Source organism: candidate division KSB1 bacterium (assembly GCA_034506255.1).
Lineage (GTDB): Bacteria > Zhuqueibacterota > Zhuqueibacteria > Zhuqueibacterales > Zhuqueibacteraceae > Coneutiohabitans > Coneutiohabitans thermophilus.
In genome coordinates this window covers 287,680-403,022 of record JAPDPX010000001.1, presented here as the reverse complement: position 1 = coordinate 403,022, position 115,343 = coordinate 287,680, and the positions used below count along the sequence as shown (strand labels likewise).

General features: G+C 55.9%; 110 protein-coding genes and 4 pseudogenes (2 of these 114 only partly in view). 10 read left to right on the top strand and 104 right to left on the bottom strand.

The genetic code is table 11. The features are described 5' to 3' along the window. The 16 genes from ONB52_01720 to ONB52_01645 all read right to left on the bottom strand — a co-directional run. Positions 1 to 900, bottom strand: the 5' portion of a protein-coding gene (locus ONB52_01720; protein MDZ7414857.1) for a dihydroorotate dehydrogenase-like protein. The gene continues 114 nt to the left of window position 1, outside the view; the window shows 900 of its 1,014 coding nt (coding positions 1–900); it begins with the start codon at positions 898 to 900; its stop codon lies beyond the left edge, outside the window. A 48-nt stretch (positions 901 to 948) separates the two neighbouring features. Further along, a complete protein-coding gene (gene nifJ / locus ONB52_01715; protein ID MDZ7414856.1) occupies positions 949 to 4,533 on the bottom strand; it encodes a pyruvate:ferredoxin (flavodoxin) oxidoreductase in 3,585 nt (1,194 codons plus the stop codon). A gap of 605 nt (positions 4,534 to 5,138) precedes the next feature. Further along, a complete protein-coding gene (locus ONB52_01710) occupies positions 5,139 to 5,729 on the bottom strand; it encodes a T9SS type A sorting domain-containing protein (GenBank protein MDZ7414855.1) in 591 nt (196 codons plus the stop codon). A 514-nt stretch (positions 5,730 to 6,243) separates the two neighbouring features. Next, entirely contained in the window at positions 6,244 to 8,262 is a 2,019-nt protein-coding gene (locus tag ONB52_01705; GenBank protein MDZ7414854.1) for a T9SS type A sorting domain-containing protein, read from the bottom strand. Between the two features lie 54 nt (positions 8,263 to 8,316). After that, on the bottom strand, positions 8,317 to 10,416 hold the full coding sequence (locus ONB52_01700; protein MDZ7414853.1) for a YCF48-related protein: 2,100 nt from the start codon (positions 10,414 to 10,416) through the stop codon (positions 8,317 to 8,319). A gap of 193 nt (positions 10,417 to 10,609) precedes the next feature. Further along, positions 10,610 to 12,079 carry a T9SS type A sorting domain-containing protein gene (locus ONB52_01695; GenBank protein MDZ7414852.1) on the bottom strand — a complete coding sequence of 490 codons (1,470 nt, stop codon included), beginning with the start codon at positions 12,077 to 12,079 and terminating at the stop codon, positions 10,610 to 10,612. Positions 12,080 to 12,110: 31 nt separating this feature from the next. Next, positions 12,111 to 13,760, bottom strand: a complete 1,650-nt coding sequence (locus ONB52_01690; protein ID MDZ7414851.1) for a T9SS type A sorting domain-containing protein — start codon at positions 13,758 to 13,760, stop codon at positions 12,111 to 12,113. A 14-nt stretch (positions 13,761 to 13,774) separates the two neighbouring features. After that, positions 13,775 to 15,349 (bottom strand): T9SS type A sorting domain-containing protein, encoded by a 1,575-nt coding sequence (locus tag ONB52_01685; GenBank protein ID MDZ7414850.1) that lies wholly within the window; start codon positions 15,347 to 15,349, stop codon positions 13,775 to 13,777. 357 nt (positions 15,350 to 15,706) lie between these two features. Then, positions 15,707 to 16,561 (bottom strand): T9SS type A sorting domain-containing protein, encoded by an 855-nt coding sequence (locus ONB52_01680; protein MDZ7414849.1) that lies wholly within the window; start codon positions 16,559 to 16,561, stop codon positions 15,707 to 15,709. Further along, entirely contained in the window at positions 16,558 to 17,238 is a 681-nt protein-coding gene (locus tag ONB52_01675) for a glycoside hydrolase (protein ID MDZ7414848.1), read from the bottom strand. The genes ONB52_01680 and ONB52_01675 overlap by 4 nt, the downstream gene beginning before the upstream one ends. Positions 17,239 to 17,328: 90 nt before the next feature. Then, complete coding sequence (locus ONB52_01670; protein ID MDZ7414847.1) at positions 17,329 to 18,060, bottom strand: hypothetical protein; 732 nt, start codon at positions 18,058 to 18,060, stop codon at positions 17,329 to 17,331. A 413-nt stretch (positions 18,061 to 18,473) separates the two neighbouring features. Next, positions 18,474 to 19,307, bottom strand: a complete 834-nt coding sequence (locus tag ONB52_01665; protein MDZ7414846.1) for a hypothetical protein — start codon at positions 19,305 to 19,307, stop codon at positions 18,474 to 18,476. A gap of 489 nt (positions 19,308 to 19,796) precedes the next feature. Beyond that, positions 19,797 to 21,056 carry a T9SS type A sorting domain-containing protein gene (locus ONB52_01660; protein ID MDZ7414845.1) on the bottom strand — a complete coding sequence of 420 codons (1,260 nt, stop codon included), beginning with the start codon at positions 21,054 to 21,056 and terminating at the stop codon, positions 19,797 to 19,799. A gap of 198 nt (positions 21,057 to 21,254) precedes the next feature. Beyond that, positions 21,255 to 21,464, bottom strand: coding sequence for a hypothetical protein (locus ONB52_01655; GenBank protein MDZ7414844.1), 210 nt, complete (start codon positions 21,462 to 21,464; stop codon positions 21,255 to 21,257). A 48-nt stretch (positions 21,465 to 21,512) separates the two neighbouring features. Next, positions 21,513 to 22,106 (bottom strand): diheme cytochrome c-553, encoded by a 594-nt coding sequence (locus ONB52_01650; GenBank protein ID MDZ7414843.1) that lies wholly within the window; start codon positions 22,104 to 22,106, stop codon positions 21,513 to 21,515. Positions 22,107 to 22,168: 62 nt separating this feature from the next. Then, positions 22,169 to 22,690 (bottom strand): hypothetical protein, encoded by a 522-nt coding sequence (locus ONB52_01645; protein ID MDZ7414842.1) that lies wholly within the window; start codon positions 22,688 to 22,690, stop codon positions 22,169 to 22,171. Here ONB52_01645 and ONB52_01640 point away from each other — a divergent pair. Next, positions 22,664 to 23,131 (top strand): hypothetical protein, encoded by a 468-nt coding sequence (locus tag ONB52_01640; protein MDZ7414841.1) that lies wholly within the window; start codon positions 22,664 to 22,666, stop codon positions 23,129 to 23,131. The genes ONB52_01645 and ONB52_01640 overlap by 27 nt on opposite strands. A 211-nt stretch (positions 23,132 to 23,342) precedes the next feature. On the opposite strand, the gene ONB52_01635 is transcribed toward ONB52_01640, so the two are convergent. The 19 genes and pseudogenes from ONB52_01635 to ONB52_01545 form a co-directional block, all read right to left on the bottom strand. Beyond that, a complete protein-coding gene (locus tag ONB52_01635) occupies positions 23,343 to 23,639 on the bottom strand; it encodes a MoaD/ThiS family protein (GenBank protein ID MDZ7414840.1) in 297 nt (98 codons plus the stop codon). A 223-nt stretch (positions 23,640 to 23,862) separates the two neighbouring features. Further along, a complete protein-coding gene (locus ONB52_01630) occupies positions 23,863 to 25,032 on the bottom strand; it encodes an exo-alpha-sialidase (protein ID MDZ7414839.1) in 1,170 nt (389 codons plus the stop codon). A 456-nt stretch (positions 25,033 to 25,488) separates the two neighbouring features. After that, positions 25,489 to 26,398 (bottom strand): annotated as a pseudogene (locus tag ONB52_01625) (VOC family protein). Between the two features lie 101 nt (positions 26,399 to 26,499). Next, complete coding sequence (locus ONB52_01620) at positions 26,500 to 26,952, bottom strand: SRPBCC domain-containing protein (protein MDZ7414838.1); 453 nt, start codon at positions 26,950 to 26,952, stop codon at positions 26,500 to 26,502. Between the two features lie 181 nt (positions 26,953 to 27,133). Continuing rightward, positions 27,134 to 27,520, bottom strand: a complete 387-nt coding sequence (locus ONB52_01615) for a nuclear transport factor 2 family protein (protein MDZ7414837.1) — start codon at positions 27,518 to 27,520, stop codon at positions 27,134 to 27,136. Then, positions 27,510 to 28,460, bottom strand: coding sequence for a dienelactone hydrolase family protein (locus ONB52_01610; GenBank protein MDZ7414836.1), 951 nt, complete (start codon positions 28,458 to 28,460; stop codon positions 27,510 to 27,512). The genes ONB52_01615 and ONB52_01610 overlap by 11 nt, the downstream gene beginning before the upstream one ends. Next, positions 28,457 to 28,699: a DNA alkylation repair protein gene (locus ONB52_01605; protein MDZ7414835.1), complete on the bottom strand. Its 243-nt coding sequence runs from the start codon at positions 28,697 to 28,699 to the stop codon at positions 28,457 to 28,459. The genes ONB52_01610 and ONB52_01605 overlap by 4 nt, the downstream gene beginning before the upstream one ends. Beyond that, entirely contained in the window at positions 28,687 to 29,067 is a 381-nt protein-coding gene (locus ONB52_01600) for a DUF1801 domain-containing protein (GenBank protein ID MDZ7414834.1), read from the bottom strand. Before ONB52_01600 ends, ONB52_01605 begins: the two co-directional genes overlap by 13 nt. A gap of 11 nt (positions 29,068 to 29,078) precedes the next feature. Beyond that, positions 29,079 to 29,477 (bottom strand): DUF1801 domain-containing protein, encoded by a 399-nt coding sequence (locus ONB52_01595; GenBank protein ID MDZ7414833.1) that lies wholly within the window; start codon positions 29,475 to 29,477, stop codon positions 29,079 to 29,081. Next, a complete protein-coding gene (locus ONB52_01590) occupies positions 29,477 to 30,016 on the bottom strand; it encodes a DUF1697 domain-containing protein (GenBank protein MDZ7414832.1) in 540 nt (179 codons plus the stop codon). The genes ONB52_01595 and ONB52_01590 overlap by 1 nt, the downstream gene beginning before the upstream one ends. A 6-nt stretch (positions 30,017 to 30,022) precedes the next feature. Then, a complete protein-coding gene (locus ONB52_01585; protein ID MDZ7414831.1) occupies positions 30,023 to 30,442 on the bottom strand; it encodes a VOC family protein in 420 nt (139 codons plus the stop codon). A gap of 82 nt (positions 30,443 to 30,524) precedes the next feature. Then, positions 30,525 to 31,391 (bottom strand): hypothetical protein, encoded by an 867-nt coding sequence (locus ONB52_01580; protein MDZ7414830.1) that lies wholly within the window; start codon positions 31,389 to 31,391, stop codon positions 30,525 to 30,527. 66 nt (positions 31,392 to 31,457) lie between these two features. Further along, positions 31,458 to 31,823: a DUF1801 domain-containing protein gene (locus ONB52_01575; protein MDZ7414829.1), complete on the bottom strand. Its 366-nt coding sequence runs from the start codon at positions 31,821 to 31,823 to the stop codon at positions 31,458 to 31,460. Then, a complete protein-coding gene (locus ONB52_01570) occupies positions 31,780 to 32,268 on the bottom strand; it encodes a hypothetical protein (GenBank protein MDZ7414828.1) in 489 nt (162 codons plus the stop codon). The genes ONB52_01575 and ONB52_01570 overlap by 44 nt, the downstream gene beginning before the upstream one ends. A gap of 77 nt (positions 32,269 to 32,345) precedes the next feature. Beyond that, positions 32,346 to 32,831 carry a hypothetical protein gene (locus tag ONB52_01565; protein ID MDZ7414827.1) on the bottom strand — a complete coding sequence of 162 codons (486 nt, stop codon included), beginning with the start codon at positions 32,829 to 32,831 and terminating at the stop codon, positions 32,346 to 32,348. Positions 32,832 to 32,907: 76 nt separating this feature from the next. After that, on the bottom strand, positions 32,908 to 33,489 hold the full coding sequence (locus ONB52_01560) for a hypothetical protein (GenBank protein MDZ7414826.1): 582 nt from the start codon (positions 33,487 to 33,489) through the stop codon (positions 32,908 to 32,910). Positions 33,490 to 33,568: 79 nt separating this feature from the next. Further along, positions 33,569 to 33,931: a DoxX family protein gene (locus tag ONB52_01555; GenBank protein MDZ7414825.1), complete on the bottom strand. Its 363-nt coding sequence runs from the start codon at positions 33,929 to 33,931 to the stop codon at positions 33,569 to 33,571. Between the two features lie 81 nt (positions 33,932 to 34,012). Then, positions 34,013 to 34,228, bottom strand: coding sequence for a DUF3224 domain-containing protein (locus ONB52_01550; GenBank protein ID MDZ7414824.1), 216 nt, complete (start codon positions 34,226 to 34,228; stop codon positions 34,013 to 34,015). 152 nt (positions 34,229 to 34,380) lie between these two features. Further along, on the bottom strand, positions 34,381 to 35,163 hold the full coding sequence (locus tag ONB52_01545) for a DUF1223 domain-containing protein (GenBank protein ID MDZ7414823.1): 783 nt from the start codon (positions 35,161 to 35,163) through the stop codon (positions 34,381 to 34,383). Between the two features lie 124 nt (positions 35,164 to 35,287). Here ONB52_01545 and ONB52_01540 point away from each other — a divergent pair, with 124 nt between their 5' ends. Further along, the gene (locus ONB52_01540; GenBank protein ID MDZ7414822.1) at positions 35,288 to 35,455 is read left to right on the top strand and encodes a hypothetical protein; all 168 of its coding nucleotides are present in this window, start codon (positions 35,288 to 35,290) and stop codon (positions 35,453 to 35,455) included. A gap of 17 nt (positions 35,456 to 35,472) precedes the next feature. Here ONB52_01540 and ONB52_01535 read toward each other — a convergent pair whose 3' ends face one another. The 47 genes and pseudogenes from ONB52_01535 to ONB52_01305 form a co-directional block, all read right to left on the bottom strand. Then, positions 35,473 to 36,213 (bottom strand): cytochrome P460 family protein, encoded by a 741-nt coding sequence (locus ONB52_01535; protein MDZ7414821.1) that lies wholly within the window; start codon positions 36,211 to 36,213, stop codon positions 35,473 to 35,475. Then, complete coding sequence (locus ONB52_01530; protein ID MDZ7414820.1) at positions 36,200 to 37,666, bottom strand: GWxTD domain-containing protein; 1,467 nt, start codon at positions 37,664 to 37,666, stop codon at positions 36,200 to 36,202. Before ONB52_01530 ends, ONB52_01535 begins: the two co-directional genes overlap by 14 nt. Before the next feature lie 199 nt (positions 37,667 to 37,865). After that, entirely contained in the window at positions 37,866 to 38,351 is a 486-nt protein-coding gene (locus ONB52_01525; protein MDZ7414819.1) for a hypothetical protein, read from the bottom strand. A gap of 228 nt (positions 38,352 to 38,579) precedes the next feature. Next, the gene (locus tag ONB52_01520) at positions 38,580 to 39,629 is read right to left on the bottom strand and encodes a PorV/PorQ family protein (GenBank protein ID MDZ7414818.1); all 1,050 of its coding nucleotides are present in this window, start codon (positions 39,627 to 39,629) and stop codon (positions 38,580 to 38,582) included. Positions 39,630 to 39,974: 345 nt separating this feature from the next. Next, positions 39,975 to 43,343 carry a T9SS type A sorting domain-containing protein gene (locus tag ONB52_01515; GenBank protein MDZ7414817.1) on the bottom strand — a complete coding sequence of 1,123 codons (3,369 nt, stop codon included), beginning with the start codon at positions 43,341 to 43,343 and terminating at the stop codon, positions 39,975 to 39,977. 104 nt (positions 43,344 to 43,447) lie between these two features. Then, on the bottom strand, positions 43,448 to 46,510 hold the full coding sequence (locus ONB52_01510; protein MDZ7414816.1) for a TonB-dependent receptor: 3,063 nt from the start codon (positions 46,508 to 46,510) through the stop codon (positions 43,448 to 43,450). Positions 46,511 to 46,605: 95 nt separating this feature from the next. Then, complete coding sequence (locus ONB52_01505; protein ID MDZ7414815.1) at positions 46,606 to 47,127, bottom strand: DUF4397 domain-containing protein; 522 nt, start codon at positions 47,125 to 47,127, stop codon at positions 46,606 to 46,608. 402 nt (positions 47,128 to 47,529) lie between these two features. Next, positions 47,530 to 47,922 (bottom strand): response regulator, encoded by a 393-nt coding sequence (locus tag ONB52_01500; GenBank protein ID MDZ7414814.1) that lies wholly within the window; start codon positions 47,920 to 47,922, stop codon positions 47,530 to 47,532. Positions 47,923 to 48,204: 282 nt separating this feature from the next. Next, positions 48,205 to 48,831, bottom strand: a complete 627-nt coding sequence (locus ONB52_01495) for a response regulator transcription factor (GenBank protein ID MDZ7414813.1) — start codon at positions 48,829 to 48,831, stop codon at positions 48,205 to 48,207. 86 nt (positions 48,832 to 48,917) lie between these two features. Then, positions 48,918 to 52,199: a histidine kinase gene (locus tag ONB52_01490; GenBank protein ID MDZ7414812.1), complete on the bottom strand. Its 3,282-nt coding sequence runs from the start codon at positions 52,197 to 52,199 to the stop codon at positions 48,918 to 48,920. Positions 52,200 to 52,392: 193 nt separating this feature from the next. Continuing rightward, positions 52,393 to 52,869, bottom strand: a complete 477-nt coding sequence (locus ONB52_01485; protein MDZ7414811.1) for a hypothetical protein — start codon at positions 52,867 to 52,869, stop codon at positions 52,393 to 52,395. A 628-nt stretch (positions 52,870 to 53,497) separates the two neighbouring features. Continuing rightward, positions 53,498 to 53,782 (bottom strand): hypothetical protein, encoded by a 285-nt coding sequence (locus tag ONB52_01480; GenBank protein MDZ7414810.1) that lies wholly within the window; start codon positions 53,780 to 53,782, stop codon positions 53,498 to 53,500. Positions 53,783 to 53,887: 105 nt separating this feature from the next. Next, complete coding sequence (locus ONB52_01475; GenBank protein ID MDZ7414809.1) at positions 53,888 to 54,283, bottom strand: DoxX family protein; 396 nt, start codon at positions 54,281 to 54,283, stop codon at positions 53,888 to 53,890. A gap of 157 nt (positions 54,284 to 54,440) precedes the next feature. Next, positions 54,441 to 54,854, bottom strand: a complete 414-nt coding sequence (locus ONB52_01470) for a VOC family protein (protein ID MDZ7414808.1) — start codon at positions 54,852 to 54,854, stop codon at positions 54,441 to 54,443. Between the two features lie 315 nt (positions 54,855 to 55,169). Beyond that, entirely contained in the window at positions 55,170 to 55,619 is a 450-nt protein-coding gene (locus ONB52_01465; protein MDZ7414807.1) for an AAC(3)-I family aminoglycoside N-acetyltransferase, read from the bottom strand. 189 nt (positions 55,620 to 55,808) lie between these two features. After that, positions 55,809 to 57,251, bottom strand: a complete 1,443-nt coding sequence (locus tag ONB52_01460; GenBank protein MDZ7414806.1) for an MATE family efflux transporter — start codon at positions 57,249 to 57,251, stop codon at positions 55,809 to 55,811. 364 nt (positions 57,252 to 57,615) lie between these two features. Beyond that, positions 57,616 to 58,038 (bottom strand): VOC family protein, encoded by a 423-nt coding sequence (locus ONB52_01455; protein MDZ7414805.1) that lies wholly within the window; start codon positions 58,036 to 58,038, stop codon positions 57,616 to 57,618. A gap of 98 nt (positions 58,039 to 58,136) precedes the next feature. Further along, positions 58,137 to 59,054 carry a VOC family protein gene (locus ONB52_01450; GenBank protein ID MDZ7414804.1) on the bottom strand — a complete coding sequence of 306 codons (918 nt, stop codon included), beginning with the start codon at positions 59,052 to 59,054 and terminating at the stop codon, positions 58,137 to 58,139. A 413-nt stretch (positions 59,055 to 59,467) separates the two neighbouring features. Continuing rightward, on the bottom strand, positions 59,468 to 59,896 hold the full coding sequence (locus tag ONB52_01445) for an SRPBCC family protein (GenBank protein MDZ7414803.1): 429 nt from the start codon (positions 59,894 to 59,896) through the stop codon (positions 59,468 to 59,470). A 13-nt stretch (positions 59,897 to 59,909) separates the two neighbouring features. Then, entirely contained in the window at positions 59,910 to 60,470 is a 561-nt protein-coding gene (locus ONB52_01440) for a dihydrofolate reductase family protein (GenBank protein ID MDZ7414802.1), read from the bottom strand. Positions 60,471 to 60,581: 111 nt separating this feature from the next. Continuing rightward, positions 60,582 to 61,469: an alpha/beta hydrolase gene (locus ONB52_01435; protein MDZ7414801.1), complete on the bottom strand. Its 888-nt coding sequence runs from the start codon at positions 61,467 to 61,469 to the stop codon at positions 60,582 to 60,584. Between the two features lie 70 nt (positions 61,470 to 61,539). After that, positions 61,540 to 62,220 carry a dihydrofolate reductase family protein gene (locus ONB52_01430; GenBank protein ID MDZ7414800.1) on the bottom strand — a complete coding sequence of 227 codons (681 nt, stop codon included), beginning with the start codon at positions 62,218 to 62,220 and terminating at the stop codon, positions 61,540 to 61,542. 68 nt (positions 62,221 to 62,288) lie between these two features. Continuing rightward, positions 62,289 to 62,717 (bottom strand): SRPBCC family protein, encoded by a 429-nt coding sequence (locus ONB52_01425; GenBank protein MDZ7414799.1) that lies wholly within the window; start codon positions 62,715 to 62,717, stop codon positions 62,289 to 62,291. 47 nt (positions 62,718 to 62,764) lie between these two features. Next, positions 62,765 to 63,652: an alpha/beta hydrolase gene (locus ONB52_01420; protein ID MDZ7414798.1), complete on the bottom strand. Its 888-nt coding sequence runs from the start codon at positions 63,650 to 63,652 to the stop codon at positions 62,765 to 62,767. Positions 63,653 to 63,872: 220 nt separating this feature from the next. After that, positions 63,873 to 64,628, bottom strand: a complete 756-nt coding sequence (locus ONB52_01415; GenBank protein ID MDZ7414797.1) for an SDR family oxidoreductase — start codon at positions 64,626 to 64,628, stop codon at positions 63,873 to 63,875. A gap of 172 nt (positions 64,629 to 64,800) precedes the next feature. Further along, a pseudogene (locus ONB52_01410) lies at positions 64,801 to 64,902 on the bottom strand (VOC family protein). A 24-nt stretch (positions 64,903 to 64,926) separates the two neighbouring features. Then, the gene (locus tag ONB52_01405; GenBank protein MDZ7414796.1) at positions 64,927 to 65,814 is read right to left on the bottom strand and encodes an alpha/beta hydrolase; all 888 of its coding nucleotides are present in this window, start codon (positions 65,812 to 65,814) and stop codon (positions 64,927 to 64,929) included. A gap of 115 nt (positions 65,815 to 65,929) precedes the next feature. Beyond that, positions 65,930 to 66,496, bottom strand: coding sequence for a DUF4256 domain-containing protein (locus ONB52_01400; protein ID MDZ7414795.1), 567 nt, complete (start codon positions 66,494 to 66,496; stop codon positions 65,930 to 65,932). A 95-nt stretch (positions 66,497 to 66,591) separates the two neighbouring features. Beyond that, on the bottom strand, positions 66,592 to 66,981 hold the full coding sequence (locus tag ONB52_01395; GenBank protein MDZ7414794.1) for a DUF1801 domain-containing protein: 390 nt from the start codon (positions 66,979 to 66,981) through the stop codon (positions 66,592 to 66,594). 129 nt (positions 66,982 to 67,110) lie between these two features. Continuing rightward, a complete protein-coding gene (locus tag ONB52_01390; protein ID MDZ7414793.1) occupies positions 67,111 to 67,536 on the bottom strand; it encodes a hypothetical protein in 426 nt (141 codons plus the stop codon). 71 nt (positions 67,537 to 67,607) lie between these two features. Beyond that, positions 67,608 to 68,057: an SRPBCC domain-containing protein gene (locus ONB52_01385; GenBank protein MDZ7414792.1), complete on the bottom strand. Its 450-nt coding sequence runs from the start codon at positions 68,055 to 68,057 to the stop codon at positions 67,608 to 67,610. Between the two features lie 30 nt (positions 68,058 to 68,087). Beyond that, positions 68,088 to 68,618 (bottom strand): annotated as a pseudogene (locus ONB52_01380) (SRPBCC family protein). A 250-nt stretch (positions 68,619 to 68,868) separates the two neighbouring features. Further along, a pseudogene (locus ONB52_01375) lies at positions 68,869 to 69,223 on the bottom strand (YciI family protein). A 974-nt stretch (positions 69,224 to 70,197) separates the two neighbouring features. Next, entirely contained in the window at positions 70,198 to 71,724 is a 1,527-nt protein-coding gene (locus ONB52_01370) for a sigma-54-dependent Fis family transcriptional regulator (GenBank protein MDZ7414791.1), read from the bottom strand. Positions 71,725 to 72,637: 913 nt separating this feature from the next. After that, positions 72,638 to 74,095, bottom strand: coding sequence for a potassium/proton antiporter (locus ONB52_01365; protein MDZ7414790.1), 1,458 nt, complete (start codon positions 74,093 to 74,095; stop codon positions 72,638 to 72,640). A 330-nt stretch (positions 74,096 to 74,425) separates the two neighbouring features. Continuing rightward, positions 74,426 to 76,066: a transporter gene (locus ONB52_01360; protein ID MDZ7414789.1), complete on the bottom strand. Its 1,641-nt coding sequence runs from the start codon at positions 76,064 to 76,066 to the stop codon at positions 74,426 to 74,428. A 173-nt stretch (positions 76,067 to 76,239) separates the two neighbouring features. After that, positions 76,240 to 77,652 carry a hypothetical protein gene (locus tag ONB52_01355; GenBank protein ID MDZ7414788.1) on the bottom strand — a complete coding sequence of 471 codons (1,413 nt, stop codon included), beginning with the start codon at positions 77,650 to 77,652 and terminating at the stop codon, positions 76,240 to 76,242. A gap of 176 nt (positions 77,653 to 77,828) precedes the next feature. Further along, positions 77,829 to 78,875, bottom strand: coding sequence for a cytochrome d ubiquinol oxidase subunit II (gene cydB / locus ONB52_01350; GenBank protein ID MDZ7414787.1), 1,047 nt, complete (start codon positions 78,873 to 78,875; stop codon positions 77,829 to 77,831). 236 nt (positions 78,876 to 79,111) lie between these two features. Next, on the bottom strand, positions 79,112 to 80,455 hold the full coding sequence (locus ONB52_01345; protein ID MDZ7414786.1) for a cytochrome ubiquinol oxidase subunit I: 1,344 nt from the start codon (positions 80,453 to 80,455) through the stop codon (positions 79,112 to 79,114). A gap of 186 nt (positions 80,456 to 80,641) precedes the next feature. After that, on the bottom strand, positions 80,642 to 81,124 hold the full coding sequence (locus tag ONB52_01340; GenBank protein ID MDZ7414785.1) for an OsmC family protein: 483 nt from the start codon (positions 81,122 to 81,124) through the stop codon (positions 80,642 to 80,644). A 17-nt stretch (positions 81,125 to 81,141) separates the two neighbouring features. Continuing rightward, positions 81,142 to 81,909 carry an energy transducer TonB gene (locus ONB52_01335; protein MDZ7414784.1) on the bottom strand — a complete coding sequence of 256 codons (768 nt, stop codon included), beginning with the start codon at positions 81,907 to 81,909 and terminating at the stop codon, positions 81,142 to 81,144. A 33-nt stretch (positions 81,910 to 81,942) separates the two neighbouring features. Further along, complete coding sequence (locus ONB52_01330) at positions 81,943 to 82,452, bottom strand: biopolymer transporter ExbD (GenBank protein ID MDZ7414783.1); 510 nt, start codon at positions 82,450 to 82,452, stop codon at positions 81,943 to 81,945. Positions 82,453 to 82,562: 110 nt separating this feature from the next. Then, a complete protein-coding gene (locus tag ONB52_01325; protein ID MDZ7414782.1) occupies positions 82,563 to 83,024 on the bottom strand; it encodes a biopolymer transporter ExbD in 462 nt (153 codons plus the stop codon). Positions 83,025 to 83,042: 18 nt separating this feature from the next. After that, positions 83,043 to 83,798, bottom strand: coding sequence for a MotA/TolQ/ExbB proton channel family protein (locus ONB52_01320; protein MDZ7414781.1), 756 nt, complete (start codon positions 83,796 to 83,798; stop codon positions 83,043 to 83,045). Between the two features lie 25 nt (positions 83,799 to 83,823). After that, positions 83,824 to 84,168 carry an STAS domain-containing protein gene (locus ONB52_01315; GenBank protein ID MDZ7414780.1) on the bottom strand — a complete coding sequence of 115 codons (345 nt, stop codon included), beginning with the start codon at positions 84,166 to 84,168 and terminating at the stop codon, positions 83,824 to 83,826. 99 nt (positions 84,169 to 84,267) lie between these two features. Further along, positions 84,268 to 85,911 carry a tetratricopeptide repeat protein gene (locus ONB52_01310; protein MDZ7414779.1) on the bottom strand — a complete coding sequence of 548 codons (1,644 nt, stop codon included), beginning with the start codon at positions 85,909 to 85,911 and terminating at the stop codon, positions 84,268 to 84,270. Between the two features lie 23 nt (positions 85,912 to 85,934). After that, a complete protein-coding gene (locus tag ONB52_01305; GenBank protein MDZ7414778.1) occupies positions 85,935 to 86,414 on the bottom strand; it encodes a CBS domain-containing protein in 480 nt (159 codons plus the stop codon). Positions 86,415 to 86,440: 26 nt separating this feature from the next. On the opposite strand from ONB52_01305, the gene ONB52_01300 reads away from it, so the two are divergent. Further along, positions 86,441 to 86,653: a hypothetical protein gene (locus ONB52_01300; GenBank protein MDZ7414777.1), complete on the top strand. Its 213-nt coding sequence runs from the start codon at positions 86,441 to 86,443 to the stop codon at positions 86,651 to 86,653. Positions 86,654 to 86,677: 24 nt separating this feature from the next. On the opposite strand, the gene ONB52_01295 is transcribed toward ONB52_01300, so the two are convergent. The 12 genes from ONB52_01295 to ONB52_01240 all read right to left on the bottom strand — a co-directional run bounded on the left by ONB52_01295 (position 86,678) and on the right by ONB52_01240 (position 101,170). Further along, positions 86,678 to 87,868: a formylglycine-generating enzyme family protein gene (locus tag ONB52_01295; GenBank protein MDZ7414776.1), complete on the bottom strand. Its 1,191-nt coding sequence runs from the start codon at positions 87,866 to 87,868 to the stop codon at positions 86,678 to 86,680. A gap of 33 nt (positions 87,869 to 87,901) precedes the next feature. Then, positions 87,902 to 88,732, bottom strand: a complete 831-nt coding sequence (locus ONB52_01290; protein MDZ7414775.1) for an ABC transporter permease — start codon at positions 88,730 to 88,732, stop codon at positions 87,902 to 87,904. Between the two features lie 151 nt (positions 88,733 to 88,883). Beyond that, positions 88,884 to 89,393, bottom strand: coding sequence for a nitrous oxide reductase accessory protein NosL (locus ONB52_01285; GenBank protein MDZ7414774.1), 510 nt, complete (start codon positions 89,391 to 89,393; stop codon positions 88,884 to 88,886). Further along, positions 89,362 to 90,087: an ABC transporter ATP-binding protein gene (locus tag ONB52_01280; protein ID MDZ7414773.1), complete on the bottom strand. Its 726-nt coding sequence runs from the start codon at positions 90,085 to 90,087 to the stop codon at positions 89,362 to 89,364. The genes ONB52_01285 and ONB52_01280 overlap by 32 nt, the downstream gene beginning before the upstream one ends. A 55-nt stretch (positions 90,088 to 90,142) precedes the next feature. Next, complete coding sequence (locus ONB52_01275) at positions 90,143 to 92,200, bottom strand: YwiC-like family protein (protein MDZ7414772.1); 2,058 nt, start codon at positions 92,198 to 92,200, stop codon at positions 90,143 to 90,145. A 3-nt stretch (positions 92,201 to 92,203) separates the two neighbouring features. Next, a complete protein-coding gene (locus tag ONB52_01270; protein MDZ7414771.1) occupies positions 92,204 to 92,845 on the bottom strand; it encodes a hypothetical protein in 642 nt (213 codons plus the stop codon). A gap of 202 nt (positions 92,846 to 93,047) precedes the next feature. After that, on the bottom strand, positions 93,048 to 94,907 hold the full coding sequence (gene nosZ / locus ONB52_01265) for a Sec-dependent nitrous-oxide reductase (GenBank protein ID MDZ7414770.1): 1,860 nt from the start codon (positions 94,905 to 94,907) through the stop codon (positions 93,048 to 93,050). Positions 94,908 to 94,961: 54 nt separating this feature from the next. Next, entirely contained in the window at positions 94,962 to 96,176 is a 1,215-nt protein-coding gene (locus ONB52_01260; GenBank protein ID MDZ7414769.1) for a c-type cytochrome, read from the bottom strand. 159 nt (positions 96,177 to 96,335) lie between these two features. Continuing rightward, the gene (locus tag ONB52_01255; protein MDZ7414768.1) at positions 96,336 to 97,661 is read right to left on the bottom strand and encodes a cytochrome b N-terminal domain-containing protein; all 1,326 of its coding nucleotides are present in this window, start codon (positions 97,659 to 97,661) and stop codon (positions 96,336 to 96,338) included. 227 nt (positions 97,662 to 97,888) lie between these two features. Continuing rightward, entirely contained in the window at positions 97,889 to 98,437 is a 549-nt protein-coding gene (locus ONB52_01250) for a ubiquinol-cytochrome c reductase iron-sulfur subunit (GenBank protein MDZ7414767.1), read from the bottom strand. Between the two features lie 176 nt (positions 98,438 to 98,613). Next, a complete protein-coding gene (locus ONB52_01245) occupies positions 98,614 to 100,515 on the bottom strand; it encodes an FAD-dependent oxidoreductase (GenBank protein MDZ7414766.1) in 1,902 nt (633 codons plus the stop codon). A 172-nt stretch (positions 100,516 to 100,687) separates the two neighbouring features. Then, on the bottom strand, positions 100,688 to 101,170 hold the full coding sequence (locus tag ONB52_01240) for an Rrf2 family transcriptional regulator (protein MDZ7414765.1): 483 nt from the start codon (positions 101,168 to 101,170) through the stop codon (positions 100,688 to 100,690). A 261-nt stretch (positions 101,171 to 101,431) separates the two neighbouring features. Here ONB52_01240 and ONB52_01235 point away from each other — a divergent pair, with 261 nt between their 5' ends. Then, complete coding sequence (locus ONB52_01235; GenBank protein MDZ7414764.1) at positions 101,432 to 103,075, top strand: ethylbenzene dehydrogenase-related protein; 1,644 nt, start codon at positions 101,432 to 101,434, stop codon at positions 103,073 to 103,075. Between the two features lie 97 nt (positions 103,076 to 103,172). Then, positions 103,173 to 106,643 (top strand): molybdopterin-dependent oxidoreductase, encoded by a 3,471-nt coding sequence (locus tag ONB52_01230; GenBank protein MDZ7414763.1) that lies wholly within the window; start codon positions 103,173 to 103,175, stop codon positions 106,641 to 106,643. Positions 106,644 to 106,842: 199 nt separating this feature from the next. On the opposite strand, the gene ONB52_01225 is transcribed toward ONB52_01230, so the two are convergent. The 8 genes from ONB52_01225 to ONB52_01190 all read right to left on the bottom strand — a co-directional run bounded on the left by ONB52_01225 (position 106,843) and on the right by ONB52_01190 (position 111,129). After that, on the bottom strand, positions 106,843 to 107,385 hold the full coding sequence (locus ONB52_01225) for a (2Fe-2S)-binding protein (protein ID MDZ7414762.1): 543 nt from the start codon (positions 107,383 to 107,385) through the stop codon (positions 106,843 to 106,845). A gap of 1 nt (position 107,386) precedes the next feature. Beyond that, on the bottom strand, positions 107,387 to 107,983 hold the full coding sequence (locus ONB52_01220; protein ID MDZ7414761.1) for a mercuric transporter MerT family protein: 597 nt from the start codon (positions 107,981 to 107,983) through the stop codon (positions 107,387 to 107,389). A 3-nt stretch (positions 107,984 to 107,986) separates the two neighbouring features. Next, the gene (locus tag ONB52_01215; GenBank protein ID MDZ7414760.1) at positions 107,987 to 108,391 is read right to left on the bottom strand and encodes a metalloregulator ArsR/SmtB family transcription factor; all 405 of its coding nucleotides are present in this window, start codon (positions 108,389 to 108,391) and stop codon (positions 107,987 to 107,989) included. Positions 108,392 to 108,525: 134 nt separating this feature from the next. Then, positions 108,526 to 108,900, bottom strand: a complete 375-nt coding sequence (locus tag ONB52_01210) for a cation transporter (protein MDZ7414759.1) — start codon at positions 108,898 to 108,900, stop codon at positions 108,526 to 108,528. 18 nt (positions 108,901 to 108,918) lie between these two features. After that, positions 108,919 to 109,608 carry an adenylate/guanylate cyclase domain-containing protein gene (locus ONB52_01205; GenBank protein ID MDZ7414758.1) on the bottom strand — a complete coding sequence of 230 codons (690 nt, stop codon included), beginning with the start codon at positions 109,606 to 109,608 and terminating at the stop codon, positions 108,919 to 108,921. 42 nt (positions 109,609 to 109,650) lie between these two features. After that, positions 109,651 to 109,791 (bottom strand): hypothetical protein, encoded by a 141-nt coding sequence (locus ONB52_01200; GenBank protein ID MDZ7414757.1) that lies wholly within the window; start codon positions 109,789 to 109,791, stop codon positions 109,651 to 109,653. 42 nt (positions 109,792 to 109,833) lie between these two features. Then, positions 109,834 to 110,760: a hypothetical protein gene (locus tag ONB52_01195; protein MDZ7414756.1), complete on the bottom strand. Its 927-nt coding sequence runs from the start codon at positions 110,758 to 110,760 to the stop codon at positions 109,834 to 109,836. Between the two features lie 12 nt (positions 110,761 to 110,772). Further along, positions 110,773 to 111,129: a hypothetical protein gene (locus ONB52_01190; protein ID MDZ7414755.1), complete on the bottom strand. Its 357-nt coding sequence runs from the start codon at positions 111,127 to 111,129 to the stop codon at positions 110,773 to 110,775. 122 nt (positions 111,130 to 111,251) lie between these two features. On the opposite strand from ONB52_01190, the gene ONB52_01185 reads away from it, so the two are divergent. Both ONB52_01185 and ONB52_01180 read left to right on the top strand, forming a co-directional pair. Continuing rightward, positions 111,252 to 111,488, top strand: a complete 237-nt coding sequence (locus ONB52_01185; GenBank protein ID MDZ7414754.1) for a hypothetical protein — start codon at positions 111,252 to 111,254, stop codon at positions 111,486 to 111,488. Positions 111,489 to 111,594: 106 nt separating this feature from the next. Further along, positions 111,595 to 111,873: a hypothetical protein gene (locus tag ONB52_01180; GenBank protein MDZ7414753.1), complete on the top strand. Its 279-nt coding sequence runs from the start codon at positions 111,595 to 111,597 to the stop codon at positions 111,871 to 111,873. Between the two features lie 40 nt (positions 111,874 to 111,913). On the opposite strand, the gene ONB52_01175 is transcribed toward ONB52_01180, so the two are convergent. Both ONB52_01175 and ONB52_01170 read right to left on the bottom strand, forming a co-directional pair. Next, positions 111,914 to 112,189 carry a nucleotidyltransferase domain-containing protein gene (locus ONB52_01175; GenBank protein ID MDZ7414752.1) on the bottom strand — a complete coding sequence of 92 codons (276 nt, stop codon included), beginning with the start codon at positions 112,187 to 112,189 and terminating at the stop codon, positions 111,914 to 111,916. 33 nt (positions 112,190 to 112,222) lie between these two features. Next, on the bottom strand, positions 112,223 to 112,606 hold the full coding sequence (locus tag ONB52_01170; GenBank protein MDZ7414751.1) for a HEPN domain-containing protein: 384 nt from the start codon (positions 112,604 to 112,606) through the stop codon (positions 112,223 to 112,225). A gap of 134 nt (positions 112,607 to 112,740) precedes the next feature. On the opposite strand from ONB52_01170, the gene ONB52_01165 reads away from it, so the two are divergent. The 3 genes from ONB52_01165 to ONB52_01155 form a co-directional block, all read left to right on the top strand. After that, positions 112,741 to 113,991, top strand: a complete 1,251-nt coding sequence (locus tag ONB52_01165) for a nitrate oxidoreductase subunit beta (GenBank protein MDZ7414750.1) — start codon at positions 112,741 to 112,743, stop codon at positions 113,989 to 113,991. Between the two features lie 357 nt (positions 113,992 to 114,348). After that, entirely contained in the window at positions 114,349 to 115,134 is a 786-nt protein-coding gene (locus ONB52_01160; protein MDZ7414749.1) for a molecular chaperone TorD family protein, read from the top strand. 102 nt (positions 115,135 to 115,236) lie between these two features. Beyond that, positions 115,237 to 115,343, top strand: the start of a protein-coding gene (locus ONB52_01155; GenBank protein ID MDZ7414748.1) for a hypothetical protein. It continues 817 nt past the right edge of the window; only the first 107 of its 924 coding nucleotides appear in the window; its start codon is at positions 115,237 to 115,239; the stop codon falls past the right edge of the window.

The following is a 115,343-nucleotide window of genomic DNA, read 5'->3' as shown; positions in this document are numbered from 1 at the left end:
TTGCCGGACGGATTCGTATTCGTGCTCTTCCATCCAGCGCACCAGATTTTGCTCGACGCGGCGGAGATGATCGATGCCATAGCGCAGCAGTGCGGCCGCCATCATGGTCACGCTGGCGCCCACCATCAGCATCTTGACCACGTCCGTGGCTTCATGGATGCCACTGGTGGCGGCGAGATCAGCCTGCACGCGGCCGTAGAGTATGCCGATCCAGGTCAGCGGCAGTCGCAAAGATTGCGGCGTGCTCAGCAGAACATTGAGCCGCACCTCCAGGTTCTCGAGATCGATGTCCGGCTGATAGAAGCGGTTGAACAGCACCAGACCGTTCGCACCGGCCTGGTCGAAACGATGCGCCATGTTGGCGAAATTGGTGAAGAACGGGCTGAGTTTGACCGCCACCGGAATTTTCACCGCCGCTTTTACCGCGCGAAGCACGTCCAGATAGCGCTGCTCGAGTTCCGCGCCCGGGAGTTCGAGATCCGTGGGAATATGATAGAGGTTCAATTCCAGCGCGTCGGCACCCGCCTCTTCGATCAGCCGGGCAAAGTCGATCCAGCCGCCAACCGTGGACCCGTTCAGGCTGGCGATGATGGGAATGTCCACCGCCTGCTTGGCGCGCCGAATGTGCTCGAGGTAACCGTCCGGCCCGAGATGAAACTCCTGCGGCTGGGGAAAATACGTCAGCGCTTCGGGGAAGCTCTCGGTGCCATAGGTGAGATGGTGATTGAGCTCGTAGGTTTCGAGCCGCAATTGCTCTTCAAAAAGGGAGTACAGCACCACCGCCGCCGCGCCCGCCTCCCGCATGCGCTCAATGCCGCTGATCTCTTCGGAAAGCGGCGAGGCGGAAGGCACCAGTGGCGAGCGCAGTTTCATGCCGAGATAGGTTGTGGTCAAATCCATGGGATCATTCTCCGTCGCGTTACCGAACCCAGCGCGAAAGCGAGTCGCTTACGCTTTCCCCTCTTCATCTCCGGCCTTGCCGTTGCCAACGGGCCGCGCCGCCAGATACTCATAGAACTTCCAGCGCGCGTTGACCTCCTCCTGCGCCTCCTTGAGCATGCGCTTGGCGTCCTCCGGTCTGCTCTTGGTGAGTATCTTGAAGCGGTTCTCCATGTAGAAATATTTGTCCAGTGGCAGTTTGGGGGCGGGAGAATCAAGCGTCAGGGGATTCTCGCCATGTTTGGCACGCTCGGGATGGTAGCGATACAGCAGCCACTGCCCCGCCTCCACCGCCGCTTTTTGGTTCTGCATGGCGGTTGCCATGTTGATGCCGTGGGCGATGCAATGGCTGTAGGCGATGATCAACGACGGCCCTTCATAGGCCTCCGCCTCCAGGAAGGCCCGCAGGGTGTGTTCGTCCCTGGCGCCCATGGCCACGCGCGCCACGTAGACGTTGCCGTAGGTCATGGCAATCAGACCGAGATCTTTTTTTGGCGCTGGCTTGCCGCCGGCCGCGAACTTGGCGACGGCGCCGCGCGGTGTGGCTTTCGACATTTGACCGCCGGTGTTGGAATAGACTTCCGTGTCGAGCACGAGCACGTTGACGTCCCGGCCGCTGGCGAGCACATGATCCAGCCCGCCGAAGCCGATGTCATAAGCCCAGCCGTCCCCGCCGATGATCCAGACACTCTTGCGCACCAGCGCGTCGGCGAGCGGCAGCAACCGCCTGGCCTCGGGTGTCGCCAACCGCTGCAGCTTCTTCTTGAGCAAATCCACGCGCATGCGCTGCTCATAAATGTCGGCCTCGTCCTTTTGCGGCGCGCCCAGAATGGCATTGACCAGGTCATCACCCAGCATGCCGGAGAGATCCTGCAGCAGTTGCGCGGCCATCTCTCTCTGCTTGTCGATGGCCAGACGAAAGCCCAGGCCAAACTCGGCATTGTCTTCAAACAGGGAATTGGACCAGGCCGGGCCGCGGCCCTCGGCGTTTTTGGTCCACGGCGTGGTGGGCAGATTGCCGCCATAAATCGACGAGCAGCCGGTGGCATTCGCAACCAGCGCGCGATCGCCGAACAATTGCGTCAGTAACTTGATATAGGGGGTCTCGCCGCAACCGGCACATGCCCCGGAAAACTCGAACAGCGGCTCCTGCACCTGCTGCTGGCGAATGCTGCTCACTTTGACCTGGCGCCGGTCCATCTCGGGAATGGTCAGGAAGAACTCCCAGTTTTTGCGCTCCGTCTCGCGCAGCGACGGCTGCGGCCGCATATTGATCGCTTTGATGCGCGTTTCGGATTTCTTTTTGGCCGGGCACACATCCACACACAAGGCGCAGCCGGTGCAATCCTCCGGCGCCACCTGGATGGTGTATTTCAACCCCTGCCACTCGCGGTCGCGCGCGTCGCACGCCTTGAACGTGGCAGGCGCCTGGGCGAGATATTTCTCCTCATAAGCCTTGATGCGGATCACGGCGTGGGGGCAAACCATGGCGCATTTGCCACACTGGATGCAGATGTCCGGCTCCCACACCGGAATTTCCAGCGCGAGATTGCGCTTTTCCCATTTCGCCGTGCCGGTGGGGAAAGTGCCGTCCACCGGCAGCGCGCTCACCGGCAGTTCATCGCCACGACCGGCAATGATGGCACCGAGCACGTCGCGCACGAAAGGATCGGCCGGCATGAACGGCGGCGGCGGAATGGCAAGGCTGCCGTTGCGGTTGGCCGGAACCTTCACTTCATACAAATGCGCCAGCGTGCGGTCAACCGCGGCCAGGTTGATGCGCACGATCTCCTCCCCCTTTTTGCCATAGGTCTCCACCACCGACTGCTTGATCGCGGCAATGGCCTCCTCCCTGGGCAGCACCCCGGAGAGCGCGAAAAAACACACCTGCATCACCGTGTTGATGCGGCCGCCCATGCCGCTCTCACGCGCCACCCGGGTGGCATCGATGACATAAAATTTCAACTTCTTGCGGAGAATGTCCTCCTGCATCTTGCGTGGCAAATGACCCCACACCTCCTCCGGCCCGTGGGGCGAATTAAGCAGAAACGTCCCTCCCTCCATGATGCCCGTCAGCATGTCGTAGCGCTCCAGAAACACCGGCTGGTGGCAGGCGACGAAATTGGGCCGTGAGATCAAATAAGTGGAACGGATGGGCTGCGGGCCGAAGCGCAAATGCGAAACCGTGACCGCGCCCGCCTTCTTGGAATCATAAACAAAATAGCCCTGCGCGTAATGGTCGGTATGCTCCCCGATGATCTTGATCGAATTCTTGTTCGCGCTCACGGTGCCGTCCGAGCCCAGCCCGTAAAACAGTGCACGAATGACGTTGTCCGGCTCGGTCGAGAAGGCCGGGTCATACGGCAGGCTGGTATGCGTCACATCGTCCTGGATGCCGAGGGTGAAATGATTCTTCAGCGTGCTGCCCGCGAGATGATCGAACAGGCCCTTCACCATCGCCGGCGTGAATTCCTTCGATGACAGGCCGTACCGGCCGCCGATAACCTTCGGCAGACTCTGCCGCCAGCCCTGCGTCATCCCCTCATGCAGGGCATTGACACAATCGAGATAGAGCGGTTCGCCGGCACTGCCCGGCTCCTTGGTGCGATCCAGCACCGCCACGGCCTTGACCGTCTGCGGCAGCGCCGCCAGGAAGCTGCGCACATCGAACGGCCGGTAAAGCCGCACTTTCAGCACGCCGACATTCTCCCCGCGCGCATTGAGATAATCCACCGTCTCATGCGCCGTTTCGCATCCCGAGCCCATGAGAATGATCACCCGCTCGGCGGTGGGGGAGCCGTGATATTCGAACAGCCGGTATTGCCGGCCGGTGAGCCGGGCAAACTGATCCATCACCTCCTGCACCACCGCCGGGCAGGCGAGATAGTAGGGATTGACCGTCTCGCGCGCCTGGAAAAAGACATCGGGATTCTGCGCCGTGCCGCGCAGCACCGGATGATCCGGCGACAGGGCGCGGCGGCGGTGCGCCAGAATCAACTCCTCGTCGATCAGCGCCCGCATCACCTCTTCGGAAACCAGCGCGATTTTGGAGACCTCATGCGAGGTCCGGAAGCCGTCGAAGAAATGCAGGAAAGGTATGCGCGCTTTGAGCGTGGCCGCCTGGCTGATCAGGGCAAAATCCATCGCCTCCTGCACCGAGGCCGAACCGAGCAGCGCAAAACCGGTGGCGCGTGTCGCCATCACGTCGCTGTGATCCCCAAAAATCGAAAGCGCATGTGCCGCCACCGTCCGCGCCGCCACGTGAAACACCGTCGCGGTCAGCTCGCCGGCGATCTTGTACATGTTGGGGATCATCAGCAACAAGCCTTGCGACGAAGTGAACGTGGTGGTCAGGGCGCCGGCCTGCAGCGCGCCGTGCACCGCACCCGCCGCCCCGCCCTCACTCTGCATCTCCACGACGGTCGGCACGATGCCCCACAAGTTGGGCATGTGCTCCGAAGCCCAGGCGTCGGCCAATTCGCCCATGGGCGAGGAGGGTGTGATGGGATAGATCGCAATGACTTCATTCACGCGGAATGTCACGTGGGCCACGGCCTCATTGCCGTCGATCGTTTTGAAAATTTTCGTTTCCATGTCGCTGTTTCAAGGATGGAATGATTACCTCACTTGCTTCGCAGCCGTTTGGATGGCAGTGATCCGGCAAACTGCCCACCCCCGGCGGAAACAGCAGCAGGCCGCCAGCAAAGCAATCGCCGCTGCAAGATACCCGGCCAACGCAGCCACCCCTCCGAGGTTTGCTCTCATGTGAAATCTCGGGAGGTGCAGCGCGCATGTCCGCAAAGTCAACTGACAGGCTGCCTGCGATTCACTGTTTGAAAGCGCAGGGCAAAAACCCTTTTGACTTGACAGGCATCCGCCTGCTGTGGCTTGAATTATAGCATCTCGAGTGCCAAAAGCAACTGTGCCGCTGAAATTCGCTTTAGCCTGCTGTAATTTCGTGGATTGCTCCGCCTCGAACGAAACAGTTGAACTTCATTAAATTCCTTACTTTGGGAAAATATGCCGGGGCTTTTCGCAAAATTGATAGGGAGCAATTGATTCTGGGACCTCTCCAGGCGGGCGCCACCGACAAGTAAAATGTCGGAGAGGGAAGCTCATCAACAAAGGACAGTTGCCACAGGAGGCTGAGGGGCGGTTGGACTTTTGCGGAAAAGAAAACCTCCACGGCGGGTTGCACCTCATCGCACGAGCGCGACTTTGCGCGTGATCGTCACATGACCCGCACGCACGTGACACCAATAAACCCCGCTCGGCGGTTCGTGGCCGTGGCGATCGCGGCCGTTCCAACTCACGTGATACGTGCCCGCTGCCTGCATGCCTTCCGCCAGGACTACCAGCTCGTGTCCGAGCAAATCATAGATCGCCAGCCGCACCTTGACTGCCCGCGGCAACTTGTCACTCATGCGCGTGCTTTCTGCAAAAGGATTGGGATGGTTCGGCGCGAGCGTGTAGTAGTTCGGCAGTTCCGGCTGCGGCTCCTGAAACGCCCGGCGATCAGCAAACAAACCCTGCCCGGGATGCCACAGCCGCAACTGCTCGACATAAAACCTCAACAACATCAGGCTCGACAAACGATCGGCGCCGAGGGCGGCTACAAACGCATGCACCACCTCCTGCATGTCACCCGGCGCGAGCGTGAATGGCCCGCTGGGAAGATAAAAGCGCCGGTCACCAGCAGAGGATGAATAGTCCGTTCCCAAACCGTCCAGGAAGCCGGTTCCAGTTACCGGATCGCCGGAAAACACAAAGGCATTGGGGGGGCATGGCACGGGGAAAATCGTAACGCAGGCTTCCAGCCTGCAAACGACGAATTGAAACACCCGACTGAAAAAATTTTATCCGCCGGGTTTTTCTATCCGGTGGAAAAATCTTTGCTTTTTGCACCGAATCGACCGCAAAAAGGCTGAGAGACCTTGACGATTCCTCTTCTGCAGATTTATCCATTTGCTGGCAGGCTCGACCACAAAGAGAGCAACCGTCAATCGTCGAGAAGTCGGATCAGCACATAGCACCCTGCGGACGGGAGAATCGTCCACACATGCGCAGGATGAGACACACCAGGAAGAAGCTGACGGGGATACGCACCCTGCAAAGGACAACTTGACCCGAATGAGCAAAGTCGGAAAACCCTGCAAACCTTCCTGTGGGAAATAGCGCTGTCGGCGACGAAAGCTGACTGATTGCGGAAGCGAGTATCACTGAAGAGCCCGTTTCAGGAAAACTGCACGGCGGGATCTGTGCAGGGGGGCACGGAGAAACCCGTGTCCTCACCGCACCCGCTTCTCATCTCATCAAAACCAAATGCTTCGTCAGCCGCACCTCGCCCGTCGTGAGCTGATAAAAATAATTTCCATTCGCCACGCGCCGGCCGGAATCATCGGTGCCATCCCAAAAAACTCGATGCGCGCCGCCCGCCAATTTGGCGTTGACCAATTGCCGCACGAGCTGGCCGTTGATCGAATAAATCGCAATGCGCACGTCGCCCGCCGCCGGCAGTTGAAAACTGATCACCGTACTTGCATCGTTCGCCCAAAATGGGTTGGGAAAATTTTGCTGCAAGGCAAAACTCGCCGGCGACTCTTTGTTTTCCGCCACGGAGGTGACATTGCTCGGCAGAATCACGATCACCCCGAATTTCGTGGTGCTGCCCGTGCCGCATTTCGCAGGATTGATATAATAGAAAAGCTCATTCGCCGTTGGCGAGCTGATCGTGCGCTTGAACACGTGGCGATGCGTCAGCGGAAAAGCCTCGCCGAGTTTCGCCGCCCAGTCCTGCTGCCGGCGCTGATGAAACAGGTTCGCCCAATCGTTGATCGTGCGGCCCGAGGCATTGGGATTGAGCACCGGCCCGCCCACTTCGGCCTCCCAAAATTTTTGCTCGTAAATCTCCACAAAGATCGCATCGGAATTATCCCACGCGTTCTGCAATGCTGACTCCAGCTCAATGACGTTGCTCAGAATCACGGTTTGAAATCCCGTGATCTGCCCCGCCGCGCCGGCTTGCAACACCCAGCGATTGGGGCAGCCCGAACCGACTTCGCCAAAGGGAGGAACGGCAGGATGTTTTCCCTCGTTTGGACACGGCGGTCGCGGCGGCGTATGATCCTGCGGTCTGGGCTGGAGGCCGTTGTGCTGCACCACGAAGCGCAGGCCGTGTTCGCGGGCACCCTGCTTCAAGATCGTTTCCGTCTGCTCCGAGCCAGTCGGCAGGGGAGAAGTCAGCGGAGGCTTGTATTCGCCATTGTTGTTGACCAGCGGGAAACCGTCCTGAATGAGTTGATAGCTCATCTCTTTATCGGGAAATTCCGCCGCCAGCATCGCGATCTGTTGGCTGTAAAATTCATACAGCGCGTTCGGCGTGTAGCTGCCTTGTTCCGCCCAGACCTGCGGATTGCAAATCGGGCAATTCGGCAGACAGTGTTTGGGCAAACGGTTTTCATGCGAAAACAGATTCGCGCCGGAGGGTTTGACGTAGGCCAGTGCACGATACCAGGCGTTGCGCTCGCGAATATGCCGCGCCGCTGCGCGCCACAAATCGAAATAAAGCTTGCGGTAGTTCGGATCGGCCGGGCTGCCGAGGTCCATCACCGTGCCGCAGGTGCTGCCGTCGGAATCATCCTGAAACGTAAGCCGCTTGACGACATTGGCGCCCGCGATGGCCGGGTTGAAGATCCAATCGGGTGTGCCCTTCGCTCCGGCTTTGAAGGACAGACTGTACAATTTGCCGTTGCGCACGGCTTTTTCAATTTCGCGATCCATCGCGGTCCAGTCGTAAACCCCGGGCGCAGGATTGACCTCATCCCATCGCAGCCGGATGAACACGCCGGTGAGATTGGGATTCTGCCACGTCCAATCCATCGTCGCGTAATTGGCGCCGGTCGGGCAGAGATATTGATCACCGACTCGCGCCGGCGAACGCAGATAATCGCAGGAGGGATTGGGCTGGCCGCGCGTTTCGATGACAAAGCCTTCGCCATCCGGCCCGAGCGTGAAAATGCCGGAGGCCGCGCGCGGCATCGGCCCGGTGAATTCATTCGGATCAGCCGGGTTGTACGGTTTGTACGCCGAACAAGAAACACTCAGCGAATCAATCGGATTCACCGGAATGATGGCATCGGTGCGCGAACTGAATTGCCACTGTACCGTGTCGCCGTCGTGGATGTACGTCCATTTCGGCTCGAACGAGCCGTCCGGCTTTACCAACACCGTGTGCGTTTTCGGTTGCTGCGCGAAGGCAAGAGCGCCAAGCGTTGACATGAACAGCCAAATGAACCGGGCAAGCTGAAAAAGGCTCTTTTTCATTTTCAACTCTCCGAGGTGGAAGGAATTGACAGATTGGAAACCTTCGCAGCGAGATTATTTCACCAACAAGGCTTTGCGCGTTTGCGAAAATTGGCCCGCGGTGAGTTTGTAAAAATACAAACCGGTCGTTGTCTCTCGCGGCGTAAACGTTACGCTATGAGTTCCGGCTGCGAGATTACCTTCCACCAGCGTCGCCACCTCTCTGCCAGTCACATCGAACGCCTTCAGTGTCACGTGACTGTTCACCGGCAACTGAAAACTGATCACTGTTGAGGGGTTGAACGGATTCGGATAATTCTGCTGCAAGATGTACTGCTCCGGCACCCGATCAACTGTCCTCTCGCTGACCGCAGTGGTGCCGCCGCTGAATTTCAAAATCGCGCCGATCACGCCCGCGCCCCAGCCGGTTCCGGCAGCGGTAAAGTAAATCGCATTCTGGCTCGGCGTTGACAAATTCAACACGCTCCACGTGGCGCCGCCATTCGTCGTTTTCTGTATGGTGCCGCCTACTGCAACGATCCAGCCGGTGTTGGCATCGATGAAATGCACCGCATTGAGTGTGGGCGCGCCGGTGGTGATGCCGCTGGTTTGCGGCGTCCACGTCGTACCGCCATTGGTGGTTTTGATGATGGTGTTGCGCGCGCCGACGGCCCAGCCATTATTCGCATCCACAAAATGAACATCGAACAACGTGTTTGTGGTGCCGCTGGTTTGTGAAGGCCAGGTGACGCCGCCATCCGTCGTTCGCAAAATCGTGCCGTTTTGCCCGACGACCACAACGGTGTTGGCATTGAAGGCATGCACATCATGCAGAGTCAAAACGCTGCCACTGGTTTGCGCATTCCAATTGGTGCCACCATCCGTGGTTTTCAAAATCGTTCCCTGGCCGCCCACCGCCCAAGCGGTATTGACATCAACGGAAGTGATGGCATTGAGATCCCAGTTGGTGCCGCTGCTTTGCGGCGTCCACGTTGTGCCACCGGTGCTGGTTTTGAGAATCGTGCCGACCTGCCCCGCGATCCACGCGGTGTTCGCGTCGATGACTTCAACATCATACAAATAACGCTGCGTGTTGCTGACCTGCGCCTGCCAGGTGAGGCCGTCGTTGGTTTTGAGAATGGTGCCCAGCTCGCCCACGGCCCAACCGGTGGCGGCATTGAAAGATTCGATGTCGAGAAAGGCGATGGTCGGCCCCTGATTTTGCGCCACCCACGTCGTGCCGCCATCGGTGGTTTTGAGAATGGTGCCATTGGCGCCCATGGCCCAGCCCGTGGTGGTGTTGATAAACCGCACGGCGCGCAGAATCTTCGTCGTGCCGCTGATTTGCGGACTCCACGAGGCGCCGCCATCGCCCGTTTTCAAAATAACGCCGTCAAAGCCCACGGCCCAGCCGGTGTTCGCATCAATGAAGAAAACATCGAGCAATTGCGTGACGTTGCTGTTGAACACCGTCCAGCTCGCGCCGCCATTCGTCGTTTTGAGAATGACGCCGCCATTGCCCACCGCGATGATGGTGGTGGCATTGATGAACTGCACGGCATTCAGGATGGCGTTGGTTCCGCCGCTGCGCGTGGTCCAGCTTGTGCCGGCGTTGGTCGTCGTCAAAATCGTGCCGCTTCTGCCGACGGCACAACCGTTGTTGGCGTCGAGGAAATCGACATCATTCAAGGCTTGCGTTGTGCCGCTGGTTTGCGTCGTCCAGCTCGTACCGCCGTTGGTGGTACGAATGATAGTGCCGGCATCACCGACAGCCCAGCCGGTTTGCGCATTGAAGAAATCAACGCCGCGCAGCGTGGAGAGCACGCCGGTGTTTTGCAAAGACCAGTTCGTGCCGGCGTTGGTGGTTTTGTAAATGCGATCGCCGGGACCAGCGGCAAAGCCAGTGGTCGCATCAGCAAAGCTAATTGCCTCGAACTGAACCGTGATCAACTCACCGCCAATGTTGTGCTGCAAGCTCCAACTCGTTCCGCCGTCTGTGGTTTTAATGGCGGTCGAGGCCTCGCCCACCGCCAGAACCGTGTTCGCATCGAAAAGATGCAGATCGTACAGCGCGTAGCCTTGCGGCAGGGGATTTTGCCACTCCCACTTGTTCTGGGCGAGAAGAACAATCGGCAACAGCGCAATGAAGATGAATCTGGTTGGGGCAAATTTCATGATCAGTCTCCTTGATTTTTAATAGTGTTGAATTTTACCCAAAGGCAATAACAGAAACAGGAATGGCAGAAATATCTACGCTTGTTTTCAGCAAAAAACTCCTCGTTGTGCGGCAACAAGCATCAAATATTTCCGGCAAACATTTTTATGTCACGTCTTGGTTGTCGGGTTCGGTTGCGAATTGAAAGCCGTGTTACTTGATCAACGCCGCCTTCCGAATTTGGGTAAATTGTCCGGCCGTGAGGCGGATGAAATAAACGCCGCTGGGAAGATGAGCGGCATCGAACACGATGGCGTGTTCGCCTGCCGCAAGTTTCCCATCTACCAGCGCCGCCACTTCGCGGCCACTCACATCGTACACCTTCAACGTCACATGACTGCTCACTGGCAACTGAAAACGGATCACGGTGTTGGGATTAAACGGATTGGGATAATTCTGAAACATCCGAAACCCCGCGGGATACGCAAGGGAGCCGACAGAGGTCACCGTGTTGTAAAAATCGAAAAGCTTATTCAACACCGAGGCAAAAGTGGGTGGCTCATTTGGCCCGCGATTTTCGGGCGCAACGTCGTAAGGGTAAGCGCGACCGCTGCCTCCGGCTTCATCACTGTGCAACACGGCAAAATCCCAATGCAGGTTCAGCGCGCGCGACTTGGCGGCGGTGCGGAGCACCACTTTTTCATATTCCCATTCATCAGCCGCATGGGGATGGTTATGCTCCAGGCCCGCCTTCCAGCCGAAACTCCGGATCATGGCAAATGCTCCGGCGTCAGCCAATTCATGCCAACCCCGGGCATTTTCGAATTGAAGAGAATCCTGCCAATTTTTGTCGAACTCGAGGCGGAGGCCTTCAAAATTCAGGTGCGCATATCCTCTTTGATCATGGCGCATCGTTTGGTACAGTGTCTCATAAGCCTCCCACCAACCCTTTTGCTTGTCATGATCGCGCCTTTGCAGCAGGGCATCGCCCAAATAAAATTTGATCTCTGGATACTCTGCCTGAACCGCCTTCATATATTCCAGCGCGCAGTAAACATTGTTCTGCAAGCTGCGCTGCCAAATGCCGGAGAGCACACTTTGGAGTTTTATGGAGCTGACGCGATAGCCGTCATCGAAGAGACTGTCACACACGCCGTTGACGAGACGCAGCGTCCGTTGCACCAATTCCAGCCCCTTGGTGTTGCGGGGATAGATGATGGTATCCTGCCCATTCGAGGTGCCATACATTTCCCAGGGAACGAAATCGCCTTTGGAACCCACTGTGTGGATTTGCAAAGCGACGCTGTGCGCATGCAGCACCGGCAAGATCAATTTCAAGTAGGCGGTGTGGAGTTCGTCGGCTGGTTTGTCACCGAAATGATCCCGCAGCAGCCGCAGAAATTTTTCGCCCATGCCATTGGGAGCGCCACCGGTTTTGAACAGATTCTCGTGCAGGGAATAAACGGCCATGTTGTCGAGGGCGCGGCTCCACGTTCCGTGATTGTACCATCGTGCCAGCATGTCCGGGACGAACTCGGGTTCGCCGTCGCCGTTGACCTCCACAAAGTCGTCATGTTGAAACCAAATCTGCGTTTCGCCATCAGCTTGCGGGACGGCTTCGCCGGGCCAAAGCCACAACAGGACAAGCACGCCAACAGCCAGCATTTTTGCGGTGAAAAACATGACAAACTTCTCGCGAGGTTCAAGCGTGGTATCATCGCAAGGAGATCGCCTTGCGCGTTTGCGAAAATTTTCCTGCGGTGAGTTGGTAGAAGTAAATTCCTCCCGCCAGATCGCGCGGCGCGAACGTCACGCTGTGATTTCCCGCCTCAAGATTACCCTGCACCAGCGTCGCCACTTCGCGGCCAGTCACATCAAACACCTTCAGCGTCACGTGACTGTTTGCCGACAACTGAAAACTGATCACGGTTGTGGGATTGAACGGATTCGGATAATTCTGCGCGAGCGCAAAAGCCGCTGGCAGGGCAGCTTCTTTCTCCTTCACACTCGTCAAAACGCCGCCAAGTTGTGGAGAGAGATTGCCATACTGCGTGCGATCGGCCAGCTCATAAATTGCCGCGGCCACGCCGGCATTGGTCGGCACCCCTCCTGCCCCTACCGGTTCCAGTGCATTGCGAATGCTCAGATGATCGAAGGGTGTGAACGCCTCGTTGTCCGCAGCAGTCGCCGCTGAACGACCAAGCACGCTTTCCACATACGCGCGATCGGGATTCAAGCGTACGAAACGCGCGCCGGCCCGGCGCATGCCCTCGTATTGGATCAGCACATGCGGATGATCCGGCGCCGTTTGCAGATGATCCACGGCCGCGGCTTCGACGATGAACATGAGATTGGGAAGCTGCCTGACGACCTCTGCAAACCAATGCCCGTCGTCACGCCAATGCCAAAACTCCCCGGTCTCCGCAACACTTGCGATGTGTGCCGGCAACGGCATGGGCAGTAAATTGGCCGCGCTCGCCGCTGCGATGACGCGATTGGAATAATAAACTTTCGGGACATTGTCAACGCGCCAGAGATGTGGCCGCAGGATGAAATCGACCCCGAGGTCGGCAATGCCATTGCGATTGATGTCGAAATACAAACCGCCACGCAGCGCCGGCCCCTGCGCCGCGATGTTGACCGTGTCGCTGTACGCCAGCAGTGACAAATCGAATTCGCCGGTATCAGGATTGTAGGCCGGATTCACGGCGGGATTCTGCCCACTCACGCCCGGCCGCGGCAGCGCGCCGCATTCGAGATTGGCCATGCCATCACCCACCGGCGACTCCCAATTCACGATCCACGCGAGCCCGGCGATTTCGCCACCGTGCACGCCGGCGACACCAAGCGTGGCATTGCCGCCATTCGACCAGCCGACAAGGCCGACATTGGAAGCGAGCGGAACGATGGAATTCACCAGTTGGGAGAGTTTTTTGCCGTTCGCATCTGCCGTTGTGCCCAATGCGAAGCGGATGACGTCGCGCAGCGTTTTCAAACAATTCGGCCCGCGATCGTCATAAGCGCCGCCACTCAATGTGGCGCCCGAGCCGCCACCGGGAAAATTGAAACGAATCTCGATGCAATCCGGCAACGACCACGGCGGATTGGCAACAGTAAGCCCGTTGCTGCCAAAGCCGCCGGCGACATGAATGATCACCGGCGCGCCGAGGGAGCTGTAGCGCGCCCGTGTGGGCGGGGTGATGCGAATGAAAATTCCCTCTGCGCCGCCGGCCTCGGAAGCAAGGCGTGTTTCGACCAGAGTCTGCGCGCTCACAGGGCTCAACGGCATGATCAGCGCGATGGCGATGAGCCACGCGGGGAGTTTTTGCTTTCGCAGGATGATCTCGCTACGGTGTTGTCGCATTTCTTGCCGCTCCATTATTGGATCAACACCGCCTTGCGCGTTTGCGAAAATTTTCCCGCAGTGAGCTGGTAGAAATAAATTCCTCCCGCCAACTCGTGCGGCGCGAAGGTTACGGTATGATTTCCTGCCGCCATCTCGCCATCCACCAACGTCGCCACTTCTCTGCCATTCACATCGAACACCTTCAGCGTCACGTGACTGCCCACTGGCAACTGAAAACTGATCACGGTCGAGGGATTGAACGGATTCGGATAATTCTGTGCGAGTGCGTAGACCTGCGGCATTTCCAACGCCGGCTGTTGCACGCCGGTAATCACGCCCTGCCGTTTTCTGAAATACACGCTCTGCGCTGCACCGCCGGATTCGAAAAAAACCTCGTAATTCACCGCGAAATCGCCGTTCGGAAAAATCGCCGCGGCCTTGAAGCCGATGGTCAACGTGTCCCAATCCGTCGCAAACTCCGGCGGATTCGGCAACCACGTCGCGCCGCGATCGAGAGAATATGCCACCTTCATATCCGCGCGCGCCTGGCCGCGGAAAAAATCGCGTTCATCTTTCCACGTTGTCCACAACACGTTGCGCACCGGATCGTATCGGCTGCCCTCCAACAAATGCGAGCGTATGCCGTTTTCCGAAAGCTGGCGAAATGACCTGGGATTCCACGTGGCGCCGAGATCGTCGGAATAAGCATAGCGAATGTTCGCGCCCGCATGCGCGTTGCCGGTGGGATATTGATGATAAAACAGATGAAGCCGATTGAATGAATCAACCACGAGATCGGGATCGGAATCGATGTGCGTTCCCGTCACCACTGGCTGCGGCGTGCTCCAATTGGCGCCGCCATTGGTGCTGGTGGCCATGATGATGTTCCACTTTTCACTCACGCTCACGGAGTCGCGCCACGGAATGGCGAGTGTGTCGCCCGCAGTTTCAAACTCAGCATGCGGGAACGCGGATTTTCTGCCGTCGTTGGCGCTGAGCATGACTGGCCGGCTCCACGTTTGACCGCGATCGGTGGAGCGCGCATAATACACCTCGCTGATATGGCCGAGATCCAAATTGCCCTCGTGCCACATGGCGTGCAGGCGGTTCTTGCGGTCGATGGTCAAATGCGTGGAGAAATTATCGTACAACACTTTCGAGCCCACGCGTACGGAATCGGTGAGCACGTTCAGATTCGCATCCAGACGCGAGCAGAACAACGCCGCTGGACTTTTTGCGGTCCACAAAACGTAAACGACGTCCGCATCATCGATCATCAATTTCGGCGAGCTGCCGCCGATCACGAGACTGGTGGGCGTGAACTTTTTGGGCGGATTGAGCCAGGTGTCGCCGCCGTCGTCGGAATAGGTGAAGTAGTGCCCGAGGATTTGATTTGAATTGTTGGGATTCAATTCGGTCGTCGTAATGATCACCCTGCCGGTGGAGGTGACGACCATGTTGTTGAACAATTGCCCGCGTTGCGAGCTATTGGGGTTCGCTTTGGGCAAAAGCTTTTCCGGCCCCCAAAAGGGGCCGACGCCGTGCTGCGCGAAATTCACGCGCGCCACCAGCAGTAAAACAGAAAAGCAAACGACGGACTTCTTCATAAATTTTACTCCGTGATTTTTGTTGAGTCTTTGAGTTGAAGAGTAGCTACCATTCCGCAGAGCTTTCATGCCACATGTCACGCCGCGCACGGCACGAACCGCAGCGCAGGCCGCTTGTCTGCCTGCAGGCTGGAAGCCCAATGTCACTAGCTTTTTCAAGAAAGTCATGACAGGAAGATGTATGGCAGAAAGATATTCAGGTTTCTTACCAAGCGACCAAGAGTGTTTTTGATGAAAACCCGCCCACATATTTTTGCCATTCATTTTTCTGTCATTGCTTTTGAATTGTTTTGCCCGCAATTGGCCTGCCTTTCCGAAAAGTTAGCAGCATTGGGCTGGAAGCCTGCGTTACAATTCCTACTTCACAAAAACCGCCTTGCGCGTTTGCGAAAATTGACCCGCGGTGATTTTGTAAAAATAAATTCCGCTGGCTAAATCGCGCGGCACAAACGGCACAGCATGATTTCCCGCGGCGAGATTGCCTTCCACCACCGTCGCCACTTCTCGGCCATTCACATCGAACATCTTCAGCATCACGTGACTGCTCACTGGTAACTGAAAACTGATGACTGTTGACGGATTAAACGGGTTGGGATAATTCTGCTGCAGCACAAACTCCTGCGGCATGGCAGAGGGCGCTTCACTCACGCCCGTGCTCACGCTGCGGCGCTCGGTGTAGTAAATCGTCGAAGGCGTGCCGTCGGAGTAAAATGTGTTGAAATGCGCGCGCACAATGCCGTCCGGCCCGACTTTGAAATTGTGAAAACCGTACTCGAGGCTGCCGCCATCGGAGAGAAACTCCGGATTGCCGAGGGTCGTGCCGCCATTGGTGATGGCGGCGCCGATGATGTCCGCGCGCCGGTCGAACGGCGAGACGAAATCGCGCTCGTCCTTCCAAAAAATCCACACCACATCGTTGGCATAATCGTATGCCTCCTTCACGAGATGGCTGCGCACATTGGCCGTCGAAAGCTGCTTGAACGTCCAGCTCAGGCCGTGATTGGTGGAATAGCCATACTTGACATTGGCCGATTGCGGCGCGCCGCCTTGCGGATACTCGTGATGCGCCAAATGAAAAATGCCGTTTTTATCAACAATCAGACTGGGATCGGATTGAATGCCACTGCCGCCGCTCACCAGCAAAGGCTGCGACCAGCTTGCACCACCGTCGAGCGTGTACGCCATCATGATGTCCCAATTGCTGCTGCTCACGCTGTCGCGCCAGGCAATGCCGAGCGTGTCGCTCGTCGCGCCGGAAAAGCCGGCATGGGAAACGCCGAGTGCATGTTGTCATCCTTGCTCAAACGCAACGGCGCGCTCCACGTCCGTCCGCCGTCGAGGGAGCGGCTGTACATCACTTCGGAGTACGATCGCGATTGCACCTCGCCGTCCATCCAGCAGGCGTGCAAACGATTCTTGCGGTCGGTGGTAAGCTGGCTGTAGGTGATGCGATAGCGCACGCTCTTGGAAATGCGCAGCGTATCCGACCACGTTTGTGTGGCCGCGTCCCAGCGCGAGTAGAACAAACCGGAAGGCGTACGCGCCGACCAAATGGTATGAATGTTTCCGGCGAGATCGAGGTCCGCGCTGATGGTGCTGTTGGCGCCGGTTTTCGTGGCCGGTGTAAAAAGCGTCGGCGCCGGCGCATTCCAGGTTTTGCCGTTGTCGCTCGAACCAACGTAGTAATTTGCGTTGTTCTCTTTGTAAAAAATGATGACCGTGCCGTTGTTGGTCACCACCATGTTGTTAGCCACCGCGCCGGTGGCGGAGGCGTTGGGGTTGGATTTTGCCACCGGCGTGGGCGTTGACCAACGCGGATCGATGCCGTGCTGCGCCGAGGCGGAGAATGCAAAGAGAAGGTTGATGATCAGGCAATTTGCTCGCTTCATGGTTGCTCCTTTTTTATTCTCGTGAGAGTAACTTTTGTAGTAGACCCTTCAGGGTCCGCGCCTGAAGGCGCGACTACGAAATGTCATTTTTCATTGATGCATCTTCATCACCATTTTCCACGTGCGGTCGGGCAGGCGCACGACGAAGGGATCGGTGACTTGCCAGCCGGCGGGCGCGGTGAAACGCACGCCGGCTTCCTGCGTCCAATTCAACCCGTCGCTTGAAACAAAGCTGCCCACGGTTTGATTGCCGCGTTGATTGAAGGCGTACAAGCGCCAGCAGCCGTCATCGAGCTTCACCGGCGCGGTCGTGCCCCATTCGCGCAAGCCCAGCGGCCCGACGTAGCTGAAATTCAAGCCATCACGGCTGCGCGCCATAATGGTTGCGCCCTCGTTGAGGCTGAAAACATACATGAACCACTCGTCGCCCACTTGAAACACGTCGGGATCGACCAAACCGTCGCGTGCAAAGACCTCCTGCTCCTGTGTGAAATGAACGCCGTCACTCGAGATCGCGCTGTAGATCGAATGCTTGTCGGTGGTGTTGGGATTCTGCTTGCTGGCGTAGTAGTAAAGCCGATAGCGGCCATCCGGCAATAGCACGATGCTCGGATCCAGCGCCTTGTCGTTGGCGCGATTGGCGATGGTGCAACCGAGCACCGTGAAAGTCACGCCGCCGTCGCTGGATTCGGCGCAGTTGGTGTTCTCCGGCACCCGCGAGGCATCGACATAATAGATGCGAATTTTTCCTGCGGGTGTCACAATCGCAGCGGGCACAGAAGCATGATCGAGCAACATGCGATTGTCGAAAGTCCAGTTCAAGCCATCGCCGCTGGAGGCGCTATAGATTTGATGAAAGTACGGCCCGGCCTGTGGCTGCGGCGGTTGTGGCGCGGTCGCGGGGTTTGTTTCTTTTTTGCAGCCACAAAAGAGGCTCGCCAGGGCGCACAATGCCGGCAGGGAAAAAGGGCAACAACAAAAATTGAGTGAGTGCTTCATGGTATTCTTGTGGAGATAAATTCGTAGTCTCGCCTTTGGGCGTCGGGGTTCGGTAAAAGCTGAACGTTTGAAGGCATCACCACAAACATTCATTTCATCATCTGGTGTCGAAGCCGACATGGGCGGTTCTTCTGAAATGAACCGGAGTGCAAAACATCAGCATTGCAACGATAAATCGTTGCACTCCGATTTCGAAGTTTGCAGGTCGGAAGCCCGCGCCAAATCCAAAGAGAACCTCACTGCAACGCCTGCCAGGCCGTCATCGCCATTTCCCGGCGATCGCGAGCCTGATCAAGGGCAGCCCACTGCCCGATGAATTGCCGCGCTTGCTCATCACTCCACAACGGCGGCCCGATCAAGCCATTTTGTTGACGAAACCACTTCACCGCGAGCCAGGTTGCCCATGCGGCTTCCACGGTGTAGGGCACACCTGCATCACGCGAGGGGACACTGCCGAATTCCGCCTGCTCGTGCCAATAAACCGCCGTGCATTCCTGCGGGCGCGGGTTGTGGCCGCGAAACTGGGCTGCTTTCATGCACGCCTCGTGCGAATAGGAGTCCGCCAGGGCGTGCAAATAAATCGCCAGCGCCAGAGACGATTTGCCTGCAACTGGCTGCTCGAGGCCGCCGTTGACGGAAGCGGCTGGCACGTCCACGGACAGCGCATTGATACCCGCAACCGCCCACTTCTCGATCTCGTTCAGCTCGGGATGGTCCGCGCAGGCGCCGGCGGCGCTGATAAAATAAGCGCAAGTATTGCGTCCGCCAGGATAGCTCCATCCGCCGGTTGCGCTGCTGCTGTCCCGTCGCGCGAAATGCCAATAGAGAACATTTTTGCCGGTGCGTTGCGTGCTGTCGATTACCACTGCGGTCGAATTGCTGAATTCGCCTTTGAATTCACCGGTGTCGGTGGCTTGATCAGCAACTGCGATCAGCTCGGCTTCCTCCGCGGTGAAACCGGCGGCGCGACAGAGCACGCGCATCAATTCATAATGAAAGGTGCTGTGCGCCGCGGCGTTTTTGGTTTTGATGTCTTCGCCATAACGCCAGGCTATGGACAAAATCGTCACCAGTAAAATTCCAAAGACAAAAGTAACTTTACAAGGGAATTTTCGGGCAAAAAGGTGCTGCGGAAACATGTTGATTCTCCCTGCGCAATTGGTCAATTGAACAACAGCCCGCGTCTTCTGCAGTCAAAAAAAGAAGAAAGCGCTTGCGTGATTGGGGAAATATCTCAATTGCAGTAGTTGAGGGCAAACTAGGCAAGCAATTTTTTTGCCATCCAGTAACTCACTGCCAAAACGGCCTTTTGAGATGGCGACTGAACAAAGGGGGACAGGAAAGCTGACGGGAATGTTCGCGTGGGGACAAAATGGGCAGAGCGCCCAAACGCAAGCTCTGCAGAAAGTGTCCTGCTGTTCTCGTGAGGGCAAAGGGTAAGGAAAAGTCCAAAAGGCTGCAGAGCGAGCGGGAAGAGGTGCTATGGCTGAGGCAGCCGGCCGCGAATGTTTGCCTGACAGACTATTCCCGGCCGCGCCGCCAAGCCAATTGTTGGAGCGCTATCTGATCAAAACCATGCGTTGCGTTTGGGTATGGCTGCCGGCAGTTAAACGGTACAGATAGATGCCACTGGCCAGACCGCGCGCCTGGAAGGTGATGGCGTTCACGCCGGCCGGTCTCAGCTCGCGATTCAGCAGCGTAGCCACTTCCCAGCCGAGCAGATTGTGGACCTTCAGCGTCACCACTGCCGGCCGCGACAATCGGAAGGAAATCGTGGTGGCGGGATTGAAGGGGTTGGGATGGTTCTGCAGCAACGTAATGCCGGTTGGAACAGGCGCCGCGTCATCCACGCCGTTGGTGGGCAGCGCCCGGCTCCACACGCCGTGACTGGCAGAAAGGCCGGCATACAATTTTCCTTGGTGGATGAAAATCGCGCTGACAAAATCGCCGGCGAGCGGCAGATTGCCGGTGAGATTGTTCCAGTGAACGCCACCATCGGCAGTGGCAACCACACCCACGCCATCCACTGCAGCATACAGCGTGTGATTGAACAGCAGCAAATCATCCACCACGCCGTTTTGCAATTCTGTTCCCACACTCTGCCAGGTCGCGACGGAATCACGCGAAACGTACAATCCGGAAGTAGTGCCGGCGTAAATGGTTTCGCCCTCCACTGCCAGCGACAGCACACCCTGCACGCCGCCAAGATTGCGATTCTGCCAGGTTGCACCACGATCCAAGCTGACTTGCAAATTGCCCTGTCTGCCGCCCAGCGCCAGGCCAACCAGGATCAAGCCTGATTTCGTCACGGTCAGCGCGGTGATTCCGGCGATCCCGATTGGGAATCCAATGCCGCTGCGCTGCCATTTGGCCTGTTGCACGGCGGTCTTGTAAACACCGCTTGGCTGCAACCCCGGCGCCCATTCAATGGCAGCGTACACGGTGTCGCCAATCACGGCGAGGCCGCCGGCAAAAACCTGGGTTTCAAATCCTTCGTTAAAACGCGTCCAGGTGGCTCCGCCATCGACGCTGCGGCACACCCCGCCGCCCAGCATGGCGGCCCACACCGTGTCCTGGCGAATCTCCAACGCCCGGATGTCATAGTCCATCTCCGGCAGTCCGGTGGGATGGACTTGAAAACTGGCGCCGCCATCGCTGCTAATCCACAAACCACTGTCTTCGCTGCCGGCAAAAATACGTGTGCTGCCCGATGCAAAAACCAAAACACGGTCTGCCGGGGAGGGAACCGATTGCCATTGCGCGCGCGCCGCACTCACAGCCAGCAGCACGCCAAGCCAGAGCTGCATTCTTGCCGGCATTTCTTCTTACTCCCTGTTATGCAACGCCGTGATCCTCGTTGACTGCCGCGTTTGCGCGTGACCTTGCAGCGCGGCGCAATGGGGTATTGCACGTTTTGCATGCAGGCTCACGGAGTGTGCCCTGATGCAGCGAAACTACTACAACAGCCGGCCGGGCTGTGCCAGCCATCGTGTGACGAGATTATGCAACGCGGCCTGTCATTTCAAAGGCTCGCCGGCCGAATCGATGCGGCGCGCATCGTGCTTGGTTCTCTTCAATTGAACTGAACACACTATGACAGCCGAAATCTGCCGGCGCAGGATCCGTGTTTTACCTTTCGTCACCCCAAAAAGACAAGATCGGCTGGACTCTTCACGCATCCTGTCAATCCAATCAATCGTCGAAAACCGCTGCTGCAGTCCGGTCACGAACCTGCCTCATCTTGTTTCGTGCAGAAACAGACCGGCCCGGCCGTACTACTGCGCCATCGATACCGTCCGAACGGGCGGCACCGGCAACGGCACCTGATTCGTCACCGGCGGCAGGCTGCGCAAATAGGCCCAGATCGCTTTGAGATCATCGTCGGACTTTTGACCGATAAATTGCCACGGCATGGGCGGCAGAATATCGCGACCATTGGGATAGCCTTGATGCTTGCCGCTGCGCAATGTGCGAATGAAACTTTCTTCCGTCCATTCGCCAATGCCGGTGCTGGTATCCGGCGTGAGATTAGTGGCGAAGCTCACCCCCCACGGCCCGGCCCAGGCAGTCAGCATGGAACTGCCGGTGATGATGATATTGCGCTTCTGCAAATCTGCCGGCGTCCATTCGGGATGGGGCAACCCGGCCGGATGGCCGGCAAGCAAACGCGTCGAATCCGGTACCGGCTCGCCTTGTGCAGTGAACACTTTCGGCGTGTGGCAATCATGGCACAGGCCGGTGTTCACCAGATACTGACCGCGCGCAACCAGATCAACTTGCGTCGACTTCAACTCCTGCGATTTGTTTGCGCAGCCCGGAAAGAGCGCCGCCGGCAAAATCGCAAGCAACACCAGAAGGGACTTCCTCATGGCATGCTCCGTTGGTTTTGGAAATTGGTTTTGGAAATCGGGGATTTTTTCAAGAGGCAAAGCTACTCAATATTCAGCCGCAGGTTGATCTGCTCACCTTGCTCGTTAATCAGAATCAGTGTGGCGCTGCTCGAAGCCCGGGAGGCGGCAACAATCTGAAACTGAAATGCACAGGGCTGCAGCTCATTCTCCGCTGCCAGCCATTGCTCCACCCGAGGAGCTGTGCCACTGCGGCGCGTGTAACCCGTGCCGGTAAATGGCGTGATGACCATTTGCGTCCCGTTGGTCGTGAGTGTCCCCTCCTGATAGAAATAGTAGTTGATGGACTTTTCGCCCGGGACAATAGCCCCGCCGCCGAGACAGTATGCGCCGTCCGCTTGCACAGTCAGAAACAAACCGGTGCCCTGCGGCGCGCACCATCGCTGTGCAGTGGCATCATAGAAATTCGTTGTGCTGAGAAAACCACTGCACCATCGGCCCACCAAAGCCACTGGCACCAGGGGACCCACGTGAGTTGCACTGTCCCGGACATATTCGCCGGCAGCAGACGTGGCGATTTGATTGCCGCCAGCCAGTACAGGCATGCTGCCGATTCCACAGATCAAAAGGGCGATTGCTGTCTTCATGACAAGCTCCTTTTTGAAATGCAGGGGCGCACCATCAGTTGGCGAGGAGATTGTGGCGCAACAATTTTTGCAGAAAAGCGGTCAGGCGAAGTCATGGTGATACGATGCCACTCTTTGTTGGATTTCGATGAAGAATCTTTGCCTGCGTATCATCATGATCTTGCCCAGATGACAAAACGCATGGCACCGTTTGCCCGTCCATGCAGGAGTCTCGGCTTGCCTGCATACTTGCTTTCACCAACCGGTCATTCAAGCGGAATGCCAAAACTGCGGCAGAGAGAGACCGCAGGGTTAAAATTCAGCGGCACAAAGCATTATGGGGGTGCGCTCGGCAGCGGTGCCCCGGCTAATTTTAACGCAGCCTCTGTGATGAAAAGATCGAGAATTTTTGCGGAGTGATTTTGTTGAGGGAAGGTTCGATGAAAACCACGAAAAAACGTGGCTCTCGAGTGCAGCACTGATTTCGCAAACGCATGTATGCCAACCGGTGCGGGTTGCGATCACCGGCTGGCCACATGCAGAAAGTCACATGCAATCGCTGCAGCGGGCAAATAATCGGTGGGCTTCACCGGCATCTGCGCATCCCGCCGGCGGCGCGGGCACGTTGTTCCTACCCCCCGGCAATCGATCCCAGAACAATAAAAGGCTCCCGGCCGGAAACAATGGCCTCGGGCAGCACTTTGTCCGGCGGCTCGAGCGACCAGTCTTCCTCGCAAACGAAAAAGCGCAGAAACGGCCGGCGCTGCCGCGTCACATGGTCACGGATCGTTCCCCGCAACATGGGATAGCGCGCCTCGAGGGCATCGAGGACCGCACAGATCGTGACCGGCTCTTCAACTTTGAGCTGCACCTCGTTGCCGGTTTGTGCCAGCGTACGGAGATGATAGGGGATGATGACTCTGATCATGGCGAGTTGCTCATTGACCTTTTGCAGTCCAGCCCGCTGTCAGTCGCTGCCGAAGTCGCGGAATACAATGGCAGCAGCGATGCCTCACAGGGGCGGGACTGCAGAAATATGTGACGGTCATGTCTGCTTGCACACCCGTCGCGATGAAATTATTGCGCAGATATCTTGTCCACAAGGAGGCGCAAGCCTGCGCGATGGCATTTTCAGAGCAACAGAGCATGGGCTACGGCAGAGTCTGCACCTCCACCGACAGCACCGCCGGCAGATCGCGAACAATGGGCGCCCAGGTGTCTCCTGCATCCGCCGAGCAATACACCTGGCCGCCGGTGGTGCCGAAGTAGATGCCGCATTCATCGAGCGCGTCAACTGCCATCGCGTCGCGCAGGATGTTAACGTAACAATTGCTTTGCGGCAAACCTTTCGTGAGTGCCTCCCATTCGTTGCCGCCCGTGCGGCTGCGGTAGACGCGCAGCTTCCCGTCGGGCGGAAAATGCTCCGAGTCGCTTTTGATCGGGACGACATAGATGGTTTCCGGCTCATGCGCGTGCACCTCGATCGGGAAGCCGAAATCAGTCGGCAAATTGCCGCTCACTTCATACCACGACTCACCGGCATCATCGCTGCGCATCACGTCCCAATGCTTCTGCATGAACAGCACATGCGGTCGCGCGGGGTGCATGGCGATGCGGTGCACGCAATGGCCCACCTCCGCGTCCGGGTCGGGAATGTAGTTTGATTTCAAGCCGCGATTGATCGGCTTCCAGGTTTTGCCGCCATCATCCGTGCGAAAACAACCCGCCGCAGAAATCGCCACATACATGCGATTCTGATTGCCGGGATCAATGAGAATGGTGTGCAGCCCCATGCCGCCGGCACCGGGTGCCCATTGCGGCCCGGTGCCATGTCCGCGCAGGCCGGGAAGTTCGTGCCAGGATTGCGCACCGTCGGTCGAACGGAAGATCGCGGCGTCCTCGACGCCGGCATAAACAATATCCGGATCGCTGGGCGAGGGTTCGAGATGCCACACGCGCTTGAACTCCCACGGATGCTGCGTGCCGTCGTACCACTGATGCGTGGTTAGCGGCGCGGCATTGGTATCGTAGACGAATTTGTTGCTGATTCCAGCAGGAGGACCGTAATTATCGGGCATCTTCTCGCCGCCCGGCGTGCTCCACGTTTTGCCGCCATCATCCGAACGCTGAATAATCTGTCCGAACCAGCCGCTGGTCTGTGAGGCGTAAATGCGATTCGGATCCACTGACGAGCCTTTAATATGATAAATCTCCCAGCCCGCGAATAACGGACCGTTCACCTCCCACTTTTGACGCTTGCCGTCCGAGATGAGAATAAACGCGCCCTTCTTGGTGCCCACTAAAACTCGCACTCCGCTCATAGCTTTCTCCTTTCCTAAATTTCAACATGATCCAAGTGTGATGCCTGTTGGCATTGTTATTTTGTGTGACATCATTCCGCGAGAGGGCAGACAATCGAATCCATTCAAGAAATTTTACGATACGTTGTCCCGATGTAGTCAACAAAATCCGGTTTCAATCCCTGTTGTCGGATGAGCAATTGCATCTGCGCGCGAGGGCAGACAAGATGTCTGCGCTACGGTTCCCACACTTGGCCGAGGCTTTACTCTGATGATTCCAAAGCATCGGCTTGCCGGCCAGCGCCTCGCCTGGAACGAGACACGCTTGAGGCGCGGTCTTTGGATTGGTGACGCGCACGCCCGGTGCGGCGGTTTCCCTTCCACCATATCGGGCAGCCGCCGGGGCCTCTGTACTTGTGGCCGCGGCTGCAGGTCTTCCAACCACCCTTGTTGGCTTTGGGCATATGCCGTTCTCCTTCATCGTTGCTTGTATGCTTCTTGAAGCCTCTCGATAGAGAGCTTATCCATCTGCAGCACGGCTTGCATCACTCTTCCCGCTTTCGCCGCGTCTTTGTCTTGCAGCATCTTGCCTAAAATTGTGGGGATGATCTGCCACGAGACGCCGAATTTGTCCTTCAGCCAGCCGCATTGCGATTTCTCACCGCCCGCGGAAAGCTTCTCCCCAAAATAATCGACTTCCTTCTGCGTCTGGCAGTTGACGAGAAACGAAATAGCTTCGTTGAAGGAAAAGGGATGTTCCATCGCGCTGTCCATCGCCATGAACACCTCGCCGTTCAAATGAAATTGCGCATGCTTCACCGTTCCCTCCGGCTCCGGTTCTCCAGGCCCATAGCAGAGTATGCCCACCACGTCGGAATTCTCGAATACCGAAGTATAAAAGCGCAACGCCTCTTCCGCGCGCCCGTGCTGCTTGCCGACAAACATGAGGAACGGCGCGATGGTTTGACCCACATCCTCTTTTTTTCCGAGACTCACCTGCCACGAGAGGCCGTACTTGTCCTGAACCCATCCGTGCTTCTCGCTCCAATCATACTTTTGCAGCGGCATCAACGTCATGCCGCCTTGCGAAAGGTTCTGCCACAGCGCATCGACTTCCCGCTTCGGTTTCGCAGACAACGAAAAAAGAGATGGCGGGTGTGAATTTGAATATCGGCCCGCCGTTGAGCGCAGTGAGTTTGTATCCGGCAAGCTCGAACTCAATGGTCATCACCGAGCCGACCTCGCGGCGGTGAATTTCATAGCCTTCCTTGCCGTAGCGAGTGATGCTGCCGATCTTCGAGTCTTTAAAGAGCGTGGTGTAAAACTTCACCGCCTCTTCGGCCTGACTGTCGAACCACAAGAAAGGAGTGATCTTTTGCGTATGTATCTCTAATTGGTTAGTGCAAAGGTCTACGGTTTAGCAACAGTGTAGCGCAGACTTCCAGTCTGTACAAGTGTCGAAAGCAGGCAGGATGCCTGCGCTACATTTTATTTCTCCGCCAGCTCTTTGAGTTTTTGCAACGCGTTCGGCCACATGCCTTCGAACATTTCTTTGAATTCTTCCGTGATGTCGATGTCGACTAAAACTTCGGTTTTGCCGCTTTTCTCTTTGAAGGTGTAATTTTCATGTGCGCCGGCCCAGGCTTTCACCGCCTCGCTGGTCGTGTCTTCGACGCCGTCTTGCACCATGCCGAGATGCTCGATCGAGATGTACTCGTGCAAGCGGTTTTCCTTGATGCGGCTCACCATGCCGCCGATCTTGCCGGTGTTCGGGTCCGGCCCGAGGAAAAGGATTTTGCTCCCCTTGCTCCAGTCGCCGACATAATGCGAGCCGGGGTTAAAGGCTTCGGTCCACACGCGATAGGTGGCGTCGTCGAGCATCGTACTCCACACCTTTGCTTTCGGCGCGTTGATCGTGATTGAAAAATGCAACTTCTCCATATAAATCTCCTTTCTTTGGTTGTTAGATTCAGAAAATTTCCAACGGATTAAAAAACGACCAACGGATAAAGCGTATTGGCATTGATAAAATTTTATGTAAAAAAACTTGTCAATCCGTTGGTCGTTTTTCCATCCGTTGGGCAAAAAAAGTTTGGATTTTTTCCAATCTGAAAGTCAAAGGTTAAGCTTCTTTTACCGTTGTAATATGGCTGTGAACGCAAAGCCATCTGCCATTGCGTTTTACAAACGCGTCGGTCGTCCACTCGTCGGAGCTGAACGGCTGGCCCTTGTAGTGGCCGTTGTTTCGAACGCGTCCCATCAAAACCGCGGCCTCGCCGTATTGGCGAACCGAGATAATTTCTCCCTTGAAGGTTTCGTGCGTCAAATCACCCGAGGCGACCACGGCGAGAAATTTTTCCTTTGTCGTCACGCCGCGCTCCGAAACGATGACCCAATCATCCGCCATGAAACGGCCGATTGCCTCGGCGTCGTTGGAGATTATGGCCTGCTCCCATGCCGCTGAAACCGCTTCGAGTGTTTGGATTTCGTTGGGATTGTTATCTGGCATGTGTCGCTCCTTCGAAAATTTTCTGCAAAAAGCTTAAAACTTCCAGATTCAATTCTTGGTGGAATTTCTCACGATCAAAGCCTGCCGGATCTTTCGCGGCCTCGCCGACTCTGCTTTTCATCGCTTCGGGAAACGGGCTGAGGAAAGAATAATGTCCGGCATTTTTGACGACTCGGTAAGTGAGCTGCGCGCGTTCGGGAAGGCCATCGCGCAGCACGGCAATCGTTTCTTGCGGCATGTAATCTTTCTCGGCCACGAGCAACAAAACCGGGGCATGAACTTCGCGCAATGCGCCTTCGGACATGAACAGACTCACATCCGGCCCAAAGAGCACGAGCGCTTTCACGCGGCGATCCGCGGTGACGGCGATGGGCTGCGAGGTGATTCCATTTTTTCGCAGGAGGCCAATCCAATACGGCTCCTCTGCGCTTGCCGGTTTTTGACAAAGTTCAGCGAGCGCTTGCGTATGCGGCGCGCCGCCCGCCAGCGCCAACGCGGTGTATCCACCCACGGAATGGCCGATGATGGCAACGTTCTCAAAGTCGAGATGCGATTTAAATTTTTCATGGGAGAAAATTTCATCAATCGCCACGCGGATATGTAGTGGCCGGTAAATCATGTTCTGAACGGTGTATTGCAAATCATTGTTGTGGCGATTATTGAATGGATGCTCGGGCATGCACACGACAAATCCATTCATGGCCAAATGCATGCCGAGCGTGCGATGCGTTAAATTGGAACCGCCGGAGCCGTGCGAAATAATCACCACCGGAAAGCGGCCCTCCGCAATCGGCGCATCCATCGCCACCTCCAATGAAAACGGCCCGAACGCAACGGGTGTTGATGCCGTGTTCGTGGGATACATGACCAACGTCGGAAATGTGATATCATTTTCTTTATCGAACACTTCCACTTTGCAGCAACCGGCAAATTGATTCATTTTGTTTCCTTCTTCAAGCTCATGTAATGCTCGCGCTGCTTTTTATCGAGATGCTCAAGCGCATAGCGCAAGAAAGTGCGCGGCATCGTTGCGGCGTGTTGATCCAAAAAGCGGAGCAGCCTCGCGCGATCTTGTTTGCCGGCCTCGCGCAGCCAGCCGCCCGCGGCTTTGTGCATCAAATCTTCTTTGTCTTTGAGCAGCAGCTCGGCGGTTGTTTGTTTCCTTTTCATGTTCGCCATTTCGCATCCTGCTCGAGACTTTCCTTCACGCGAAACGCGGTGATCTTGCGAATGAGCGCGAGCGGCAGCGGCTTGTCGAGCGGAAACTGGATCGAAGCGCTCGCCGTCTTGAACTGCGCCAGCTCTTTCGCAAAGGCTTTCACCGCCGAGGGCGTGGGATAAAAACCGATGTGATGCTTGAAGGCTTTGAACGTGACGAGTATTCTTCGATACGAGAAAGCCGGCATTCCCCACTTCAGGCCTTCTTTGGCTCCGGGCGCGGCTTTGCGAATGCACGCCAGCATTTCACGCAGTTTCTTCTGCGCCTCTTTCGGCGCGGCATCAATGTATTCCGCGATGTTTGTCGGTCGTGCTTTTTTTGAAGTCATCGTTATCCTCATCACTTCCGTTTCAGTTTGGCCTGCGCTTCATTCTCGGCAACTCTCGCTTTGACGATTTTCTTGACGAGCGCAGCCGGAAGCGGATTCTCAGCCGTGAAATGGATCGTGGTTCCGGACGTGTCAAAATTTTCAAGCTCGGCTTTGAATTTTTTCAAAACCTCTTTATTCACCGTAATGAAGCTGCAATGACTCGCACGCGCCATAAAATGAACCAATGGCCCGTGATACTTGTAGGTCGGAATTTGGTAGCTGATCACCTCTTCGGCCTTTGGCGCTACGGCTTTGATGGCCTGGCGCAAATTTTCGAGAACCGGCCGCAACTCTTTTGGCGCCGAGGCAAGATATGCATCGACGTCTTTGGCTGGCGCGCGTTTTAGGCTTGAAGCAGTTTTTTTCATTATTTTTTCATCCCTTTGCTCAACTCAACAAGCTTCGATATGGTATTGTAGATGCGCGTCGTCGCCGCCACTCTGAGCTTTCGTTCGATAAAACTGTTGTTTGCCTTCGAGTCCCTGTATTTGGTGGCACAGAGAACGTACACCACGTCGCCGATCACCTTCACCTGATCTGGCGAATACCCTGGAGCGAGGAACTCTTTGACCAAACGCCCTTCAGGTTTGACGGCGAGCAGCGTCAAATAGAGTTTTGCGGTATCGGCTTTCTTAAATGGATTGTGCGCGAGTATGTTGCGAAATTGGCTCGCCGTTCTCGCGAGAACCACGATGTCTCCGCCAAAGTGTTTATTGATTACCTCATGCACAAGTTTTTCAACTTCGGACTGACTCAAGCCTGAGGTGGCAATGATGTTGCCGCTTTGAATGTACGTTTTCACATCCTTGAGCCCGGCGTTCTCAAGCGCAGCGCGCAAGGGCGCCATGAGCACTTTGTTTTTGCCGGTGGGCGTGACGCCACGCAATAGAATGATATAGGTTTTCATGCTCCCTCAAGGTCTCCAGTCTCCATCCGCGGAACCGTCCGGGCTGGCTAAAACCACGGTGTAGCCATTGGGATCGCGCAGCCATAATTCCCAGTGATTCGGACCGCCGTTGCCGTCGGGAGGATTGCGGTGGCGCGGCATGACAATCTCGGCGTTCAGCTCTTTGGCGCGGGCAACGGCGGCGTCGAAATCGTCGATCTCGAACCACAACAGCACGCCATTTCCGTATGGCTTAAGATCGGGATTTCCGATGGGGCCATGATGGTGCTCCACGTCCCAGCGGTGCAGTTGCAAAACCAATTTGCCCTGCGAAACCAGCCGTTCATACTCGGCGCCGCCATGGGCGCTCTGGCAACCCAGCAGGCGCTGATACCAGCGGCTGCTCGCTTCGACATCACGCACGCAAATGAGTGGTTGGGAAAGCATACGAACTCCATTTTATTCCTTATTGCCTCGGGTTCTTTATTTCGTTGCAAATCGTAGAGCAAAAAACAACCTTCGCAGCGAGTCAATCAAACCAAAAATATTTCCAATGAGGGACTTTGGCATCATGGACAGCATACCAGCCCTGACTTCTTTCCAGCTCTTCCGGCGTTAGAAGCAGCAACCAAGCTGTGTGGCTGAACATGCGATGTTCGTCATTGGGGTTGTATACGACCCATTCTCTCGTGCCAATGTTGTCGAATAAAAATCTCGGCTGCTCAAAGAAGAGATTGTATGATTCGCCGAACTGCGAGTAGTGGAACTTCTCAATACCGACGACATCAGGATAGTAATCCTTCCACATTGCTGCGAGAGAAACGGGATAGTGGCCGTATCTGTCGTGATATGCCTCAATGTCCCTGACGAATTCGTTGCTGTTTGCGATTGCACGCTTCCTGCTGAATTCCGTTAGCGGGGCAGCGAGCACTACCTGAAAGAGCAGTGCAGCAAATGGTACGACAAGGAGATACAACGGTGCGGGATTGATGTTCTCGGCCTCTGCCTTTTTCAACAGCCTCAGTCTTGGGAGCAATCTATACATATTGTAAAACCAAAGAGCAAGAAGAAGAACGCCCAGAGCAATGCTGATGCTACACACACCAAAAGATACCGCGGTTGCGAGAATGGAAGCTGTGATCACCGAAGCGATTGCGAAGTAGTATCCCCTCTCTGGATTGTGGAGATTTCGTTTCTTTTGAGCCCGCGCCCTCACTTCATATACCAGCCATAGGGCTCCTATCGGAACGAGCAACAGTCCAGCCGCTCCCAACAACTGAACCATTGTCGACAGCGGCACCGCCAATACATCGTACTCTCCCGGAAGAAAGGGGTAAATCATACACAGCCCCATCAACAATGTTATTCCGCCCACTCGGGCTAGGTGCAAAGTCATTTCACTTTTCCTCGCGGAGCTTCTTAAAAAACGCCTTGGAGTCAAAGACATCCAACGCGGCCTTCTTCAGCCAGCGGCGAACGACGTTGGGGTCGATCTCGACGGCATCACCGAACATGGCCTGCGCCGCCGGTATTTGCCCACAGGTTTAAGGCCGGCCTCGTCGAATGCCTGTCCATTCCAGAACAAGAGATTCACGGTCTTCGCAGTCGCGTTGTAACCGACAACGGGATTGTCATCAATAAACCACACCGGGCTGCCGTGCCATACCTTGGAAGTCGCCTTGGGAAGGGCGGTGTCAATCAACTCGCGCAGGAGATCGCAGATCGTCCGCAACGCGAGCGGTTGGGCTTGCGAGTACGTGGCGATCTGGTCGTCACCGTTTCCATCATTCAAACTCGACGCGCGCCGCAGATTGTTCAGCGCCAACACGGCCCGCAACAATATCCGCTTTGAAGTAATTCTCGCCGCGAACCGGCGCGCCGGCCAAGCGCCGCAGCATGGCGATTTGCCCGACGTGAGTGAGCGCATCTGCGATCGGCCCTTGAAACAATTTCTCCGCGGAAGACGCGAGGGGCGCAGCTGAAGCCAGGTAATCGTCAAACTTTTTCAGCGCGGAGAAAAAGCGCTCCACCTCTTGCTCCCACGGCAGCGGCGTGGAGTCGTGCCAGACGTGCTTGCCTTGAGCCAATGACAATGCCCAGTCCAACAGATCGCCGATATGCGCCAGAATTTTTTCCGGCGTTCGCGTGCTTTCGCCAATGCGAAACGTGGCGAAGCTTTCCAGCGCGTGGCGCACAGCTTTGCCGCCGCGATAGGCTAATGTTGCCACGGTGTGGCGCAGCATTTCGCGCTTTGCATCGGTTGTTGAGTTCATGCTTGCTCCATTTCCTTTCTATTTCAAGAATTTCAAACGACCGTTAGCTTGCAGACGGGAAGTCTGCGCTACTCATATTATTCCGAGTACCGGCGCACGACGAGCGCGATCGGCAGCCCGACGCAGAACATGAGAATCAATGCAGCGGTGACCACGGTGCCTAACGTGTGTGGGGGTTTGAAAGGCACCGCGGAGAGCGGCAGCACGATGAGATTCATCACCACGTAAACCGGAATGCCGTAAGCCAAACCGCAAACAATGGGCTGATCAACCAGCAACTTGAGCTTGCGGCTCGCGGCATAGTAAACCGCGGTTGCCGTCGTCGCGATGAAGAAGTGCAGCGCGAGGCCGAGGGCGGCGGTTGTGAAACCACCTTCGAAAGCCTCTGCGCCAAGAAGCCCGCTGGCAATTGCTTGCAGGACGCGCGTTGGGCCTGCGCCGCGCAAGCCGCTGTTGATGAAAGCGGTCAGGATGTCCAGGGTTCCGGCGATCAAACCGCCCCAAAAGATGGCTTGATGAGCTTTCGGCTTTTCCAATGAGAGTGCTGCGGAATCAACATTCATAAACGTTCCTTCATGAAAGGTAATCAAGTTTCTGCGGGCAAACACTTCAAGCTCGCGCAATGCAAGTTGGGTTCGTTCATGGTGTGAGCGAGGGCTTTGCGGGAAATTTTTTCATTAACTGTCTGAGCCGGAGTCGATTGTACTGTTGCAATAAATTCGGATATACATTAAAAACCAAATTATTGACGGTGATAATCGCCGCCCACCATACGCGGCCGTGGATTAAAGCATAAATGCCCGTCAACAGAAAAAACAAAAACATGAGGAAATGGATTTTTTCTATCCCATAAGCTTTGTTCAAATGTTTTTGCAGCGAGGCGCCGTGCTCAAAGACTCTGTACTGCGGAAATTTTCTTCTAATCCATCGGTTGACGAGATCGCCGTCCTGCGTATATTTTTTGACCGTTCGCATCCCGATTGCTCGATAGAAAGAAACTGATTGGCTCAATTGCATTCTGTCAAAAAAAGCATTGGGCAGAAAACCGGCCGCCAGGCTTATGGCCAGGATGATATAAAGCCATTTCAAATCCATGGCCATAAAACAGAAACAACCGATCGGGGTAAGGTTTAAGATGGACCAAAATACGTTTACGATTTGGTTATACCCCGTTGCCCAATTTCGGATCTTTGCCGTTTCTTTGTTGCCTGCCGAGTTCATTCGTTTGAAATCGCAGAGGGTGGCGCAGACATCTTGTCTGCACAGTCAGTATGATTTTAATTTTGTCAATTCACGCGCGTTAGGCGCTGAGAATCCGCGTCACCAAGCACGCCACGGCCAGGCCAAACGGAAACGCCGGCGCGCCGATTCCCTTGAAATCGCCCACGCGCGCGTGCGCGACGATTGCGCCGAGAAAATAGAGCACCAGCCCGACCGCCGCCGCAAGCCCAACGGGCACGACGGCGATACCGAGCAGCAATCCGGCTGCGCCCGCGAACTCACACGCCGCGAGCCACGGAAACCATTTCATCGGCACGCGGGCAATCTCGTTGATCGACTTCACGACGTGCGGCGTGCGCCGCAGCTTGGCCACGCCCGAAGCAACGGCCAGCAGCGCCAAGTGAACCGCGACGGCGATATATACGATAGACATGACAGCCATTTTTATTTCCTCGTTTGTTTCATCCAAGCTTCCGAAACCACGCGCTCATCGAGAACTGTCGGACCTGAGACGACCGAGTTTTCAAGGGACTTCGGCGAGCGTGTATTCGAAGTCGTACGAGTGCCTGCCGTCGGCGATCGTGATCGCCATCTTGCCGGCTAGGCCCACGAGCTGATCCGTGCCAAAGCCCGGCACCACGGTGATCGTCAGTTGCGGCGCGCCGGCCGTCATGGTGCCGTAGAGCATGATGAGGTTGCCGCAGGTAACATCAAACACGGCCTGGATTGTCGACCCCATCGGAGTTGGCGCTTGCGTAAATCTCACGCCGGTTTTTTTTCATGAGCTCGTACATTACTCAAGCAAATACCTGGCGGTCTCATCAACTTCGAAGATGCCAAACGTATTGCCCTCGCTGTCGAGAAAATATCCCTGCCAGCATTTTCAAAGTTTCACAAATAAACGCTGGTCGCGCCAAGAATGCGATGGGTCTCGCGGTCTTGCACGTAGGCGATGACGGCAGCGTTGTCGGCAACAAGACCGGGATGAACCGAAAACTCGGCGTGTCCCGAGACTGACTTTTTCAGCGATACGGTTTTGAGCGCGCGCACCACGTTTTCGTGGAGCAGAATGCGCCCGCGGTTTTCCCCGCTGCGAATCTCGCGGCGAATGCCGCCTTCGACAAGTGCGAGGTGCAAGACTCCTCCGGGTTGCGCCGGCGCAATTTCAAACACCATCTTTATTATTGCAGCCGCCGTGTCGTAATCGGCTCGCAAAACAATGCCCACCTCGGCTGGTTGTTGCAAAGCTTTTGCAATGGCCCAGCCGCCTTGTTGCCGGTTCGAGCCGACGAAGGCCGCTTCACCATTGACGATCATTTGCGGCGTGTAAACGCCATCCGTGACCCGCGAGCTCGCATACTCGCGTTGCCGCCGGGAAAAACGCGCGTCACTGAATTCGTCTTTCCAGCCGAGATGATTCCAATAATCAACGTGAAACGCCAGGGGGAAAATTTTTTTCTTGCTGCTGCGCGCCTGGGCGACGAGATCGTTGAGGTACGCTTCCGCGGGCGGGCAGCTCGAACAGCCTTCGGACGTGAACAATTCCACCACGGCCACCGGCTCGCGCGGCTCCTGCTGCGGGCCCTCTGCATGTTGGAAGTCGGGAGAAGAAAAAACCTGTGCAAAGCCGATCATTCCAAGATAGAGCTCGTAAACCGCGCATGGCATTTTCATGTTATCCTCGCTGGTGGGGTGAAAATGTATTTCGCAACGCCGCATAAATATAAGAAACCGCAAGGGCAAACCAAATCACCCAAAAGCACGATTTGGGGAGCAGAAAGGATATTCACCCGGAAGAATGAAGCGCAAGCCGTTTTGGTTCATCACAGTTGCTGGGATTGGCAGGGCGATTGGCATCCGGATCGTCACGCAAGGAAACTGGGCAATAAAGCCTGAAGCCGCAGACACAATCGCCATCCAAGTCGCGTTACTTTATTTTTGGCTTGCGGCCAGTACCGCGTTATGAACGACTTCCACAGCCACTCATGGGCGATACGTCGAAAAAACATAGTCCTGCGCTTTCCGGCCGGCATGGCAGGAAAAGCAGGCGTTCTTGGCATCGGTCACCACGCGCTCTTTGGTATCGCCTTTGAAACGTTCGAAACCCCAGCCGCCGGTCGCGGCAAATTTTTGGGAATCTTTCTGCATCACGTCGATGAGTTTGCGGCTGCCTTCTGTGATCGCGTTATTCTCAGACCCGGCCTCGAGCAGGTCGACGACGAGGACTGCGCCATCCGCATGGGGTTCTCCGGCTTTCATTGCCGCCAGCGCTTTGGCATTGGCATAAATGTGGTGAATGCCGCCGTAAGTATCAAAAAACGGATGACCCATTTGCAACACCATGGATTTGACGTGCGCCCACTGCCGGTAGCCTTCCGGATAATCGACCTGGCCGGCGTTGCCACCAGCCCACGCCATCACGCCCAACGCCAGCGCCGGCACGGCAAGGAAACTCGTCACAACTAAAACAATCTTCTTGCTCATGGGTATCTCCTTCTGTGGAAATTGACTGTTTACCATATAGTCGTTCAACGAAGCCAAAAATCGACAACCGACGTTCCACTTGCGCGAGTCGCCGTCACCGCCGCCTTGGCCCGGGTCTTTTGAGAAGATACGTTCGGGATTTGGAATTGAATCGCGCGCGACGATTTGCCACAGAATGAAGCGCAAGCGGTTCCGGTTAAGCGCAATTGCGATCTCTGCGCGCCTTTTATTGTATCTCATTCATGCGATTTTCATTGCTGCTGCCCCGCATGATCAACCGCTGCCAATTCGGGTCTTGCAGCTCGCCCTGCAGCGTGGAATGAATTTGCTCGTAATTGCCGAAGCCGGCGCGGTCGGCAAACACGAAGACCACGCCGCCTTGTCCCTTCAGGTTGTCATACGTCCACGTTTCAAACGGCAGGGTTCTCGTGCTGCTGGGGGAGCGATCGATGTGGCTCGGCGGGCCGTGGAGAATGTATACGCGGCCACGATCGGTTTTCCAGCCGGGGCGGTTGGATGATTTGAAGCGATCTGCTGCTTCTTGCGCGCGCGCCAGATAACGCTGCCGAAAGGCCAGGACGGTAAGCGCTTCGCCGGCGCGCGCCGACTGCCACAGCGAGGAAATAAATTCGCGCTTGGCATTGGCGTTGGAGAGATTTTTGTAAAATTTTCTATCGCTGGCCGTCGCCAGAAAAATCATCCGGGCAAACTCTTCGTCCAACGCTTTTTCATCCAAGCTCTGCAGCGGCCCGGCTACGATCTTTAACGCCTCGGCATCGCTTTGCGGCTGGCTCGCGCGCGCGCTGGGGTTATAAACAAAGAACTCCTTTTCCCGGCTCGCCAGCACCGTGGCGGTGGAATCCGCGATGCCGCAGCTCAAGCGATATTTTCCGGACGGCAATTTGGCAATGCCGATCATGCCCATCTCGACGCTCGAGTCGAAGCGTTTCGTTTTCGTGCGAAAGGAAGTGCCCGCGCCTTCGACAATTTTTCCATCGGCGCCGTGAATGCGGCAAAAGGTTTTATATTTTCGCCCCGGCACGTTTTGCAGCAAATGATAGGCTTCAAAATAATAATACAGCTCCGGCGCGTGCTCGCCAAACAGCGCCGTGACGTTGGGGATCACTTCTTGGTCGTGTTTTTTGAAAACCGCCGCCGTTGCCGGCGTGCCCGGCTTGATCAAAGACGCCAATTCGATGTCACTCACCTCCAATTTATCCGGCGAAAAATGCCGCACGTCGATTTCGGTCGTCGCGCTATCGATTGGGCCGGCTTGATTCATGTCTTTGGCCTGCAAGACCATCCGGTAGCGTCCCGGCGCGTCAACGAGATAACTCAAGACATCAACGAACTGTTGCGATCTTTGCGATGGTTCGGCGCCGGCGAGAGATTTTTCGATTTTCCAGCTTTTCGCGGCCCACAATTTCAGCTCAAAATAAATTTGCAGCGCGAACAACACACGGCAGGAATACATGCCGGCGTTGTCGGGCACGTATTTCACGGCGGCCTCGGGCAGCGAGTAATAAATTTCCAGATAGGATTGCCGGGCTTTGTCCTGAAATTGCGCCACGTCGAGGCTGGGCTGGAGGCGAGGCTGGGCTTGGCAGATTGCGAACGTTAAAACGAGCTGCGCCAGGATGACGGCGATCCAGGAGCGCTGCGTCAATCCAAACGTGTTCAAGAAAGAACGCATGGTTAGCCGAATCAAATTTTCAAATGTAATGACCAACGGATAAGGCAAAACAATTGTGGCGAAGCCATTCAAAGGCCATGACAGAAAAATGTATGGCAAAAATATGAGTTATTCGTAAAACGGTGAAGGCCGACTTGCGCAGCAAAACTCTGCTAACTTTGAGCCTTGTCACGCGTAAGTCGGGCCTTCACAAATCGCGTTATTTCGAGTGCCGGCGAACGAAGAGGCCGATGGGCAGCCCGACGCAGAGCATGAGAATCAATGTGTCGATGATGACTTTGCCAGGCGCGTACGAGAGTTTGAAGGGAACCGCGGAGAGCGGCAGCACGATGAGATTCATCACCACGTAAACCGGGATGCCGTAAGCCAGGCCGCAAACAACGGCGTGATCGACGAGCATCTTGAGCTTGCGGCTCGCGGCATAGTAAACCGCGGTTGCCGTCGTCGCGATGAAGAGGTGCAGCACGAGACCGAGGGCGGCGGTTGTGAAACCACCTTCGAAAGCCTCTGCGCCAAGCAACCCGCTGGCAATGGCTTGCAGGACGCGCGTTGGGCTGACGCCGCGCAGGCCGCTGTTGACAAACGCCGCCAAGATATCCAGCGCGCCGGCAATCAGCCCGCCGTAGAAAATTGCCCGATAAGTTTTCGGCTTTTCCAGTGAAGATGCTGCCGAAATTGCGTTCATAAAAATTTTACCTTTAATCCGTTAAAAACATTCACGCAAAGACGCGAAGTCGCTAAGGTTGCGCAAAGAAAAGCAAAGAGAAAAACTTTGCGTCTCTGTGTCTTTGCGTGTGCTTTTTGATTCCAGCTCCTCCGGTGTGGGATAGGCGAAGCCGGACTTGCGCGGCGAAATTTTGCAAAACTTCAAGAATCGTCATGCACAAGTCCGGCTTCATTGATTAGCAACTAACTAAAATCCCAGCGACACGGAAAGGACATTGCTGGCGTTGAAGAAAGCAAGATCGCGATAGGCGTAGTTGAGGTCGATGCCGAGGCCGGTGAAATCATAGTGCAGGCCGGCGCCGAGCGTCAGGCCGTAAATGTAGGCGCTTTTGCCGACGGCGTCGTCCGGCGTATCCGGCGAAATGCTGTAACCGCCGCGCAGGAAAAGCTGGTTTCTAAAGTTGAACTCGGCGCCGAAACGGCCGACGTTTTCCTGAAAGTTGTTGTCTTGAAACACCGACAGCAGTTGCAATTTATTTTTGTCGCCCAGCGGCAGCGTGTAAGACAAGCCGAGCTCCAACGTGGTCGGCAGCTCGTCTTTTTGCGCCACGACTTGATACGGGGACGGGCCACGATCAGAGTTCAGCGGCTGCGAGTTGTGATACAAGCCGGTGCCCTGATATTGCATGGCCGGGCCGATGTTCTTGACGGCGACGCCGATGCTCAGGCCGTTGATCTTGCCGAGATTGCTGTACTGCACGCCGGCATCGAAAGCAAAACCGGTGGCGCCGACGCGATCGATGCTTTCGTTAATGATATTCAACGTCGCGCCGACATTGACGCGGTCACTCAACGCCCGCGAGTAAGTCAATCCCGTGGTGATGAATTGCGGGCTGATGACGGCGCCGGTTCCGTCCGGCGCCTCTTCGGTGGTCACCTCGATGTCGCCGATATCCAAAGATTTGAGGCTGAAACCGAGGGTGCCGAAACCGCCAAAGTTGGCGCTGACGGCCACATAGTTGACGTTGATGTCCGCGATGTGGCGCATGTGGGAAAACATGGCGTTGGCGGAATAGGACGAGCGGCTCAGTCCGGCGGGGTTCCAATAAATCGCTTCGATGCCTTGCACGGAGGCGATGGCGGCGCCGCCCATGCCGATATACCGCCCGCCAGCCGGAATCAACAACTCCGACGCGGCGTTTGTGCCGGTGCGGTTCTCTTGGGCCATGGTCTCGTCGCCGGCGAACAAGAAGACGGCAAGCATCAAAACAAGAAATTTATCGATGGAATTTTTCATAAGATTTCTCCGGTTAACATGATGAGAATGCAGCGCAGGCATCTTGTCTGCATCTGGCGCCTATGCAGGCTGGAAGCCCGATGTCACCAACTTTTCAAGCAAAGCAAAAAACTCTCACGCAAAGACGCGAAGCCGCAAAGGTTTCGCAAAGATTTTTAAACCACAAAACCCACCAAGAGCACGAGGAAAAACTTTGTGCCTTTGTGATCTTTGTGATGATGAGACTTGTGTTTGGCAATTGCTGCATAAAAACTCTTTGCGTCTCTGCGTCTTTGCGTGTGTTTTTGCTTTTGGATTTTATCGCTTCGAAAAAGTTAGCAGCACTGGGCTGGAAGCCTCATCGTCTCAAAAGTTTCTCAGGAATTGCTGCTCCTGCACGATGGCGATCTTCAAGTCTTTGGTCACGCCCAAATCCGGAAATTCAATGCGCGCGACGTAAATGCCGCTGGCCACCGGCAGGCCCGCTTCGTTCTGCAAATTCCAGCGCAAAAACTGCGCGTTGTCGGGCGCGTCGAGGCCTTTGGTCAGCGTGCGCACCAGCACGCCGGCCAGGTTGAAGATGCGAATGATGGCTTTATCCGGCAAGTGCGAGAAGGTCACAAAACGGTTAAATTGGTTCTGCTCGAACCGGTTGAAGCCGAAATAAGGATTCGGGAAAACTTTGACCAATTTGGCGACGTCCTGTTTGGCGAGGCTTTGATCAACGAGCGGCGCCTTGCTGGTGAAGATAAATTTATCCGCCGTGGAGTTGACGTGATTGGCGAGGATCAGAAACTCATCTTCACCCGTGCCTCCTGGCGAAAACGGCACGTTGCCGCGCCGGGCGACGGTCAGGAACCACATGACCGGCAATGGATTCCCGATCGCTTCCACTTGAAAAGCCGGGTTCGGCGTTTCGCTGTAATCCGCATCGAAGATCCAAAGCCATTCGCGCGGTCCGCTTACCGCCGTATTATCACCAACGTTAAAATCCGGCGGCCACCACTTGCCGTCAACCAATCCGCCCGAGGTGTTGTTCTCAAGATGTCCTACCACGAGCCGGCGGGGTGGATTTGCCTCGACATCATAAGCAGCCAAGGGAACGCTCTTGGTGAAATCCTGATAAGAATAGCCGCCGCTGGGATTGATAATAAACGGCGCGAATTCGGGCTTGGCGGGAGGATTTGCAAAACCGCGTCCATATCTGTAGCCATAGGAAACATTGGGGTCATTCCGATCATAATTGCCATTGACATCAACTTTTGCCAGCCTCAGCACAACATTTTTGAGAATGGGCGCTGCAACTCCGGGAATGCCGCTGCCGAAAACACTGGCCGGACTCGCCCAGCCAATCGCGCCTTCGAATCCTTCAAAGCCAAAGCCGCCGGCGCCGCCGGCAAAGGTAAACCGCCGTGTTCCGGAAGGGATATCCCAATCCTTCATGCCCGGCGGCGGCCCGATGACCTTGACTTGCAGACCATCCGTGATCAGATAATTCCCGTCACCGCTCTGATTGGTTTGATTGGAAAGCATGGTTTTGTTGGCCGTTGCATCCTTCAATGCCCAAACGAAGCCGCCATGGCCATCGTCCGAAAAAGACACTTCATAATCATGAGCCTTGGCTTTGAGCGGATCCATCACGATGGCGACCACAGTACCGTCGCTTGGCCCCTCATGCCGAACGGCCAGCGAATCACCGGGAGTGGAAGCCAAACGCACACCCGGCTTGGTGCTTTGCGGAACGACGGTCACGACCGAGGGCGGGCTTTCCAGAGTTTTGATGGTCGCATTCGGATCCGGATTATAGCTGTAAGCGGTGACGCCAAAATAATACGGCTGGCCGTTGATGAGCGGCTGCTCGCGCAGGCGATCGCGATCGGCGATGAAAGTCCGCGACAGGCCGCTGTCGTTGCCGAATTGCACGGGAAGATTCAAAATCAAACCGGAACGCGGATCGAACGTTTCCTGTGAAATCGTTCGAATCGAGTTGTTGACGTCGAAAGTGGCCAGCTTGACGCCTTGCTCCACCGTTGCGCCGGCGGTCGGCAATTGATAAACATTATAGCCTTCGAAAGCGTATCCTTTGATCGTATCGTTCTCGGTGGCCGCCACCGCTTCCGGATCCGAGGCCCAGTTGATAAAAATTCGGCCGGAATATTCGGTGGCCGTCAGCTTGGGAGAGGCCGGCGGCTTGGGCAGTTGAAAGAGATTGTCAAACGCCGACTGGGCGAAACGGTCAAAAAATTTCAACACCGCAATGCTCGAAAGCCGGTCGGAGCCGAGCGCGGAAATCGAAGCGATCACGGTTTCTTGCGTATCGCCGAGCGCCATCGTAAAAGGCCCGGTGGCCAGCAGCATGCGACGATCGCCAGCGTTGGCGTCGAGCCAGCCGGAATTGGTGATGGGATCGCCGGGAACACGAAATTTCGTCCGGTTGCCGGCGGGGTCGCGCCACGGGTCCGGCGGATTTTCCGGTCGCGGGCGGAAGCCGCGCAACAAATTGTACCATTGCAGCGTGCTGAGATAATCGTTGTTGCCGGTATCCGGATCGCGATCGTTTTGGCCGGCGGCAAAAAACGCAAACGAGGTCATCGGCAAATTGCGAAAGCCGCGTCGCTCTTTCAAACCGAAAATCGCCTTCTCATTCGGATCCGGCACGAGCGGGCCGGCAAAGAAATCGTAACCCGCGGCCGGCGGCGGCAGTCCTATCGCCGCGTAATTGCCATCAACGGCTTGGGAGTTATAGACAAAACCCAGGCTCAGGGTGGTGTCGCAGCCGACATAATCATCGCCAAAACTGCCGAGGTCCGGATCGACAAACTGGCAGAAATACATGCTATCGATGGTGGCGTTTGCCGGCGTGGTCTCCGTGCCTTTGTAGATGAGGCGAAATTGCTTGAAGATGACGTTGCCCAAGGCATCGGCGCGGCGATAGGCCCAGAGCGTGAGCTGCATTTCAATCCCAATCGATGGCGATCCTGAGAACGTGTTCACCCGCGCCGCATTCAAATCGTTGGCCACCAGCCAAACGACCTGATCGCCATCGGCATAACCCGGCTCATCCGCCTGCGGAAAAAGCACAGGCGTGCCGTCGGCGTTGAATTGCGGCGTGTAGACGCCGTCATGGTTGGCGTCATAAAAGGGCGCGCCCTTTCTCGCCGGCCAGTCAATCCAGTCCTGGCGATAGAGATCGCGCAGTTCTTGGATTTGCGCTTCGCTGACGTTGGGCGCCGTGGTCTTGTAGAATTCCGCGGCATCCTGGCGCAGATCGGCAGTGGCAAAATCCCGGCGCACACGCCAAACGCGATCGACGTTTATCTTGTCATTGACATCTTCGGCGACGCCGCGCGAGATGATGGCGCCGGGCGTCGTGCCGATGATGAAATCCTGGCCGCCCACTCGAATCGCCGGCGTGCGGCCATCGTTGACGCGGCCGCCCCAAATAAAACCGTCTTGAAAAATCGTCGCCACCTGCGGATTGGTGCCGCGCGGGAAATACAACCCCGGCGCGCTGATATCCGGGTCGGTGGCCGATTTGCCGTCAGAGAGAACCCACATCGCCACATTGCCGATGTTGATCAGAGTCCGGCCGGTTCTCAAGTCGGCAGCCGTGTTGGCCAAGCCGGACGACGCCGGCTTGCGATTTCTTCCTTCAACGGCGCGCCCCTGTTCATGAGCTATGAACAGCGTGGCTGCGAAAAAGATGAAAAGAAGAGGGTAAAATTTTTTTCTCATTTCTCATGCCTCCGTAAAGTGATTTTTCGTAGTAGCGCCTTTAGGCGCCATATGATCGTGAAACTCCGGCTCCTGAAGGAGCTACTACAAAAGTTATTGTCAAATTAAAACTGAATCCTCGCGCCGAAACGAAGGGTGCGCGGCTGGCCCAGCAAGGCCAGGCCGGTATTGCGGGAATAATTCGTGCCGTTTCCATTCAAATTGATGGCGCGGTGCAGCGCTTCGAAAGCCGGACCGCCGTTGGCTTGAACGATGGCGCTGCTCAGGGCCGCGTCGTCCAAAAAGCCATCATTGAACGCATTGCCGGTCCGGTCGTAAACGTTGATTACGTTCCGGCGATTGGTCAGGTTCTGCACGTAAAAATAAAGATTGGCTTCGAGCGGCCCGAGGTCGATGGTGCGATCGAGACGAAGGTTCAGTTGCGTGTTCCAGGGCGTGAGCGAGGCATTCACGTTTTCCAACGGCACGCGTGAACGCGGATCGGTAATTTCACCGGCCATCGAGGGGTCTTGCTGGCCAAAATCGCCTTTGGCCAGCGTAAACGGATGGCCGCTGGTGAAAGTGAACAACAGATTCAAGCCGGTGCGCTCCAACCAGCGCCCGCCGTCGCCTTTGCCAAAGCGATAGTCGAAATTGATCGAGCCGCGATGCGGCCGGTGGAAATCCAGCGGCGAAATCACCGTTGGCAATTCCTGGCCAAGCTCGATGCCGGCAATGGCGCTGTTGCTCACCGAGCCGGTTCCCAGAGAGCGCGAGAAGGTATAATTCAATTGCGCGGACACCCGATTCGTGCGCCGCAGTGTTAGCGACAGTTCCACGCCGGAGGTCGTGGCAAAATCGCCGTTGATCAAAACGTTGTAAGAAAATGCCTGCGAGGTCGGATCGGTGAGAACCCTGGCGGTTTGCAATTGGCCGCTGATGTTTTTGTAAAAGAGGGTGACGTCAAAGGCGGCGTTGTCGGCAAACTGTTGATTGAAGCCGATTTCATATTGAATGGTTTTTTCCGGCTTCAGCCCGAGGCCGACCAAGTTCGCCTGGAAGGAGGTACCGCCCAAAAACAAGGCGTCGTACCAAGTCGAGCCGTGGTAAATGTTGGCGAACGCCGGCGCCTGCACGAATTTGCCGTATTGCAAATGGAACACCGTGCGATCGGTGACCGGAAAGGCCAAGCCCAAACGGGGACTGACCTCGACATCCGCCTCCTTTTTAACCAACTGCTCCACAAACAAGCCGTGATTGTCGCGATCCCACGGCGGATTGCCGGGATCGGCAAATGTAAAATCATCGTTGTCGATCACGTCGAGGCGCAAGCCGGCGTTGATCACCAGATCAGAAATCTCGAAGCGGTCTTGCGCGTAACCGGAAAAATACTGCGGATACCGCGGCCCATCCGGCCCCTTGACATCAATCTCATTGCCGAAGGCGTCATAGCCATAAGTAAAATATTGCTGCGTGCCGACACTGGAGGCAAATGCGGCGACATCGCTCGGATTGCCGGCCAAGGCGCCGCGCAGAACATCCGGGTTGGCGCGCGCCGAAGTCAACAGCGTGCGCGGCACCGCGCCAAAGCTTCGTGAGGTCCACCGCTCATAAGCAGCACCCAGCTTCAGCTCGTGCGAACGATACTGTGTGGTAAAAGCCAAAGAGCCGCCCAGGTACCCGCGTTTGCTCTTGGCATAAGCGACGCCGCCAAACCCGGAAACGCCTTGCCCGCCCGAGGGCGCGCCCGGAGCGATGAAGTCGAATCCGTGAATATCAAACGAATTGCCGCCGCGCCAGAGAGTGGCGTCCTTCCAGCTAAAAAAACTTACTCCCTTCTCCGCATTGGCCACGCTATCCCAGTAGGCCCAGATGTTGTGCTTGAAAATGGGATCATAGCCCACCTGGCGGCGGTCGAAGTAGTTCAAGTTGATTTCGTAGAATGAGCGGGCGCCGAGCACGTGGGTGAATTTCAGATTGACCAAACCCGTGCTCAATTCATCCACCCGGGTGCGGTCGCGATTGAACATGTTGGCAACGTAATTTGGAAAACCGCCGATGCCGTCCTGGCGCTGAAAGGAGAAGGAGCCGCCCAGCCGGAAAATGAAGGGATTGGCATCATACACGATCGTGCCGTTTCCGATCCACAAGTTTCGCGCCGTCGCCGGAATGATGCCGTCGCGCATGTGAATGCCTTGCTGTTGGACGAGCGCTTCCAGCGGCTGGCCGCTATTGTTGGTGAAAACGAGCGGAAAGTTATGCTCGTCCATGTAAGTCGGCGCGTGGTTGAAATCAAAGCCCTTCCAGAATTGCGCGATGCGGTCGCGATCAAAAACGTTTTGTCCGGCCAGAAAAAGCCGCAGCTTGTTGTTGGTCTTCGGTACCGGGCCGCTGAACGTCAGCGTGTAGTCCGTGTGCCCGTAAGAATAGGTGTTCAGAAATTGATTTCCCGCCTTGACCACATTGTCGGTCTCTCCCTGGAAAGAGAAATGGTAATCGCTGCTGCCGGATTTCAAGGTCTGGCGAATGATGCCGGCATTGGCGCCGCCAAATTCGGCATTGAAGCCGCCGGCTTGGATTTGCAGCTCTTCCAGCGCTTCGGGAATCACCGTCACCGCATTCACGCCACTGTTGGCGTCGCGCGTGGTGGCGCCTTCGAGATAATATCCGACCTCATCCATGCGCCCGCCGCGGATGTACAAGAGGCCGTTTTGCACCACCACGCCGGGCTGCAAAGCTATCGCCGCGCCGACGCCGCGCACCGGCAGATTTTGTATATCTTCCGCGCTTTGAATGCGCACAGCATTCGTGGCATTTTTATTCACCAGCGGCCGCTCGGCAACGATGCTGACTTCGCCCACTTCCACCACGGTGGCCGGCATCTTGAAATTCGCCTCCGTCGTCAAATCCGCATTGACGCGGAGATTGGCAATGCTGACCTCCTGGTAGCCGACGAACGTGGCTTTGGCGGTATACACACCCGGCGGCACGTTGAGAATGACGAAATCGCCGTTAAGATTCGAAGCCGCACCCAAAGTTGTGCCGGCGACCACCACGTTGGCCCCGGGCAAAGGTTCGCCGGTTTCCCGGTCCGTCACTTTGCCTTTGATCTTTCCCGTGGTTCCCGCCAAAAGCAGCGCCGGCAACAACAGCGCTGCCATGAACATGACAAGAAAGTTTCGTTTCATGATTTTGCCTCACAAAAAGTTGTCATACTATCCTATGAAAATAACTTTCGTAGTAGACCCTTCACGCTCTGTGCCTGAAGGCACAACTACGAAACTCAATCATCCGCGAGATTAACCAGCTCTAACGCGCCGGCGCTGCCCAAAATCACGCTGGTTTGGCGTTTGTTCATGGCATCGAGAGTCGTCGAGGCGAGAACCGCAGTGGTGTCCGACGCTGCCGTGACTGTGATCGTGTAATTGCCGGCCGGAAGCTGCAAATAGCCCGAGTCGTCTTTGAACGCCAAGCCGCTCAGCCGCGCCGTCTGGCTGGCGCCGGCAATCTTGACGAACAAATCCGGCGCATTGGCGGCATGAACGATCCGCAGCAACGCCGTGCCGGTGTTAGCCGGATCAAAAATCCGGCGCTCGGACAACTTGAGAAATTCCCGCACCGGACCCGTTTGGGGCAAAATCACCACCGTGCCACGCTTGTATGATTCCATGGCAAAGCGCAGCGTATCGCCGGTGCTCAGCACGGTGACGCGATTGCCGGCCGGAAATTCCGTATGCGGAATAGCGCCCTTGAACACGACGTCGCCGAGGTTTGAGTCGTCGACTTTGACGCCGATTTTGTCCACGTCTCCGGCTGCATGCACAAAGCGAAATTGCGCAAGCAGCTCAGGAGGCTCCGGCCCGGTTGAAGGAACATCGGCACAACTCATCAGCCAAGCCGCCAGCAACAAGATAAACGGCAAGGCCTTTGGAGATTTGAAGTGCATGTGCAACCCTCCTTGAATTTGGTTAATGTCATTCTGGGGCTTTGGTTAAAAAGGATTCACGCCGAGACGCAAAGCCGCAAAGGTTTCGCAAAGATTTTTTAATGGCAAAATGATTAAGGGCAAAATAATTGTTAAAAAGATGCTGAATGATTTTGCCTTAAATTGTTTTGTCCATCCGCAAGAGGCCAAAGTTGAAATTTTCTTTGCGTATTCTTTGCGTCTCTGCATCTTTGCGTGCGCTTTTTTTGTTCGCGTTGAGCGTTATGCCAGGGCAAATATCTTCTCGCCCCGATCACCCCGCGACGCAAAGGCAGCCAGCTTTTCCAGCAATTCCTCCACATCCAACGGCTTGTGAAAAATTTCGGTGATGTTACACGCTTTCACGGCCTGCCCGATTTCCGTATTGCTGTAGGCCGTAACCAAAAAAAGCTCGAGCGCCGGCTGCAAGCGCTTGAGCTCGCGGCACACTTGCAACCCGTCGAGATCCGGCAATGAGTAATCACAAATCACGATATCGATGGGCTCATTCAAAACTGTTTCAAGCGCCTGGCGTCCATGCGTGACGCCGCGCACCCGATAACCCTCTTGACGCAAAAGTTCTTGCAGGCCAGATAAGGTGTTTGGTTCATCTTCGACAACGAGCAAACGGCACATAAATTCACCCAGTTAAAGTTTGATGATCAGAGATGAAGACGCTGGGTGAATAATACCATTTGGCGCGGGTTTTACTCTATAACCTGAAAGGGGGATTTGGGGCGTCGATGCGGGAGGAAAATGCGGGAGGGGATGACACAAATGGGGGAGAAGCAAAGCCGGTCGGATTTGCGCTCGCGAATGAGCAAAACAGCATTGGTTTCCCATGAAAATAAACCGGAGTGCAACAGTGAACCGTTGCACTCCGATTTTCATTCTGAGGAGAAGGCGCTACGACAAACGCTACGTATACACCAACTTCTCCTTCAAGGCCTTCGCCACGGCTTCGGACTTCGAGCCGACCTGGAGCTTTTTGTAAATGTTTTTGATGTGGCGCCGCACCGTTTCTTCGCTGATGAAGAGCGTATCGGCGATCATTTTATAACTTTTGCCTTTGCACAGTTGCGCCAGCACTTCGGTTTCGCGTTGGGTCAATGCGGCGTGCGGATTGGTGCGAAACGAGCCAACCACCATGCGTGCGATTTGGGTGCTCATCGGCGCGCCGCCGTCGTAAGTTTCTTTGATCGCCTCCAATAACTTTGCCGGCGGCGTATCTTTCAGCAGATAGCCACAGGCGCCGGCGCAAAGCGCCTCGAAGACCAGCTTGCTCTCGCCGTGCACGGTCAACACCACCAAGTTTATATCGGGAAGATTTTCTTTGATGATGCGGATGCCATCGATTCCCGACATGCCCGGCAACCTGAGATCCATCAAAACCACATCGGGAGGGTCATGCGCGATGCCCGCAATGGCGGTCTCGCAATCGCGATACGTGTTGATGCATTCAAGGCCGGGAGTGCCGTCAATCAGCAGCGCCAGGCTCTTCCGGAAATCGGCATCGTCTTCGACAATGGAAACAGTGATCATCATTTGCCCTCTCGCGCTTTGATTTTGACTTCGCTTCACCGGAGGTATTGGCAGGGGTATAATCGAATTCGTACGAATGCTTTCCGCAGTTAGTTTAGTCTCCGCGCCGGGAAATGTCCATAACTCAAACGAGGCATTCTCCCTTTGAACCGGATCGTTGTTCCTTTCCCGAGGTGGGTAACCACGATTAGCTCGCCTTGCAGTTTTGCCGCGCGATTCGACATGCTGCACAATCCTCTTCCGGATTCCCCGTTCGTTTCATGACTGCCATTGCCGTTGAATCCCTTGCCGTCATCGGTGAGTGAAATGACCAAGTTGTCATGTTTCATGATCATTTCCAGCGTCACGTTTTTGCAAGTCGCATGCTTCAAAACGTTGTTCATCCCTTCCTTGAAAATGAGCGTGAGGTGCCGCCGCCAATTCATCGGCAGCTTGACGCCCTCGAGCGCCGGCGAAATGCCGTGCACCCGAAAATCGATCCCGGCCTTGTCGAAAATTTCGTCGCCGGAATCCTTCAAATAAATCGCCAGATCGTACAGCGAATCCTGCTCCGGATCGAGCGCCCAGATGAAATTCCGAACGCCGGCGGAAAGGTTTTTGGAAGTCTCGCGAATCTTGTCCAAATAAGTCGCGCTCTCCGGTGAAATCCCATTCAGATTGCGCTTGAGAATCTCCGCAAAGAGCGTCATGTTGGTCAGCTTCTGCCCCAGCTCGTCGTGAAAATCATCCGCGACCTGCTGCCGGACGCGCTCGTTCTCCAGGGCGCGCACCCGCTCGATCTCCAACAAGCGTTTAATTTTATGTCTGACCCGGTAATGATGCGAGAAAGCCGCGCCGACAATGAGGCATCCGATCGACAGAAAGGAGAACCACCAGGTTTGCCAAAAGGGCGGGCGAATCACCACCTTGACGGCCACGCCGGTTTCATTCCAAACGCCGTCGTTGTTCGAGCCCTTGACGCGGAAAACATATTTGCCCGGATCCAAATTGGTGTAACTCGCATAACGGCGCGCGCCGCAATAAATCCAATCATGATCGAAGCCGGCCAACATGTAGGCGTAGCGGTGGTTCTGCGGATTCGAGTAGTCGAGCGCCACAAATTCAAACGCAAAAAAATCGTCGCCCGCCGACAATGCGATTTCTTCTACATCGGCGATGTCGCGGTCAAATTCAACGGCTTTGTCGAATTTCTTGAAGGCCGTGAGCGCCACGGCGGGAACGTGCGCATTGTCTTTCATGCTGTCCGGGAAAAAGCTGTTGAAACCATTGATCCCTCCAAAAAACATTTCGCCGCGCGGGCTCTTGTAGTACGCCCCGGCATTGAACTCATAGCTCTGCAGTCCATCGGTCGGATCGTAGTTTTTGAAGGTTTGCGTGGCCGGGTCGAAACGCGACAAACCGCGATTGGTACTCAGCCACAGGCGGCCTTTTGCATCTTCCAAAATGCCATAGACGACATTGTTGGCCAGGCCGTCTTTTTCCGTGAAGCAGGTAAACGCGATTTTCTCCTCATCACCGTCGCTGATGGCGGAGGACGGCGCCGGAGGCGCAATCCGATTGAGCCCGCCGCCAAACGTGCCAAGCCAAAGCCGGCCGGCATGGTCGCAATGAATGGTCTCAATTATATCATGGCTCAAGCTGTGGGGATGAGCCGGATCGTGCCGATAAGCCGTAAACGTCTCGGTCTGGCGATCAAAACGATAAAGGCCATGGCGCGTTCCAATCCAAAGCGTTCCCCAGCGATCCTCGCCAAGGGAAAGCACGCGGTTATTGCCCAAACTTTTTGGATTTTTCGGATCATGAAGATAGCGCGTGAAAATCCCTTGTGCGCGGTCAAGCTTGTTGAGCCCGTTCGTTGTTCCAATCCAAAGCGCGCCAAAAGTGTCTTCGTAAATGGCGGTTACAACATTGGCGCTTATGCTGCGCGGGTTCTGGAGGTCGCTGCGATAATGAGTAAAGCGCTCTTCATGGGTATCGAATTTGTCCAAACCGCCATGGGTGCCGATCCAGAGAAAGCGTCCGGCATCGTCGGGATCCGCATGGATGGCCCGAACCCGATTGTGGCTTAGGCTGTTGTCGCGGCCAGCAACATGCCTGTAATGCTTGAACGATTTGTTGTGGCGGTCGAATTTGACCAGGCCGCCATCGTTCGTGCCGATCCAAAGGATCCGCCCGGCCGCGCCCGGATCTTCGCAGAGTGACCACACAAAAGAATCCTGCAAACGGTTGGGGTTCGCGACATCATCGGCATAATGGGCGAATCTTTTTTTCTTGCGATCGAACTTGTTCAGGCCGCCGCTTTCCGTTCCAATCCATAAAACCCCCGAGCGATCCTCGCAGATTGCCGTGACTTTGTCACTGCTCAAAGAATGCAGATCAGTGGCAATGTTCCGGTAGCATGTAAACGCGCCGGTCCGCGGATCGAATTGATTGAGGCCCGCTTCCGTCCCGATCCAGAGAAGGCTCGAAGTCGCGCCGCCGGATTCATAAAGCCTGTGGATGGCATTCGAGCTCAAGCTGTTGCGGTCCTTGGGATTGTGGAGGTAGCGGGTGAAGGTATTGGCGCGACGATCGAGTTTATTCAGGCCGCCACGGGCGGTGCCGATCCACAAAGCACTGTCAGCCGTTTCGCAGATCGCCGTCACAAAATTGTCGCTCAAAGAATTGGCGCGCCCCGGATCGTGCCGGTAGTGTATAAAAACCTTCTTGTCGCGATCAAACCGATTGAGGCCGCCGTTCGCCGTTCCCACCCACAGGACACCGGAACGGTCGATGTAGAGCGCCGTGACCACTCCATCGCTCAGGGAATTGGAATCCGCCGGGCTCGGACGAAAATGACGAAAAGCGCCGGTGCTGAGGTCGAACTCATTCAGGCCGCCCCCTCGGGTTCCCACCCAAAGCGTGCCCCGCTCCATTTCCGCAGCGAAATGATGATCCGGAACGGAACCGTAACGGTCTTCGCAAATGGCCGTGATAAAATCATGGCTCAAGGAAGTGGAGTCTTGCGGATTGTGCCGGTAAGGCGTAAAAGTTTTCTTTGCCGGATTGAACCTGTTGAGGCCGCCGGCGTAAGTGCCGATCCACAGCCTTCCAGCTTGATCTTCGCAAACGGCGGTCACCCAATTATCCGTCAACGCCCTGGAATCGTAGGGATCATACTTGAAAACCGTGAAGCTATAACCGTCGTACTTGTTCACCCCCTCTTGCGTGCCGAACCACATAAAGCCGTGACGGTCTTGAAGAATGGCGGTAATCGAGCTTTGAGACAATCCTTGTTCGAGCGAGAGGCGGTCAAATTTTATTTCATTTTGAGCAAAAAGCGCGGCGGCCAAACACCAACTGAGAGCAAGAAGAGTTTGGGATCGCAGCATTTACTGTCTCCAAGATTAATCAAAGTCCAGGCCATGCCAGGCAATACCTTTGCATGCGCTTTTCATTCCGACAACCTCGATAACATATCCACAGCATTGGATGAAAATCAATAACCCATTTGGGTTAAAAGTGCGCGTGCGCACAACGTCTTTAAACTCGGCGCCGGATTCGCGCAGCGCGCGCTCGATCTTTTCAACTGATTTTTCTATACACGGTGCCGATGTAGTCAACAAAATCCGGCTCCAAACCCTGCTGGCGGATGAGCAGTTGCATCTGCGCGCGGTGATGGATGGAATGATAATTCAATTGCAGGGCGATGTCCTTGAGCTTGCACGCCCAGTGGCCGCCGTCGTAGCCGATGAACTTCACCTCGGCAAAGAGCTGCTCTTCGCTCTTGCTCCCAATAAAATCGAGCCAAACTCGCAGGCTATTGCGCCATTGGCTTTCAAGCTCGTCGAGAGCATAAACCGGCTCCCACCAATCCATCTTCGGGTCTTGCGGATACTGAATGATTCTTGCCATCCACTTGTTCTGCGAGTTGATGAGATGGCTGAAGAATCTTATGCACTGCTGCTGATCCGGCAGCGCTTTGATTTTCGCCAGCAGCTTGGTGTTCATAAGATCGTTGAATTTGAAAGTGTCGATGAGATATTGTTTCATTTCCATCATTCGGTCTCCGAAGGCCCAACGCGGACAATCCGCAACCAAAAAGAAAATCTCCAACGGATAAAGCTTTAACAGTTGGGTTCTTCTATCAGTTGGAAAAAGTCTTGGCTTTTTTGCAAAGATTTGTCTTGTAATAGACTACGCCAGTTTTTCAGGCAAGCTGAAAACTGGAGCCCTTCGGGCAGCAATGCCAAAATAGCTTTTTCCCAGCGAATAGAGGAACCCAACCGGTAAAAAAATCTGTTGGGTTTTTCTATCCGCTGGAGAAAAAGCTGGAATTTTATTCTGAGTTTCAAAAGTCAAGGGCATAATGCCTCTGTTATGTGGGGAGTAGCGCCCCGCCTTGCGGGGCAGACACGATGTCCAATGTCACTAACTTTTTCAAGAAAGTCATGACAGGAAGATGTATGGCAGAAAGATATTCAGGTTTCTTGCCAAGCGACCAAGAGTGTTTTTGATGAAAACCCGCCCGCATATTCTTGCCATTCATTTTTCTGTCATTGCTTTTGAATAGTTTTACCCACGATCATTTTGCCTTTCTGAAAAGTTAGCGGCATTGGGCAGGATGCCTGCGCTACAAAAACTTCGCGGTCATGATAGTTTTTTCTGAGTAATACTATAAGACTTCACCTTACGCGGTTCCGAATTGCCCCTCGAAGCGCCGCTGAATCTTCTCCGGCGGAACCTTCTCGATCTCGTGTCCGAGCAGCCATTCATGCCCGAACGGATCGCGCCGGCGGCATTGCCGTTCGCCGTGGGCCTGATCCGCGGGCGCCATGACCATCGTCGCTCCGGCCTGTGCCGCGCGTTGAGCGAGCGCGTCCACGTTATCGACGTGCAGATGAATAATCATGCCGGCGCCGCCAACCGTCAAAGGGCGGCGGATGCCGTAGTCGGGATACTCATCGGCAAGCATCAGCGTCACGGGACCAAATTTGAGCTCCGCATGCGCGATGCGACCATTTGGCTCAGTCAAGCGGATTTTTCGGCCGCGACCTCCGGTGCATCACCAAAACCCTTTTCAAGAAATGATTTTTCTATCCGCAGGCCTGAAATACCACGATGCCACGGTCAGGAGGAGAAGTAGCAACGAGGGAAATATTTCGTTCAAAGGGTCATCCATTGCGATATGTGAAAATGCCGCTCCGGACATGGCAAAGAAAAAGCCTGCATAAGCCCATTCCTTCAGTAAAGGAAATTTCGGAATCAGCAATGCTAGAACTCCTAAAATTTTCCAAATACCCAGTATTGTTAGAAAATAGATGGGATAGCCCAATTGTGTAATGCCCCATACTCCGGGCGGTGCCAAGGCTCCTTCCGCTTGCACTTTGAGTAACTGTAATGTTCCGGTTGCCAGCATTCCCAATGCAAGCCAGATCGTAGCAATCCAATAGATAATTTTATTTCTCTTTGTCATGATGTGCTCTCTTCTTGTTTACTGATTCAACAAATATCCGAGCGCGTCGATGTTTTGATACTCCACGTCGAACATCCCGCAATGCTCGGGGCGGCACTTCACATAGCGGGCGTGTAGATCTTGGCTCACCAACAGTTGTGCACTGCTCATCGGCATATTATTTCGGCATCTTGCTCATGTCCATGTGCAGCACGTTCCAGCGATGGCCGTCCAAATCGGTGAAGCCGCAGCCGTACATCCAGCCTTGATGCTCGGCAGGCGCGCTGAAGACCGCGCCGCCGGCTTTTGCCGCTTTCTTTGCCAATTCATCCACCTCTTCTCTCGACTCCGCATCGAAGGAAAGCAAAACTTCCGTGCCCTGCCTGGTGTCGGCGACGGCGTGTCGGGTAAAATTTTTGAACGTCGCTTCGGAAAAAAGCATGAGCACGAGGTTTTTCGTTCCCACAAAAAAACTCGCCGAGTCCGCGCTGTTGCCATAATGCGGGTTCAAAGCAAATCCCAGAGTGGTGAAAAACTCTCGCGACTTGTTCACGTCTTTCACCGGCAGGTTGATCCAAAGCTCTTTGGTCATGGTGAATATCCTTTCAAGCGGATTAAAAAATCATGGCCAGAATAAAATTCTGAAAGTTCCTTATCCCCAACGGATGGAAGAACCCAACGGGTTTGGCTTTCATCAGTTGGGTTCTTCCATCCGTTGGGAAAAATCTTTGCTTTTTTTGCAACGATTCAGCCATAAAGAGATCAGGGTATCAAAGCAAACACTTTGGACGCAGACTTCACTTCTTCTTTGCTTCTGCTTTTTCCAAATTCTATTTCACCTTGAATTTCACAATCGTTCGATTGAAAGCCGGTGTTTGATAACTGATTTTCTCATCCGCTCTTCCACTCAAACCGGAATATCAAAATGATGAACGTCCTCTCGCTTGCCAAGCGACTCATACAAACGGATCGCGGGAGTATCTCCTTGATCCGCCTGAACGAAAATGACATAAGCGCCGCGCTCGCTGGCAATACGCTGGAGTTCCCGCATGAGGCTCGTCGCAACACCTTTACGGCGATGCGCCGCGGAAACTGCGAGATCATAGATGTAGATCTCTTTTCGCTCTTGCTCGAATTTTTGCAGCTCATAAGCAACCAGCCCGCCAACGACCGCATCGCCAGCAAGCGCAACGAGCACAATGAAGTGCTGTTTGCCAAGAAGGTTCCGCAAGTATCGCTCACTTGGCACGGCGTTTTGATAAGTATCCGGCTCTCCAAATGCCTCGCCGAAGACCGTGAGCAGATTTTTAAGAAGCGGTACATCCGAGTCAGCGAGGGTTCTGTATGTGTACGCCATCATTGTCTCCTGCGATTGAAATTTCAGGCCCGAATCGGTCGGGATCAAATCGGCTGAAGCCATCGCCTGCGGGCCATATGTGTCGAGACAAGAAGTTCGACTCGCGGTAGCTTGTCCGTGGGATTAAAATCCTGGCTATTCTTATTTGCCACTATGGGACAAAATCTCCCAGCGGACACACATGGCCTATTACACCTGCACGGTTTTCCATCCGCCTTTTCTGAACAGCCACAGCGTGAACAATCCCGCCGCGGTTTCGGAAATGAAAATCGCCCAGAACACGCCGGTGTAATTCATGTCGAGGGTTTTTCCCAGGGCGTACGCAAGCGGAATCTGAAGAAGCCAGAAAAAGAAGAAGTTGATTTTCGTCGGCGTGGCGGTATCGCCCGCGCCGTTGAAAGCCTGCGCCGCCACCATCCACCAGCCATACACAAAATAGGAAAACGAAACGATGATCAACCATTTTCCGCCAATGGCAATCACCTCGGCATCTTCCGTAAAAATTCCCACCAATCTTTCACTGAACAAAAAATAAAAAATCGAGACGCCGATCAGGAACAACATATTCCAGAACCCGGTCACCCACACGGAGCGTTCGGCGCGGTCGGGTCGCTTCGCGCCGAGATTTTGCCCGACGAGTGTGGCAACGGCGTTCGACATGCCCCACGCGGGCATCAGCGTGAACATCATAATCCGCAACGCGATGGTGGCGCCGGCCACGGCCTGGCTGCCGAATTCCGCGATGATGCGCATCACAAAAAGCCACGAGGTGGTGCCGATGAACATTTGCCCGATGCCGCCCCAGGAAGTGTGGACGATGTTGCGCGCCGTCTGCCAGTCGAAGCGAAGATGCGCGCGCAGCACGCGAATGTGCTTGCCGCCTTTGAAGAGCAGCCACAGTTGGAAGAGCACGCCCACGCCTCTACCGATGTTCGTGGCGATGGCCGCGCCGGCGATGCCGAGTTCGGGGAATGGCCCCCAACCGAAAATCAACATGGGATCGAGTATGATGTTGAGGCCGTTGGCGATCCACAGCACGCGCATGGCAATGGCGGGGTCGCCGGCGCCGCGAAAAATCGCGTTGATTACGAACAACAGCATGATGATCGCGTTGCCGCCCAACATCCACTGCGTGTAGCGATAACCATGTTCGAGCGCCCAGGCATCGGCGCCCATGAGGCCGAGCAAATCTTTGGCAAAGAAAATTCCCGCGAGCGCAAACGGAAGAGAAGCGAGCACGGCAAGGAAGACGGCTTGAATGGCGGCGATGCCCGCTTGCTCGCGGTTCTTTTCTCCGATGCGCCGCGCCACGATCGCGGTCACGGCCATTGCCAGACCCATGCCCACGGAATACAAGAGAAACATGTAGGTTTCCGTCAAGCCCACCGCGGCGACTGCCGAGGGCCCGAGTGCACCGACGAAATAAATATCCACCACGGCAAAGGTGGATTCCATGATCAATTCCAAAATCATCGGAATCGCAAGCAGGAAGACGGCTTTGCCGAGGTTGATTCGCGTGTAGTCCGCCTCGGTGCCGCGAATCGCGTTTTTTAATTCCTGCCAAAAGGAAGTGGCGGATGATTGATGTATTTGTCTGTTGGCGGATACCTTAAATGTTGCCTGTTCTTGCATGGTTTCAGCCTTTTAGCGTCGATTCAGATTTCGTTGTGTTTTACTCTGCCGAATTGCGTAATGGGTAATCCCGCTTATGCTTGTGCCTTTGGCATTACTGAATTCAAGAAACTTGTTCTTGGGCGAGTTACCGCAATCTTTGCTTCGGAGAATTCTGGTCACCATGTAATCCCTCAAATTTGGATAGCTCACATTTTGCCGGTGCAATTCTGAAAATCCTTAGTCTGTTACAAGTCAAATCTTTGCAAAAAAAGCAAAGACTTTTTCCAACTGATAGAAGAACCCAGCGGATAAAGCTTTAACAGTTGGGTTCTTCTATCAGTTGGAGATTATCTTTTTGGTTGCGGCTCGTCCGCGTTGTGGTTCACTCTGGAACAGGCCACTGTGGATTCCACGCGACTTCCCACAAATGCTGGTCGGGGTCTTGGAAGTAGCCCGCGTAACCACCCCAAAAGGTGTCTTGAGCCGGTTTGACGATGGTTGCGCCAGCCTTGCGCGCTTGCTCCATTACGGCATCTACTTCCGTTTTGGATGAGACGTTGTGACCGATGGTGAACTCGGTCGCGCTTGGGCTGTGAAGAGCGATCGCGGTATCGTGAGCAATACTCTTTCTCGGCCAAAGCGCGAGCTTCATACCGGCCTGAAGGTCAAAGAAGGCGACCGCGCCATACTCGAACTCTGTGCCGACAATGCCCTCCGTCTTCAATCCCAGGCCATCACAATAAAAACGGACTGCTCTGTCGAGATCATCAACGCCGAGGGTAATGAGGCTAATGCGGGGTTTCATGGTTGAACTCCTCGTAAAAGTTTAGTCGCTTGAACCCGGAGCGCAAAACTTCAGTCTTGCGATGATAAATCATCGCACTCCGCTTCAGTTGAGATTGCTCACGCGCGCCCGTACGCCTTCTGCAATTCGGCGAGGTTGAATTTTTTCATTGAGAGAAAAGCTTGCGTCAGGCGCGCGATCTGTTCTTTGGTGCCCTCGCGCATCATTTCGTCCATGCCCACGGGCACGATCTGCCACGAGAGGCCATACTTGTCTTTGAGCCAGCCGCACTGCTCGGCCTCGGGCACGGCAGAGAGCTTTTCCCAGTAGTAATCGATCTCTTTTTGATCGTCGCAATAGACCATCAGAGAGACGGCTTCGTTGAAAGCGAATTTGTGCTCTCCGGCGCTGTCCATGGCCGCAAACCACTGGTTCTCGAGCATGAAGTCGGTAAACATGATCGTGCCTTCTTTGCTCGGCGCCATGCCCGCGGGATAGCGGGCGATGATCCCGCGTTTGGTATTCTTGAATACCGAGAGATAGAAGTCGGTTGCCTCTTCCGCCTTGCCGCATACGGCTCCCACAAACATCAGCGAGGGAACGATGAAAGGCCGTACTTCGCCCTCGGGATTCGTGAGAATGAGCTGCCACGTGAGTCCGTATTTATCCTGTATCCAGCCGTAGCGCTCGCTGAACGGATATTTATCCAAGGGCATAAGCGCCGTGCCTCCGTGAGACAATTTCTCCCACGCCGCGTCCAAATTCTGCCGCGCATTCTTGTCTCTCGAGGGATCGAAATTAACGAAGAATGACACCGAAGGGTTGAATTTGAACAGCGGGCCTGCGCTGATGGCCATGAACGACTGTCCGGAAAGCTCGAACGAGACGATGTCGCAATCACCTGAGGGCGTGTCGTGCAGTGTGGTGATGTTGGTGATTTTGGAATCGGGGAAGATGGAACAATAGAACTCCGCCGCTTCTTTTGCTTCTTTATCGTACCAAAGATGCGGGACGATTTTGGATTTTAGGTTTGTCATAATGAACTCCGTGCAGGTGATAAATACTCGAACAGGACCATCTGAGTTCTGGATGGATCGCCTGAATTTTACACTGAAGTTGATCGAAATTGCTATTGACACAGATTTGATCGATATATGAATCCACTCATTGGGTGGTGCAAAAAAATTGCCCGGCTGGCTTTGTTTTAACTCCGCTAGGAGTGGGATGTTTATAGCAATACCCGGCTCCGGTTTAAAACTCCGTAGGAGTGACATGTTTAATTTTTACCTTGAAGCCTGCGTCAATTCAACAAAATCCACATGCCACTCCTCCGGAGTTCGAGGGTATCCAGGAGCCTCGCTTTCCATAAACATTTCACTCCTAGCGGAGTTGTCGGTGTAGCGCGTCAGGACCTGCGTCGAATGATCAACCAACATGCAAAATTCAGGTATCATGGAATCGCTTCAACATGTTTCTTGAAATTGTCGAGAATCGTCTGCCATCCTGCTCTCTGCAGCTCCAGCTGATTCTCGGTTTCCGCTTCGAACGTCTCCACAATCTTCACCGATTTCCCCGCGCTGGTAAAGGTGATCTTTGCTTTTCTGCCGTCTTCCATTGTGTACGCGATCGTTTTGTGTTGCTGCACCTCATCGTAGGTTCCGACGAAATCGAAACCGGCGCTGCCGTCTTTCGCCTCCATCCGCGAAAGGAATTTGCCGCCGACGCGCAGATCGTTTTCGGCGCGCGGCGTGTGCCACTCGTCCGTTGCGGTGGCCCATTTTGTGATATGCTCGGGTGCGTTCCACACCTTCCACACTTTTTCGATTGGCGCGTTGACCGTAGTTTCCACGGTGATTGTCGGTTTGTTTGAGGGTGTCATAGTGATAACTCCTTCACAGTGATGGTTTTTTGTAATGGAGCGTAATGGCTCCGGAACGGAATTTTTTTGACCCGACGAGTTTCAAGCGAAGGCGCTCTTTGAGACCATCAGCCTCGAACAGGCGGGGACCCTTTGCCGCAACAACCGGGTGAACCACAAAGTGATACTCGTCAATCATGCCGAGTTGAGTTAAATGCGCGGCGATACTCAAGCCGTCAATGAAAATGTCCTTACCCGGTTGACCTTTCAATTTCAAAAGCTCTTCTTCAACGTTTGCGCGGGAGAGTGTCGTGTTCTTCATTTCAACGTTTTTGAGCGTCCTGGAAAAAACGATTTTGTTGATGGCATCAATCGTTCGCGCGAACTCGTTTGTCGCTTTTGTCTCCGACTGATTTTCCGCAACGGTATGCCAGTACGGAAACATCAGTTGATATGTTTTACGTCCAAAGAGGGCGATATCCGCGTTGCGGAGCAGCCCGGTGAAAAACTCGTGCAGCTCTTCATCTGCAATCCCATCCTCGTGGCCGAAGTAACCGTCAACCGTCATGTTGATGGCGAAGACTGCGTTTCTCATGTTGCAGTTCCTTTCTTGAAAAGAAATGCGTGTCCTGGTTACGGACCGACATTCACTGGCCGGGGCCGAGGACCAGCGCTCGAATCACAAGGATCGCTCTGCCAGGCTTTTTTATTGCTTTTGCGGCTTTGCATCGAGAAAGTCGTTCACCATCGGGACGATGACGGACATGCGATCGATGAGCGTCACATGTGTGGTGTTGGGCAAGATGGCGAGTCGTGATTCTGAGCGCGGGCCCATGTCGCCGTGGCCCCCGCCACCCTTCAGGCGAAACATTTCTGCGACGTGCTCGAGCCGTATGCCATCGGCGTCGCCGTGAATGAAAAACATCGGCGCTGTGGTGGCCTTGAGCTTGTCGGCGCTGATATCTTGCCCTTTCGTGGACGCGGCGGCCATTCGCTTGACGAAATTCGGAAAGTCATCCGGAGTCGGGCTCAGCTTTTTGTACTCGGTTTCGATGGGCGAGTCTTTGAAGGCGTCCGCCGTGAGTTGCGGGATCACGTCGATGGCTTCCTTGACCATGCCGTCTTGGCGGAAGACGGATGAAATGACGACCACCTTTCGCACCTTGTCCGGATGGCGGATGGCACAATGCATTGCCACGCCGCCGCCCATGCTGTAGCCGATGAGGTCCGCCTGCGAGATCTTGAGATGGTCGAGCAGCGCCGCCACATCGTCGGCGAGGTTTTCGTCGGTGATGTCGCGTGGGATGTCCGCCGTGCGCCCATGGCCCTGCATTTCGATGGCGATCACTTGCCGCGTTTTGGAAAGTTCGTCGATCCAATTCACCGCCCCATTACCCCACGGGGCTGTCCAATTGATGGTGATGGTCATGAACGCGCCGTGGAGCAACACCACCGGATCGCCGCTGCCGTGGATTTCGTAGTACATCTTGAGTCCGTTGACGTTGGCATACTTGCCGGCGCCTTGCGCGAAGGCAACAGTCTGTGCAATCAGACTCGCGTTTAACGCTGCAAACATCAGAATTTTTCTAAACATGGTTTTCTCTCCTTGTATGAATGAGCGTTTATAATATGGTCGTTCAGCGGGTGTGAATTTCGACAGCAAGTTATCCTTCAGCTTGCATCTTCTTCCGTCGTGCAATCTCCGCTTCCGTCGGCGATTCGAGCGCAGCCGAACCTTTTTGAATCTCACCCGCTCGCACATACGTGGCAATGACAACGCCGGTCGCTGAAGTTTTCAAGTCGATCAACTTCCATCCGACAGCAAGAACGCCTTCTCCAAAGAGCCGCTTGCCGCTGCCGAGCACTACGGGAAATATCAACAACCGGCATTCGTCAACAAGATCGTTTCTTAAAAGCGTCTGGAGAAGATTGCTGCTGCCGTGGACCTGGATTTCAGGCCCATCCTGATTTTTGAGCTTGGCGATTTCATTTACGACGTCGCCCTTGATGAGCGTGGAGTTTTGCCAGTCTGCTTTGGAGAGCGTTTTTGAGACGACGTATTTCCTCGCGCCGTTCAGACTGTCCGCTGCCATTTGATTCAATTTATCCGGATCGTTCTTGACGAACGGCCAATGTGCAGCGAATATCTCGTAGGTCTTCCTGCCGAGCAGGAGGTCGAATGGCTTTGATATCCATTCACCCATAATCTTCATCATCATTTCGTCCCAGTAGTTCACCGACCACCCGCCGTGAACAAAACCACCGGTTGGGTCTTCCTCGGGACCGCCCGGCGCTTGCATGACGCCATCGAGTGATAGAAAGGTGTTTGCAATAATTTTTCGCATGATGGTTTCTCCAGTGTCTTTTCTTGGGTGTTAAATACTCGAACAGGACCCTCTGAGTCCTGGTTGTATCATGGAATCGTTTCAACATGTTTCTTGAAATTGTCGAGAATCGTCTGCCATCCTGCTCTCTGCAGCTCCAGCGGATTCTCGGTTTCCGCTTCGAACGTCTCCACAATCTTCACCGATTTCCCAGCGCTTGTAAAGGTGACCTTTACTTTTCTGCCGTCGCTCATCGTGTACGCGATCGTTTTGTGTTGCTGCACCTCATCGTAGGTTCCGACGAAATCGAAACCGGCGCTGCAGTCTTTCGCCTCCATCCGCGAAAGAAATTTGCCGCCGACGCGCAGATCGTTTTCGGCATACGGCGTGTGCCAATCGGGTGATCCTGTTGCCCATTTCGTAATATGTTCCGGTGAGGTCCACACTCTCCATACTTTCTCAACCGGCGCGTTGACGGTAGTTTCTATGGTGATGGTTGGTTTGCTTGGCGTTGTCATTGCTTTGTCCTTTCAGAATAAGTGTTGAATCGATTCGTGCAGCATCTTCATTTCGTCTCCGGCTTGCTCTCGAAGAACCCCTTCGGCGTCTCGCCCTTCAAGAAAGGCTCGATGAAGGCAAGCAGCAACTCGGTCTGAGTGATGACGGCAGTGTGTGACGTCGCCGGCATGACCGCAAGCCGCGAAGTTGGCAGTGGCTTGCCCATGTCACCCATGCCGCCGCCGCCGAGCAGCCGAAACATCGCGACCGAATGTTCGAGGGTCGCTACGTCCGCGTCACCGGTGATGATTAGAACCGGAGTCTTCAACGCCTTGACGTTTTCTTCCCACGCCATCGGCTCTTTTTCAAGTTGAATCAGCTTTTTGACCAGCTCGGGAAAGCCATCAGGATTGGCAGCGAGCTTGCGATAGTCCTCGGCGAACGGCATGTTGACAAACATCTCCACCGTCATCTGCGGGATGAAGGCGATGAACTCGGGCTGCCAGCCACTGGCATCATAGGCGACGGAAGCAGCGACGAGTTTGTTGACCTTTTCCGGATGGCGGATGGCGAATTGCAGTCCGGCGGCGGCGCCCATGGAATAGCCGAACACGTCGGCCTTTTTGAGGCCCACCGCGTCCATGAAAGCCGCCACGTCGTCCGCCAGGTTGGGATAGGTAATGGGCCGGTCAATATCGGTCGTGCGACCGTGCCCCTGAAATTCGAGCGCATAAACCTGATGCGTCTTGGCGAGCTTGGGGATGATCGCGCCCATGCTCGGAATGTTCATGTATGCGCCATGCAGCACGATGAGCGGCAAGTTGTTCGGTGTAGCTTGGCCATGAATTTCGTAGTACATCTTCATACCGTTCACGTTGGCATACTTGCCGGCGCTTTGAGCGAAGGCAGCGGTTTGCAGAATCAGACTCGCGTGTAACACCAAAAGGGCAAATATCTTCTTGTTCATGACATCCTCTTTCTGTATGAATGATTGCGTTTATAATATGGTCGTTCAGCGGGTGTGAATTTCGACAGCAAGTTATCCCTCTGCTCGCATCTTCTTCCGTCGTGCCAGGTTCGCCTCCGTCGGCGTATCGAGCGCAGCCGAACCTTTTTGAATCTCACCCGCATCAAACCGCTTTTCGGTTTGCACGCTCAATCGCCTCGATTTGACCTTACCTCAGAGGCACGGCGCGGCCGAGCCAGTCCTCGAAACGTGTCCGGCCGAGGCGCGGGTTTGCGCCGGGGGCGAGGCCTTGATCATTCAACTTTACGCCGAAGTAGAGCGCCTGGGCGTCTGTGGTCACCTTCCGCTCGTCTCGGTTTGCGCGCAAGAATCGTCGAACCAGTTCGTCGAGACATGTCGGTTCGGGACCGGCGAGCTCGATCGTTTCGTTCAGCGGTTTTCCGACTGCTATATCGGCCAGGGCATCAGCGACGTCATCCGACGCGATGGGCTGCATCGGGGCCGGTGGCAATCGAACAGTTTGTTCCTGCGTAGCCGCTTGGGCGATGCCGCCCACGAACTCGAAGAACTGAGTAGCGCGGACAATCGTATAGGGAATCGGGGAAGCCTTGATCAGATTTTCCTGAGCCATCTTTGCGCGGAAGTAACCACCGGCGAGAAGGCGATCGAGGCCGGCGATCGACAGCGCAACGTGATGTCCCACGCCGGCCGCCGCTTCCGCAGCAAGGAGGTTGCGAGCTGAGGTCTCGAAGAACTTCAAAACTTCCGTGTAGTCGGACGAATCTGAGTTGCTCACGTCAACGACGGTCTGAGCGCCGGCAAGCGCTTTCGCCAGTCCCTCGCCGGTGATGGTGTTGACGCCCGAGGAGCGTGACGCTGCCACGACCTCATGGCCATGCTGACCAAGCTTGTTCACGAGTCTATTTCCGATGCGGCCGCTGCCGCCGATGATCACGATTTTCATGTTTTGCTCCTAACGATCTCCCGGTCCGATGGCTTCGTCGCTTGCATAGTGTTCTCCTTTTTGGCGGGCACGGCACAGGCTGCGGCAAGAATCAGCAGGCCGGCGGTGTAAGTTGACGCGAGGTGTTTCATTACTCTTCAAGTTTCCAGGCTGGGTTATAGGCAACTTCCCAGACGATGCCTTCGGTTTTCAGGCCGAGGCCATCTCGATAAAACCGGAGCGCTCTCTCCAAATCATCAACGCCGAGAGTGAGCAGCGTGATGCGAGGCTTCATGATTCATGCTTTCGTTTGTTGTCGTTATGATTTTGGCTGAGGCTCGGCGTCAAGAAAATCCTCAATCATTGGGACGATGAAGTCCGTGTCCTTAGAGTCGGAATTTATTGTGGTGATTTCTCCAATGTATGCGCCGTGCCCGCCTGGAATGATGGCCAACCGGCTGTTCGAAATCAAGCGATACATTTCAACCGCATGTTCCGGCGTCATCACGTCCGCGTCGCCGATGACAATCAAAACCGGCGCTTTGATGGATTTGAGTTGCTCATCGCTCATGTCTTTAAACTCAACCATTCTCTTGGCGCACTTGTCGCCCATGGTTTGCAGGTTATCCGGATTGGGCGCAACCTTCGTGTAGGCGTCTTTATACTGCTGCGGCATTTGTTCAATGGTCGCCTGCTTCATAAAATCCCAAAACTGCGCAGGAACACCGCTGCGTTTGCAGAGCGCGGAGGCGGCAATTATTTTATTCACGATTTCGGGGTGGCGAATGGCGATTTGCAATGCCGTTGTGCCGCCGTTGCTGAAACCGAAAAAGTCCGCCCTGGCAATGTTGAGGTTTTTCAAAAGCGTTGCCACGTCGTCCGCATCCTGCTCGAAGGACAGGTCGGCGTCTCTGTCGTTTGTGCGGCCGTGAGCTTGCAGCTCGACGCCGATGACTTGTCTGTGCTTTGCGAGCAGCGGAATGATTCTGCCAAAAGAAGTTTGTATGGTCGAGCCGCCGCCGTGAATCAAAACCAGCGGTTTGCCCTCGCCGTAAATCTCGTAATACATTTTCAGCCCGTTGACCTCGGAATAGCCGTTCTGGAAATTGGCGCTGCCGATCGAGGAGGTTGTTGCATCTTTTTTGTTCTCACGGCATGAAACCAAAAGCAGCGCTGCCAATGCGAAGCAAGCGAATGTCTGTTTCATTTTGTGTATCGTCTCCTTCGGATAAAGCTATGTGTTTTTCATCCGTTGGTTTTAATCTATCCGTGGGTGATAAAACCTTTCAGGATTTTATTCTGACTTTGATTATTTAATTCGCTTAGACCCTCAGCGAGCCACGAAATCCTCTCGCGGCATAGTACGATTCCGCGCCGTTGTGATAAACAAAGACGTGGCCGTAGCGACGATCACAAAAAAGCGCGCCGCCGAGTTTTCGAATATCCGAAGGTGTTTTCACCCAACTCGAGGTTTTCGTATCGAACTCGCCAAGTTGCTGCAGCTCGCGATATTGTTCTTCCGTTAAAATCTCGATGCCCATGGCCGCTGCCATGCCCATGGCACTGTCTTTGGGCTTATGCTCCTTCCTCGACTCCAGCGCTTCGCGGTCGTAACAAACACTTCTGCGGCCATTGGGACTTTCCGCCGAGCAATCATGGAAAATATACTCGCCCGTCTTTTTATCATGACCAACAACATCCGGTTCACCGCCGGTTCTTTCCATTTCATGGAGCGACCACAGTTTTTCAGGGTTCGCTTCTCCCGCACGGCGGGACACTTTAGCCCATTCGAGGCCTTGGTGGCGGTTCATGTTTTTCTCGAAACGGGCTTGCAACGCGCCGAGGAGTTCTTCACGTTGTTTTGCTTTCAGCTCTTTTGCGCTTGGCATTTCTGCTTTTCCTTTCTGGCTTGTTTCATTGATCTTTGCTCGCGCTGCCTTCTTGTGGATTGTGCTTTCGCTTCACGGCCGCCGCAAAACACGAGTCATTTCAAACGCACAAGCTTGCCTTTGCGACGCACGATATTCTTATAGTCCCACTGAATGTCGCGGGCTTTTTTGAGCCAGCGCTCGAGCGCCTTGAGATCGATTTGACTCGCGGCCGTGTATCGCGCTTCCGCGGCTTTGAAGCTGCCTTCGTTCTGCAGTTCTTTTTCTTCAAAAGACTGGCCGCTCCAAAAGAGCAGGCGAACGCACGATTTCAATTTGCTGTAACCGACAACGGGATTGCCCTCCAAGAACCAAACCGGATGAGCGTGCCATATTTTATTTTCCGCCTCCGGCAGAATTTGATCGATGGTTTCGGCAAGCAAGTCGCAAATCTTTCGATCGCTCGGAGCCAGTGACTTGTTGTATTGAATGGTGTCAGGATGCATCGCAGATCCTTTCAACCGTTGGGCCGCCACCCAACATTTCTTAAAAAATTGCATGCGTTTGGCCATCTGAACGGAGTGTGACGCTTCTGCATCGCAAAACTAAGGTTTTGCACTCCGAAGTTCCGCTGGCTAATTTCGTACTCCAAATCTTATTTGTGCTAATTTGTGGCCAAGCCACCCCATGGGAATGTAAGCGCCGGCCAAATCCAACACCGTAAACCAGATCGGCGAGGGCAGCATGAAGATGCTTGCAATGCCTCCGAGCAGGAAAAATACACCCACGCCCAAAGCAAATTTTATTTTGTGACTCGCTGCTATAATCGAAGCGACAAAAGCGCCGACCAACGTTCCCAACGCATGAGCCAAAAATGGAAAGATGAAATGCTTGGGTTCAAACAAATGCATTGACGCTTTCAGGCTTTCAACCTTCGTCACATCGACGCCGGCCGGCGGCGGGATGACTTTGCCGCTGATTGAGACGAGGCTCATATTCACAATGCTTCCAACAACAACACCGGCGATAACGGCTAATACATTTCTAAGAATTGGGTTCATATTCCCTGCCTTTCAGTTTGAGAGCCTTTTTAAAATGATGCGCCACCAGTTGTTTTTTGGCTGGAGAAAAATCACTTCAAATTTTCCGCCAGCTTGTCAAGGCACTGCTCCAAACCGAGCTTGGACATCTCGCGCATTTGGCCGAGCGTCCAGCCGTATTCGATGGCGGTCAGTTCCGTCTTGCTGCCGACACTTTTGAAGGCCAAGAGGGAAGGAATCTCTCTGGGGAAGTCCGCCGGCATGCCCATCGTCGTCGGATCGATTTGGTTGCCGTCTTTGTCGGACAACCATTGCGTGAATTCGATCAATTCGGATGGCACAATCTTTTTGTAAGTGCCGCTGGTGTAGAAATCTGCGTTGTTCATTTCCTTGGGCGCGCGCATGTGAAAAATAAATTTGCCGCCTTCGCGAAAATCGATTTGGCAGCTCGGCGAAGTGAAGCCGGTCGGGCCCCACCATTTCATGACCTGCTCGGGCTCGGTCCAGGCTTTCCACACGGCTTCAAGCGGCGCGTCGAACACGCGGGTGAGAACGATATCTTGCTTGCCCGCTTCGGCGACCGCTTTCAAATTGGCCAAGCCGGTCTCAAAATCCTTTCCGGCCATCTCGTCCATGTCGAAGAAGATGCTCATCACCTTGCCGAGGAAGGGATTGGAACCATGCATCGCCCACGTGATTTTTGTGGTCTCACCTTCGGGGGTGAGCGTAAATTCAGTCGTGTTGTGGCCCTCAAACGGCTCAATGAAATCCAGCTTGATGCCGAGCTTTGATGAAGGAGAAGATTCCACAATCTCCATGCGGCCCGCGCCGACCTCGCTGTTGCCCTGCCACGCATAAACAGCGCCGGCGCCGATTGCAGCCCCGCTGTAGGTTCTTTGCAACGCGGGATCCAGTTTTTCCCAAGGTGACCAGGCCCTCCAACTGCGGAAATCGTTGAGGTGCGAGAATATCACCTCCGGCACGGCATTGATGCTCGCGCTGCGCTCGATGCGGAACGTGTCCGGCTTGGTCGCGGCAAAACCAAGCAGGGCGATGATGATGACGCCCAGCGCCGCGATTGCTGTCAGGATTACTTTTTTCATGCTTCTTCCTCCGGTGAATTGTACTGACTGAAAAATGAAAGGCAATAATACTTATTATTCTGCAGAAACTATCACGCCTGCGAAGTTTTTCGAACCGCGAAGACGTCAGGAATGCAAAGAAATACAAGCTTGGCGTCCTTCGCGGTTCAAATTTGTTTGCGGCATGAATGCCGCGCTACGCTTCCCTTGTTGTTCCACGGCAAGCTGTCGGAATTCAACAAAGAGCAAATAGAAAACACTTAGTTTTTATTCACGCTGGCAAACCGGGAATCTCCACCATCGGCCGGACTTCGAGGGTGCCTTTGTGCAGCATGGGAATCCGTGCGGCGATACCGATGGTCTCGTCGAAATTCCCGGCTTCGATCAAGAAACAGCCGCCGAGTTGCTCGCGCGTTTCGGCGAAGGGGCCGTCGGTCACGAAGCGTTTGCCATTGCGCACCTGCACGCTGGTCGCCATGGCCGTAGGATGCAGCGGATTGACACCCAGATACTGCCCGTTGGCGTGCAGCTCATGCGCGAGTTGTACGGACTCACTGCAGCATTGTTCGCGCTCGGCCTCGCCCAGGGCCTGCTGGTCAAAATAAAGTTAGAAGCAAGTATTTCAATGGTTTGGTTTGCGTTATTGGGTTGGATGATGCGTTCAATGCGAGACCAAACGTTAACTTATGAATGCCCTGTGACAACCCTATGTCACAACATCTCACCACGTGCATTGGGTTTTCGCCCGGGCTTGTAAGATGGGATGGTCGTTTTAGGGGTGTACTATTTTGTAGAGCTTATGACAGTACCAGTGGGACAGCAGGGCGGCACTGCATGCCCAGCACTTTCACTCCTGCTCCATCTTGTACAGAGCCGCCTGGAAAATCTTTTGATTGTGAACCGGATCATACCCCGAGGTCGGTTTTCGTACCGATCAAGATAAAACTGCGGCCGACATGAGCTTTCTCCACCCCATACAGCGCCATACTGCAGTCGCCAAGTATGAGACATCCTTTCTTTAATACCATCCGGAGGAGCCAGGAAGCGATGCAACGACCGGCCAACATCTCTTGCAACAGCCGCCGCGCCCTGGTATGATTACCGGGCAGCACATGGGCGCGCGCCAGCCATGCCAATGAACTTTGAAATCTAATCCCTCTGCGCCGAGGTTTGAATCCCGGCCATGCTCTCCTCCCACCTGCCGTTTTTTATGATTGGTGAGTACCGGACACTTGCGTGCAAACCAAGAGGTCGGTGCAAAGTTGTAGTGGTGTGCACCGGCACGCTGCGTACAGACAAACGCCCGGTAAGGAGTTGGTCTCCGGCGATAGCGAGCGAGTTCCCGGTCAGTGCCGTTTCGACAGTACCAGCCAGTTAGCATGCGAGCAATTTCAGCATCACCGGCCGTTTGAGCTCGAGGGCTTCCGCCCGATAAAAAATCCCCATGCCGACGCAGCCATACATTTGCATGAAGTGATAGCGGGAAATAATTTTTCGTTAAGAATAAGCGCATTTCAAACAAGTCGAAGGAGAGCTGTACGGACAGCGTTTTTCACCGGCGGCTGTGAAAGGCGGGCGGAGGGATTTACCGGAGGAAAATTTATTGTGTGCTTTCCTCGGGTTTGACGATGCCCAGCTTGTCCATTTTGTAGCGGATGGTGTATTCCGAGATTTGCAGAGCGCGGGCAGCCTGCGACTGATTCCAGGCATGCGCGGCGAGCGCCTGGCGGATCAATTGTGCCTCCAGCGCATTCACCTGCTCCGTCAATGACAGCACGGGCGCTGGTTCTCTGTTATGCGTTGCATTCTTCTTGAATTCCCGCTTGAATTCCGCCGGCAGAAGCTTGTGCTGTATCACTCTCATTTCCGGGGAGGCCAGGGCGACCAGCCGCTCGACGAAATTCTCCAATTCCCGGATGTTGCCGTTCCATTGCCGCTGCTGCATGAAGCGCAGGAGCGCAGGATGAAAAGAGGCCGCCTGCTTGTGCTGTTGCAGGGCGAACTTCTTCAGGAAGTGATTGGCGAGCAACGGAATGTCCTGAAGACGCTCGTTCAAGGTGGGAACATAGATGGGGAAAACATGCAACCGATAGTACAAATCCTCGCGGAATTGTTGCTGCGCCACCATTTTGCGCAGCGAGGTGCTGGCAGCCGCGATGATGCGCACATCCACCGTCTTCGGCTTGTTGCTGCCCAGCGGACGAATCTCGCCCTCCTGCAGCACGCGCAGCAGCTTGGCCTGCATGTCATAGGGCAGATTGGCAATCTCGTCCATGAACAGCGTGCCGCCATGTGCTTCTTCGAACAGGCCGCGGCGCTCGTAATTCGCGCCGGTGAAAGCGCCTTTGATGTGGCCGAACAGCTCGCTCTCGAGCAAGTTTGCTGGGATCGCGCCGCAATCGACCGCCACGAACGGCCGGGACTTGCGCGGGCTCCCCAGATGAATGGCGCGCGCCACCCGTTCCTTGCCGGTGCCGCTCTGCCCTTCCAGCAACACCCGCACGTCACAGCGCGCCGCGGATTCGATGGCGCGCAGCAATTCTACGAACGGCTTCGACCGGCCCAGCATGCCCAGGCCGGCGTATTGTGCCAGCAGCACTTCCTCCGGCAGCGGCGTTTCGAAATACTCCTGAATCTGCTGCACGTTGCTCAGGAAGGGTGCGCACACCGCGGCCATCTGCTGCAGGAGCTTGAGCGCATATTCGTCGAATTGCCCTTGCCGGTTTTCATTGAGCACAAACAAATAGCCGATATCCACCCGCTGCATGCGCAGCGGCGCGCACATCACCGCCCGCTCCATGTCGTCTTCAAACAGCCCGTCAGGCAGACGGGGGTCGGTTTTCAAATCCGTGCTCAAAAAGGGCTGTTCATGCTGCCTCATCCAGCCGATCACCAGATTCTGCACCTGACGATGCTTTTCCTCTCCCAGGTCTTTGCCGCCCCGGAAAATCGTCTTCACTGTCTGCGGGGCGCCGGGATTGATCAGAATGATCGAAGCGGCGTCGGCATCGAACAATACGGCCGCCGTCAGGCTGATGAGATGCACGCTCTCTTGATAATCGCTCTGTCGCGTCAGGATCTCGGCAAGCTCCAGCAGCGTTTCGTGCTTTTGCAATTCGAAAGTCATGCCTGTTTCAGCCCCGGCTGGTCAGGGAGGGTTTTGGGTGCAGGTGTCATGAAAACTCACCTTGTCTTGAAGCAACAGCCAAGTCGTTGCGGGGGCCCCGCATCGACAATTTGCGCTTTAGGACAGTCACTAAATAATTATCGGCGGGGACAATAGCAAGGGCTGCCCAAAATTAATGCATGAACACAAGGCGGGCACGGTCTCTCTCGATCAGCGTCCGGCCGGACAGGCCGGCCCACGGCTGTGCCTGGCCAGTCAAACTGCGAGGGAGGGCGGCGGCAAGGTTCGTGTCCAATTTTCTGCTGATAGTTTCATCCTGGCAAAACTATCACAATCGCGAAGATTTTTTGAACTGCTTTTTTACACCGTCAAGGGCGCAAAGAGAATGGCATGACTGACCTCACGCGTTGGTATCGGCCTGCCAACGGTGCTGTGCTTAAAATCTGAGCGAGCGCGGTTTGCGAGTGGATTGCGAAGCATCGCCACCGATTCCATATGACGGGCAGCAAATTGATGCCGGTTACCGCGTTGAGATGCCCGTCGAAGGTTGCATCATCATTAAGAAGAATAAAGCGGTCGACAAGCTACTTCACTGTCACGTTGATTTTTGTGGCCACGCCCCCCTATGGATCGCTGCTGAAGCAGCAAAAAATTCATCTTCGAACAGCCGCCCACGAGGGGGGAACTACAGAATTCACGTTTACAGTGCACTATTGCCGACCTGCTTGAAATGACGCGACTGCCGCCGTGGGTTCTCATTGAACTGGAACGCCAAACCAATGAAAGAAGGCATACAGCGAAAGGAGAACAAGCGCAACGCACGATTGCACGCAAAAGCAGGAAGAGCTCAAAGAAATCCTTTGCGCGCCTTGCGTCCTCGCGGTTGACAGGTTTGGTTGGGGCTGTGACCGCGCTATGCCACCCTGGAGAAGATTGCCCGCACCTCCGGCAGGTTGCGCTTGTTGACCAGCGCCAAAACCACGTCACCCTCGTTGATCACCGTGCCGCCGCTGGGCACGATGAATTCCTCGTTTTGACTGATGAGCACGATCAAACTGTCGCGCGGCATGCCGATCTCAACCAAAGATTTTCCGGCAACGGCGGCATGCGCAGGCACGACGAACTCCACCAGATCCGTGTCCATGCCGGTGGGCGGGGCAAACTCGATGGGATACTGGCGCCGGCGGGCCACCGGCGCATCGACCTTGAGCAGACGGGCGACCGCCGGCATCGACCACCCCTGCAGCAGCGCGGAGGTGAAGACGATGAAGAAAACAAGATTGAACAGCAGCTCGGCATTGGGCAGCCTGGCCAGCAGTGGAAAAGTCGCCAGAATAACCGGCACCGCGCCGCGCAATCCCACCCAGGAGATCAGGGCCTTTTCGCGCCAGTTGAAGCGGGAGAAGGCCAGCGTGAGAAACACGCTCAGCGGCCGGGCCGCCAGCATGAGAACGGCGGACAGCAACAGGCCCGCGCCCATCACCGGCACGATGCGCGAGGGGAAGACCAGCAACCCGAGCGTGAGGAACATGCCGATCTGGCTCAACCAGGCCAGCCCATCAAAGAAACGCAGCAGGCTTTTCTTGTGGACGAATTCACTGTTGCCCGCCACCATGCCGGCGAGATAAACCGCCAAAAAGGCGCTGCCGCCCAACAATGCGGTGGCGCCATAGATGAGCAGCGCATAGGCGAGCACCAGAACCGGATAGAATCCCTCCTGCACAAAGTTCACCCGGTTGAGCAGAACAGTCAGCAATTTGCCCAAACCCACGCCGCAGGCGGCACCCAGGCTCATTTGCAAAACGAACAACCATGCGAGCTGCGGCAGGGAAGTTGCGGGTGCGGTCAACATCTGAATCAGGCCGACGGTGAGAAACACGGCCATGGGATCATTGCTGCCCGATTCCAGCTCGAGCAGCGGCTTGAGGTCGCCACGCAGACTGACGTTGCGCGCACGCAGGACGGCAAAAACGGCCGCGGCATCGGTGGACGAGATGACTGCGCCCAGCAGCAAGCCCTCCAGCAGTGAAAACGAATAGAACAGATGCGCCACCACACCGACAATCAGCGCGGTGAGCAGAACGCCCACCGTGGCCAGACCCGCTGCCGGCCACAGCACCGGACGCACCGCCTTCCAATCTGTATCCAGGCCGCCGGCGAACAGAATGAAAACCAGCGCGATGATGCCCACCGACTGCGCCATGCCGGCATCATCAAAATAAATGCCGCCCGGGCCCTCGGAGCCGGCCAGCATGCCAATCGCCAAAAACAACAACAACACCGGCACGCCAAGATTGGCCGAGAGCTTGGCCATGCCGAGACTGAAGAGTATCAGCACGGAACCGATCAGCAGGAGATACGCTAGCGTCAATTTTTGTCCTTCGTAAATGCTTGGTCATTTGCAAAAATCCGCCGCCGGGCGCGCTTGCTTCGAAGCAACTTTTCTCGTTCACCTTTTGCGGCGATCGGGCTGGCAAAGGTTTCAGGCGACCGGCGGGTTTTTCAAATGACTGCATTCCCACCGCTCTTCCTTTGGTTCAGCGGCCATGCGGCATCGCGGCCTGTGAATTGATGGAGTAAAAGGTTGGGGGGCATGCGAGAAAGCATTGCCCGGGCAGTCCTGCTGTTTCAGGACGGACACAATTTAGGATTTGGCCGGCAAGATCAAAGCAAAAAGACGTATCGCAGCAGGCCACCTGCTTCAGGACAGCAGAGTCAGCAGCACCTGCGCCAGGATGATTTTGACGATCATGGCCAGGGGATAAACCGAGGCATAGCCGAGATTGGGGAGATCATTGCGGGTTTGTTCCAGCGCAAAACCGAGTGCCGCTGGTTGCGTCTGCAGGCCGGCGAGCACTCCGATCAAAATACTCATCGGTATTTTCAACACGCGGTGCCCGATCAACAGGGTGAGAAAGGCCACCACTAGCGTGATCCCCGCGCCGGCGGCGAACAGGGCAAGGCTGTTGCCTTGCGTGAGCATGGAAAAGAAGGCGTGACCGGAGCGTATGCCGATCCCCGCCAGAAAAAGGATCAACCCGATTTGCCGCAGGGTGAGATTGGCACTGTAGGGCATGTGCCACACCAATGGTCCGGTGCGGCGCAGCGTCGCCAAAATCATCGCCACCAGCAACGGGCCGCCGGCAAAGCCGAGCCTGATCACCACGCCGCCGGGCAGGGGAATGGGCACCAGGCCCGCCACCAAACCCAGCGCCAGGCCCAGACTGAAAGTGAGGATGTCGATTTCACTGAGCGCGCGATAAGAGTCGCCGAAAAACGCGCTCACTGCTTCCATATGATCGCGGCGGGTGAGCACGCGAATGCGGTCGCCCAGCTCCAGCACGGTGTCGCCGTGCGGCAGGAATTCGAGATCGCCGCGGCGCACGCGTGTGATCACGGCGCCGTATTGCTGCGGCAAATTGAGATCGCGCAGGCGGTGGCCGGCAACCCGGGGATTGGAAACAAAGATGCGACGATAATCGAGCTGGGAGCGGTCCAAATCCAAGTGTTCGTTGCTCACCTCCCCCAAAGCCGCCGTCACGCGCTCCAAGTCTTCGGCGGTGCCCACCACGCTGAGGAGATCGCCGGCTTGCAAACGGGTTTGCTCGCCGGCCAGCGACAGCCGGCCCTCCCGCTTCATCCGGCCGAAGACCACCTGCCATCCCTGCTGCGTTTTCAACTCCCGCAGGGTCAGGCCGAAAAAATGCGGCTGTATGACGCGGAGGGTGCGGTTCTGCAGGCGCGCGCCCAGGACACCCGACTCGCGCTGACTTGCGGCCTCCCGGGCGTAATCGATTTTCCAGAACCGCTGCAGCAGATAGATCGCCAAAAGCACGCCGATCACGCCCATGGGATAGGCGAGCGAGTAGCCGATCACCGGAGCCGTGAGCAGATGCTGATTTTCGGGACCGCCAGCAGAGCGCTTGACTTGATCGAGCACGCCGGCGAGTGCGGGCGTGTTGGTCAGGCTGCCGGCAAACAGACCGGCGGTCAGCGCCGGCGGCAGCCGCAGAGCGAAATGCCAAAACACGGTCAGCAACATCGCCAGCAGCAACATGCCGAGCACCAGCAGGTTGTTGCGCAGGCCGCTGCGCCGAAAGGAGGTGAAAAAACCCGGACCGCTGCCCAGGCCAACGGTGTAGACGAAGATGACCAGTCCGAGCAAATAGATGATCTCGGGCAGTTCGAGACCGGGATGCAGGCCGCCAAAGGCCAGACCGACAAACAACACCGCCGCCACGCCCGGACTGCTGCCGTGAATTTTGATCTGCCCCAGCGGATAGCCGATGGCCGCGACCAAAAAGAGCAGCAACAGCGGTTGTGCGAGCAAAATCTGAATCACATCATTCATGAGTCAGGCAGACCAAAAGTCGGGCTGGAAGTGAAACATCAAAACGCCCGGGGGCACCGCCGCGCAGCTCCCGGCGGGCGGGAAGCAGAGACGAAGGGCAACGCACGGGAGTGTGCCACCGACCCGAAGGCTTTTCTCTGCGTGCCCGCTGTTCTCGCGATGGTTCACAGTGTCTTCATCAAATTGATCGTCAGACATGCGAGGGCGGTGAGCCCCACGATCCCCGACAGACCAAATGCTGCCTGCGTCACCACCGCAATCACGGGCAGCGCTTCGAACACGGCCATCGGCACAAGCAGGGGCATCACCCGCAGGACAACGGCAAGGTTGCCCAGCCAAAAGGTGGCGCTCACCAGGCGCGGACTCCACACCCGCTTCTTCTGCAGGAAGCCGGGCAGCATGCGCACTGACATGCCAAAAATCAACAGGGTGATAAAACCGAGCAAATACACATGGCGGCTGGCATCGCTGCTGTGCGTCAGGGAGAAATCGAAAATCTTGCTGGCGCCGGAGAGAAGGTCCAGCAGCGCGCCCAACACCAGCCAGGAATAAGCGGCATAGACCAGTCGTTCGAAACGGCCGAACTCACCGTAGTCAGGTAGGCCGGGCCGCGTTGCCGGGCGCTGCGGGCCGGGATGAAACACGCGCTTCGCGGTCCACGGCAGGCGCCAGCGTGTCAGCAAATCCAATTGCCAGACGAAAATCAAAATCACCGCGCCCCTGGCAATTCCCCCGGCCGCCGAGAGCAACATCGGCGCGGGCGTGGGCAAAGCGGCCAGCGGCGGCAGCAGAGCAAGCAACTGCAGGCCCAGGCTGATCACATACGCATACGCCAGGCGGCGCACCGGCCAGGTGACTGCCGGCAGCCGCAGATAAAGAGGAAACATGCGCACGGAAAACGCAAACGCCACCGGCAGCAACACCAGCCCGATATAAGTCTGCATGGCGAATTCGTTCCAGGCTTGCTGCACCACAACCAGGCGTTGCACCGCCATGTGAAACAGCAGAGCGGCATTGATCACGGCATAAAGATTCCAGCCGGCGAGCATCATGAGGAAAAACGGCTTGACTTGCTCGAGTGCGGGCCGCGGGCCGGTCTGAACGGCACGTTGCATCGTTCCCCACAACAATCCGGCATAGGCCAGAATGCCGGCCCACTCCAGCACCCCTGAGACGACGACGGCCCACGCCAATGGCGTCTGCCAGGCACTCTCCTGCACATAAGGCAGCAGACACTGGCCCAGCGTGCGCAGCAGCAAACCGGCGGTCAGCAGCCAGAGAATGCGGGCGCGCCATTGCGGCTTTGTCAGTGGCATGCCCGCCAGCCGGGGAAGGAAGTGCAGGCTGATGCCAATGATGAACAGCCCGGCCCAGGAAACGAGCTGAACATGGCCATGCACCTGAATGAAGCTGTAGAAACCCGGACCGAGCGGAAAGTCAAAGCCGATGACGGCGGCCACGTGTGCGCCGAGGGCGAAGCCGGCAAACTGCGCCGCCGCCAGCGCCACCCAGATGAAATCGGGATGAAACGCGGCGTGATTTTGTTGCGGGGAGGTCTGAACCGGGAGGGTACGCATGCGTCTCCTTGCTGATGCAGTTGGATAAACGGTTTGGCAGGCTGCCGCCAGCTTCACAAGCTCCGATCCATGCACAGAAAATTTCATTGAGGAAAAGTTTTCCTTTATGAGATTTCTGTGTTGGTCCGCCGAAGCCGGCCGGCAGCCCGCCCTCCGGCTGAGGACAGCAACCCGCCTCAGTAACCCTCACCCTCGGCCGGCAATTGGGTCTTGCCGCGGAAGGCATGAAAGACATAGCCAAAGTAACCCGCCGCCAGCAGCATGCCGATGAGCCACCACACCATGCCGACACTCAGGCCATATTCCTGGGCGGCGCTGTTGAAAATGGTGAGCGCGGATTGCCGGTCGGTTGAAGCCGGCAGGAGAGTGGGGAACAGACCAAAAGCGGTGCTCGCAGCCATCCCGGCGATGAACAGGCTGGAAGCAAGAAAGGCGCGGTTGTCCTGCTGGCGGGCCTGAAAGTAGGCGCCGCCGAGCCAGCCCAGCAGGCCGAGCAGGGGAAAAATGAATCCCCAGGGCGCGTGCCGGTAGTTGTCCCAAATTTCGGGGTGAATATACCAGGTGGCCAGGAGAGCCAGCAGCGAGGTGGCGAGTGTCAGCCACCAGGCTCTTTTCGCCCAGAGCCGCGCACGCGTTTGCAGGGCATGCGTCGTCTTCATCGCGAGGAAATGTGCGCCGTGTGCGGTTACAGTCGCGAGTGCCACCACCCCCATGAGCACGGTGAACCAGTCGAGAATGCCGGCTTCGGGCACCACGGTAAAGGTCGTCCACAGGGGCGCGAAGAAATAGCCTTCGGCATTGAGCGGCACGCCGCGCACCACGTTGCCGAGCGCGGCGCCAAAGAAGATCGCCAACAGCGTGCTGGCGAATGAGAAGGTCACATCCCAAAAAGCCTTCCACATGGGATGGCGGATATGATGGCGGAGTTCGATGCCGAGGGCGCGCAACATGAGCAGCCAGAGCACGATCATCAATGGCAGATAGAAGCCGCTGAAGCTGGAGGCGTAGACTTTGGGGAAGGCGAAATAGAGCGTGCCACCCGCCGCCAGCAGCCAGACTTCATTGCCGTCCCACACCGGCCCGATGCTGTTCAACACCGTGCGCCTTTCCTCCTCATTTTTGGCGACCAGCAAATGCAGCACCCCGGCGCCGAGATCAAAACCGTCCAGGATGACGTACATCGTCAGCATGAAGCCAACCGCGACAAACCAGAAGATTTCCATTCAAACCTCCGGAGGCGAATACGAAAATACCGCGGGCGCCGTGCCGGCCGGACCGATGGCTGTACGGGATCGCCGGCTGCGCCGGAGTTTCTTCCACTACGATTGCCGGAGAACCCCTGAAAATTTTCATGTGCCTCACCGGCCGTTGCAAGGTGATCACTTCGAAGATTCACGCTTGCCAATCGCCACCACGCCAAACCGATGGGGCCGTTACCACAGGCATGGCAGCAAAGGGATCAAGCGGCAGGGACAGGGACAGCCGCCGGCTCCGGCCCGTGGAAAACTTCACGCATTACCAGGAACAGAAACAGCATGCTGAGCAGGGCATACATGCCCATGAAACCCAGCAACGTGAACAGGCCGTTGCCTGCTGATACCGTGGGCGAGATGCCCTCGCTGGTGCGCAACAGGCCGTAAACCAGCCAGGGCTGGCGGCCCAGCTCGGCGGTCATCCAGCCGGCAGTGTTGGCAATGTAGGGAAAGGGAAAGCTGAGCATGAGAATCCACAACAGCCAGCGGGTGGAGTAAAGTTTGCGCCGCCAGAGTAGATATGCTGCAACGGCCATGATCGCGATGAAAATCGTGCCCAACCCCACCATGATGTGATAGCTGTAGTAGAGCAGCGGAATGTTGGTGGGCCATTGCTCGCGTGGGAAGGCATCCAGGCCTTTCACTTCCGCGCCCCAGCGGTAATAAGTGAGGAAGCTGAGCAGCCGGGGAATGTGAATGGGATTGTCCATGCGCAACTTCTCCATGTCGGGCTGGCCGATGAGGATCAACTCCGCGCCCTCCCTGGTTGCGAACAATCCCTCCATCGCCGCCAGGGTCACGGGTTGATGGATGGCCACATTCCTGCCCTGGCCGTCGCCGGTGGGAAAAGCCACCAGCACCGATGCGACCAAACCGCTGGTGACGCCCAGGCGCAGGAACACACGGCCATATTCCTCATGGCGGTGATCCAGCAGGTAAAAGGCGCCGACAGCCGACATGACAAAGGCCGCGGTGACCACCGCGCCGAGCATGTTGTGCAGGTACTGCCAGCCCAGCCAGGGATTGAGCAGCAATCCCCAGAAGCTGTTGAGATGCACCGCGCCATCCGCCGCCACCGAATAGGCCACGGGATGCTGCATCCAGGCATTGGTGGCAATGATGAAAAAGCCCGACAGCCAGGAGCCCAGAAATACCAGACAGGCCGCGACAAAATGGCCGGTCTGCCCGAGCTTTTTTTCCCCGAAAAGGAACAGACCCAGAAAGCTCGATTCCAGAAAGAAGGCGAACACCCCCTCCATCGCGAGCGTCTGGCCGATGACGCCTCCGGCAAAGGTGGAGAACTTCGCCCAGTTCGTGCCGAATTGAAACTCCATCGGGATGCCGGTGACGACGCCCATGGCGAAATTGATCGCGAAGATTTTGGCCCAAAAACGCGCGCTGCGGTTGTAATGCTCGTCTTTGGTGCGCAGGGCCAGCCCCTTGAGGATGACAATCAGCAGCGCCAAGCCCATGGTCAACTGGGGAAAAAGATAATGGAACATCACCGTGAAGGCAAAGTGCACGCGATGCACCAGCAAGGCATCTTCCATCCGCTTCTTCCTTTCTTGTTGGAAATAAAGGTGCGGGGGCAACGCCGGCCACGGCACCTGGCCTCCCCTTTCCGAAACAAAAAAGACAGCCACGAAAACTCGCGCTGTCATGCCAGATTTCCGAAAATTTCCGAACGATTCCACACACGGTTCGCACGCAGTCCCTCCCTCGTGCTCCCAGCAGAATCAGGTGCCGCCCGCTACGGGTTCTCCGGCAGCGCGGTACAGCTCCTCGCCCAGAGCATTGCTCACCACCACGGCAATTGGGATGCCCCCTCTCACGCCCGCCGTCACGACACAAAAATCTTCGAACAATTCCAGACAGCGGAGCAGGCGCTGCTGCTCTTCGGCAACCTCCACCATGAGATGAACCGCGAGCTTGCCGATGCGCAGCCGGCCCTTCTCGTTTCGCACCAGTGTGCCGTTGACCGTAGTCTTGATATTTTTCACTTCAATCTTAGCTTTTTGCAGGCAAAATAGCAAGCTCGCGCTCAGGCAATTTCCCACGGCTGCCCCCAGCAACCGGGCCGGATTGGGCCCGCGGCTGTGGCCGAGGGGCGGGGGTTCATCCACAATCAGGGGGGCGAGTTGCTCCTGGTCGAAGATCACCTTGAACTCATAATCCTGCACCCGTTCGAGCCGGAGCGCAAAGGTTCCATTTTCTGCCATGTCGCTCATCCTCCCGCTCAATTTGGCCGCGCCGCCTGTGCTTCCTGCAGCACAAAGTTGATGGGAATCGCCATCCACACCGCCACCGGTTGATCCTGCGAAATCGCCGGTTTGAACACCCATTGCTGCACCGCTGCAATGGCGGCTTCATAGAAAATTTCGGGTCCCTGCAACGGCACCACCTTCTTGACCTGGCCTTTTTTGTCGATCAAAGCTTTGACGAACACCTTGCCCTGCACGCCGGCTTTGCGGGCAAGCTCGGGATAGACGGGCTGCACACGTTTGATGATCGCCGGCGGCGTTTGGAAGGGGACAAATTCATCGATGGCCGGTTCCTCCTCCCCAAAAAGCAACTCTTCCGCACCGATTACCAACGAATCACCGCCGCCCGTGCCTTCCCCGGCAGTGAGCGGCGCCTGATACTGCGACAACTCCTGCTGGGTGGCAATGGTGGCCTCCGGTGTGATTTGCGCATCCGGCACCGGCACCGGGATGCCCACGGAAGGCCGGGCCACCGGCGTCGATACGGCGATGGCGGGCATGGAAGAGGCGGCAATCGAGGGCGGGGGACCCAGCTCGGCGATATCTTTGATCACGCGCATGCGCACCATGCGCACTTCCGGCTCTTTCGACCACTCGCGCCCGCCAATCCACAAGCCGATGGCCACCAGGTTGAAAAGGATCGCCACCCCCAGGGCCCAGGTCAGGTAGCGATTGTAAACTGCGTGCAGTTCCGGCGCGCCGTAGGGGAAAAGCTGGTAAAGCTTGAGACTTTTTGCTGTCATCTTGGTTTCTCCTTTCCCGAAACGGGAAACGCGCTAACCGGCATTGGCCTGCAGTTTTTGCAACATTTCCAGGTCACTGGGCTTCATGGGCGCCAGGCTGAAGCGGTTGACATTGGCCAGCTCCAGCTCGTCCATGACATCCACCATCAAGTGATACTTGCTTTTGGGATCGACCTTGATCAGCGTGATCAGCTTGGGATTGGCGCGGTTGCGCTCATCGAGAAACTTGCGCAGATCCTTGAAGTCGATCTTCTCCGGCGTTTCGATGCCAAGATTCCAGTAGATGCTGCCGTCCTGCAGCACGCGCAGCGTGAGCAGGTTGGACTCCGCCACTTCGACATCAACGTTGGTGGGCGGCAGATTGATCTCCATGGTCTGCGGCCGGCTGAACACGCTGGTCAGCATGAAAAACGTCAGGAGCAGGAAGGCGATGTCCACCATCGGTGTCATGTCGATGTGGATGCCGACCCGCTGGATCTTGCGGGGCCGGCTCTCGTCTTCCACGGTTTTTTTGGCGGCTTTTTCACCAAAATTCATTGCCATAAGACTGGCCCTTCCTTCATGGGGAGCGTTTTATCCCTCGGCCGGCGCCCGTGCTCCCACACTGGCGAACGGGCAGCGGCGCTACCCGGTTCCCGCCTGTGGCGGCGGTTTCACTCGTTGTTGCGTTCGAGATTGGTCACCAGATTGAACCGGGTGAGGTTGACCTTCTGCATGATGTCCATCACTGCCATCACCACGCCGTATTCCGTGTCGCGGTCGCTTTTGAGCACGGCGCGCAGCTTGGGGTTGGCCACGCGCGCTTCCACCAGCTTGTGTGCCAGCGACTTCATTTCGATCGGTACTTCGGTTTTGAGCATGTACTCCTCGCCGAAAAGCCGGCGGCGCAGAAACTGCGAATCGACCCCAAGGTAAAGATCCCCATCCTTGGCGATGGTGATGGTCAAAACATCCGATTCCGGCAGTTTGATTTGCGAATGGGAATCGGGCAGGACGACATCCACTTCCGCAGGCGGGCGAAATTGCGTCGTCAGCATGAAAAAGGTCAACAGCAGAAAGGCAATGTCGACCATCGGCGTCATATCCAGCCGAATGCCGGTACGATGCGCTGCCATGAGACCTCCCTCCCGGGGTTAGCGTGATTCCCTGCCCTTGCCCGTCAGGATTTCGACGACGGAGTAGCTCGCCTCATCGATCATGTAGGTGAAGCGGTCGACTTTGTTGACAAAATAGTTGTAGAACACGATGCCGATGATCGCCGCCATCAGACCGCCGGCAGTGTTGATCAGCGCTTCGGAGATGCCGATGGAAAGCTGCACGGCGTCGGGGGCGCCGGCATGCGCCAGGGCGCGGAAGGCGCGAATCATGCCAATGGTGGTGCCGAGCAGGCCCACCATGGTCGCGATCGAGGCAATGGTGGCCAGTGCCAGCAAGTTTTTCTCCAGCAGCGGGATTTCCAGCTTGGTGGCCACGTCAATGGCGCGCTGGGTTTCCTTGGCGACCTTGTCCATGTCGCTGTCGGGCTTCTGGTTGACGCGTTGATAGCGTTCCAGACCGGCGCGGATGATGTTGGCCATCGAGCCGCGCTGTTCATTGCAGGCATTCAGGGCGGTATCGACATCGCCGTCCATCAGGCTGCGCTGCACCTTGTGCAGGAAGTTGACCAGCGCACCGCGGCCCTGGGCTTTGTTGAGCGACAGGGCCCGCTCCACGATGAAGGTGATGTCCATCATCAGCAGCAGCATGAGCAGGATGACCAGCGGGCCGCCCTTGTAGATGAATTCCAGACCGTAGCGGTCGTTGGGCGCGCCAAAGATGCCGTAATAAATGTAGGCTGCCACCGCAAATTCGATCAGAATGACGATCAGCAGGAAGAGATTTCTTTTCATGACTCGCCTCCGAGAAGGGGTTGATTCAAGCCGTCGCCAGGCTGGCGAGCGCTTCTTCTTGATTGGGGAAGACGTGGAATACTTCCGTCAATTTGGTGATGACCAAAACGTTTTCGACACTGTCGCGCAGGCCGCACAGCAGCAGCCGGCCGCCGCGTTGCGCATACTCCTGATGGGCCGCCACCAGCACCCCGATGCCGGTGCTGTTGAGATAGGGCACCTTCTCCAGGTTGACGATGGCGAGTTTGTTGTCCTCCTGCGCCAGGTTGTGCAGCGTTTCCCGGAGCGCAAAGGTCTCGTCGTTGCCCGTCAGCGAGGTCTTGGGCGAGATCATCACCACCTTGCCACCAGCCAATCGTTCCACTTTCATGACCTGCCTCCCTGTGGTTTGGGCTTGGGAAACTCGGCCTCCGAGTTTGGGCCCGGCCTGCAACCTTCACAGATTGTGGGCGCCCTTCTGGCAACCCCGCTATTGCTCCAGCAGCTTCAAGCCGCGGATGGCATCTTCGTTTTTCGGGTTGAGTTGCAGCACCCGGCGGTAAGCGGCCATGGCTTCTTCGCGCTGCCGGTTCAGCGCCAGGCCTTGCGCCAGCCAGAGCCAGCCATATTCACTTTTGGGCTCGAGTTCGACATGCTTGCGCAGCATCTGGATGGCCCTGCCATAGTTGCGTTTGATCAAATTGTAGAAGCCGATCTGCTTCATGGCTTCGGAGTTTTTGGGATCCAGTGTCAGCACCGCTTCATATTGCTCCTCGGCCTGGGCGATCGAATCGACCTGGGCATAAGTGCGCGCCAGCGACACTCGCGCCTCCAGATAGTCCGGTTTCAGCCGCACACTGTTGCGCAAGGGCGGAATGGCCGCACGCCAGTCTTGCAGGCCGATGTAGGCAATACCCTGGTTGAAATAGGCGCCCGGCGCGGTGGAATCCGCGCGAATCTTCTTGGCAAAGCAGGGAATGGCTTCCGCATAGCGCTTCTCGATCACCAGCAGCGTGCCCAGGTCGAAGTACACATCCGCCTGGGTGGAGTCGAGCGCCACCGCCTGCTGCAATTTGGGGATGGCTTCACTGTATTGTTTCAAACGCGTCAGGCTGCGGCCCCAGCGGGCATATTCTTCGGCCTGCAGCCCGTCGTGGTTGACCATCGCTGCGAGCCGCTCATAGGCTTTGGCGGTGTTCTCGTAGTCGCGCGTGTCGTAGTAAAGGTTGGCCAGCAGGCGCTGTGCCTCCACCGCCGCGGGATGCAACTGCACCGCCTTTTCCGCCTTGGCCAGGGCGGCAGCCGGCTGGCGCGCGGCATAAAGCGCTTTGGCCAGCAAAAAAAAGCCGGGATAGGATTCCGGCTGACGGGCGACGTGGCTCTCCAGCGCGGTGATGGCCTCCGCGTAGCGCCGCGCGGTGAAATAAATGTTGCCGAGATCGAAGTATGCCTCGGGATGATCGGGCGCGAGCCGCACCACTTCCTGCAGCTCGGTCAGGGCCTCGTTGAAGTTGCGCTCCTTCATCAGCAGCTTGCCGAGGGTGTAATGCACCTCCACCCGGTTGGGTTCGAGCCTGAGCGCCTCGCGATAGTTGTCGATGGCCAGTGTCGGCACTTTCTGTTTGGCGTAGGCATCGCCGAGCGCGACATAGATATTGGCATCGTGGGGCGAAGCCTCGCGTGCTTTGAGCAGGGTAATCAAAGCCGCATTGAGTGAATCTTGCGCCAGATAGACCTGGCCGAGCACGAACAAAAACCGGCCCGGATTCTCCTTGAGTCTGGCGCTTTCCTGCAGGACCGCCCTGGCCGCTTCATACTGGCGCAGCTCCAGGTACAAAAGCCCGAGGGCATGAACATAATCGCCCTTCTTGCTGTTCAACTCGCGCGCCCGCTTCAGCTCAGCCAGGGCCTCCTCGCGCTGGCCGGTTTGCCAAAGCGACATGCCGAGATAGTAATGCGCCTCCTCGGAGCCGGGATTGCGCTGCAACTCTTCGCGCAACAGGGGAATGGCCTCGCCGTACTTTTTGCCTTGATACGCCTCACGCGCCGCCAGCAGCAGTGTTTGCTGCGACCAAACGGCGGTGCCCATGGCCAGCACCCCACCGAGCAGGATGATTCGAATGCGAGTCTGCATGGTTCCCTCGACAGCTTTCTTCATTACGGCATGTCCCGGATGACTTTGAGCAGGTCCATGGTGGTGATGATGCCCACCACCCGCTCCCCCTGCGTCACCAGGAGCCGATGAAGGCGTCCGCCGATCATGGTATCCGCCACCTCCTGAATGGGCGTCATTTCATCCACCTTGAAGACGAACGGCGTCATGATCTCCCGCACCGTGACCAACGGCCTTTCTTCCACATGAAACGAGCTGATCTCCTCCGGCGAAAGCCGGTCCTCCCAACCGTGCAGGTAATAATCATGGGGCTCGTCCGCACGGGCGCGCATCTCGGCGAGGCTGTCATGCTGCACAATGTCCGTCAGCGAAACCACACCAATCAGCTTGCCGGTTTCATCCATGACCGGTGCCCCTGTGATCGCCTTGTCGATGAGAAATTGTGCCAATTCTTCGATCGTCCAGTCGTCCGGCACCGCGATGACATGGGGATTCATCACGTCTCTGGCGGTCAACGGCTTCATAACAGCCTCCTGATGGTGAGCACACGATGTCGTGTGATCTGCTTCATGCCCTGATTGAGCAGCAATGGTGCCAAAACTGTCAGGGCAAAACCGGGCCGCTTATGTTTTTGAATGTTATCCAATTAGACCGCACGGTGCGGCAGCAAATCATGCCGCGAAATTCTTCCTTCTCGGAAAATGACAAAGGGCTTTCGCAAACTTGGGAAAAGCCGGCAGGTGATTTGGGAGAAGGACAATGACAGGCAAGTGGCGCAGTGGCGGCCTCAGGGCAGCATCCTGGCCACCAAACGAAAACCAATATCTTGCGAGCTGTGCTCGGGCTGGAAGGCATCGCGATAGGGAAGGTACAACAGGGCCACGCTGGCACTGTACCATGAGCCGCCACGGGCCACGCGCAGCCCGGCGGCCTCCTCATGGTTGCGGTCATCATCGCGAAACGGCCGCTCACGATTGAAGGCGCGAAGGAGGGATTGCGTCCACTCCACCACGTTGCCGCTCATGTGATACAGACCATAACGATTGGGGCGAAAAGAGGTGGGAGATTGCTGCCAGCCCACGACGGTCACGGGCACATCGGGGTTCTTCTTCCAATTATACCAGGGAATCTCGCGGTCGCTGATGAACAGGCTGAGGCCGTAATCGAAGTTGTCTGGACCACGTGCCGCCTTCTCCCACTCCGCCTCGTTGGGGAGCGTGAACAACCAGCGACCGCCACCGATTTTCCTGGTGAGCCACTTGCAATAGGCATTGGCTTCGAACCAATTCACCCACACCACCGGCTGATCCGGCTGGCCGAAGCGCACATAGTCGGGAGCTTGCGGTGACAGCAAAGCGGTGGCCTGCGAGGCATTGGCCATCTTCCAGCGCCGGCCGGCGGCGGTCCAGTTGCGGTCATCGGCATAGCCGGCGGAGTCGCGCAGAAACACGCGAAACTCCTCATTGCTGACCTCAAACGGGTGAATGAAAAAGCTGCTGAGCCAGAGGTAATGCGGCTCGCGGGGATTCAAACGGTCGCCAAAGAGAAAGCTGCCGCTGGGGATGAAGACAAACTCGGGCAGCCCGGGCAACAGCCGCGGCGGATAAACTTGCGGTGCACGCCGCAGGGTAACGTAAAAGGCGCCACCGTCATCGGGGCCGGCCCGATAGCCAGCCAGCGGAACCGGGAGGTGCTGCGTGCGGCCTTGATGCCTGACCTGCAGAAAATAATTGCCCGCCGGCAGCCACATCCGGCGGCCATTGAAGGCGGCCACTCGGGTCGTGTCGTCCAGATTTGCACCGGCGCGAAACAGCACAACCTGCGCGCCGAGCTGATTGGCAACGACCAGCTCGGTTTCCCTATGTTCATAGTGAAGCTGTTCCAGACGCGCCTGCTGCCGTGACCACTGCACGTACACCAGGATGGCCGCCACCGCCGTGATCGCGAGCGCGCCTGCCGCAAAGACCTTCTTGTTCACCGGCTCCTCCACGCACTACGGCGCGCCGCGGTCTCATATATCCTGGTGCCGCAGCAAGCGCTGCGAAACCCAGAGTGGAAAGCAAATCCAGACAGCGAGACCCAACAACAACAGCGCCACGCTCGCCGTCTTGCCACCCAAAAACCGCAGCAGGGCCGCACCGGCCGCGCCAAAGATCGTGACGCCGTCAAGGATGATCAGCGCAGCCACCCGCACCATGTCCACCGGATTGCCGAACAGCGAGACAAAGAGAAAGGTGTTCGCCGACCCGCCCCGCAGCCACACCGTCACGCCGATTGCCAGCAGATCATAGAAGAAAACAAAGAAGAACCAGAGAAACAGCGCCACCCCAAAGGCCCTGGTCTTGCGCTGGTTGGCGGTGGCCACCAGTGCCGCCAGGCAAAGAAACACCAGTGCCAACAGCAGCGCCAGCGCCACGAACAGGCTGTAGCGCAGCAACCCGCCCATCCCGTTGGCCGCCACCACCAGCGCACCCGCCAGCGTGAAACCGATCAGCGTCGACAACGCCATTGATCCGAACACCCCCAGCAGTTTGCCGAGCTGCACCTCGCTGCGCAAAACCGGCTGGGAGTAGAGCAGCTCGGTCGCGCCCTTGTCACCGGTAAAGCTCAGCGTTCCCATGATGAGCGCCACCAGCGGCACGAGATAGAGCACGAGATTCAGAATGCTTGCCGAAGTGCGGGTGAAATTCTGCATGCCGGAGAAGCCTTCCGCCCGCATGCCGAAGTAGGAAATGCTAAGCACCAGGGCGCCGAACACCACCGCAAAAATCAACGTCCACCTGTTGCGGATGTTGATGGTCAACTCCTGCGTCGCAATCTCGAGAATGATTTTCCATTCCATGCCCTTTGCCTTTCGTATGAGTGAAGTCCGGCTTGGGCGTGGCGAGTTTTCGAATTTCGCAAAATCCGCTGCCCAAGTCGGACTTCGCCCTTTAAACCTCGAAAAGGAGCCGGCCACTGGCACCGGCGGCTGCACCTCGCTCCGGCTGGCCTCAGCCACCGGGCGGAAAACGCGCGAGCAGGCTGCGCGCCGCAAGCGAGTCGGCAAAGGCCACCCTGCCGGAGCCCATCGGGGTACGCATGCCGGTTTGCACGATGATGGCCTGCGCCAGCGGCAGCCAGCGCTGCGTGGCGTAATCCGTCACGAAGGCCGCCGCCACGGCTTCCTTGCCGGCGCGCTGCATGAAATTTTCCAGGCAGCGGAGATCGTCGAACTTGTAGACCTCGCCGGTGGTGGTGCGTATCTGCGAAGCAAAGGCGCGTTCGGAGATCGCCATGCGGCAGGAGGCGCAGATGTCCTCCGGAAAAATGTCCACCGGCTTGCTTTCGGAAGAACCACATCCCTGAAAAAGAAAGCAGGACAACGCCATCACAAAACCGGCCAGAGACGCGCAGCTCGCACGGAGGCGGAGAGGTTGCACGCGTTTGACCGTTTCCTTGCGCCGGCAAGGCCCGCGCAGCGCGGCTTTTTCACCGTTCTTCACGCTGATGACTTTCGACATAGTGCAAATACATGTCTTCGATGGTGCCGTTTGCCAGGAAGGTCCGGCGCAGGCTTTCAATCGATTCCTGCGCCACCAGTTTGCCACTCACAAAAATACCGACGCGGTCCGCCAGTTGTTCGGCCTCGGCGAGCAGATGCGTCGAGAAAACGATCGTTTTGCCCCGGCGTTTTTGCTCCAGAACAAATTCGCGAAAGCGTTTCACGCCCACCGGATCGAGATTGGCGGTCGGCTCATCGAGCAGCAAAACCGGTGCATCCGGCAGCGTGACCACCGCGAGCCCCAGGCGTTGAATCATGCCGCCGGAGAATTCACTCACCGTCTTGTCCGAAAAGCCGTTGAAATTGCTGCCGGCCAGCACCTGATCGGCGAGCGCCGGCGGCAGCCGCCGCACGCGGTCATAGAAACGCACCACTTCGCGCGCCGTCAGATTTTCGGGGAAGACCACGCGCTGCGGCAGATAGCTCAGCAGCCGCTTTGCCTGCTTGGGAAAGCGGTGCACGTCGATCCCTTCGATCAGGATGCGGCCGGCAGTGGGAAGGTTCAGGCCCACCATTGCCTTCATGGTGGTCGTCTTGCCGCTGCCATTCGGCCCGAGAAAGGCAAACACTTCGCCGCGTGACACGGTGAAGGAGATGTCATCGACCGCGGTGAATTTGCCGTAGCGCTTGGTGAAATGTTCGACCTGGATCATAAAACAACCCTGCCGGGATGAAAGTGAAATCCGGGACCGGCCCGTTGCCCGCCGCTCACCGCAGGCGGTTGCCGCCGTGCCCGCGCAGTGCCACCGGTCGCATCAGGGGATGCTCGTCCATTTCGCGGTTGACTGCGATGAGGGGAAAAGCCTTGGCGGCCGCCGCCAGGGCCTGCGCCGCCGGGCTGTAAAGATAGAGCCGCAAATGAGGATGCCGGCCTTCGAGATAGTCGAACACATTTTGAATCTTCATCGGAAGATCGCCGATGCCGTCGTGGTCGAGATCGTAGCCGTCGTAGCTGCTCCAGTAATTGCCCCGGCCGTTGGCGCTCCAGGCGCTGAGCGTGCGTTTGCCCACCAGCAGCAGCGGATTCAGGTTGTCGACGAAATTGTTCTCGCTGAAGGTGTTGCGCTCGGAGTTTTGAAACATCTGCAGCGCAATGTCATTGCGGGCGATGAGATTGTGGCGGAAGCGGTTGTTGGTCGAGGCTTCGAAAAACAAGCCGACGGCGTTGTCGGCAATCACGTTGGAATCGGCCACCGAATCATGGCAGTCTTGAAACAGGATGCCGAAGGAGGCAAAGCCGCGGTTGTGGAGGAAGTCATTGTGGCGCAGGTGAATGCCGCGCGAGTACATGATGGCGGCGCCGGCGACATTGTCGTAAAAACGGTTGCGCAAAAAGACATTGGAATCGGCATACATGTAGTGCACGCCATAACGCAGATTGAACACCTCGTTGCCTTCCAGCCAGGTGTGATGGGCATTCTGAATGTAAAAGCCGTCGCGCGCCTGCGTGATGCGGTTTGCGATCAGCCGGTTGCGCTGCGAATTCCACAGATGAATGCCGCTGCCGCGCTCGCCCATTTCCAGCTCTGCCCGGCCGCTGATGTGATTGCGCATCACCAGATTGTCGTGGCTGTGAAAAAGATAAATGCCGAACAGCACGTCGCGCAGCTCATTATCGGCCACGCAATTGTGATGCGATTTGATCAGAATGCCGGCGTCTTCATGCACCAGCATGCGGCCGCTGTGCTCGACCACGAAACCCTGGAACACGCAGGAGTCGGCCGTGATCAACACCGTGCTGCCGGTGCCGCTGCCCCGGATCACCGGCTTGCCCAGCCCGAGGAGTGCCAGCTTTTTATCGAGATGCAGATTGCCGCGATAAATGCCGGGCGCCACCCACAGCGTGTCACCCGGTCGCGCCGCTGCGATGCGCGCCGGCAAATCCCCGACGGCTGGCAGGACTGCTGCGCCGGCAGCAGGCAAGCGCGGTGACGGGTTGGGGGCGGAGCTGCCCTCACTGCCGGCCCGGGCGCTGCGGCCGAGCAACAAGGCAAACAGCAGCGCTTGCCACAGCAGCACCAGACCCAGCCTGCGAAAGTTCACTCGGGTGGAGAGTTTGAGTGTCCCGTAAAGCGCATGCAGGGTCATTGGTACAAAAGCGATCACGGCAAACAGCGTCGTCCCGTGGCTCACGGCGAGCACGGCCACCACTGCCAGCGCGAAAACATGGTAGGCGAGATTCAGTCCACCCAGTCTGAGTTTCTCCTGCAAGCTCAGATGCGCTTTTTTCGTCGCCGTGGCGGCCAGTTTCATGTGCACGTAGATCATGCCGCCGCCGAAGAAGAGAAAATTCAGCAGCCAAATCCAGGCGGCGGTGAGGTCAAGCCTGCCGGTCACGACATAATAACCGCTGGGAGCGCTCAACGTCAAACCCAGCGTGGCGAGCAGATCGCTGATTATGGTCTTGCCGCGGCGGCGCGTGAGGAAAAAATTCGCCAGAAAAAGCAGAATGGCCAGGCCGCCGATTTCCAGCAGCGCCCATCTCCCCTGCACCAGCAATGGCAGCACAAAAAGCACGCCGGCGGTGAAGTAGACGGTTCCCCAGAAACGCGCCGCCGCTTTGTTGCTGTCCGGCGCGGCACCGCAGGCGGCGCGCAGCATCATCTGCGCGGGAACGTAACAGAGAACCACACTCAGCACCGCCAGCGCGAGCCAGAGCACCGCGGATGTCACTCTTCCCGCCAGGCTGGCGCCCACCAGCAGCGGCACAAATACCACCGCCCAGGCACCGTGTTCCCCGGGCATGAGGGGAGCCGGCAACTTCATTTCTCATCTCACCATCGTTTTATGCCAGCTTTGCCTTGACAACCACATGGCTGCCAGCAGCAGCACCGGCAGACAGACCATGAAATACGTTCCGGCATCGGGCAGGCTGTAGACTTCGAAATTCGCCAGCGTATGATGCCCGATGATGGGCGGCGTGAAGGGCGCCACCTTCACCGCCGCGGTGGGATCGAGCTGATGGCCGTAGAGAAAGAGTTTGTGATAAAAACTCCACAGGGAAAACAGGCCGAAATAGGAGAAGAGCACGAACAGGTCGACCAGCTTCGACATTTTCCCCAACACCACCACGCGCAGTGCCAGCAGCATCACCCCGCCCACCACAAACGGAATCCATTTGAACTCGGTGAAGTCGTCCTCATGCAGCTCGCGCATGCCGATGTAATGATTGAGCGTGTTGATCTCCCGCAGGTCATCGCGATAGGCCGACTGGCCGCCCGCCAGTTTGTAGGAGTAGATTTTCAAAACCAAACCTTCGGGAAACTGGTTGGAATAGAGCGTCATGCGCCAGAGCGGGAAAAAATAGGTGGGCAGCAGCAGCAGGGCGCCCACCAGAATCACGCCGCGACTGCGCAGATCGATCGGCATCTCCAGAAATCGATTCAGCTTGTCGATGTACTTTTGCATCATGGTTTTCCTTGGTTGCGCAAACCTGCTGCAGCTCCCCGCTCCTGCTCACCGCTCTTACTCTTACTCTTACTCCTACTCTTACTCTTACTCCTACTCCTACTCTTTCTCCTACTCCTCTTTCCTTTAATCTTGCTCGTTTCTCAAATTAGTTGGAGTGAGTATGAACAGGAGCAGGAGCGAGAGCGCAGAGACGCGCCGTGCATCAGCCTTTCACCAGCAAATAGCCCTGCATCTCCTGGTGCAGCGCCGAGCAAAAATTGGTGCAATAGAACGGATAGACGCCGGCCTTGTCAGCCACGAACTCGATGGTCTTGGTCTCGCCGGGATCAACCACGACGTTGATGTTGTATTCATTCAGCCCGAAGCCGTGCAACTCGTCGGTGGTTTGCTCGATGTTGGTGAGATAGATCGTCACCTTGTCGCCCTTGTTCACCTCGACCTGCCAGGGCGTCATGCTGGAGCGCACCGCGACCATGTAGACTTCAACATTTTTGCCGTTGCGCACCACCCGTGCATCCTTCACGTCCCAAACCGCATGGGGATCCTTGTTTTCCTCCCTGGGATACACTTCGATCGGATTCAACTTGTCCGCTTTGATGATCTGGGCGTAGTGGGGCTCCGGCTCGGTGAAGGCATCGTAGAGCAGTGCCATCTTCTCGCCACTGATGTCAATCAATTGTGAGGACTCGGGCTGCGACGGTCCAACGCTCAAATGCCGGCCGTGTGACAGCTTGTTGAGCGCCACCAAATACTTGCCATCCGGGCTTTTGGTGTCGCCTTCCGCGGCGGCGAGATGGCCGATGTTGTACGACACCGGAATCTTGTCCACCACCTCCCAGGTGCCGAGCCGCCATTTGGCAATGGCACTTTCAACGAACAGCGAGGTGTAGGCAAAACCTTTGTCGTCGAACTGGGTGTGCAGCGGGCCGAGGCCGACGTTGACTTCGGCATCCTTGACGCTGTCATAGTTCAACACCGGGATGCCATCTTCCTCACCGGTGAAATCCTTGTTTTGAATCGCGGTGAGCATCTTCTCATAATTGAACACCGTGGTGATGCTCTGCAGCTTGCCGCTGGCGATGATGTACCTGCCGTCGGGGCTGACATCCACGCCGTGCGGTGATTTGGCCGCGGGCAGCAGATAGACCACGCCGGCCACCTCTTTCGGATCGATCACCTTCACGCCGCCGATCATCTTGAACTTGCCGTCCGCAATGGCCTTTTCAGCATTCCGCCAATTCACCGCGATGACGTAGTCACGATCCTTCTGCGCCGAGCTGACTTCGAACTTGTCGGTCAGGCCGGTGGCGCGTTCGCTGTTGTAGCAGGTCCAGAAACCCCACTCCGCGCTGGGCCCCTTGCCGGCGTCGCCCAGATCATAGTTGAATGGCGGCATCAGCACCTCCCAACCGAGCGACATCTCGCCGGTGTTTTTGTCGACGGCGATGCCGGCCACCACGCCTTTGAATTTCGTGGCGTAGTCCTGCGCGTTCTCGTAGGTGCCCTTGGGCAGGGGAATCGAGAAGCGCGAGCCGGCCAGCACATACTCGGTGTTTTCCGTCACGAAAGAGGAGCAATGGTTGCCGGAGACGTTGGGAATCGGACCGAGAATTTGCTTGGTCTTGAAATCACGCAGATCGATGCGCGCCATGCGGTTGTTGGCATTGTCGGAAATGAACAGCCAGCGGCCATCATAGTCGCCATTGGTCTCGCTGATCGCGGGATGGTGGGCATCACCCCAGGTGAACCCGCCGAGCATCTCCTTCGACTCCTTGTCGAAGCCATAACCGGTGGCGGGATAGGGCGTAAACACCGGAATGGTGGCAATGTGACGCATGGAGGGGATACCATAAACGTACACCTGGCCGGAATGCCCGCCGGATTTGAAAATGTAATACTCGTCCAGATCACCGGGTGCCACATAGGATTTGAGCGCCGCCTGCTGCACGTCCGAGCGGGCGCCGGCACGCCCCTTCTGCTCGCCACCGCCGCCGCAGCCTGCCTGCAGAGCCAGGCCGGCCAGAAATGCCAGGCCGGCAATCAAAAAAAACTTGCCTCGCATCAGAATTCCTCCTTTGGGGTTAAACAGAGAACCATGACCTGTCTGCCACACCAATCATTTCGTGGTCGCACGTTGTTGCTGCTTCAGCTCGTAGGCGTAACGCATCTTTTGGATGGCCTCCTGGCGCTGTGCCGTGGTCAGCGGAATCATGGTGGACAACACCACTTCCATCGTGCCGCTCGGCCGCAGGAAGAAATCATCGAGCGTGCGCCCGAAGCGCGCCTGCACATCCTCGACCGCCAGCGCCAAATCCGGGCCGATTTGCGCCGCGGCTTCGATCTCCAGGGTCGACACCGAATGGCAGACAAAACACTTGTTCTGCACGAAAAATGCGCCCGGGCCTTCCCGCATGCGCTTTTCTTTCTCCATCTCCGCTGCAGTGGGAATGTCACGCACGTTGTGATTGGGCAGATACGCCAGCGGCAGATCCACTTTCTTCCAGCTCATCACCAGCATCGCCAGGGCCTGGGCGTCCATGCTGGAAAAGTTGAAATTCGGCATCACGGTTTCCGGCACCAGCTCTTTGGGATTCTTGAAATGCGCCACGTGCCAGGTGAACGCCGAGTGAAAGCCTTTGATGCGTTCATAGTTGTATTGTTCCGGCGATTTGTCACCCACCCAGGTCAAATCCGGCCCCACCGTGCCGCCGCGGCCATTGATGACGTGGCAGGCGCGGCAGCCTTTCTCATTCACCAATTGCTTGGCGCGGTTGATATAGTCCGCGCCCCTGGTCTCCCGGTCATAGCGATGACAGGCGTTGCAGTTCATCTGCAACAACGCCTTTCTGTCACTCATCACGTAGAATTCTCCCAATTCCCGGCCGAGCACGGGCTCCTCCCAGTGCGCAACCAGGCCGTGTGCCGCCTGCTTATCGGTGGCATAGCCCTGCCCGCCATGACAGATGGTGCAACCGTACCTGGCGAGAGGATGCTGTTGCAAAATCTCCGCGGGATGAGTCCGAAACGGCTGCGGTGCGTTTTCCAACCCCTTCCATTCGACGCCGAGATGGCAGGTAAGGCAGCGATCGGCCCGGTCAAGCTCTTTGACGTAGATTTGTTGCAGGCCGGTGGGTGCCAGCGCGGCGCGCTCCGGCCCGAGCTTCTCCGCCACCAGCTCGCGGAACTCCGACTGATACCGCCGCCACTCCGGTGTGTAGTACCGGTAAAAGATGAACGCGGTGAGCAACAGCACCACCATACCGAGCAAGCCCAACAAGAGCCGGTCGGTGTTTACAAAGGTGAGTTTGTCATTGATGGTCTTGTGATCCATAACGTTCCCGCTTTTGCAGCAGCCTTTTCCGGGGTACGAGGTTCGTGGTTATGGCTTTGCGTTTGAACCGCTTGCACGCCACGCGGGGTTTCTGCGTGGGCCGGGCATTTTTCAAGCATCTACTTCCGGCACCCCAAGGGGGCACGACAAACCTTTTAGTTAGAACTTCACCGGCATCTCCGGCCACGCTTCCCATGGCCAGTAGAAATTCCAGTACGGCCCGCGCAGAAACGTGCCGATGATGATGAACACGATGATCAAGGCACAGATCGCCAGGAAAATGAAGTTTTGCCGGCTGCGTTCCTTCGCAAACCACACGCCCACACTGCTGAGACCCGACCGATCGCGATAGGGCCACCACACCGCCAACACCAGCAGAAGGCCCGGGAGCAGGATGCCGCCAATCAGCGCACCGTTGATGGTGAAGGAGCCGATCCGGACGGTGGTGAGTGTGACGATCTCCTGCAGCCAGAGGAAATACCACGGTGCTTTCGCCGGGTTGGGTGTGACGGCAGGGTTGGCGGGTGCTTCCAGCGGTGCACGGAAAATGATCGTCAAGACGAAGGTCACGGCGAAGGTCAGCAGCGTCACCAGCCAAATACGCCGCAGCAGATGCGGCGCGGAGGGGACGGTGTTCTTTTCCTCGTCCACCATCGTGTTCTGCACGTGCACCGTGGTGCCGTTGGTGAGGCCGAGCAGAGAGTAGGTTTTGGATTTGACCGGTGCAATCTTCTCCGGAGTTTGTTGCCGGGCTTCGCGTTCCGTCACCGCCAGACCGCCATCCTTGCGCACCCGCCACATGTGATAGGAAAACAGCAGCAGCACCAGCATGGGCAGGAAGAAAACGTGCAGCACGTAGAAGCGGATCAGCGTGCCTTGTTCAATGGTGTTGCCGCCCAGCAAAAAGAAGCGCACCGCTTCACCCACCAGCGGCGCGGAGCGTGCGATGTTGGTGCCGACGGTGATGGCCCAGTACGCCAGTTGATCCCAGGGCAAAAGATAGCCGGTGAAAGACAGCAACAGCGTGAGCAGCAGCAGCACCAGCCCGATGATCCAGTTCAACGGCCGGTTGGCGCCGACCGCGCTGCCGTTCTTGTAGGCGCCGGTAACAAAGACGCGCACCATGTGGAGAAACACGGCCGCCACCATCAGATGTGCCGCCATGCGGTGCATGCCGCGCAGCATCCAGCCGAAGGCAACGACGAATTCGATGTCCTTGACCGAGTCATAAGCACGTTCCACCGAGGGCACATAGAGAAACATCAACACCACCCCGGTGAAGACGAGGATCATGAACAGCACGAAGGAGATCGTGCCGAGCCACAGGGAGTAGCGCCACGACAGGCTGGCCTTGCTGATCTTGTTGGGAAACCAGTGCAGCAGCAGGTTCTTGACGATGGCATCACCGGCTTCCTTCTCACTGGCCGGCCGCCACGTCCAGGTCAGTTTATCGTAAAGTTTTCTCGTTGAATCGATAACGGGCATTGGTGACTCCCTCGTTTGTCGCCGCCGCGCAGGGGTCGCCTGCGCGATTGTTTCCGGTAAAATTCTGAAAAACCCTCACCTGTCGTGGTGAGACCTTTGCTGCCGATGCCATGGCCTGTTTCCGAAGGGGGGCAGCGCGAAGAAACACCCGCAAATGACTCTCTTGTTTCTGCCTTCCCATTGTCAGCAGGCCTGTGGCATCGGAGGGCGTTGCCACGACCGTCCGCTCATACGGTCAGCCGGAAATTCTGCCCGACTTCACTGCCCATATCGACCACGAGCTGGCCGTCATCCGGTGAAACTTCCAGCTTGTACCACTGCAAGGGCCGCGGTGCCGGCCCGGCGTAGTTCGTACCCTCGGCATAGAACTTTGAACCGTGGCAGGGGCAGTGAAACTCAAATGGCACGGTTTTCTTCTCACCGCCGATTTCCACCTGCTTGGGCTGATTCAGCCTGGTATATTTCACCGTGCAGCCGAGGTGTGTGCACGCCGCCGAGATGGCATAAAACGTCCTCCCCTCCTTGAACACGTACAGCCGTTCGTCTTCGAAAAAAGTCACACCCTCGGCAAGCTGGGCAGGCAAGCCGATCTTGAGCTTCTGCGGCGGCTCATACAAGACATTGGGAATAAGCGCACGAAAGGACTGCCAGCCAAAACCCGCCAGGCCCGCCAGCATGCTGCCCAACCCGAGTTTCTGCAGAAAGGCACGCCGCGTCTCCGGCTGACCATGCCCGGCTGCCGTGGGGGGTGATTTTTTCTTCTGCAAGAGCTTCATATCATCACGCCTCAGAGAGAAGTAGATATCACCAAAAGTGATTGATGCCGTTGGGTTGCACTTCTACTTTTTTACTCCAACTCTTACTCTTACGCTTACTCTTACTCCACACCTTCCTCATTCCAACTTTGCGGGCGCGCGGCCGCCAGCGCACGCGTCAATCGCGGGCGCCGGTCTCAAGCAGCCTCTTTTTCCTCGTAGTAGAACACTTCCATCGTCATGGCGTCGGTGGGGCAGCGAATGGCACACAAACCGCAGCGAATACAGGTCTCGTCGTCTTTCAGCATGGCTGCCACCGGCTGAAAGGGATCAAGCTGGTAGTGTTCGAGCAACGTGGACCGGGTTTCCGGGTCGAGATCGAGTTGTTCGAATGGCACGAGTTTCAGGCAATATTCCGGACAGATGTCGACGCAGCGGTTGCACAAGACACATTTCTTGGCATCGTAGATCGTCTGAATGTGGCAGGCCAGGCAGCGCTCCGCCTGACGCCGTGCCTGCTCCTCGTTGTAGCCGGTTTCGACTTCGGAAATCCCGGTGCGGCGCTGCAGGTCAATGGTGGGCGGTGCTTCCCGGCGGTGCTGTTCAAAATTCTCCGGACGGGTGAAACGCCGGGTCGGAATCTTTTCAATGGAGAGGTGGTAGAAAGTCGTGAGCCGGACGCCGCGTAGGTATTCATCGATCGACAGCGCGGCGCGCTTGCCGTTGGCAATGGCGTCGATAATGTTGCGCGGCCCGAAGGCCACGTCACCGCCGGCATAGACACCTGCTGCCGTGGTGGCCAGAGTCTGAGGATCGACCTTGATGAAGTTTCCCGGGGTCAGCGCGATGCCATCAGAAGGTTTAAGAAAGGACAGATCGGCCTGCTGGCCGATGGCGAGAATGACCGAATCGGTCGCGAAAATTTCGGAGCGAGTAGGGTCATATTGCGGATCGAAACGTCCGTTTTCGTCATAGGTCCGCTTGACACCGATGAACTCCACCGCTGTGACTTTGCCGTTCTCGCCAAGGAAGCGTTTGGGCCCGCGCTGCGGATGAAAGATGATGCCTTCGCGTTGCGCTTCTTCGAATTCTTCGTGCCCTTGCGCGGTGCGCAATACGGGCATCTCGGCAAATGATTCCAGACTGGCAATGTGCACTTCTGTGGCGCCAGACCGCATGGCGGTGCGTGCCGCATCCACCGCGGTATGGATGGACTCCAGCCCGGCCTCCGGCTCGCTGCGCAAGGCCATGCGCGCCGCATCGAAGGCCACAAAACCGCCGCCAATAACCAGCACCCGCCTGCCGAGATTGATGCGATAGCCGTTGTTGATGTTGATGAGGTAGTCGATGGCTTTGATCACCCCGTCGAGATGCACGCCTTCAATGTTGAGGTCACGGCCTCTTTGTGTTCCGACGGACAGAAAAACGGCTTCGTAGCCCTGTTGCTTCAGCTCGGCAATGCCGAATTGCTCGTTGAGCGGCGTATTGTAACGGATCTCCGCACCCAGGCTTCTGATCTTTTCGATCTCCTTGTCGATCAGGCTGCGCGAGAGGCGATACTCGGGGATGCCATGCCGCAGCATGCCACCCGCCTGCGCGGTGGCTTCAAAGATGGTGACACGATAGCCCATCATCGCCAGATCATGTGCGCAGGCCAGACCGGCGGGACCGGAGCCGATGACCGCAACTTTTTTGTTCGGCGCGACCTGCTTGCGTGTCTGAATCTGCACCGGCAGATGCCAGCGCCATTTATTGCCGGCCTCTGCACCGCCTGCGAACAAGTCGTCCTGGGTATCCGGCGCAAGCGACTCGACGCCGAACTTTTCCGTGACAAAACGTTTGAGGGCGCGAATGCTCACCGGGGCGTCGATCCTGCCACGACGGCAGCGGTCTTCACAGGGCGCGGCGCACACGCGGCCGCAAATGCTGGCAAAAGGATTGGGCGAGCGCGCGGTGAGATAGGCCTCGCGGTAGCGTTGTTCGGCGATAAGCTGAACATAGCGCCCGGCATCGGTGTGAATCGGGCAGCCGATCTGGCACGGCACCTGTTCCTGCCAAAAAGCCAGACCGGGAAGCGTGACGGCGTATTTTTCAGACATAAATATCCGATTTTTGGTTATACTGGGTCGTACAAATGTTGCGCCAGAAAACAAGACTTTTATATCTTGTTTTTACAGGACGGCTTATCACCGCCCGGGCGTGAGGCAGGCGCCCTTTTTGCAATCCTGCAAATTGTGCCGGTAAATTTTCGCAGAACTGCGAAGACTGCAGTTATGGCGAAATGCGCGATTTGGAAAGTGCAAGCCGTGTTTTGGCGGGCTTTCTGCCTGGCCGCGTACCGGATTTCTTCATCAGGGAACTGCTGGCGAGAGTCTCGCTCCGAAGAGTGTTGACGATGGCGGAACGGATCTCCTTCCAATGATCATGGAAAGGGCATGGATTGCAATCGCCGCAGGCGGGCAAGCCAAGTGCGCAGTTCTCCACCAGCGCCGGGCCGTCAATGAGATCCACGACATCCATCAGTCTGATTTGGGCGGGCGGTCGCGCAAACGCAAAGCCGCCGCTCCGCCCCTTGGTGGAGGTCAGGATGTCACCCTTCACCAGAGATTGAAACGTCTTGGCCAGAAAGGGAGCCGGCGTGTGCGTGCGCTGCGCCAGATCCTGAACGGTCCACGATTCCTGCTCCTCCTGGCGTGCCATTTCAAACAATGCTCGTAGGGCATATTCACAGGCACGGCTGAATAGAACAGGCATGAGAGCATCTCCTTGGTTGAATTCTTCCAGTTGGGGAATATCGCGGCTTTCGCAGGCCTGACATGCGCAATATAACACATCTGAACGGCATTGGCAATAAATAAGATAAAAAAATCCGAAAAAGTGCTTGACTATGGAAAAAAGAGGCTTATATTTCCGCCAGCGTCAAAAAAGGATAAAAAGTCCACTATTTGTCGCCGGGCGACTACCTCTTTCCACCTCCATCGCCGGGATCTTGCCTCCGGCGGGAAAGGATACGCCATGCCTCTGCGCCAGTTCATTGTCCTGTTGCTGCTGTGGGAACTCTGCGCCTGGCCGGCTGACAGCTCCGCCCAGGCCTTCCGGGAACCTGCCGCCTCCCCGCTGCCGCGCCTCCGCCCCTCCCGGATGCTTCCGTCCTCCTCTGAACTGCTCGCCCTCGGAAAGAAAACCTACACCAAAGAATGCGCCCCATGCCACGGCGTCGATGGCCGCGGCCAGGGCGAGGCCGCATACTTGCTCTATCCCAAGCCCCGAGATTTCGTGGCCGCACAGTATCGTCTCGTTTCCACATGGGAGAGGCAACCCACCGATGTCGATCTTTACACGACAATCTCGCGCGGCATTCCCGGTTCGGCCATGCCCTCGTGGGCGCATTTGCCGGAAGAGACGCGCTGGGGACTCGTGCATTATATCAAAACTTTTGCGCAAAATCCCATTCAACCGAATACCGCCGAGAGTGAGGGCGGCACCGGTGTCATCAAAGTTCCGCCAGAGCCACCGTACACGGCCGAGGCAGCCACACGCGCGCAAGAATTTTTCCGTGATGCTTGCGCCTCCTGTCATGGTGAGAAAGGCAAAGGCGACGGCGTACAAGAACAGTTCGACAGCGAGGGCTATCTCACCCGTCCACGTGATTTGACCGTCGGTGTCTTCAAAGGCATTCCCGAGCCACAGGAAATCTATCGCCGCATCGTTGCCGGACTTCCCGGCACGCCGATGCCGATGAGCGATTGGGCGTATGGTACCGACGCGTGGGACTTGACGCATTTCATTCTGTCGATGTCGAGCCCCGAGCAGCGCGAGCGTGTCGAGATGAAAAAGTTTTTGATTGTAGCCAAGCGCGTGGCGCAGATTCCCGACCACCCCGATGCGAGCGTATGGCGCGATGCGCCGAGCGTGAACCTGCACATGATGCCGCTGTGGTGGCGCAATGATCGCCCGGAAATCTTAACGGTGCAAGCCTTGCACAATGGCAAAGAGCTGGCGCTGCGCTTGATGTGGTACGATGATACCAACGACAAAACCGCGATGCGCGTGCAGGACTTTCGCGACGCCGCGGCAGTGGCCTTTACACTCGATCCCGATCCGCCGTTTTTCGGCATGGGTGAGAAAGGCCGTTTCGTCAACATTTGGATGTGGAAAGCCGAGCGGCAGGCGGATATGGAAGCAGCGTTTCAAGACCTCGACAAAGTTTATCCGAACATCGGCATCGACTCCTATCCAAATTTGATGCGCTCCGCGCTCGAGCAACCGACGCGGCATGCCCTAACCATGGAATCCGATCCCACGTTCATCACCGGCTGGGGCGCGGGCAACATTGTCTCCAATCCCACGCGCGAAAGCGCCGCCGAAGCGCTCTACGCGCAGGGTTTCGGCACGCTCAAGGCGCATCCGCTTCCAGATCAAACCGTGACCGCCAAAGGCGCCTATGACATCGGCACATATCGCGTCATTTTCCGCCGCGCGTTCAAAGGCAGCGTGGGTAACGTCAAAGCCGGCAGCGCTAGCGCGAAGATCAGCACGCTCGATTTTGTTCCCGGCCAAACGTTGCGCGTGGCGTTTGCGGTGTGGAACGGCCACGCGGGCGATCGCGATGGGAAGAAGTCGGTGACGATCTGGCAGGATCTAATCATAGCCAAGTAAATCCTATCATTCTCTCACTCCTACTTGTACTCTTACTCGCCTTTATCAGTTTTGAATGCGAGTATGAGTAGGAGTAGGAGCAACGAGGAGAAGCCTTATGTCCGACCAAAACTTCAAAGACTTTGGCACCATGAACCGCCGCGCCTTTCTGCGCTGGCTGGGCGTTGGCGCGGGAACTACCGTTCTCAACATGGGGCTGCCACTCAATCTGCTCGCCACGGCGGATCCGGAGCAAAATCCCCTCGCCGGCCAAATCGATCGCAATTGGGAAAAAATTTATCGTGATCAGTACAAATACGATTCGTGGTTCGACTGGGTGTGCTCGCCAAACGATACGCATGCCTGCCGCGTGCGCGCGTATGTGCGCAACGGCATTGTCACGCGGCTGGGCGCGACCTATGATTATCAAAACTACAGCGACATTTACGGCAATCACGCGACCAACAATTGGAACCCGCGCCAGTGCGCCAAGGGCTACACGTTTCATCGCGTCATTTACGGGCCGTATCGTTTGAAGCATCCCATCGTACGCAAAGGCTGGAAAGCCTGGGCCGATGCCGGATTTCCCGCGCTCACGCCGGAATTAAAATCGAAATATAAATTCGACAGTCGCGGTGATGATGAGTTTGTACAAATTTCCTGGGAAGATGCGTTTGACAATATTGCCAAAGCGCTCGTCGCTATTTCCACGCGCTACAGCGGCGAAGAGGGCAAAAAGCGTTTGCTCAGCCAAGGCTATCAGCCGGAGATGGTCGAAGCCACGCAAGGCGCCGGCACGCGTTGCGTGAAGATGCGCGGCGGCATGGGCCTCTTGGGTGTGCTCGGCAAATACGGTATGTACCGTTTGAATAATTCGCTCGCGCTGCTCGATGCCAAGATCCGCGGCGTCGGGCCGGACAAGGCGCTCGCCGGACGCAACTGGTCGAATTACACCTGGCACGGCGATCAAGCCCCCGGCCATCCCTGGGTGCATGGCTTGCAAACCTCCGATTGTGATTTCAACGACCTGCGCTTCTCCAAGCTGATCATCATGGACGGCAAGAATTTGGTGGAGAACAAGCTCACCGATTCGCACTGGTTCATCGAGTGCATGGAGCGTGGCGCGAAGATCGTGGTGATTGCACCGGAATATGGCCCGCCGTCAACGAAGGCCGATTATTGGATTCCCATTCGCCCGGCCACCGATGCCGCGCTGTGGCTCGGCGTCACCAAAATCATGGTCGACAACAAATGGTACGACGAAAAATTCATCAAACAATTCACCGATCTGCCGCTGCTGGTGCGCAAAGACAATCTCAAACGCCTGCGCGCTGCCGAAGTTTTTCCGAATTATCAAAGCGATCTCAAGCCCGACGGCCCCTCGATGAAAATTCAGGGCTTCACCAAAGAGCAGCATGACAAGCTCGGCGACTACGTGGTGTGGGATGCGAAAACGAACAAAGCCGTGGCGGTGACGCGAGATGATGTCGGTGAAACGCTGGAGAGAAAAGGCATCGATCCGGTGTTGGACGGCACGTTCAAAATCAAACTCGTCGACGGCAAGGAAGTCGAAGTCGCCACGCTGTGGACACTCTATCAAGTGCATCTGAAAGATTACGTTCTCGATACCGTTGCTGAGATCACCCAAGCACCGAAAAATCTCATCGCGCAATTGGCGCAGGACATGGCGACGATGAAGCCGGTGGCGATTCATCAGGGCGAGGGCATCAATCACTGGTTCCACGCGACGGAGATGAACCGCGCCGCGTATTTGCCGCTGATGCTCACGGGCAACATCGGCAAGCCCGGCGCGGGTTGCCACACGTGGGCGGGCAATTACAAAGCCGCGCTCTTTCAAGGCTCACCGTGGACCGGCCCCGGTTTCAAAGGCTGGGTTGCCGAGGACCCGTTCGAGCCGAATCTCGATCCCAATGCACCCGGCAAAGCGGTCAAAACGCATGCGTACACGAAAGATGAAGAGCCGGCGTATTGGAATCACGGCGACAAGGCGTTGATCGTGGAGACGCCGAAATATGGCCGCAAAAATTTCACCGGCAACAGCCACATGCCGACGCCGACGAAGGCGTTGATCTTCAACAACGTCAATCTCATCAACAATGCCAAGTGGGCATACGAGATGATCAAGAACGTCAATCCGAATATCGAAATGATCGTTTCGCTGGATATTCAGATGACCGCTTCGATCGAATATGCCGATCTTGCGCTGCCTGCCAACTCATGGCTGGAGTTTGAAGATTTGGAAGTCACTGCGAGCTGCTCCAATCCCTTCTTGCAAATTTGGAAGGGCGGCATCCCGCCGGTGTTCGACAGCAAGGATGATTTGACGATTCTCGCCGGCATTGCAAAAAGTTTGGCGAAGGTCACCGGCGAAAAACGCTTCGAAGATTATTTCAAATTCGAATATGAAGGCAAACGCAGCGTTTATTTGCAGCGCCTGCTCGATACGAGCACGACGACCGCCGGATACAAACTTGCGGACATCATGGCCGGTAAGTATGGCCCTCCCGGCGGCGCGCTGATGTTGTTCCGCACCTATCCACGCATTCCGTTCTTCGAACAGATCAAGTACAGCGAGCCGTTCCTTACCGACACAGGACGCTTGCACGCGTATGCCGATATTCCCGAAGCCATCGAGTACGGCGAGAATTTCATCGTGCATCGCGAAGGCCCGGAGGCCACACCGTATTTGCCGAATGTGATCGTGAGCTCCAATCCATTCATTCGTCCCGATGATTACGGCATTCCGCTGACAGCACAGCATTGGGACGAGCGCACGATTCGCAATGTCAAAATGCCGTGGAGTCAAGTGAAGACAACGAAGAATTTTCTCTGGGAAAAGGGTTTCCAATTCTACTGCCTGACGCCGAAGACGCGGCATCGCGTGCACAGCAGTTGGTCGAACGTGGATTGGCACATGCTGTATGATTCCAACTTCGGCGATCCGTATCGGCTGGACAAACGTGCGCCGAGCGTGGGCGAGCATCAGCTTCACATCAATCCGCAGGCGGCGCGCGATCTCGGCATCAACGACGGCGATTACGTTTACGTCGATGCCAATCCCGCGGACCGGCCTTACATCGGCGCGAAGCCGGACGAGTTTTTCTATCGCGTCTCGCGCTGCATGTTGCGCGTGAAATACAATCACGCGTATCCGTACAACATTGTGATGATGAAGCATGCGCCGTTCATCGCCACGGAAAAGAGCGTACGCGCGCATGAGACGCGGCCCGATGGCCGCGCGCTGTCGGAGAACACCGGCTATCAGTCGAATCTGCGCTATGGCTCGCAGCAGTCGATCACGCGCAACTGGCACATGCCGATGCACCAAACCGACAGCCTCTTTCACAAGGCCAAAGCGACGATGGGCTTCATCTTCGGCGGCGAGGCGGACAACCACGCGCTCAACACCGTGCCGAAGGAAACGCTGGTGCGCGTCACCAAAGCCGAAGACGGCGGCATGAACGGCATCGGCGTTTGGTTCCCCGCAACAACAGGATTTACGCCGGATAATGAGAGCGAGTTTATGGAGAAGTATATTGCGGGAGAGTTGGTTGCGATTTCGGAATGATGGTTTTGGGGTTGTTTGATTAGAGTTGCGTGTTCAGCGTCACTTTATTTATTCGAGCAGTTCTCGGGTTTCTCGTTCGAACGTCGGTACGTCGAGGAAAAGCTCTTGACCGCTCTTTTCATATAAAGAAATCCGGCTGCGAGAACCAGAAGACCCAGCAACGGCGCGACCAATAGTAATCGTTTCACGTTCTTTAAAATCATTCAGATCTCCTTTTCGGCGGATGAGCCAGCACTTCTTTGACAAATGTATTGACATCGCCCAAACAGCATTCACCCTTGGGATTTTTGATGTCGCAGGCGCAGGTACCGGCTTTAATCTCGCGGGCAATTTCTATAGCAGCGGTGGATTTTTCAGTTTCTCTAATCTCTTGTTTGATACGAGCACGTGTCCAATTGAAACAGTAGCAAACAGGAACGTCGTCACCCTGATCTTTGACAAACACTTTTACCGCCACATCATCTGTAGTAAAGAAAGGCACATTCGCGTTGGAGAAATAAACCACGTTGCAGGTGGGTTCCTTGCAATAGTAATATTGCACATGACGCAGGGAACCAAGCTTCTCAGGTTTCAGCAAATGTTCCAGCGTTCGGCGTTGAATCTTGCGTGAAAGCGTTCCGGAAACTGGACACTCCATTCTTGCCGGCGCGGGCGTTTTCTCCGTCACGAGACAACAACTTTCTTCATGGTGATGCTTGTCGGCGGCAATCACGTCGAGAGGCTGTGTGCAACAGGAGTTCATGTTATTCTCCTTTTTTTTGAGAAAGCATGGCGGTATAACCGATTTCATTGACACGGTTAACAAGCACGTCTGGCGCGACGAGCGAAGAGTCATAGGCGACGCGAGCTTTTTTTGTTTCTTGTTCCACGCTCACGCTATGCACACCTTTGATGTCGGAAAGTGTGTCTTGTATTCTTGTCGCACACGCGTTGCAAGTCATGCCCTCAATCTTCAAAACCACATTGGCTTTCGGTGCAAACGCGGTGTTGTTTGCAGGGGATGGCTTCATGGCGAGATAAGGGTAGGCTATAGCGAGAGCGGCAATAATTGTCGCGCTCCAAACGCCTATCTTGTTCCATTTGCCCGCGCCTTCTATTTTGCACGAGCCGTCTTCGCATTTTCCCGACTCGTCGGGACGCTTGCGGTAGGTGAGATAAAAAGCCGCACCAAGCAAGACGGCGGTTATCCCGATGAAATAGAGACGATATTTTTCAAAGGCGGCAAAAGCACTGAGGCTTCCAGCGCCGACAATCGCCAAAACTGCTGGCCCAATACAACAAAGTGAAGCAAAGATTGCGGTCACAACACTTCCAACGGTTGATAAAGCGGTTTTTTGCATATATTAGCTCCTTTCATTCAAAACGAAAGCGTGTCGTTCTTTGGTTTCATCTTGAGAAAACAGATCTGCCAAATGAGCGGTAAAAACGTTCGGCACCAGCGAATAAAAAATGGTTTGGCCTTCGCGCCGAGTTTTGACCAGATTTTTATCTTTGAGCTTGCGCAAATGCTGCGAAGCGGCGGAATCGGTCAACTCCAGCACTTCGGCCAGATCGCAAACGCACATCTCGCGATGCGCGTGCAACAGATACAAGATTTTCAACCGCTGGCTATTGCCCGCCACCGCCAGCAAATCGGCCAAAGTTTCCAAGCCTTTTTGGCTGGCGAGATTGCGTTTGATCAGAGCAAATTCGGCTTTGGAAAAATTCGGGCCGATGCAAAGTTTTCCTTCGACATGGATTTTTTTCATGGGTCATCCGGTTTCATTTCAAAGCCTGTTGTTAAAGAAAGAACGTCAAACGAAATTTACGGGTCGGCGTTCATTCAATGAATGCAGTTCTTTGACAACTGAACTAAAAAATTGTTGCGCCAACTTTGTCTGATTTACTTTTCGCCAATTTTGCACACGTTCGGGCCGCAACAGGTCATCTTGATCGACCATCGCGCGCCGCTTTCGTCCTTGATTTCTTCCATCGTGTAACCGGCCTTCTTCAATTCCGCAAACAGCGGCAGGCTGGCGTTGGCCTCGACTTTCTCTTTGAATTGGACGACGGCGAGACCTTCCTTCCAGTTTACTTGCGCCTCCGCAACGTTCTTGTCACGGCGAATGGCTTTTTCGACGTGCGATGCGCAATCAGCGCAAGTCATGCCGGAGATTTTCAACTCGAGTTTCGTCGCGGTCTTTTTCTCTTTGTCACCAGCGGCGAACAACAAACTGGCGGCAACCAGTAACACGAAGATGGAAATGATGATTTTCATAGTTGCTCCTTGATAGGTTTAAATGTTTGTAGTTGTCGATTGCTCAATTTTGAAAACGAACACAGGTTGACTTACGTTTTTCAGTTTCTGCTGGCCCAGCGGGTGCAAGGCATAACGGGTTTTGATGATTTCGGCAACGGCGTCACTCACCAAAATTCCACCGTTCGTTGCCAAGGCGCACAGCCGCGCCGCAATATTGCTGACCGTACCGGATGCCGTGTATGTCCAGCGTTCGCCAGCGGAAGTTCGGAATTTTGTGAAGCCGACAAAGGCGATTCCGGCATGAATGCCGATGTTGACCACAACCGGTTCATATTCTTTTGATCTTTGTGTGTTCAGCTCATTGGCATGACGTTGAATATTCAATGCAGCAACGGAGGCGGCGAGAATGTTCTTGGGAAGATCATTCTCCTCAAAAACGGCCATAAAGCCGTCGCCCATGATCTCGTTGACCGTTCCGCCAGATTCTTCAACAACTTCAAAGAAGCGAGAGAAATAGGTCTCAATGAGCTCATTCATCTCTTTTGGCGGCAAATCTTCACAGAGCCGCGTGCAACCTTCAATGTCGGCAAAGAGAATAGCCAGCGGCTTTTCCCGTTTCTTAAGTAGCAGCTCGCGCTGTAAAGAATTTTGCCATTTCGCCAAAACGTGTACAGGCACACAACGGAGTAAATTATCGTTCAAAATTTCCATGTTAACAAGCAACATAAACCTCCGCCATCATAATGTGCGCGATCATCTCTTTCAAGTTTAACGGCTCGACAATCGGATGATGTGCTCTTTGCCTTTCACCGTTTTCTCAATTTGCGTGAGCGCATTCCACGTGCCATTGACGGTGATCTTGATGCCGAGTCGATGATAAACGTTGAGAAAATCCTGATAGGTTTTCACTTTGACAATTGGAAAATCGGGATATTGTTCTTTGACATTTTTTCACCTGTGGTAAAATACTGCCAGCGCCACGGTGCGGTCTTGCGCCATCTGCTGGCCGTTGACGTCAAAATAAAGCGGCTGCTGATATTGCACCTGCAGCGCAAGTTGGTTGGTCAAATTCAGATTGATCGCCGGCACAAAGAATAACCAAGTGCCGCCGGTGCTGGGCAATTCGAAGCCCTGAAAATGATCTTCGCTCGTATGGCGGCCACGAATTTGCAAAAGCACATCAAGCGGATTACAACAGCGATAGCTGCCGCCGGCGAAATAAGAAAGCTCGCGGCCAATTTTATAGCCATCGGGATTTTCAATTGGAAAACGCAAAGTGGCGCTGCCGAAAAAATTGAAGCGCAGCGGCAAAAAGCCTTTGAAAGCGTAAAGCCAAATGAGCGGGTCCCACGAGCCGGTACCCGGCTGCAAATCGTAAGAAAGGCGGACGCCGTTTTCACGCAGCCGAAATTGGCCGGTGGGAGCTTTCACGCCAACACCGAGCGCCAATTCGCGTTGGTTGGCAAGATCGAGCCGCCAGATGCCAAATTTGAGCAAGGCGACCAAGTCACCGAATCCGCGACCTTGCGAAACAAACGAAGCCCCATCGCTGAGATTGATTTCGCGGCGGCGGTTGGAATAATTGCCGATGAGGTGCAAAGAGAAACGGTCGCTCAAACCGTAGCCGAATTCCACCGAAAGATTGCCGACTTCGGCTTCGCGGCCAAGCGGGTCACGAATTTTTTGCGTTCCTCGATAAGCCGTCGTCAAACGGGTAAATTCATACGCTGCCGAAAAGCTGAGTTGATGATTTCTGAGCAAGCCGGTTTGCAAACTGCCCAGCGACGGCGAGCCAGCAGTGCAGCAGCCTTGCGCGGCGAGGTGCTCTGTCCAAAACAGCGTTGTGGCGGCGAAGAAAAATATGAATACGGTTCGCATGTTGGCTGCTTTCTAAGGAGTCACATCCACGTTGACTTGCTTGCTATCACTTGCGTTCTTGGGATCAGAGACCGTAACTTTTATCTGATTGGCGCCGGAACAACACGCTGAGGTGGCGTATCTCACCGTTGCGCCACTGCCGAGAATGTATCCCAAGCCATTCGCGGTTTCCCATTTGTAAGTGAGTTCATCATTGTCGGGATCTATTGCGCGGCATGTAATCGTGGTGGATTGGCCGACGCGAATGACTGGATTGGCAACGTCGACACGGGTGATTTGGGGTGGACGGTTATCCGACGCGCTGGGCGATTTGACACAGCCCGCCGCCAACAGAAAGACGGCGCCGGTAAAAAGAATTGGTGCTTTCATGACAAGCTCTATAATTATTTTAGCAATTTATTAAATATTTGAACAAAGATACGAAATAAAAAATTCCGAGTCAAGACGTAAATTGTAAAATTTTGGTTCCACGCGCTCGGCAGCACCGTACGATGGAGACTTATGGGATCACGTTGACGATAAAGCATGTCCTGTTTCTGTCAATGATCGCTTTGGCGTCGCTGATCATGTTGGTCATCGTTCCGAAGATGAACGCTTTGGCGCCAGAGGCGGGTGAAAAACCCTCGACCGAGTTTATCAAGGCGCAAAAGCTGCTGCCGTGGCTCTCGGTTACGGCAACGATTTTGGGAATCGTGATTCTGCTGTGCGTGGTGTTGCTGAAGGTGTAAAAAACATATCGGAGTAATGGAGTGTTGGATTTTTGGGGATTGATGAAAAAAACAACACCCCATCATTCCATCAATCCAAAATTCCAACACTCAAAAGGAGATAGAGATGCCCTACGACGACCCCGATCCCACTGATCCGAACATGCTGGTGGGCGTTGAAATCCCCGGTACGGCGGAGAGCACGCGCGACATGGCGTATGTGTTCGCCGAAGAATTCGCGCGGCTGGGATTTAATAAAAGCAAGTTAATGCGTGTTTTTCAAACGCCGTTTTACGCCGGCGCGCATCGCGCGTATCTTGAGCTCGGCGGCGCGGAGGTTGAAAGGATTGTTGATGAGTGTCTGGGAATTTGGGGGCGGATGAAAAGCGAAGAGCGAAAGGCGTAGAGCGGAGGGCGAAAAAATGGCCGGCAGCGCCTCGAATCGATCAAACAATTCGCACGCCGTATCGAAGAATTTCATGCACGATCGGAATATCGTCAATAAACTCATCAGAATGAAAACCGATGGGTTCGATGCCGCCTTTGACGTTTTGTTGTCGCAAGGCGCGCCAAAGGTAAGTGAGCGCATCATTGCGGCGGCTGAAATCTTTGGAGATGATACAAACGTCGACATCGCTCCACTTGTGGGTTTTGCCGCCGGCTTGTGAGCCGAAAATATACACGCTTTGAATGGAAAGACCCTGTTCGCGCAGATGGCTCACATAATTTTGAACTTGCTCTAAAACTGATTTTTTTCACCTGACCTTTTTGAGCAAGTTGAGAATTTTTGTGGTTCGCTTTAGCCATTGTTGTGCGTAAGCTTTGGTTGCTTTCCGATGAAATTGAGCCTTGATGATTTCGTGCCGTGCTTTTATGTTGAATGTCGTTAATTCTTGCAAGTCCATTCTGAAGGCCTGATCCGGTTGCAAGCCGGCTTCGTCGGCAATGCGAGCAAGATTGTGAATAAAAGGTGGATGTTTTTGCTGGCGCAGGAGATAAATTCGCTTAAGCGCCTTTTCGACCGCTAAATGACAGAAGAAAAGACAGTAGGCGTAATGCTTTTTATCAAATAAGCATTTTGCAACTTTCTTCTCGACTTGAACGTTGCCAAGCTTGCGCGAGTTTTGCAATGTCCACAAGGCAACTCGTTGATTGACAAATGTTCGAGCAAATTGCTGTAACCATGCAGTAAAAAATTTTATACTGAAAATTAACGAAAAATTTCAAGCACGCACGTTACACGTATCACGTTACACAATTGCAGGAGACAACCATGCCCAAAGTCTTCAACTGGCAGCTTGGCCGCGAGATGGAGTATCCCTACGAAGCGGCTTTTCCGAAACGGCAGTTCGCGTTTGTGTTCAACATCAACCGTTGCATTGCCTGCCAGAGCTGCACCATGGCCTGCAAGTCAACGTGGACGTTCAATAAGGGCCAGGAGCACATGTGGTGGGCCAACGTCGAGACCAAGCCGTATGGCGGCTATCCGCAGTTTTGGGATATGAAAATTCTCAAGCTGTTGGAGGAAGCGAATCCCGGTGGGCAGGTTTGGAACAAGTCCAACGGCGTGGCAAAATTTGACGGCATGACGATCTTCGAAGCGGCGCAGAAGAAACTCGCACCCGAAAGCAGCCGGGTGTTGGGCTATTTGCCGGAAGATCACGAGTGGAATTCACCGAACATTTACGAAGACAATCCCAAAGGCATCAAAGGCAAGAAGTATGAATTAGACAAAGAAGGCACGGAACTGCCGATCCACAAAACCTGGTTCTTCTATCTCGCGCGCATTTGCAACCACTGCACGTACCCCGCGTGTCTCGCCGCATGTCCACGCAAAGCGATTTACAAGCGCCCTGAAGACGGCATCGTGTTGCTGGATCAGGAACAATGCCGCGGCTATCGCAAATGCGTCGAAGCGTGTCCGTACAAGAAAACCATGTATCGCGGCAACACGCGCATTTCCGAAAAATGCATCGCTTGCTACCCGCGTGTCGAGGGCACCGATCCGGAATCCAAAGGCAAGCCGATGGAAACGCGCTGCATGGCCGCGTGCATCGGACAAATTCGTTTGCAGGGTTTGGTGAAAATGAACCCCAACGGCACGTGGGCAGAGGATCGCTACAATCCGCTTTATTATCTCGTGCACGTCGCGAAAGTCGCGCTGCCGCTCTATCCCCAGCTTGGCACGGCGCCGAACGGCTACTACATTCCGCCGCGCTGGGTGCCGCGGCCGTATTTACGCCAGATGTTCGGTCCCGGCGTGGATGAGGCCATCGAACGTTACATGAATCCCGACCGCGAATTGCTCGCGGTGCTGCAATTGTTCCGGCGTTCGAATTTGATCATCTTCAGTTACAAATTTCAAGAAGGCCCGAAAATTTACGAAGGCACGCTGCGCGGCAAGCCGGTGAGCATTTACAATGACACCGTCATCGCTTACGGAAAAGACGGGGAAGAGCTTTTTCGCACGACGATCGACGAGCCGGTGTATGAACGGCCGGCGCTGCATGCAAATTCGATTTAGAAGTCCGAAGGCACGTTCAAATGTCATGCGGGAAGCATCCTACGGACGCAGTTTTTTTCAATTGAACGGTGTGCAAAGTTTTAACGGGATTCCTCTGAAAATAAGTTCGTAGTTTCGCCTTTAGGCGTCGGGCTTCGGACAAAAGTTAAACGTCTGAAGGTGTCACTACAAACACTTATTCTCATCATTACAGGTGTCGATCTTGAAATGAGCGATACCACGAAAATACACCGGAGTGCAATGCTTCAGCATTGCAACGGCGAACCGTTTCACGCCGATTTTCATTAATTGAAATTCCCGCGGAATGACATGATGCTGTTAGTTGGGTTGCATGGAAAATAATGAAATGAGTTGAGCATGAATAATTTCAAATTGCATGAAGTTGATCTGGCGCTTTGCCGCAGCGCCATTTACGAAGCGCTTGCCCTCGGTTTTCGCCCGCCGGCTGAAGAAACGATAACGCGGCTGGTTTTGGAATATCACAACCTTGCGCTGGCTGAAATCGCGTCGATGCTGGACAACGACTACTCAACCCCCAAAAAGGATGGACTCGCTTCCCGCGTCCGTCGCCTGAGCCGGCTTTTCAATCTTGAATCGCTGCAAAAATCATATCGCCATCTTTTCGGCTTCACCGCGCATCCGAAAGTGCCGCCGTATGAAACCGAATACGGCGAAGAGGCGCTCTTTCAGCAGCCGCAGGAATTGGGCGACATCGCCGGATTTTACGGCGCATTCGGTCTGAAGGTGAATACGTTCGAGCGCGTCGACCACATCAGTTGCGAGTGTGAATTTCTCTGCTTTCTCAACCGCAAGGAGGCCCACGCGCTGGAAGCGAATGACGCCGCGATGCTGGAGGAAACCCGCCGCGCGCAACGGCTGTTTCTCAAAGATCATTTCGGCAGATTTGTGCCGGCTTTCAGCAAGTTGTTGCGCCGCGAAGCGCCGGAAAGTTTCTATGCCGCTCTCGGCGATTTGTGCCATGATTTTGCCCGCCTGGAATGCGCTCGGTTCAACGTCCCGCTCGGCTCGGAGCTGCTGCGCCTGCGCCCGACCGACCTGGCAGATGAAGGTTTCGAATGTGGTTCTGGCGACGAGCTGATTCAAATCACCAAACGCACTTCGACTTCGACGGTTACTGTATAGATGTGTAGGGTGAAGGGCGAAGCGCGAAAGGTGAAAAACGCGTGTAGTCGTTTTTCGCCTTTCACCCTTCGCCCTCGCTCTTCGCTCAACAAATCAGCCAACATGAGATCCGATTTTCACATCGAATTCCAGCCGCAGCTTCTCGAAGAGGCGATTCTCCGCGCGATTGTTCATCATCCCGAAGCAGACGAGTTTTGGCAGGAAAGGGA

Bases quoted from the DNA above. Each gene is read 5' to 3' on its own strand.
- ONB52_01390 (MDZ7414793.1), bottom strand. From the start codon at position 67,536: ATGAACCCAATTCTTAGAAATGTATTAGCCGTTATCGCCGGTGTTGTT.
- ONB52_01660 (MDZ7414845.1), bottom strand. From the start codon at position 21,056: ATGCCGGCAAGAATGCAGCTCTGGCTTGGCGTGCTGCTGGCTGTGAGT.
- nifJ (MDZ7414856.1), bottom strand. From the start codon at position 4,533: ATGGAAACGAAAATTTTCAAAACGATCGACGGCAATGAGGCCGTGGCC.
- ONB52_01540 (MDZ7414822.1), top strand. From the start codon at position 35,288: ATGAAGCGCAAGCCGTTTTGGTTCATCACAGTTGCTGGGATTGGCAGG.
- ONB52_01305 (MDZ7414778.1), bottom strand. From the start codon at position 86,414: ATGAAGCCGTTGACCGCCAGAGACGTGATGAATCCCCATGTCATCGCG.
- ONB52_01525 (MDZ7414819.1), bottom strand. From the start codon at position 38,351: ATGAACGCAATTTCGGCAGCATCTTCACTGGAAAAGCCGAAAACTTAT.
- ONB52_01440 (MDZ7414802.1), bottom strand. From the start codon at position 60,470: ATGAGAAACGCAGTCTTCGCCATCAACATGACGGTTGACGGTTACTTC.
- ONB52_01650 (MDZ7414843.1), bottom strand. From the start codon at position 22,106: ATGAGGAAGTCCCTTCTGGTGTTGCTTGCGATTTTGCCGGCGGCGCTC.
- ONB52_01230 (MDZ7414763.1), top strand. From the start codon at position 103,173: ATGTCCGACCAAAACTTCAAAGACTTTGGCACCATGAACCGCCGCGCC.
- ONB52_01605 (MDZ7414835.1), bottom strand. From the start codon at position 28,699: ATGGCGAACATGAAAAGGAAACAAACAACCGCCGAGCTGCTGCTCAAA.
- ONB52_01345 (MDZ7414786.1), bottom strand. From the start codon at position 80,455: ATGGAAGATGCCTTGCTGGTGCATCGCGTGCACTTTGCCTTCACGGTG.
- ONB52_01555 (MDZ7414825.1), bottom strand. From the start codon at position 33,931: ATGGCTGTCATGTCTATCGTATATATCGCCGTCGCGGTTCACTTGGCG.
- ONB52_01335 (MDZ7414784.1), bottom strand. From the start codon at position 81,909: ATGACAGCAAAAAGTCTCAAGCTTTACCAGCTTTTCCCCTACGGCGCG.
- ONB52_01315 (MDZ7414780.1), bottom strand. From the start codon at position 84,168: ATGAAAGTGGAACGATTGGCTGGTGGCAAGGTGGTGATGATCTCGCCC.
- ONB52_01510 (MDZ7414816.1), bottom strand. From the start codon at position 46,510: ATGAAACGAAACTTTCTTGTCATGTTCATGGCAGCGCTGTTGTTGCCG.
- ONB52_01400 (MDZ7414795.1), bottom strand. From the start codon at position 66,496: ATGCCAAGCGCAAAAGAGCTGAAAGCAAAACAACGTGAAGAACTCCTC.
- ONB52_01310 (MDZ7414779.1), bottom strand. From the start codon at position 85,911: ATGCAGACTCGCATTCGAATCATCCTGCTCGGTGGGGTGCTGGCCATG.
- ONB52_01430 (MDZ7414800.1), bottom strand. From the start codon at position 62,220: ATGCGAAAAATTATTGCAAACACCTTTCTATCACTCGATGGCGTCATG.
- ONB52_01705 (MDZ7414854.1), bottom strand. From the start codon at position 8,262: ATGAAAAAGAGCCTTTTTCAGCTTGCCCGGTTCATTTGGCTGTTCATG.
- ONB52_01515 (MDZ7414817.1), bottom strand. From the start codon at position 43,343: ATGAGAAAAAAATTTTACCCTCTTCTTTTCATCTTTTTCGCAGCCACG.
- ONB52_01215 (MDZ7414760.1), bottom strand. From the start codon at position 108,391: ATGAAAAAAATCCATGTCGAAGGAAAACTTTGCATCGGCCCGAATTTT.
- ONB52_01450 (MDZ7414804.1), bottom strand. From the start codon at position 59,054: ATGACAAACCTAAAATCCAAAATCGTCCCGCATCTTTGGTACGATAAA.
- ONB52_01610 (MDZ7414836.1), bottom strand. From the start codon at position 28,460: ATGAATCAATTTGCCGGTTGCTGCAAAGTGGAAGTGTTCGATAAAGAA.
- ONB52_01700 (MDZ7414853.1), bottom strand. From the start codon at position 10,416: ATGAAATTTGCCCCAACCAGATTCATCTTCATTGCGCTGTTGCCGATT.
- ONB52_01190 (MDZ7414755.1), bottom strand. From the start codon at position 111,129: ATGAAAGCACCAATTCTTTTTACCGGCGCCGTCTTTCTGTTGGCGGCG.
- ONB52_01645 (MDZ7414842.1), bottom strand. From the start codon at position 22,690: ATGCCTGTACTGGCTGGCGGCAATCAAATCGCCACGTCTGCTGCCGGC.
- ONB52_01280 (MDZ7414773.1), bottom strand. From the start codon at position 90,087: ATGATCCAGGTCGAACATTTCACCAAGCGCTACGGCAAATTCACCGCG.
- ONB52_01250 (MDZ7414767.1), bottom strand. From the start codon at position 98,437: ATGAAGCTCTTGCAGAAGAAAAAATCACCCCCCACGGCAGCCGGGCAT.
- ONB52_01465 (MDZ7414807.1), bottom strand. From the start codon at position 55,619: ATGGCGTACACATACAGAACCCTCGCTGACTCGGATGTACCGCTTCTT.
- ONB52_01520 (MDZ7414818.1), bottom strand. From the start codon at position 39,629: ATGAAAAATTCCATCGATAAATTTCTTGTTTTGATGCTTGCCGTCTTC.
- nosZ (MDZ7414770.1), bottom strand. From the start codon at position 94,907: ATGCGAGGCAAGTTTTTTTTGATTGCCGGCCTGGCATTTCTGGCCGGC.
- ONB52_01370 (MDZ7414791.1), bottom strand. From the start codon at position 71,724: ATGACTTTCGAATTGCAAAAGCACGAAACGCTGCTGGAGCTTGCCGAG.
- ONB52_01245 (MDZ7414766.1), bottom strand. From the start codon at position 100,515: ATGTCTGAAAAATACGCCGTCACGCTTCCCGGTCTGGCTTTTTGGCAG.
- ONB52_01445 (MDZ7414803.1), bottom strand. From the start codon at position 59,896: ATGACACCCTCAAACAAACCGACAATCACCGTGGAAACTACGGTCAAC.
- ONB52_01475 (MDZ7414809.1), bottom strand. From the start codon at position 54,283: ATGACAAAGAGAAATAAAATTATCTATTGGATTGCTACGATCTGGCTT.
- ONB52_01460 (MDZ7414806.1), bottom strand. From the start codon at position 57,251: ATGCAAGAACAGGCAACATTTAAGGTATCCGCCAACAGACAAATACAT.
- ONB52_01220 (MDZ7414761.1), bottom strand. From the start codon at position 107,983: ATGCAAAAAACCGCTTTATCAACCGTTGGAAGTGTTGTGACCGCAATC.
- ONB52_01550 (MDZ7414824.1), bottom strand. From the start codon at position 34,228: ATGGGGTCGACAATCCAGGCCGTGTTTGATGTTACCTGCGGCAACCTC.
- ONB52_01320 (MDZ7414781.1), bottom strand. From the start codon at position 83,798: ATGAAAAGAAATCTCTTCCTGCTGATCGTCATTCTGATCGAATTTGCG.
- ONB52_01545 (MDZ7414823.1), bottom strand. From the start codon at position 35,163: ATGAAAATGCCATGCGCGGTTTACGAGCTCTATCTTGGAATGATCGGC.
- ONB52_01300 (MDZ7414777.1), top strand. From the start codon at position 86,441: ATGTCGTGTGATCTGCTTCATGCCCTGATTGAGCAGCAATGGTGCCAA.
- ONB52_01165 (MDZ7414750.1), top strand. From the start codon at position 112,741: ATGCCCAAAGTCTTCAACTGGCAGCTTGGCCGCGAGATGGAGTATCCC.
- ONB52_01205 (MDZ7414758.1), bottom strand. From the start codon at position 109,608: ATGTTGCTTGTTAACATGGAAATTTTGAACGATAATTTACTCCGTTGT.
- ONB52_01535 (MDZ7414821.1), bottom strand. From the start codon at position 36,213: ATGAGATACAATAAAAGGCGCGCAGAGATCGCAATTGCGCTTAACCGG.
- ONB52_01675 (MDZ7414848.1), bottom strand. From the start codon at position 17,238: ATGAAGCGAGCAAATTGCCTGATCATCAACCTTCTCTTTGCATTCTCC.
- ONB52_01500 (MDZ7414814.1), bottom strand. From the start codon at position 47,922: ATGTGCCGTTTGCTCGTTGTCGAAGATGAACCAAACACCTTATCTGGC.
- ONB52_01495 (MDZ7414813.1), bottom strand. From the start codon at position 48,831: ATGATGATCACTGTTTCCATTGTCGAAGACGATGCCGATTTCCGGAAG.
- ONB52_01275 (MDZ7414772.1), bottom strand. From the start codon at position 92,200: ATGAAGTTGCCGGCTCCCCTCATGCCCGGGGAACACGGTGCCTGGGCG.
- ONB52_01630 (MDZ7414839.1), bottom strand. From the start codon at position 25,032: ATGAGCGGAGTGCGAGTTTTAGTGGGCACCAAGAAGGGCGCGTTTATT.
- ONB52_01425 (MDZ7414799.1), bottom strand. From the start codon at position 62,717: ATGACAACGCCAAGCAAACCAACCATCACCATAGAAACTACCGTCAAC.
- ONB52_01530 (MDZ7414820.1), bottom strand. From the start codon at position 37,666: ATGCGTTCTTTCTTGAACACGTTTGGATTGACGCAGCGCTCCTGGATC.
- ONB52_01185 (MDZ7414754.1), top strand. From the start codon at position 111,252: ATGGAGACTTATGGGATCACGTTGACGATAAAGCATGTCCTGTTTCTG.
- ONB52_01405 (MDZ7414796.1), bottom strand. From the start codon at position 65,814: ATGAAACAGACATTCGCTTGCTTCGCATTGGCAGCGCTGCTTTTGGTT.
- ONB52_01395 (MDZ7414794.1), bottom strand. From the start codon at position 66,981: ATGCATCCTGACACCATTCAATACAACAAGTCACTGGCTCCGAGCGAT.
- ONB52_01415 (MDZ7414797.1), bottom strand. From the start codon at position 64,628: ATGAAAATCGTGATCATCGGCGGCAGCGGCCGCATCGGAAATAGACTC.
- ONB52_01695 (MDZ7414852.1), bottom strand. From the start codon at position 12,079: ATGTTTTTCACCGCAAAAATGCTGGCTGTTGGCGTGCTTGTCCTGTTG.
- ONB52_01290 (MDZ7414775.1), bottom strand. From the start codon at position 88,732: ATGGAATGGAAAATCATTCTCGAGATTGCGACGCAGGAGTTGACCATC.
- ONB52_01235 (MDZ7414764.1), top strand. From the start codon at position 101,432: ATGCCTCTGCGCCAGTTCATTGTCCTGTTGCTGCTGTGGGAACTCTGC.
- ONB52_01340 (MDZ7414785.1), bottom strand. From the start codon at position 81,124: ATGGCAGAAAATGGAACCTTTGCGCTCCGGCTCGAACGGGTGCAGGAT.
- ONB52_01570 (MDZ7414828.1), bottom strand. From the start codon at position 32,268: ATGAACTCAACAACCGATGCAAAGCGCGAAATGCTGCGCCACACCGTG.
- ONB52_01490 (MDZ7414812.1), bottom strand. From the start codon at position 52,199: ATGCTGCGATCCCAAACTCTTCTTGCTCTCAGTTGGTGTTTGGCCGCC.
- ONB52_01355 (MDZ7414788.1), bottom strand. From the start codon at position 77,652: ATGCGTACCCTCCCGGTTCAGACCTCCCCGCAACAAAATCACGCCGCG.
- ONB52_01255 (MDZ7414768.1), bottom strand. From the start codon at position 97,661: ATGCCCGTTATCGATTCAACGAGAAAACTTTACGATAAACTGACCTGG.
- ONB52_01455 (MDZ7414805.1), bottom strand. From the start codon at position 58,038: ATGAAACCCCGCATTAGCCTCATTACCCTCGGCGTTGATGATCTCGAC.
- ONB52_01560 (MDZ7414826.1), bottom strand. From the start codon at position 33,489: ATGAACTCGGCAGGCAACAAAGAAACGGCAAAGATCCGAAATTGGGCA.
- ONB52_01585 (MDZ7414831.1), bottom strand. From the start codon at position 30,442: ATGCTTTCCCAACCACTCATTTGCGTGCGTGATGTCGAAGCGAGCAGC.
- ONB52_01480 (MDZ7414810.1), bottom strand. From the start codon at position 53,782: ATGCTTGCCGATGAGTATCCCGACTACGGCATCCGCCGCCCTTTGACG.
- ONB52_01595 (MDZ7414833.1), bottom strand. From the start codon at position 29,477: ATGAAAAAAACTGCTTCAAGCCTAAAACGCGCGCCAGCCAAAGACGTC.
- ONB52_01590 (MDZ7414832.1), bottom strand. From the start codon at position 30,016: ATGAAAACCTATATCATTCTATTGCGTGGCGTCACGCCCACCGGCAAA.
- ONB52_01325 (MDZ7414782.1), bottom strand. From the start codon at position 83,024: ATGGCAGCGCATCGTACCGGCATTCGGCTGGATATGACGCCGATGGTC.
- ONB52_01690 (MDZ7414851.1), bottom strand. From the start codon at position 13,760: ATGCGACAACACCGTAGCGAGATCATCCTGCGAAAGCAAAAACTCCCC.
- ONB52_01615 (MDZ7414837.1), bottom strand. From the start codon at position 27,520: ATGCCAGATAACAATCCCAACGAAATCCAAACACTCGAAGCGGTTTCA.
- ONB52_01210 (MDZ7414759.1), bottom strand. From the start codon at position 108,900: ATGAAAATCATCATTTCCATCTTCGTGTTACTGGTTGCCGCCAGTTTG.
- ONB52_01160 (MDZ7414749.1), top strand. From the start codon at position 114,349: ATGAATAATTTCAAATTGCATGAAGTTGATCTGGCGCTTTGCCGCAGC.
- ONB52_01330 (MDZ7414783.1), bottom strand. From the start codon at position 82,452: ATGGCAATGAATTTTGGTGAAAAAGCCGCCAAAAAAACCGTGGAAGAC.
- ONB52_01270 (MDZ7414771.1), bottom strand. From the start codon at position 92,845: ATGATGCAAAAGTACATCGACAAGCTGAATCGATTTCTGGAGATGCCG.
- ONB52_01635 (MDZ7414840.1), bottom strand. From the start codon at position 23,639: ATGATCAGAGTCATCATCCCCTATCATCTCCGTACGCTGGCACAAACC.
- ONB52_01180 (MDZ7414753.1), top strand. From the start codon at position 111,595: ATGCCCTACGACGACCCCGATCCCACTGATCCGAACATGCTGGTGGGC.
- ONB52_01285 (MDZ7414774.1), bottom strand. From the start codon at position 89,393: ATGTCGAAAGTCATCAGCGTGAAGAACGGTGAAAAAGCCGCGCTGCGC.
- ONB52_01485 (MDZ7414811.1), bottom strand. From the start codon at position 52,869: ATGATGGAAATGAAACAATATCTCATCGACACTTTCAAATTCAACGAT.
- ONB52_01620 (MDZ7414838.1), bottom strand. From the start codon at position 26,952: ATGGAGAAGTTGCATTTTTCAATCACGATCAACGCGCCGAAAGCAAAG.
- ONB52_01470 (MDZ7414808.1), bottom strand. From the start codon at position 54,854: ATGACCAAAGAGCTTTGGATCAACCTGCCGGTGAAAGACGTGAACAAG.
- ONB52_01260 (MDZ7414769.1), bottom strand. From the start codon at position 96,176: ATGGATCACAAGACCATCAATGACAAACTCACCTTTGTAAACACCGAC.
- ONB52_01600 (MDZ7414834.1), bottom strand. From the start codon at position 29,067: ATGACTTCAAAAAAAGCACGACCGACAAACATCGCGGAATACATTGAT.
- ONB52_01240 (MDZ7414765.1), bottom strand. From the start codon at position 101,170: ATGCCTGTTCTATTCAGCCGTGCCTGTGAATATGCCCTACGAGCATTG.
- ONB52_01685 (MDZ7414850.1), bottom strand. From the start codon at position 15,349: ATGAAGAAGTCCGTCGTTTGCTTTTCTGTTTTACTGCTGGTGGCGCGC.
- ONB52_01225 (MDZ7414762.1), bottom strand. From the start codon at position 107,385: ATGAACTCCTGTTGCACACAGCCTCTCGACGTGATTGCCGCCGACAAG.
- ONB52_01195 (MDZ7414756.1), bottom strand. From the start codon at position 110,760: ATGCGAACCGTATTCATATTTTTCTTCGCCGCCACAACGCTGTTTTGG.
- cydB (MDZ7414787.1), bottom strand. From the start codon at position 78,875: ATGGAAATCTTCTGGTTTGTCGCGGTTGGCTTCATGCTGACGATGTAC.
- ONB52_01580 (MDZ7414830.1), bottom strand. From the start codon at position 31,391: ATGACTTTGCACCTAGCCCGAGTGGGCGGAATAACATTGTTGATGGGG.
- ONB52_01565 (MDZ7414827.1), bottom strand. From the start codon at position 32,831: ATGAATGTTGATTCCGCAGCACTCTCATTGGAAAAGCCGAAAGCTCAT.
- ONB52_01435 (MDZ7414801.1), bottom strand. From the start codon at position 61,469: ATGTTTAGAAAAATTCTGATGTTTGCAGCGTTAAACGCGAGTCTGATT.